The following is a 115,343-nucleotide window of genomic DNA, read 5'->3' as shown; positions in this document are numbered from 1 at the left end:
CTTCAACTATTCTTCCCCTTGGAACTCCACCAACACCCAATGCAATGTCAAGTCCCATGGCACCAGTAGGTATTGTCTCTACATTCATATGGGTGTTCTCACCTAATTTCATAACAGCACCCTTACCAAACTGCTTCTCAATCTGCCCTAATGCCATTTCCAATGCTTTTTTCTTTTCAATCATCTCTTCATCCTCCTAAAACAAACATCGAACATGTGTTCTTGTATTTTATTATACACTAATCATTTTTTGGAGTCAACATCTTTTGTATTTTTTAACTGAATAATTTATGGGAATCCCAAAAAATCATTGCCGTTTTGCGGTTTTCTTTAATTTACTTACAATCATGTTTTTAAAACTATCGGCTTCCTCAACTTTTAACAGCAGAACTACTGCAAAATAGACAACTACACCAACAGTTATTTCGAATGCGAGATCTATAAATTGGATTATTTTTGAGCTTGCTTCTCCAGGTATCACAAGATTTAATAAAAACAAAGCAGCTCCCATGACTAATGAAGCCGGGATAACCTTAGCAAGAAACGAAAACAGCTTATCCAGATAAATTCCCTTCATCTTTTTATTTAGCATAGTAAGCAGCAAAACAGCATTTATAGCACTTACCAATGAGTACGAAAGAGCCATGCCACTTACTCCGAGATTTGTTGTTTTCATAAATATACTGCTGAATATCATGTTGAGTACTATTGTGCCTATCCCGATATAAAGGGGCGTTTTTGTATCATTATCTGCATAGAAGGCTCTGTTCAAAATTGTCACAATTGACTGGCTCAGCAGTGCAATTGAAAAAAACATCAGAATACTACCGGCAGTAATTACAGCTTCTTCATCAAACTTATTGGTAAACTTGAATATTGTCCTTATGATTGGTTCTTTAAGTACTATAAATCCTACCCCTGCCGGAATTGTCATTAGAAGCACCGATTTTATACCTTTCATTAGAGTATCCTTAAACTCTTTAACTTTTCCCGTTGCAAGGTCTGAAGATAAACTTGGAAGCATTGCTATTCCCATTCCCTGCGCAAACACACCATAAGGCATTTGCCATGTTCTGTCCGCAACATTGAGTGCTGTAAGACTTCCAGCTGAAAACTGCAAAGCAAAAGAAGATGTTATCAATGCATTTATCTGCACAACCGCTGAAGACATTAACGAAGGTATTGCCAGCTTAAACAGTTTTCTGAATCCATCATGCTTTAAGTAGAACTTTGGCCTATAAAATTTGAAATTCCTGCGTGCAAATGAAAACTGGAAGACAAAATATATAAAAGCACTTGCCATAACTCCATAAGCAACACCTCTGACTCCCCACCTGCTTTTGCTAAACAAAAAAATGCTAAGTGCACTTCCTAAATTATATATAGTGGGACCGTAAGCTGCAGCTGCAAACCTCTGGTAGGCATTTAAAACTCCGTTTGAGAGTCCAGCCATCATCAAAAAAGCCACCGATGGAAACAAAATTCTAGTAAGCTCCACTGCCAAATTTATATCAACCCTGGTATTATTCTGTGCCATTATAGTTACTAATTGGGGTGCAAAAACAACTCCTGCAAAACAAACGAAAACCATAGACACCATTATTACATTAATAAAAGTTCCTACAGCCTTCCAACCATTTTCCTCATCTTTTTTAGCAATATATCCGGATAATATGGGAATTAGTGCTGCAGATATAGCGCCTCCAACAAGAAGGTCGTACATTAATCCTGTGACTTTAAATGCAATGTTATATGCATCCGCCACTTGGTTGACTCCAATTAAGCTTGGTACAAGAACTTCTCTTACAAAACCCGTCAACCTGCTAAAAATTATAGAAGACATAACAATAGCCGCAGCTCCTGTCAGCTTCTTATTCTGTGTATTTTCCAAATATAATTCCTCCACTACTGGTGCTTTTTATTCAAATTTCAGTTATTCATTAACAATCTTCTTATCATATCAAAGGCGTTTAATGTAGTCATATTTCTTACCCTTTTCCTATTGCCGGCAAGCTTTAATTCCTTACATTGGGTTCCTGATTTACCCGCCAATGCAATATAAACAAGACCTACAGGTTTATCTTCTGTACCGCCGTCTGGTCCTGCAATTCCGGTAACAGAAAGTCCCAAATCAGTTCCTGCCACTTTCCTTATGCCTTCCGCCATTTCTATGGCTGTTTCACTGCTTACAGCTCCATGGTTGTCAAGAGTCTCTTGCTTCACCCCAAGGCTTTCAACCTTTGATTTATTGCTGTAGGATACTACAGAACGGTCAAAAACAGCTGAAATACCGGGTATATCAGTGATAACAGAACTTATAAGACCTCCAGTGCACGATTCAGCAAATGCTATTGATACTTTTTTTTCTAACAGCAGTTTTGAAGCCACTTCATATAATTCCTTATCTTCATTGCTATAGACGGAATCGCCCAGTATTTTCACAATTTCATTCTCTATAGAATTCAGGTCTCTTAATGCCATTTCCTCGTCATTATTCTTGGTAGTAATTCTTACCGTTACTTCTCCTTCTTTCGCATAGGTAGCTATAGTAACATTGCTCTGATTATTAATAAGGTCTAATATCTTCTCTTCAAGCAAAGACTCTCCAACCCCGAAGACTCTTAAGTACTTTGAAACAATCTTTTCTCCTGATTTTTCCTGCAAGTACGGTATTACAGTATCATCAAGCATTGGTCTCATTTCAGATGGCGGTCCCGGAAGCATAACTACCACCTTATTCTCCTTTTCGATTATACATCCGGGAGCTGTACCGTTGTTATTCTTTATCACTATACAATCTTCTGGCAAATACGCCTGTTTTACGTTATTCTTCGCCATTGGGCGGTTTATCTTTTTAAAGAATTCCTCTATTTGTTTTAGGCTCTCATCATGTAATATGAGCTTTTTTCCCATTATTTCCGCAACAGTTTCCTTTGTCAGATCGTCCTGAGTTGGCCCTAACCCTCCCGTCATAATAACTACATCCGAACGATCAAAAGCCAATTCCAGAGCTGTTTTGAGCCTTGATGGGTTATCGCCTACAACACTGTGATAATATACGTTTACTCCAATGGTATTTAATTTCTGTGATATGTATTGGGCATTGGTATTTGCAATCTGCCCCATAAGTAGTTCGGTTCCTACAGCTAGAATTTCAGCATTCATAAACAACTCTCCTATTTTTACAATTCGATCTCTATAGTATATCAATTATAATGCCAAAATAAAAGTTTTGAATGTAATCTTTTATATAAAAAAGTATATACAATTTGTTTTACATTTCGTAAAGCAAGGTATAATATAATAATTGGAAGATTTAATATATGTAACCTAAGTTTATTTATGGTAACTAATGATAAAAGGAGAATATAATTATGGAAGATAAAATGATCAAGAAAATAACTGTAGTCGGTGCAGGCTTCGTTGGGTCAACCACCGCTTACACACTAATGATCAGCGGTCTTGTATCTGAGATTGTATTAATAGATTTAAATAAGGACAAGGCTGAAGGTGAAGTAATGGATATGAACCATGGAATGCCTTTTGTCAGGCCTGTCAAAGTATACAGCGGCGATTATAGTGACTGCAAAGACTCTGATATAGTTGTTATTACTGCCGGGGCCAATCAAAAAGAAGGAGAAACACGTATTGACCTTGTCAAAAAAAATACCGCTATATTTAAAGGCATTATAGGAGAAGTTGTAAAATACAACAGCAACTGTATACTTTTAGTGGTTACTAACCCTGTTGATATACTAACCTATGTTACCTATAAGCTTTCTGGCTTTCCTAAGAATAAGGTTATAGGTTCCGGTACGGTTCTTGACAGTGCAAGGTTCAGATACCTTCTTGGAGATCATACAGGTGTTGACCCTAGAAATGTTCATGCTTACATTTTAGGCGAACATGGTGATACAGAGGTGGCTACATGGAGTCTTGCCAATATAGCAGGTATTCCAATGGAAAAGTACTGCAGCGATTGTCACGGCTGCAAAGAAAGCCTTTCTAGAAACGAAATATATGAAAATGTAAAAAATGCAGCTTATGAGATCATAAAGAAAAAAGGTGCTACTTACTATGCGGTTGCACTAGCCGTTAGAAGAATTGTTGAAGCTATCGTAAGAAATGAAAACTCAATTCTTACTGTATCAAGTCTTTTAGATGGTCACTACGGAGTCGATAATGTATGCTTAAGTGTACCTACAGTCGTAAATAGGAATGGTATTGAAAGAATACTTAGTGTCGATTTGAGTGAAAAAGAGAGTGAATTGCTTAAAAAATCCGGAGAATCACTTAAAGCCGTCATTAAAACCCTTGATTTGTAAAAATATATTTTAATGAATAGTTGAAATATTACTTAGGATTTTTCACTTCCCAGGTGAAACTTTTTTGTATATTTTCAAGTCAAAATATTGGTATAATTCGTTATTGAATTATACACTAATTACTATATAATTCATAATAAAGGGTATAAGATTATAATTATCTTTTTTACTTGATATCAAATTATATAATAGTGTTAGAATTATAGAACCAATTATCTGAGGAGTAAAGAGCTTATATGTACTAACAGAATAAACGGAATTAATGGGGGGTAAACAATGAATGAATCAGTAAAGCTATTAAAAAAAATTGTTGAAAATATAGAAAATGTTATTGTAGGAAAGAAAAATGCTATTGAGTTAATTCTAATGTCGCTTATTTGTGATGGACATGTTCTGATAGAAGATGTTCCCGGCGTCGGGAAAACTACCCTTGTGTCTTCCTTGTCAAAGTCTGTTGATGCTTCTTTTAAGAGGATACAATTTACTCCTGACATTTTGCCGTCGGATATAACAGGATTTACCATGTATAACCAGAAAGAAGGTAAGTTTGAGTTTCATCCCGGCAGTATCATGAGCAATATTATACTTGCAGATGAGATTAACAGAACTTCCCCCAAGACACAGGCAAGTTTGCTTGAGGTTATGGAAGAAAAACAGATTACAGTTGACGGAGAAACCTATTATGTTCCAAAACCTTTTATGGTTCTGGCAACTCAAAACCCTATCGAATACCTTGGCACCTATCCTCTTCCGGAGGCTCAACTCGATAGGTTCTTTATGAAGGTTTCGATAGGTTATCCCTCAAAAGTAGAAGAAAGCCTAATACTTTCCAAGTTTCAAAAGTCTAATCCTGTGCAAGCTTTAAAGCCTGTTGCCACCGGTGAGGATATAATTTTAATTCAAAACGAAGTAAAACAAGTCTTTGTAGACAGGACAATAAACGACTATATAGTAGAAATTGTGGCTAAAACTCGATCACATTCAGATATCAATCTCGGAGCAAGTCCCAGAGGCTCTCTTTCACTATTCCGTGCTGCACAGGCCTGGGCTTTTTACAATGGAAGGACTTTCGTCCTGCCCGAGGATGTAAAATTTATGGCTGTACCTGTACTTTCACACAGAATTGTACTAAAACAGGAAGCACGGCTTAAAAAGATTTCCGGTGAAGAAATTATCCGATCAATTCTTCAATCGGTTAAACTGTCTGTGGTGGAAAACTATGAAAAAGAATAGAATTTTATATATATCTTTATTTTTTCTATCGCTGATATTTATATACTTTTTCGGGGGTAAGGTTCCTTACATGCTTTTTTATGTCATCATCCTTCTCCCTGTTATTTCTATTGCCTTTACACTTATAGCCTATACCAGATTTAAATTTGTCGAAGAAATTGACAAACGCAGCGTTGTAAAGGATGATACAGTTAACTATAACTTTAGCATTTACAACCAGGATTTATTTCTTTACCCGTATATCAGGATTAATTTTTATGGTTCTGACACTATATTTGCAAAACAATTTCAGTCGAAGAACTTTTCGTTGTTTCCTTTTAGGAAAAAGTCCTATACATTTAACCTGACCTGCAAGTATCGCGGTGACTACATGGTGGGTGTTAAATCAATTGAATTTGAGGATTACCTTGGCATTTTCAGGCTTACCTACAAACCTGATATAACTAAAACAATAACTGTTAATCCTCTTTTGATAAAACTTGACAGTCTTCACATTAGGACGAATTATCTTTCAGAAGCGCATACTATACTGAATAATCAGTATGAAGATATTACAACCATTTCAGATACCAGAAAGTACGCCTATGGTGACAGCCTAAAAAAGATACACTGGAAATTATCTGCAAAGATGAATGAATTAATGGTTAAAAACTATGAGGGCACTTCAAAGACAAACTGTGTTATTATACTGGACCTCAAGAAAAACAAGTACAGCTATGAACAGAACTTAATGCTGGAGGATAAATTAATTGAAAGTACCGTTGCTATTGCTTACTATTGCCTTTGCAACTGGATTCCCATTAACTTGATTTATCACTCCAAAGGGTTCATGGACATAGAAGCAAAAAATACTATGGAATTCACAAAAATCTATGACGTTCTTGCAAAAGTACGTTTTAAGGAGGATATTGATTTTAAGGACATTTTAAGCAGTTACACAAGAGGTAATATTAAAAAGACAGAACTTTTGATATTTACATCCAATCTGGACTATGACCTGTATGATGAGATTTATAAGACAAAGGCATTAGGTTATGATGTAAATCTTATTTATATCTCTCCACAAAGCATAACCGGGACTTGTGAAAGTGTTGTTAACGATATCCTGATGGATTTACCCGAAATTGGTGTAACTCCATATAAAATCAATGTTGGTGATAATATAAAAATGATCTTCGAACATGATCAAGATTAATAATAAAAAGTAAAAACTATAAATGTTGTGAGGTGAGCAGAAGACAATGTTTTCAAAAAAAATATTTGACTATATTGCAAAGCTTATACTTATGTTGCTTATGAGTTTTAGTTTTGTATATCCTTTTATAACAACTCTTCTATTTAAATATACACCGCTTCAGATTACAGGAGTTATCCTTTTTTTCCTCCTGCTTTTTTCAATACTCTTTTTCAATAGAATGACGACCAGAATATCAGTAATTGCTATTATTTTAGGCAGTAGTATATTTGTAGGATATACCTTATTTAGCGGGTCAATTTATCGTTTAACTGAGCCTTTCGTATGGTTATACAGATATATTAATGGTACGGAATCCATTAAAGAGTTTTTTCCGCTTGTATTCACATTGCTTTTCAGTTTTGTTTTTTCTTTAGCAGTTTATATTTTTACAGTTAAAAAGTTTAGTTTCCATATAATCTTACTTACTGGAATTTCTATTTTCTGCGCACAATGGATATTCAATTATTTTGCACAAAACGCTTATATTTCGTTTTACACATTTATAATTTCCATAGTAATCTACTATTTGCTGCACATATACAATAAGAAATCCGTTCAGGAATCAAATGATTTTGCCAGCCTGTCAAGTTTTATAATTCTTGCAGTACCTGTAGCTCTGCTTGTTCTTTTCCTTACAAGTGTTATACCTGCGAGCCAGAAGCCAATTGAGTGGAAATGGCTTGATGAAAAGATAAACACTGCCTTTAGCAATCGCTCTAATATATTTGGCTCGGATTACTTTTCCCTATCAACTACAGGCTTTGGTTCCAGCAGCAATAAATTAGGCGGAAATATAACCCCAGACGATACACTTGTATTTAAGGTAAAGGCACCAAATGTAATATATCTTAAAGGATGTTCAAGTGATCAATATACCGGAAATTCATGGGTAAACACAAATATCTCATACTCTGATTTAAATGACCAAAATAATAAGCTGAACTTTGATACCTATGAATTGGAGCATGGCCTTCCCCTGCTCTATGATTCACATAAAACACTAGAAAGTTATACGCCTGATATTCTCCATAACATCCCAATAGATAAAATTAATATTAGCTATGAAAACATCACTACAAATTCACTCTTTGTGCCATTAAAAGCCTATAGCTTCTTCCCGGCTTCCTATAGAAGTGATATGTTTGTCAATCCCGAAGGTATTTTGCTCTCACGTAGATCTTTAGGCAAAGGTTTCAATTATTCCTTTCAACTATATAACATCAAGTACAGTGATAAGGATTTTCAAAATTTAATGAAAGTAAGCGAAAGGTATCTTTATGATAGCTATTTGGAACATTGTTTAGATAAAATTAACAAATACATTAAAACCAATGTATTAAACATAGTTAATGATAACGGAGATAACATATGGATTGATACAAATGAACAGGAAATTGAACAATTGATATTAGGGGCTCCGGATACTGAACTTATGAAAAATCAACTTACAGACTATATTGCTGCTCATTTTAACCCTTCACTAAATCTGTCCCCTGAAGTCAAACAGACTTATATGAATACCTCCAACTTTATTAATATTATTGATTCGCAAAATACTTACGAACAAAGTTTTGATCCTTTCGAATGGGTTATAAGTTTAAAATCATTATCGAGCAATTCCAACTCAATATATTCAAAGTATCTTTCTATTCCAGATACTGTTCCCCAAAGAGTAAAAGAACTGGCAGTATCTATAACTCAAAATGAGAAGAACGACTATGATAAGGTAAAGGCAATCGAACAATACCTTTCGAAAAACTATAAATATAGCCTTACACCAGGTGATGCACCCAAAAACTATGATTTTGTTGATTATTTCCTTTTTGAACACAAGGAAGGGTATTGCACATATTTTGCAACGGCCATGGCCATCCTTACAAGGAGCATAGGAATTCCCTCAAGGTATGTAGAAGGTTATTTGCTGCCTTACCAGCCAATAAATAACGATCTTTATGAAGTCACAAACAAACAGGCACATGCATGGGTTGAGGTTTATTTTGAAGGTATTGGCTGGTTACAGTTTGAACCTACAGCATCCTTCGGTAATAACCTTTATAATACAAAAGAAAACAAATCAACCGGTCAGACACCCCAAATTAACGCAAACAACAGACCAATTAATAGCAGTGCTCCTAACCACCAAAAAAACATACCCCAACAGACAGTGACTGCAAAAGCTATCAACTACAAGCTTATAATTATTATCTCCACTGTTCTTGCGGTGATAATAATTATATTCTTGATAGTATTATTCAATATTCATAGAAGAAAAAGAATTCTTACTAATTTCGCCAAATTACCTCCAAGGGAAGGTATAATTGAACTGTATAATTACTTTATGAAATACCTGACGTATCAGAAAGCTGATTTCAAAGGAGGAGAAACACCTATCGAACATGCCAAAAGACTCGACAATATTGGTAGATTCTTCCCTAATAAGATGGAGGAAATAACAAAAATATTTGTTAACGCAAGATACAGCCCTGAAGAGGTTACTCAAAGTGATTTCAATAAGGTTTTAAGCTTTTACCAACCAGTGTTAAAAGCAACAAGAGAGAATCTTGGAATAGTCAGGTATACATTGTTTATGTATATTTTGTTTAAGTTATAATAGAAGAAGTGTTGAGGAACTACTTATAAGTAGTTCCCCAACACTTCTTTTAAACATTTAGATTTATTTGTACAATGGATATTTATCACATAAAACCTTAATTCTATCTTTAATAACCTGTTTTGAATTTTCAAAATCAGTTATTGTAAGGTTTATTAAGTCTGCAATCTCGATCATGTCACTTTCAACCATTCCTCTTGCAGTAACTGCAGGAGTTCCAATTCTAACACCACTTGTAATAAACGGACTTTGAGTATCAAAAGGAATACCATTTTTATTTACAGTAATATTAACCTCATCAAGCATAAACTGTGCTTCCTTACCTGTAACACCCTTGTTTCTCAAGTCAACCAACATCAAATGGTTGTCCGTACCATCGGAAACAATGTTTAAGCCCTTTTCTATCATGGTATTTGCCAATACACTCGCGTTTTTAACAATCTGTGTCTGATACTGCTTAAACTCATCTGTCATAATTTCCTTAAAGCTTACCGCCTTTGCAGCAATCACATGCATAAGAGGTCCACCCTGAATACCTGGAAATACTGCCTTATCAACAGCTTTTGCAAATTCATTACTGCACATTATCATACCTCCACGAGGACCTCTCAAGGTCTTATGAGTAGTGGTAGTAACAAAGTGAGCGTAAGGCACAGGGCTAGGATGCAAACCAGTTGCAACAAGACCGGCGATATGTGCAATGTCTACCATCAGATATGCACCAACTTCATCCGCAATCTCTCTGAACGCTTTAAAGTCCAGAGTTCTAGGATAAGCACTTGCTCCTGCTATTATCATTTTTGGCTTACACTCTTTTGCAATTTTCCTTACTTCATCATAGTCTATTCTAAATGTGTCCTTATTTACACCGTATGATACAATGTTAAAATACTTGCCTGACATATTTACAGGACTTCCATGGCTCAAATGGCCTCCATGTGCAAGGTCCATACCAAGAACAGTATCTCCGGGATTTAGAACTGCAAAGAAAACAGCCATATTAGCCTGTGCTCCTGAATGTGGCTGAACATTTACATGTTCTACTCCAAAAATCTTTTTAGCTCTTTCGATAGCAAGATTTTCAACCACATCAACGAATTCGCATCCTCCATAGTATCTCTTGCCGGGATATCCTTCAGCATACTTATTTGTCAAGGGAGTTCCCATTGCTTCCATAACAGCATCACTTACGAAATTTTCTGATGCTATCAATTCGATTTTATTCCTTTGACGGTTTACTTCATCCTCTATTGCACCTGCAACCTCGGGATCAAATTTTAGTACTTCCTTTAAACTATACATGAAAAAAACCTCCTATTTATATTAAGCAATTAATATTATCTAGAGTCCAATATTAGGATTATAATAATAAATAAAAATTATGTCAATGAGAATTTGTCGTCTGTGTTGTCTGTTGTAGCCTCTTCACAAGTCAAATCGACATTATTTACTTCATTTTCTGTGTCTTGTATAATTTCTTCTTCGTTTTTATTTACCAATCCGCTTTTTAGTAGGCCTGTCAACACAAAAAACAAAGGTAATACACTGATAGCACCAAAGTTGAATGCAGCTTGTATAAGATAACCTGTCCACGCTATAAAAATCCCCAGCATTTCAGGTTTTATCTCATCCTTTTTTCTAAGCCAAGGTATAAAAATTGATATTATAAACCAAAGGTAGAATATAAGGGCTGGTATCCCCATTGTTGTAGCATATTCCAGATACTCACTATGAACTTTATCAAAGTACCCTACACTATTTAACTCTGGATGCTTATCATATTCTTCCCTAGATATAATACTATAGTAAGCAAAGCAATCCGGTCCTACGCCCACAATAGGGTTGTCAGCTAAAACCTTAAAAGCCTTACCATAAATATAAAACCTTGACGAACCCAATCGTTCCATATTACCGTTTTTAGCTTCATTTACCTGATATTTCATAGAATAATATCTTCCCGTTATTTGACCACCACCTGTAATATCAAGAACTACAAGCACTAATGCAAAAGAAACAAATACTATAATTATCTTTTTAAAATATTTTCTAAAATCCTTTCTAAAATAAAATGCAGCAAAAGCAAGTGAACACAGAGTTCCTAACCAGGCTATGCGAGTAAGTGATACCAAAAGACCTGCGTATGAAAAGAGTAACACTAAATAAAACAATATATTTCTTTTAATACCTTTATTTTTAAAAAACATTACTAAAGATATAATTGTAATAAATAAAAAATATGCCCCAGCAGTATTTCTATTACCTAGTGTACCTCGCGACAGAGTAGGGGTAATTTTAGCATCAAAGAAATACTTTAATCCAATATTTAAGGGCTCGAACCCATAATAATTTAATAATGAATGAACAGAAATAACAAAAGCACTAATAAATAAAGCTACAAGAACCTTCCCTACATATCTGGGCTTTAACATATTAACAACAAATGTAAAAACAACTGCATAGCAAAAATATGCTAATAACCCCTGCCACCTCAACGGATAACCTGTAAATGCAATAGCTGCATCCTCTGCAAAAAAGGTTGATACTATTACCCATAGAAAGAATAACATGAGAGGAAGGCTAAGCTTGATATGCTGCTTCCTTGCTATCGCCTTAAAGCCCATTATTGTTAGCATAAACATTGATATAACAAGTAAAAACACAAGCTTATAATACCCACTAATATCTAAAAAGTACGAGGTATTAACAGGCGTATTAACAACTTTTGGAATTGCAATAAGTGGTAAAACAGCAACTATCAAAACTACCAAAATAAACGATATGGATTCTATTTGCTGCTCCTCACTTGTAGACAACTCCATTTGTTTGGTCATTCTTTTAAAAATGTTAATAGTAAAACCCCCTTTTTTATAAGTAAATCTTATCCAACCACTTTATACAACTCGTCTGATAATGGCTCAGAAATATCCTTATATCCGTCTTTTAACACAAGTCTTTTTTCAATGCTATTTGTTATTTGACCGATAACAGCAGCCTTTACTCCGTTACTTTCCAATTCCTTTATAAGTTCACTGCCATTCTTACAAGTAATTATCATACACCCGCTTGAAATTAGCTTTAGAGGGTCAATGCTATAAATTCGGCAAAGTTGTAAAGTCTCATCCCTGACAGGTATTCTGTCACTATAAACTATTGCACCTTTTCCTGACGCTTCTGTCACTTCCCAAATTGCGCCAAGAACTCCCCCCTCTGTAATATCATGCATTGAGTTTACTCCAAAACGCCCTGCCAGGATTCCTTCCTTTACAACACTTATATCATTAACATAAGATTTTGCTCTTTCCAAAACATCACTTTCTATTTTGCCTTCAAGTTCAGCCTCCTTATCATGAGCAATTATTGCTGTTCCTTCAATACCAGCGTACTTCGTAATAATGATATCGTCTCCAACTTGAGCCCCTGATGTAGAAACCAACTTATCCTTTAATACATTACCTACCGCAGTAGTAATAATTACAAATCGGTTAACTGCACTGGTAACTTCGGTATGCCCGCCAATTATATCAACATTTAAAGAATTTGCAGTATCACAAATTTGAGCCATAACCGTCTCAAGTTCCTTTTCCGTCGCTTGTGGCGGTACCAGAATAGTAACAAGCAAGCCTAAGGGCTCGGCGCCACATGACGCAACATCATTACACGAAATATGTACAGCTAAACGTCCAACTTCATTTACAGCACCAGTAATAGGATCTGATGACAACACACACACATTATCGCCAAAATCAACTGCGCAACAATCTTCTCCTACTTTTGGCCTTACAAGAATTTCTTTTCTACTTCCCTTGATTTTATCAAGAATAATCTCTTTCAAAACACTATTAGGAATCTTTCCTATTTCCATATTGCCTCCAAATTTAGCTAAGGAATAACTGTCTCATGAACAAATTTATATCTATAATAACACAAAAATTAGCTCATATTAAGAGCTAATTTTATACTTTTTAGGATTTTTCAAATCAAATGCCATGAAATCAAGTATGGCTAAATGCCTCCGAAGTTTTTTATTTAAATTGCTTCCTTATTTTTTTCTTTTTGCTCCTTCGCTAGATGATACTGATCCCTTGCAGTTTCAAGAAGAACCTTATTTGCTTTCGCGTCTGGCGAGCTTATAAGCTTATTAAACCACATAATGGATTCATCTATATCTCCAACTCTTCTGTTAAGTTCCGCAATTAAATACATACATGTACACTCATCAAGCTTATTTATAGGGAACGTTTCCTTTTGATATGCTTCTTTATAAAATTTTAGCGCATGCTTTAAAAATTCATTTTCTCTTTCATCCTTGCTTAGTCTGTAAAGCCATGCTATTCTGATACAAACCTTTGCAAAGTCACTTGCCTTTGCTTCTATCTTCTGCAGGTTATATAACGCCAGTTTAAATGCCTCCAATGCATTTTCAATATTTCTTTCACCGCAAAACTTTCTACTTTTCCAAAATGGAGAAATATTCTCTTTAATTTTCTTAGCATCCCTATCCGCTAGTCCTTCAAACCGTTCCCCCTGCGAAGCATAACCGCAATATTCACATACCCACACATCATATAGAATTGGGTTTATTCCCTCATAGTATACGCAAAAATCTGTGTCCTTTGATTTTATAACGCAAGCCTTAGACTTAACTTTTGTTACTTCAATTTTCTTTTTACATACTGGACAGACAATTTCTTTACTGTACAAGGAATCATCCATAAAAATCCCTCATTCCATTAATAAATTGTATACTATTTCCCATGATGCTTTACACTGCAGCTTCCATTGTAATTTGTCTATAATAATTGGGACTAACCCTTATTACTCCTCTGACTGACTGATATATATCTTCTGATATTTTTTCCCGCTCTATCAACTTATTATTCTCATCATAGGTTTCACGGTAAACAACAACATGTCGCCCGGTAACAGCACTTTTGTCAACTACCATTTCACCATCCGGGATCATTGCATCAACTACTACGATATCTTTTCCCGGTGAAAATTCTTTAACTACTACCGACTTAAGCCTGACACTCTGCAAAGCTTCTTCTTTTTTCCCCACAATTCTTATTATAATCGTATTTCCTGATACCTGGGCATTTATTAAAATAGGATAATCTTTATTGTTTTTAAATTTGAAATCTATGTATCCCTCTGATATCGTTGCGTCCTGTCCTGGTTGTACATAGCCCAAAGGCATTGAATGCGGCTTTCTCTCTAAAACTTCAAGTTTAGATTTCAATGTAGCTACGTAAAGAGTTGTTGTTACCTGGCATACACCACCACCGATTCCTTCTAATAATTTGCCTTTTATAATAACCGGTGCATTCTTGTATCCGTAACTTAAACTTCTTGGACCTAACGCTTTATCCATTGAAAATACTTCACCCGGTAATAAAATCAAGTTATTTATCTTCTCACAGGCTAGTCTTATATTATAACTCCTATCAATTTTTTGCAAATTAAAAGATGTAGAAAATGTAGAAATAACATTGTCTATAGCAGAAATTTCATTATATTGAATTCTTGGAAAGATATTATCGACCCTTAATTCAATGGGTGAAAATTTTCTCCCCATTAATATATTTTCTATTAAACCCAAATTTTTGTCAACATCTATATTCTTTCCTACTACTTCCTTATTGAATGTTACTGTCCCATTTTTAAATGTTGCAGAGGCATCTGCTTCTTTTTGATCAATTTCATTTTTTATGCCTTCAAGCATGCTCTTTAGCTTATTCCTGTCGAATTTAGGTGTAATAGCTATATTTACATTCTTCTCTCTTAAATTATGGATAGCCATCAGGCGACTGATAAAGTTCCCTTCATGCCCCATTCTATAAGCCATATCTATAGCATTGTCAGTCAGGAAACTATATGATATTTCATTTAAAGCTATCTGCCATTCTTTTTCCTCATACTTTAATATTATACTATTACTACTATAGTTCCTATTTAACTCTGTCTGGATAATTTCTTTTGCTTTTATCCTATCTATTCCCGCAACATTGATATTTTCAATCTTTACACCCATATAAAATGTCTTCTGGCTCAATATCCACGCTGAAAGCAGAAAAATTACTGCAAGAGCCACTAAAATAGTGCTTGCTATTATAATATATATTTTTTTGGATGCTATATCTCGTAACATATTAATACCTTCTATAAATAAAAATAATATATGGATATCAATAACTATTATTCTCAAAATTCTGTTAAAAAAAACAAACTTTTTCAAATACACAGTTTTGGTGCTATAGAATATCCACATATTATATAAATATTTATTCTTATTGGCATTATATTACACTTATCCAATATTTTTATTACTACTCACTATTTACTTGACAACACTATCACTTCAGTATTTTCTATTGCCTTATTAATTAATTCTTCCAAGTCAGCATTTTTCTCAAATAATAATATTTTTTCAAGCACCGGCTTTGTGCTCGGATGCTTTGCAACAAAAACCGTGCAGCAGTCCTCATACGGAAGTATGGAAGTTTCAAAAGTGCCTATCTTTCTTGCAATATCTATAACCTCGTTTTTATCCATTCCTATTAACGGCCTGAATACCGGCATTTTTACAACAGAATTTGTTACATATAGACTCTGTATAGTCTGGCTTGCCACCTGACCAACACTTTCGCCTGTAACAAGAGCCAAAGCTCCAACTTTCTCAGCTATTCTTTCCGCTATTGTCATCATTACTCTTCTCATAATTATAGTCAACTGATCCTGCGGACACTTCTCGTTTATCTCCAACTGAATATCCGTAAATGGCACTATATGAAGTTTTATGTTATTACAGTATAATGTAAGTATTTTAGTAAGCTCTATTACCTTCTCCTTAGCCCTCTCACTTGTGTAAGGGTAACTATAGAAGTGCACAGCTTCCAACTCTACTCCCCTTTTTGCAATCATCCAGCCGGCAACAGGGCTATCTATCCCTCCAGATAAAAGCAATACAGCCTTTCCATTAGTTCCTATGGGCATTCCACATACTGCAGGAATTATTTCAGAATATATATAGGTAAATTCCCTAACCTCAACATAAAAGATAAATTCCGGATTCTTTACATCTACAGTCAATTCCGGGAAATTATCAAGAATATGTCCACCAAGCTTTCTACTTATTTCCGGAGAATCCATAGGAAAACTTTTATCTCCCCTTTTCGTCTCAACTTTAAAGGTTTTATAGACTTTTCTAGCTAATAAATCCTTTATCATAATGACTGAATTCTCTTTTATAACATCATAGTCAGTTTCTATCTTCCATACCGGACTGACGGAAACAATTCCAAAAACCTTTGTCAACTGGTTTATTGCTTCATCAAAATCATAATCCTCTACCTGGGGTTCTATATATATTCTTGCCTGTGACTTAAATACACCCGCCTTTCCCAGATGTTGAACGGACCTTTTTATATTGTCAATCAGCTTCCTTTCAAATGATGGCCTATTCAAGCCTTTAAGCAAAATCTCTCCATATCTTATCAAAATTACTCTTTTCATCTTTTTCCTCCACGTCTTATATTGATTTTTGGTAAAATATCTTTTAATGCAGTAATTGTACAATCTATCTCCTCAATAGTATTAAAGGCAGAAAAGCTGAATCTTATTGCCCCATCTATCCTGTCAGGTTTTAGACCTAATGCCTTAAGTACATGGCTATGAGTGTTCTTTCTTGAAGAACAGGCCGAACCTGTAGAAACAAATATATTCTTCATTTCAAGGTGATGAAGAAGAACTTCTGCACGAATATTTGCAAAAGAAACATTTAGAATATATGGTGATGAATCCTGTGGTGATAATATAAGTACTTCTTCAGCCAATTCTTCTTTAAGTCTCTTAACAAAATGCTCCTTTAATATAAGGCACTCCTTATAGTTCTCATCTAGCTTTTTAAATGTTATATCTGCCGCCATCCCAAAGCCACATATACCGGAAACATTTTCAGTTCCTGACCTCATAGCTGACTCCTGACCCCCGCCTAAAAATATTGGGCGGATTTTCAAACCCTTACTTGCATATAAAGCACCTACTCCCTTTGGACCGTGAATCTTATGAGAACTCATGGACATCAAATCTATACCTAGCTTTTTAGGTGCAATTTTTATCTTGCCGTATGCCTGCACAGCGTCTACATGTATTGCTGTTTCCCTGTTCTTGCTGTTTTTAATATCAACTATATCGCTAATTGGCTGCACAGTTCCAACCTCATTATTTATATATATTATGCTTATTAATGCAGTTTCTTCATTTATAGCATCTCTTAAACCTTGTAGATCAATTATTCCTTTATCATCAACATCCAGAAAATCTACCTTATAGCCTCTTTCCATTAAAAACTTGTATACTTCCAATACGGAAGGATGCTCTATCTTTGTAGTTATAATATGCTTTCCCTTTCTCGGATTAGCTCCTAGAAAACCCAATATTGCAAGGTTATTAGCTTCAGTTCCTCCTGAGGTAAAATAGATTTCCTGATTCTCTACTCCTAAAGATTTTGCAACCAATTCTCTTGCACTCTTTATATGTTTTTCGGCCTCTAATCCTTTAGTGTGCATCGATGACGGGTTTCCATATACATTTCTATTTATCTCACAAACATATTCTATAACCTCTTCATACGGTCTTGTGGTTGCACTATTATCAAGGTATATATCCTTAATCATTCCTTCTCCCTCTTTGCTCGCATTATCCGTGGACAATGCTCAGATTTTACACTATAGTATATCACAACGATGGTTGTAATCAAAGCAGTAAGTTTGAACACAAAAAAAGCTTTACCTTAGGTTTTATCCCAGTAAAGCATTTTATACCGTTATATTTATCTAAGCCTATCTATAATCGGAGCTTAACCAATTTATGTAGTGATGCAGGCATTTAAGATTTGATTCGGATATTCCGCGTATCTCTATACCATATTCGAAATAGCCCTTACATTTTTCCCTTCTTACAATAGCTCCTGTAAAAGTCATTTTGTTGGTTCTATCGAGAACAACTTCAATCTCCATTGTTTCTTCTGTTGACAAATATTCTGAGCAGTTTACCTTTATTCCACCTGTACTCAAATTCTTTACCACTGCAAACACCCTGTTTACAAGCCCTGGAATATTTATATTCGCCATGAGGCTCACATAATATCTCTCATATTTCCTTAAATCCTTAAGTTTTTCAACATGGTTTGTAGTAACAGTTAACTCCAAAGGACTCATAGAATGGATGGTTTTTATTTCTCCGGTGATTACATATAGTTCCTTTGAATCGGAATAGTTTACAGCTACGTGGTCCCCCGGGAAGAAAAAAGTCTCCTGTATCAGCTCTTTAGTGGCCATTTTCAATGTATTTTCAGTTTTATCAACAACATAAGCATTTAAATATTCAAACATCTTAAAATGTTTGATTTCAAGAGTTGAGCCAACCTTTACCATCCTATTGAGGTTTTTTCCGGTAAACAAAGAAGCAATTCCTGTTTTTTCGTCCAAATTATATTTAGACATGACCTCACTCCTTTCAAAAGGTTTAATGATACCACATGATAAAAACATCCCAAAGGATTATATTATAGAATTAAAGTTTTATTACAAATCAAAAAGAACGATTTTGAAAACCAATAATAGACACATTAAGTTAAGCCTTGAATGAAATTCTTCAACTTTAATTATACCACATTTTTTCTTAAATTGACACTTTTTTTAATATTATTTCAAATTTTTAATCTATTCATGATAAAAAACATTAATTTTTTACTCAAAAATAATAAAAAAACACTTTATTTTTAATTCGCCCTGTGCTATAATAAATATTGTAGTACAATATTTCCTCCCGATCACGGTATAAGGAGATATAAATAGTGACTTATGAAACAGGGCAAAGTCGTTGAAAGACGGCGACGCAAAGCTGTGGGTCTAACGTTTGGGGAAGATGCCTTGAACTACGATTGCCAAGCTGCCATTAAAAGTTCTGTTTATACTCTTTTAAATATAAAAGGAAATAGGTCATGAATATTTCCTTATACCAATTTTTTTTACATTGTTAAAAAACGTTTAAAGAGTTTTATAACTCTTTTTTTATTTCGCCTCTTTCGAACGAAGTGAAAGAGGCAAAAACTTTGGGACTCGATGTCCCGGAGTTTTTATTGCCTGTAATAGAGTATTACTTTCAAGAATTTAGTGTCTTTAAGAACTCCAACTTGTTATATTCCCTGTCCAGTCTGTCTTTTAAATACCTCTTTGACACCTTTTCAAGTTCTCTAAGTACTTTATTAGAGACATCAAAGTTAAAGACACTTTTTATATTGCTGTGCACTATGTAATGAATTGCCCTTGCTGCACCTTCCGATAAAGATAGCGCATATCGGTCATCTTCGATACACTGCTTACATAGAAAACCGCATTTTCTAAAGCTAAAAGAAAAATCCGTAAAATCTTCGCTTCCACATTTTATACACCCTCTTACTGAAGGCGCATAACCTAGAATTGATAGCAGTCTTATTTCGAAAACCCGCGCAATCTGTTCTGGCGCTTTCTCAGTCTTGGAAAGCATATAGAGTGAGTTCAAAAAGAGCTGCAATACCCTTGCTGATGGCTGCTCTTCTTGAACAATATCTGTTATAATTTCGTTAATATGGGCTGCATAGGTAAGCTTTACGAGATCATTCCTTATCTCATAAAATGGCTCAATCACATCGCAGCTGTTAAGCGAATACATATCTTTTCCTTTAAAAAGTACAAATTCACTATAGCAAAAAAGCTGAGTACCTGCTACAAGACTACTTTTAGGTCTTCTAGCTCCTTTTGCAGAACCTGATATTTTACCTTTGTTTTTTGAAAAGATAGTTACAATTTTATCTGCCTCTCCGACATTTATTTCTTTAAGAATTACACCTTTAGTTTTTATATAACTCATTTACAACCTCATAAGGCTAAGACATTCAAAATAATATAATCCCCGGGGTAAATTACTGCGCCTAGTTTTTAGTTATAGCTACCTCATCCCTGGCCGCAGCAGTTTCTTCAACTATTTTATTCTTTTCTTCTATTTCCTTTAAGAAAATATAAGAGTCAATATTTCCAGTACTCTCAAAAGCTTTCCATGCAAATTCTTTTAACATAAATGCATTCCCCCTTAAGTCTTATTTACAATTGCACCTGTTACTGTGTTTCAATAATTCCTTGTACGATTCCTCTACCAAATTGCCGACAGATCTAGCCTTTTGAAACTACAATTGTAAAAATTTTATTAGCTGCTACCCAATGAATGGTGAAGATATAACTTTCCACTACTATTTCACTTCTGGTCTTATTTGATGCCAAACAACCCACATGAAAAGTGTAATATTTCACTCATTCCTTATTAGGTTACACTAAAAAAAAATTTGTATACTTGAAAATTTATGTTATCTTTTATGAAATAACTGAAATACTACTTCCGCTTTCCGTTATTCATATATACCACATAGAATGCATTTATTTAAGCTTTTTAAAAGTTATTTTCTATAGCCAAGAACTTTAAGCATCTGTTCACTATTTCTCCAATCAGGCTTTACCTTTACCCAAAGCTCTAAAAACACCTGTATACCCAGCAAGTTCTCTATTTCAGTCCTGGAAAGGCTGCCTATACGTTTTAGCATGCTTCCGCCTTTACCTATAAGGATGCCCTTGTGAGTATCCTTCTCACAGTAAATGTTGGCCTGAATATTTATTATATCCTTGTCATCCCTTTGTTTAAAAGATATAACTTCAACCCCAACACCATGAGGCACCTCATCACTCACAAGATGAAGAATTTTCTCTCTTATAAGTTCAGCCGCAATCAGTTTTTCAGGCTGGTCAGTCATCATATCTTCTGGAAAATATTTCGGGCCTTCAGGTAAAACTTTGAGGATTTCACTTATCAACGGATCCTGTTTTTCATCCTTAAGGGCAGAAATTGGTATTAAAGCCTCAAAATTCATAAGATCCTTATAAGCTGAAATCAGCGGCAACAGCTGCGACTTATCAATCAAATCTATCTTATTGATAACTAAAAAAACCTTGGACTTAACATTTTTCAATTGCTCAACAATAAAAAGATCACCCGGACCCGGTTTGAGATTCTGCGCCTCTACCAGAAACAGCACAACATCAACCTCATTCAAGGTCTCAACAGCGATATTCACCATAAAATCACCAAGTTTGTTTTTTGGCTTATGGATTCCCGGAGTATCAATAAATACTATTTGGTGCTCATCTCCTGTTATTACTGCTTTAATAGTATTTCTTGTAGTCTGTGGTTTGTCGGACATTATTGCAATTTTCTCACCCGTTATATTATTTAAAAGGGTGGATTTGCCAACATTAGGTCTCCCGACTATTGATATAAATCCTGATTTAAAAGACATCTAGTTCATTCCTCCTAAAAAATTTGATCTCATAAAAATGTCTGAAAAAGTAAAAGTGTTATTAAAAAGCCTATTACTGCTCCTATAAAAACCTCAATAAAATTGTGTATTTTAGCCTCCAACCTGCTCTGGATAACAAGCAAACTCAAAACAATACACAATAGAGTAATCTTTGAATTGATCGACCATAGTGCAACTGCTGTTGTAATAGCAGAAGCTATGGCAGCGTGCCCACTTGGTAAACCGCCCCTTAATGGAGTACCCTTTCCGGTGACAGCCTTTAGCACAAGAACTACAGACACTGTTACAATCAGCGCAATTATTGTAATGTGCATAGGGTACTGTCTTATTCTTTCCACACCACTCTCAAGTCCAGTACTTACATGTTCAAAAAAAACAAAGTATCCCACTATAACTGCAAAAAAGGCTGATACCAATACCGCTCCGGCAGATACATCCTTTATTATTTTTACTTTAGGATGATAACCTGTTGTTATCATATTTACAAGTTCCTCAATAGCAGTGTTGAAAAGTTCACTAACAATCACCATTGCTACCGAAATACAGACAATCAGGAATTCAGCTTTGGTAAGATCAAAAAATATACTCATTATAAACACTACAATAGCGGTACAAATATGAATCTTCATATTTCTTTCCGATTTTATAGCGCAAATTATACCATTAATTGCATTATTAAAGCTGTCAATCAAGTTTCTGTTTTTCATAAACTGCCCCTTGTCATGGACTTTTATTCTACCCTAATATTTTTACCGTTGTGATAAATTTAAAATTTCAAGTACACCATACTGCTTTGAAATCATCTTTTCTTCGCGTTCAGGCGAATCGTGATCGTAACCTAACAGATGGAAAACACCGTGAGTGAGCAGAAATGCAAGTTCCCGTTCAAAGGAATGCCCATACTCTTGTGCCTGTAATTTTGTCATTTCAAGTGAGATAACGATATCTCCCAAGAGTAGAAGATCTTCATCAAGGTCAAAGTCTCCATCGTCGGAGTTTATAACGCCCTCATACATATCTACAATTGGAAAGGACAGAACATCGGTTGGTTTGTCAATGCTCCTATGTTCTCTATTAATCTCCCTGATACCTTCATCGTCTACAAACATTACACTAATCTCTGAAGGTATACTGAATTTTTCAAACTCAAGGCTACTGTTTACTGCCCTTTTTACAAGCTCAACCATTTCGTCGGAAACTTTTATCTTGTTCTGCAAATCTTCAATCAATACAGTCATCTGTCTTTCTCCTTTTATAGCTTTTTAACATTACTAATTTCACTATTATCTACTTCATCCTGAGGCTTTAAATTCTTTTCTTCTCTTTTAATATCAGGATATTCTTCTCTGGCATGGAAATACCCGCCAAATACCTTCATAAAAGCCCTTGCAATATTATCAAGATCCTTTAAAGTCAGATTACACTGATCGAGTTGTCCATCATCTAATTTATCCTTGATTATTTTCCTTACCAGTCCTTCTATTTTGCCTTCAGTCTTATCAGGCATTGACCTGACTGCAGCTTCAACAGAATCCGCCAGCATAACAACTGCCGCCTCTTTGGTTGAAGGCTTTTCTCCATCATATCTGAAGTTGGCTTCATCAACGCCTTCATCCTTTTCTACATTTTTAGCCTTATGGTAAAAATATGCTACCAGTGTAGTACCATGGTGCTGAATTATAATATCCCTTATTACAAGAGGTATCCTGTACTTTTTTGCAATTTCCACACCATCATGTATATGAGAAGTTATGACAAGTGTGCTCAAATTTGCTGTCATCTTGTCATGTGGATTTCCGCTCATTTGGTTTTCCATAAAAAAGCTTGGTCTCTTAAGCTTGCCTATATCATGAAAGTATGCTGCAACCCTTGCTAAAAGTGAATTACCTCCAACAGCTTCAGCCCCAACCTCTGCCAAATTCCCAACCATCAGGCTGTGATGATAAGTGCCCGGTGCTTCCATAAGCAATCTTTTCAAGAGCGGCTGGTTTGGATTACCTAATTCTAACAGTCTAATTGGTGTAACAATATTAAAGAGAGTTTCCAAGTATGGCAACAACCCAATGGTAAGAACAATCGAAATAAAACCATTAACCATAACTATAATCGACTCGCTAAGTATTGTCTTAGCTGGATACTTTCCAATTAAATCGACAGAAACTATAGTAAGCACATTGATAAATCCAATAATAAGCCCACCCATAGAAAGTGAATTTCTATGATAACTGGTTCTTGACACTATGAATGCGGTAAATGTTCCAGTTATTGCTCCTAAAAGCATAAACTTCATTTCTCCGTTTGTCATAAGGGAAATTGAAAGTGTCAATAAAAAGTTAACAATAATAGCCAGCCTCAAATCAAGCAAAATGGATATGAGTGCCGCCGCTATAAAAATAGGTATTGTCAATGTTGATACTTCAAAAACCAACCGCGCTACCAAAAGTGTTACAAGAATTAGAAGTGACAACAGAATAAGGTCATTTCTATTATAGAATACTTTCTTGCAGAAGTTATTCATATAAAGAATCAGTAACAGCGATATTAGAAGTATGATTACAAGTATACCAATTGCAAAAGGATAGTCAAACCTTCCTGAAGTTTCGAGCAAATTCAACTCCTCTAAAATTTTAAGCTTATCCTTTGTTACTACGTCTCCTTTACTTAAAATTCTGTCTCCTTTTTCAATTTTTACAATATTTTCAGGAGCATTTAGAGCAATCTCATAAGCCAATTCTTTCTTTGCCTTGGTAGTAACTGCATTAACAGTCCTATTTGGCTTCAAGATATATTTTGATAAAATCAGGGCAATATTTTTAATCTCCTGCCTCAAATCGGTATATATAATACTATTCTGCAGCTGAACAACCTTTTGTGAAATATTATCTTCTGTAACATCCTGCTCCATTATATCTCCAACAAGCTCTCTCAATACAGTTTCAAACTTCTGAATATCTTCTTCACTTGCTTTTGAAATAAAAAACAAAACCTGATCATATGAGAGTATAATGTTAAGCTTTTCTATCTCTTTATTTAGAATTGCTGCCTCTTTTTCCTGAATATCGAGCACCTTATCGTTATATTTTTTATCATCTGAATCTAAGCTCTCAGCGATCTTTTTGCTGCTATTTTTTCTTGATTTTTCGATAAGGCCAATAAAGTCTACTGTTGTATTTATAACCTCTATGGAAGCATTTCTTATTTCAGTCATATCGGCCGGTTCCGCATCTGAAACTTTTCTGGCATTCTGCTCAGTTACAATTGTATTTACTATATCCCTAGGAGCTGTAATATCATAATCAGATTTTCCGTCCAGCGCCAGCTTATATTTCTTAGGAGCTGCTCCGTTTAATATAATCAAGTAGGAAAGAACTATAGTCAATACCGCAAGTATTATTCTTTGTATACGCTTGTCCTTGATATATGTTTTAAAGTTGCCATGAATATCCATAGTTTTATCCTTAGACATAAAGTAGTTCGCCTCCATTAAGAAGTCTAACCGTTATTGTGTGTTACACGTGACTTATCATAACGGTCGTAAGCCTGAATTATTTTTTGTACAAGCTCGTGCCTTACAACATCTCTATCAGATAAATTTATAAACGATATTCCCTTTATATCCTTTAAAATCTTAATAACTTCTTTCAACCCTGATTTTTTATCACCAGGAAGGTCAATCTGGGTTATATCGCCGGTAACAACAACCTTTGACCCAAATCCTATACGTGTCAGGAACATTTTCATTTGCTCAGGTGTAGTATTTTGGGCCTCATCTAAAATTATAAACGAATCATCCAATGTCCTTCCCCTCATGTACGCAAGGGGTGCAACTTCTATCATGCCTTTTTCAAGGTAGCTCTGATACGTTTCAAAACCCATCATTTCATAAAGTGCATCATATAACGGTCTTAAATACGGATCAACTTTGTTCTGCAAGTCTCCAGGCAAAAAGCCCAATTTTTCTCCTGCCTCAACAGCAGGCCTTGTCAAGACAATTCTATTGACTTCCTTATTTCTAAATGATGTCACAGCCATTGCTACGGCAAGAAAAGTCTTTCCTGTACCGGCAGGTCCTATACCAAATACAATGTCGTTGCTTTTTATAGCATCAACATATACTTTCTGTCCGTGAGTTTTGGACTTTATCTGTTTACCTCTGGCTGTAAGGCAAATATAATCAGCGTGAAAATCATCAACCTTGTCCAATTGATTTTCATTTGCCAACTGAACAAGGTAACTAACACTTTGCTTAGTTATTACATCACCTTGCGAAGCAAGGCTTATCAGTTTTTGGAGTACTGTTTTTGCTTTATGCACTCCTTCGCTGTATCCAACAACTCTTATATCATTATCTCTTGAAATAACTTTTACATTAAACAAGTCCTCAATCAAATGCAAATTCTCATCAAAATTACCAAAAAGATTCATAGCATGTTCTATTCTATCAAACTCCAATGACACTTCAGTAAGACTTTCCAATCAGTTTCCTCCAATCTCTCTTTCGCACCCTATATTCTCCAGGCATTCAATAACTACTTCTGCTATAATCTGCCCGTCTTCATCTTCTATAAAGTTTACAGTTGAATTAACTATTTGAGCATTTTCAGGTATGTCCTCTGCTGCCTCTTTATAAGCATTATCCGCTGCTATTTTTTTTGCTGCATCCAAGTCAAATTCCTTTTCCAGCATATTATTTTCATAATACCTCTCAATTACCATACCAAAAGGCAAGACAAGATCTTCACCTATCGAAAGAGACTTTTCAATATTTACCTTATCATATTCTCCAAATGGTACCTTTTTATGAAATAAATCTATCTTTTTAGAAAACAAAACCAAGGATATGTTGTCTTTTGTTTCCCCTGTTCTAATCTTTTCAACGACATTAGTTTCAACCTTCTGTCTGCCATCATACCAAGTTCTTGCCATTACATCCCCAAGAGCATGTAACACCCTGGGACTATCCTCCTGATTCTTAATTGGTACTGTGCCGTTAATAAGCACCTGGCCTTTCTCAACAGTATCACCAGCTTTTACACCTTCCAACCCTGCTTTCACAAAAATAGACTTAATAACGCCATCCTTAATAGCCACAATGTCACATGGACTATCTTTGGGAACCAGTTTCGGCTTGCTGATAGCCTCAGCTACTTCAATCTTTACCTTCGTTCCTTTAATTACCACACTAACCCAAGATAACTCCTTTATATCAAGCATAAGGTTGTTTGAAACATCATGTGGATTTACCCTGTACTTAAGTACCCCCGGTTTAACTCCAACAGCAGACACCTTATCTAGTATAATTTGGGTTGCCAGCTTATTATTTCCCGTAACTTCAACTGTCCAAACAAAAGATGTCATAAAATAAAACAGAAAAACAAATAGTACTGCACCCGCAATAAAAGTCTTCCTTCTTTTATAGCGGTGTAAAACAAAAGGAATTCCACGTTTCCTTAATATTCGTACCCTGCATCCTGTCTTTTTTGCAATAGGCCTTAGCATTTTAAAGCCTTTAATGCTAATCTTCATGGACATTGCACTATTTTTTTTCTTCTTTATGTCCCAAAGAAAAATTTGCCTTCTGGTGCATATGTTGACAAACTTCTCTAAAAAATAACCTTCAACAAATATAATAACATATCCTTTTATATAATTCCACAACCTCAAAAACATTTAAATTCCCCCGAAATTGCTATTCGATAATTATGCAGTGCCCCATAAGCTTTAAAAAGTTATGTTATGGGGCATCTGCCTTACTTTAAGAATTCAAGGCTTGATATTTCACCGTTAACCATCAGATCCTCAGATGTAATCTCTTTTATGCCCAGTCTTGTTCCGCTAATTTTTATTATTCCGCTGTTGGTATTGATTCTTATTCTGTCGTCATCATATTCGATAATTCCTTTGAAGTTTTCTATAAGTAAATCTCCGTTTCCAATCATTGTTAATTTGGGTACATTTAAAACAATATCCTTTGGAATTTCAAAAAGTTCAGACATCTTTTCCTTTAAGCTGGCTTTCGGCCCCTCTTGCTTACTTCTTTTTTTTACAGTTCTTTTTTTTCGAGGCATAACACATCTCCCTCACAAAGCATTCACATTACCCATATAATCTATGTAAACAGTATGTATTAGTTACCAGTGGCATCGAGCCCCTTTGTTTTGCCTCTTTCATTTCCCTCAGGGAGACGAAATCAATTGCATGGGATCACCGAATTCAAATCCCTTTTCCCTTGCACCTTTAATTATCATATCAAGGGCTTCTGCATTATCCTTTGATACCGCGTGAAGTAAAATAACCTCTCCGTTGTGCAGATTGTTCATTACCTTTTCATATGCATACTGAGGTCCGCGAATTTTATCCCTATACCAATCGTCATATGCAAAACTCCAAAATAGATTTGTATAGCCCAACTTTTGCGTTATTGCCAAAGTCCTCTCACTGTATTCACCCTTTGGAGGCCTTAAAAATTGCATATGCTTGCCGAACTTTTCAAAGAAGGCTCTGTCCAGGCCCAAAATCTCCTCCTCAAGTGCCTTGTCATCAACGGTAGGCAAACTAGGATGGTGTATGGAATGATTTCCCACAATATGACCTTCCTCAAGCATTCTTCTAACTAAGTCCTGATGCTCTGCCAGGTATGGCCCTGTTACAAAGAACACAGCTTTGACGTTATTTTCCCGTAAAGCATCCAGAATTTTTGGAGTGTATCCATTTTCATAACCTTCGTCAAAAGTAAGATAAACCAAATTCTTACTCGTATCACCCAAGTATACTGCTCCATACTTTTTCAATAAACCTGGAGCGCCCGGATCAGCATCCGGGATTTTCCCAAAACCTTTTCTCAGTATCCCCCATCTTAGTAGATTGTTGCTAAATTCACCGTTTGTGTTAACATCTACAAAAACCTCTTCCGGAATTACTTCTTCTATAACACCTTCGCTGAGCATCCCGGTAACCTCAGTACTAAAGTCAATATCATCGGAGCTTGCAGAGTACGCACCACCTAAATCCGGTAAATTTAAACTGTTATCCACATCTCTACTTATAACGTTTATTGTAACTAAAGCAAATATCAGCAGGAATAAAACCAATATTTTCTTCCTCATTCCCAACTCCTCCTAAAACGATAATAAAAAACCTTAAATGCTGTACTTAGGAATTTACTCATATCGCACTAGTTAAATCAAAGCAGAAAGTTCCTACGCGATAATCAAGTGTATCATTAGTACATTATTTAAGGCCTATATTATTTATATAAGTATTTAGTTTAAAAAATAACCACTAGAAATGTGAAATAATCTATTTCTCTATTGTGAGTAAATCATGATCCAGAGAAGACCTGTTAGTTTCTATCTTGGGTATTGTAATACTATCTACTTTTTCAACTGTCAAGTCAAGATAATAATATTCTTTCAAGTTAGTAAGAATATTTCCCAACATTTTTATGGCATTATCCTGTTTTTGTGTTTCAATAATTGCTTTTATCTCAAAAGGTTTATCCGCATTCATAGGAATTCCGTTAACAACTATGGCGTTCTCCCCATCCGAAATCTCTGTCATGGATATTATTCGTTCATTATTAACAGCAACTACTTTTGCGTCGATTGCTTTAAGCGCATTAACAAGCTGTAAAATATAACGGGATTGAACCATACCAAAATCAGTAGCCTTAACAGTAATAACAATTCCAGCACCTTTAACATCGGTAAAACCTGCAATTATCTCAGCCTTGTCTACCTCTTTTTTAAGGTTCTTCTCATAAAGATCAATGTCGCCTTTTGCAGCTTCAAACGCATTTAGCTCTTTTTTTAATTCTTCATTTCTACCCCTTAAGTCATCATTGTTTTTCTTTTCAATTATAAGTTTATCTTTTAAATCTTCCAGTGTCACACTCTGAACACTTGCAGTCTTATTATTGTTGTAAATGCTTTTATACTGCCAAGCAATGGCAACTCCCAATATTATGCATATTAATGTTATTGATATGGTCTTAGTATGCTTCACTTGTCAACTACCTCCAGACCTTTAACCAAATTATCCGCATTTCCATTATATTTGGGTATCTCAATGCCAGTAGCTTCCTTTATATCGACTCTTATATTATTGTACGCTAAAACACTATAAATTTCACTCTCAATAAAAGTATAATATAGGCGTTTACTATCTCCAATAGCCTTAATCTCAAATGGAACCGCATATCTGTTTTTGTTAACACGAATTGTAGGTCCTGCACACATAATTTCTGTTGTTGAAATTATTCTTTCATTATTTATTGAAATAGCCTGAGCTCCACCTTTTTTTAGTTCATTAACCACCTCATAAATATCCGAATCATGTAATAAACTATACTCTGACTTAATAGGATTTTTTTCCTTTGCATCGTTTAGAGTCAAAATCACGCCATCGCCTTTTACATTAGTAAACCCTGCGTAAAGCTTTGCCTCTTCCCATTTAGTAGTTAATAAGCCGTCATCATTGCTGCTGGAAAAAGTTTTAAGAATGCTTTCCTTCTTCTTCGAATTAAATTCAATTTCTTCTCTAAGTTCATTTCCAATGGCCTTTTCAGAATCAAGCTCCTTCATAATGTTTTCAATTTCATACGCCATTGAAGGCTTTTCCTTTGTATTATTTAATATACTTTTAAACTGCACTGTACCAATAACTCCAAGGAACATGAATATAAACATAAATATATATTTTTTATCTTTGCTGTTCATGGATACACCCCTTCCTATACCCCATTTCTAATTCTACTATAAAATTTAACTATTTCAAGTGCTGGAGCTCGTAAAATTATGTAATATTTTGAACATCTTATTTAGTATACTAATCATAGATATTGTTTATCTAGGTGAGTGCATCATGAAAAAAACTCATATAATTCTTTTGGAAAAGTCTAAAATTATTAATTCACTAAAGCTCTTTTCTGTAATTTCACTGCTTTTAACTTTAAGTATCGTATACTTCACAAATATATCCAAGGTAGGATCACTAAATGCCTACAGTGGAGTACCACTACAACAATCAGATAAACCTGCCGGAAAAATCGCGATAGTTATTGACGATTTCGGCCAGGACAGAAATGGTGTAAAAGAAATGATGTCAATAAACAGACATTTAACTTTTGCTGTAATGCCCTTTCTGACTTATTCTCAGTCTGACGCCAAGGATGCCTTTGAAAAGGGTTTTGAAGTAATAGTACATCTGCCAATGGAGCCAGTTAGTGGTAAAATCAGCTGGCTTGGTCCAAAGCCCATACTTTCAACTTTAAGTGATACCGAAGTATATGAGATAACTTCCGAAGCGCTCACAAATGTTCCCTATGCAGTCGGTGCCAATATACATATGGGTTCAAAAATCAGCACAAATGACCGCATTATGTCTGATGTACTGGATATAATAAAACAAAATGGCATATACTTTCTTGACAGCAAAACAAGCGCAAAATCTGTTGCAAAAAAAATAGCCGCCGAAAAAGCTGTTGCATTCTATGAACGCAATGTTTTCCTTGATGGTCAAACCTCAAAAGAACATGTAAAGGAACAATTAAGAAAAGCAGGTGCAATAGCATTAAAGGATGGAAAGTCTATAGCTATTGGGCATGTAGGAATTGAAGGCGGCAAAGTAACAGCACAGGCAATTATAGAAATGCTGCCTGAATTTGATGAAAAAAATATCCAGCTGGTATTTGTCTCTGAATTGGAGAATTAATTAAAAGTATGGATATAATAAATATGTGTACAAAACAGTAAAGTCTAGAGGTGATAAAATTGGAAAGCGATATACTTATGAAGAAGCTTACTAAAAGAGAAACAACTGTGTCACTTGAAAACATACTTGATAATTCAAAAGCTGACAGTGGCGGAGACAGAGATATACATTTTCTTGATTTTCTTCTTGATAACAAGCTAATACTTCAGGAAGAAGTAATTTTAAAAAGAACAATCAGAGATTTTAAGGAAGACATTTTTGGCGAAAAATATAAAAAAGCAAATTATGAGAGCACTAGGCATTTTTTATGCAGGGCGCTTATTCAGGATGAACTGGCACTTTTAGATATTACTACGTCAAGTTCAACTGAAGTCGGAAATATGTATATTCTACGCTCTAGCTCCAATTATGATATAGTTGCAAACGATTTGAGCTTTATAGCAGATATAGGGCTAACACCTGCAAGAAATTTCTTTAAGGGCCTAACAGATATTAGGGTAAAATATTATCTTATCACTACCTACTTTGATGACTATATGGATGATATAGTATTCACGCTATTCAAAAGAAGCAATGATACTTTATTCATTGACGCAGTCAAAGATTATGAGGAAGGCTATAAATTGTATACCCCAGTTTCCCAGGAGAGCTTTAACAATAATGCCGAAATATAGCTTCCATCTATGTTTAAGGCTTATTTTATTTATAATAGCTTCGTAAAAAGTGGAAGTATTATCTTACTTTTTTCTTAACTTATAATTTTTCTTGTTCGATGGGGACCCCCTAATGGTTCCCTTCGACAAAATCAACATTCCTATCTAAAAATTGGTAAATTCAGCTCCTGATAATTTTGCTTTAAACATATTAGATTGTGGTATATTATATCTATATCGCTTAAAGTAATCTATGCTGAAATATAAACAGCAGGTATTTTTAGCTGAAATGGAGGGTTGTCTTATGTTTTATCAAGTAAGATTTCAAACCGGTGAAATCAAAGAAATGGTTAGTGAAATGAAAACTGGCAAAATTCCATGCATGGATGTAATTGATATGGATGAATATAATTGGGTTCTGGAAAAGCTTTCTGCCTATGGCATTCAAAGAGCCACAAATATTCCATTAAATAAAGATGCAAGAGACAGGCTTAAAGAAACTGAATTTGAATTTAGAGCTGCATTTACTTCTGATGACAATAAAGGAGCTATTATGTATATTGATTTCTACTTTGAGCCATTTATCGAAGAAGAATATGATTCTGCATACGGAGATTAAGCTTTTAATACAAAACTAATGAGCGTAATATTAAAAATTGTGATGGTACCAAACCATCACAATTTTATGTTTTATATTATTTCTAACTTCTGCTTATTTCAGAAACTTTATTTGCATAAATATTGGTCAATTCTTGTGCAATTTCGGCTGAGTAACTTTCACTTTTAATCCTGCAAACAGGTTGTTCTGCATCAGGCAATATCAATACCCATCCCCCATCCTTAAAGATTTTCACACCCTCCAAAGTTTCTATACTGTTGTTATCGCTTTCCTGGATTATTTGCCTCATAACCTTGCCCTTTGCATTCCAGGAACATTCTACCTCTTTCTCATCTGTGTGAAAATCTGGAATCATTGCAATCAAATCAACCAGTTTATAGTTATTGGACTTCATAAAATCCATTATTTTTACCAAACCTGCAATAGCATCAAAATGGAAATTAAACTGTTCAAGTGACTCTGCTTTTACTTCATTTCCAAGTATTTTGTTCATAATATCCTGTGGAGATGTCTTTGTCCTTATTACCTTACCGTTATTTTCCTCTGCAAGCTTTTCTACAACGTGAGTTGTAGATAAAGGTACAACTACTGTACCTCCTTCAATAGTTTTAAAGAGTATTAATGACACTAGAGCAGTAAACATATCTTCATTTACTATTCGTCCCTTATTATCCACCAGCATCATTCTCTCAGATGTATCTTCTATCGATAATCCAAAATCGAAATCACCCAACTTAACCATGCTTGCAAAGTAGGTCAGTTCGTTTGAGTCGTTCTTGTCCTTCATTCTTTTTAAGTTATCGAGATTCAGGTTTGTCTCTTCCACCCTGCATCCCAGACTTTTTAACAAACCGGATACAGTGCCAAGTATAAACTTAGACGGAGAGTTCAATGCAATCTTGTAATCGAATTTTTTTGATTTTGCATTATTTACTATGTTTCTTAAGTAGAATGAAGTAAAATCCGGTACTACTTCCAGCTCTTTTATTAAATCGCCTTCGCACCTGCTAAAGTCTTCCCTTGCAAAAGCATTTTCAATTTTTCTTTCCATTGCCCGATCTATATTGCTGCCATTCCTATCCAGAAAATCGACATGTAATCTTCCCGAATTCACACTTAAAGTACTTATGTGAATACCTCCATCAACCCCGTAAAATCTAACGGCAGATCTTGAAACCGGCAGATGAAGTATACCTAAATCCATAACCTTTAGCCCCGCTGACATCAAACCTGATACAAAAGATATCTTAAGCATTTTTGCAGCATTCGACTCCTCACAGCTAACGCCAACGGTACCTTTACCTTTCAAAGTTGCACCATAAGCTGCCCCCAGTTTTGAAGCATATTCCGGGGTTATATCGACATTAATTTCTCCTGCAATTCCTCTTTGCCCAAAAATTGATTTGATAGATTTGGAGCCCCATACAAGGTTTGAATTTACTTCCGTTCCCTCTTCAACCATCTTATTGGGCCAAATTTTAATGTTCGGCTTAATTATAGCTTTTTCCATTATTATTGTATCGCAGCCTATAACTGAATTTTCAAAGGTTGAGGCCTGTTCTTTTATATTCACCTTATTGCAAATTACAGTACCCCTGATTTCAACGTTTTTATCAATAATACAGCCTTTCCATATTACACTTTTCTTTATACTGCTTCTTTCAGATATAAGGGTACTATCGCCTATAACGCAATAACTATCCAAAATAGCATTACTTTTGATCCTGGCGTTTGCTCCAATTACACAAGGAGCCTGAATTGCTGCACCATCTTCAATGCTCGATCCATCCCCAATCCAAACCTTGTCCCTTATCTGATTTCCCGGAATGTTTACATTCACTTTTCCATCCAGAACATCCATGTTTGCCTGCCAATATGCCCTTAAATCTCCAATATCACACCAATATTCATCTGTAATAAAACCATACATTGGCTTATTATCTTTTAGTATTATTGGGAAAAGGTCCTTACTAAAATCAAATACTTCATTTTTATTAAACAACTTTAACGCTTCTGGCGAGAGTATATAAATTCCTGTATTCACAGTATCACTGAACACTTCTCCCCAACTTGGCTTTTCCAAAAATCTTATAATTTTTCCCTCATCGTTTGTAACAACAACTCCATATTCCAGTGGAATATCAACCTTCTTTAAGACCAAAGTTGCCATAGATTGTTTTTTCATGTGAAAATCTATGGCTTTACTTAAATCAATATCTGTCAGCGCATCCCCGCTAATTACTATAAATGTATCGTCCAGGAATTCTTCCGCGTTCTTAACGCTTCCTGCAGTGCCCATTGGAGTTTCTTCTACATAGTACTTTAGATTTACTCCATACTCAGCCCCATCACCAAAGTGTTCTTTGATAATGTCCGGTAGATACTGCAATGTAACAGCTATATCCCTTATATTATATTTTTTCAAAAGCTCAATAATGTGTTCCATTACAGGCTTGTTTACTATGGGCACCATCGGCTTCGGCCTGTTACAGGTAAGAGGCCTTAATCGAGTACCTTCTCCTCCTGCCATGATAACCGCTTTCATTCAATTCATCCTTTCATTTATCATACAATTATTTATAAAAAGCAAAAATAATCTACCTTATATTTCCCAATCAAAAACCAGGTAACCTTTACCATTATTCAAATTCTCAACAAATCATAGAATTTCCTTAACTTTGGCTTTCCTACAGTAAAGCATTTGTAATATTTGCAACTTTAATTCACTTAAATTTATTCAACTTTGTAATTTTCTTCATTTTTTGGTCAATCTAATTTATTATATACTTGTCCTATCCAGTTTATCCATCATATAACATTATTGCCTCTATTAATTTTTAATTTTGTGCAAATAATAGATCTGTACAAAATTTTTAAAATCAAATCGTAAACGGAGGTTTTAAATATGCCTAGAGTTAGTAAAAGCAATAATAAAGAATACATGTCAAACGGTGTAATAATACAACCTGCAATACCTACAGCTGGCGAAAATATTACTCTTATGTATGACGGTCTTTTGTCAAAAAGCGGTGCTTCTCATGTATATGCTCGTATAGGCTTCGGAAATAGTTGGGACAATGAATCAGATTATCCTATGCTGAGGACGGATACAGGTTTTGAAACGACAGTTCCAGTTTTAAAGGCTGACACACTTAATGTTTGCTTTAAGGATTGCGCTAATAATTGGGATAATAATTCAGGAATGAATTACTCCTTTGATGTAACAAAGTAAAATTATAAACAAGCTTTTAATACTAGTAATTCCAAAAAAGGCGGCATGAATTATATCGTGCCGCCTTTTCAACATTTCCGGCATAATTTTTTGATATATTAATATAATGTGAATAAAGGAGGGTTTAAATATGTATTCATATAATAACAGAAGGCAGTACGTAAACAAAGAGCCCGAAAAAGAAATCGAAAAAAATATACCCGAATCAACTGAAAATACTAATCTTACCGATTTAAAATCATTTACTACAAACAGCATAAATCTATTATCAGAAAATATAAACGAAATAAAGAAATCTTTAAAGAAGCTTGAGGATAGCTTTATAGATTTAGCTTTAAGAGTGGTAAGTATGGAAAATCATATTGACACTTTAGACAAATTGAGGAATATCCAAAACCCAACTGAGTATAAAGTTATCGATACCAGGCCTGAAACTCCAAATAAGAATCTCCCTAATAATTCAGAAGTTTACAAACATGAGGACACTACTAATTTGCCAATGATGCCAGGTTCAGGTTTTGCCAATATAACGGCAGAATATTTGAAAAATCTCAATAAAAACAAATAAAATTCATTATCACTTATTATTTTGCTCTTTAGGAATGCTGAAAATATAACTTCGGCTATAATTTCACAATCTAGCTGCGTGAAAAGTCCGAAGTAATATTTCAGCTATTCCTTAGTATGCAGCAAATCATACTTTAAAACAGAACCATCATCCCTAACCTTTGGAATAGTAATACTATCCTTTTTCTCAATAGTAACCTTCACGCTATATAAATATTCGAGATTTTCTACCATTCCTCCAAGCATTGTTAATGAATTTTCAAGCTTTTCAGGATCAGCTATGGCTTTTATCGTAAATGGCGCCAACATCTGTTTACCATTTACTACAATATAATCACCTGCTTTTTTGATTTCGCTCATAGCAACAATTCGCTCACCCTCAATCGATATAGCTTGAGCTTCTGATGCCTTAAGCTCATTTATTAAACTTAAAACGGCAGTTTCTGAAATAGAGTTTTCACCAACATACTCTAAATTTATAATTACTCCTGCACCTTCAATCTCACTTAAACCAGCCAGTAGTCTAACTCTTCCCAGTTCAGACTCCAGATTCTTCTCTACTTGATTTAAGTTTCCCTGAGAGTTTTCATATTTGGAAATCTGTTTTTGAAGCTCATCATTTCTTTTCATCAGATCCTCATTATTCTCTTTTTGAACAATAAGTTCATCTCTCAAAGTCTCCACCCTAACATTCGGTAAGTTTTGCTTTTTACTGTTATGCAAAATGCTTCTATATTGCCATGCCAGCATAACACCAAGTATAATACAGATTAATGTGATAGATAGATTCCTGGCCAACTTCATCGTTTATACCTCCAAAATATTGTCTAATAACAGAATTAATGATAAGACTCTGATAATTCTTATTCTACTACAAAATTATACTATTTCAAGTATATTCGGCCCAAAAATATCTGTAAAATATCTTTGGGCACCACATTAAAAATCCAAATTAATATTTCAGCTATTCCCTATCACTTTTTAAATTTTACTGAATATAATAAAGTATACATAAGTATAAAATTATATAATCAACATAATATTTTAACATTTTCCATTAATTATGGAATAGTATTAGGGATGTGATTTATATGAAAGTGCTGTTGGTAACAGGCGGCGCAGGATTTATAGGTAGTAACTTCATTAATTACTTTTTAAGACGCAATAAAAGTTATGTAATCGTAAACTACGACAATCTAACCTATTCAGGAAATATGAATAACTTAAGAGAAATAGAACGTTCACCAAGATACCATTTCGTAAAAGGCAGCATATGTAATCAGGATCTTGTTAATTATATAATTAAAAGACACCGTCCTGACTACATAATTAACTTCGCTTCCGAAACCTGCCCTAAGAAAAGTCTCATTAACCCTGCTCCATTTTTTGAAACTAATGTTATGGGAACACTTACACTGCTTGACAGCGCTCGTTATTTCTGGGGCAAGAATAATTTCGAAGGTAATCGGTTTATACAGGTTTCTACCGATGAAGTCTACGGACCTGTTAATGCAAAAGATACTTACTTTACCGAAGATTCGGCTGTAATGCCTGAAAATCCATATTCAGCTTCTAAGGCCAGCGCAGATCTGCTTGTAAAATCCTTTTCTAATAATTATGGTTTTCCTGCCGTTATAAGCAGATGTTGCAACAATTATGGACCGAATCAGCACATAGATAAATTTGTACCTTCATGTATAAAAAACTCAATATTAAACAATCCAGTCCGCCTAAATGAAGATGCAAACAATATCCGACGTGAATGGATACATGTTCTTGACCATTGCACGGCTTTGATAAGAATATTATTTTACGGCAGAGACGGAGAGACATATAATATTAGTTCAGGAATAGCTGCTTCAGATGTTGAACTTGCAAAAAAAATATTAAAAACTTTAGGAAAATCTGAAGATCAATTTGAAACAACAGGCACATCTGAAAGGCAAGAGCTGCAATACGCTGTTAATAGTTATAAAATCAGGAATAACCTTAATTGGGGTCATAAATATAACCTTGACGACGGAATATTAGAAACAGTACGCTGGTATAAGGAAAACAGGGATTGGTGGGATAAGAACCCCGACTAGAATTAAGGGACTGTAACAAAACTTTTGGTATTTGTTATAGTCCCCTTAATTTTCAATTCATACAATTTGGTTAACTTTATATTTGCAATTCAAAGTAATTAAACCCATCCGGCTCTACAATCTCCTTATACAATCTGCACCCCGGTAAGCCGCATTGTCTGAGCAAATTTACTGCCTTTGGAAGTACGCTCTCTCCAAATCTCACTCCCATATTACATAAATCATTCATTATTTCTCTTGGCACAAAGGAGATTTCACATTCAATTCCCTCAATTTTCATCCTACGCTCCAGTAAGAAGGCATATGATCTTGATTCCAACCCTACATAATAGTTTACCATACTGTTCACTCCACAAAAATGTAGCTTTACATTGCAAAAAAGCGGAAGCAATATTTCACTTATTACTTAAGATGCAGAACCGCTAAAAAGCAGTTCTGCATTCTTTTACTTTTTATCTATTCGTTTCTGTCAAGAGGGTTCCACTTTTGATCAGGGAAGAACTTGGTTGGGAACGGTGTCCTTGTTCTATCGTTAAATATTCTGCAGTTCAGGTTAGCAGGATTAATTTGTTCCGGAGGAACAGGACAATATCCGTATGCAGGTATCAACAACTGAACTATACATTCACATTTAACTATAAAGAATGCACCAATGTCAAAAGTCAACACACCAGTTTCCTGGCAAACTGCGTCATTAAATGCTTCAGCCAGCGCTTCTACTTTAATAAGTGTACCGTCAACGTCAAGAGTTTTTTGATGCTCATGATCACAATGATGTTCTGGTGCCTTTATTACTCCAACCTGTGCTACACAGCTTGGGCAGTAGATTTCATTAACTGTAAGGTTAAAAGCTGCTTCATCATATTCAGTCTCATGGTGGCCGCCAACAGAGTAGTGAATCTTGAATGCAATTTTCACAAACAGTTTTAATTTTTTAAATCCCGGTCTTGATAAGGATTCTGTTTTTGATATTACTTTAACTTCAACTATATCAAAATCAGTTATCCCTTCGAATACGATAGGACCGTGTCCTTCCGGACCGCATCTTTTAATCTTTACACATTGAGTAACACATTCTCTCAATGCTACCTGATCAAATACCTTTGGTACTTGTATACAAACTAATTCATTTGGTGGTGGAAAACAGTCAGGATTTAAAATCTGGCCTGCTTCAATCTTAGGTCCGTGTTCATGCTCATTTTCATGACAAGACATAATAAAAACCTCCTTTTTTTACTCTAACCTCTATGAAATAATATAATCAGCATGTAAATCACCCATTTTTTATCTTTTGATCGCTTATACTACATTATATTAGTAATAATAAAAATGGTTACACAATTTAAACTTTATGGTCAAAAAATTAACATAAAGTTTTTTGCTATCAAAAAATAGTGCTTTATCAATTTCATGTAAATTTTAAAAATTTAACACATACATTATAATTATTGATATAATTTAACATATAAAAAAATGAAAGGTGGATAGAAAAATGAGTCTAAAAAGCAATGAGATTGATTATGAAATTGTTGGTAGTGAAATGCAGTTAGTTGAAATAGAACTTGATCCTCAGGAAAGTGTTATAGCTGAAGCCGGTTCAATGATGTATATGGAAAGCGGCATTCAGATGGAAACCATTTTTGGTGATGGCTCTGAAAAAAGTAATTCCGGAGGTCTTATGGGCAAGTTTCTTACTGCCGGCAAGAGACTCCTTACAGGTGAAAGTCTCTTTATGACCATTTTCACCAACTGTGGTTCAACCAAACAAAAAGCCGCGTTTTCGGCTCCTTATCCAGGAAAAATCATTCCCATGGATTTAAAACAGTTTAACGAGGAACTTATCTGCCAGAAAGATTCATTCCTTTGTGCAGCCAAGGGTGTATCAGTTGGAATTGCTTTTAATAAAAAAATCGGCGCAGGCTTGTTCGGCGGGGAAGGTTTTATAATGCAAAAGCTTGAGGGAGATGGTTTGGCGTTTGTTCATGCAGGGGGAACAATCGTAAGAAAAGAACTCCGTCCAGGCGAAACACTTCGTTTAGATACAGGATGTCTTGTTGCCCTTACAAGGACTGTAAATTATGATATCCAGCTTGCAAAAGGGATTAAATCAGCAATCTTTGGAGGAGAGGGTCTGTTTCTTGCTACACTGACCGGTCCTGGAACTGTATGGCTGCAATCTCTTCCATTTAGCAGACTTGCTGGCCGTATTATATCCGCCAGCCCTTCAAAATCCAGAGATGAGGGCTCGATTCTTGGTGGAATTTCCAACATATTCGAAAATAGCTAATCAGCTGCTTTTATCTAGTAATTAAGATTCTGAGAAATAAAGAATGCAGGGTTTGGAAGCAATAGTACCAGGTAATTAGTCTTCCCTCCCCTGCATTTCTGTATTTTTAGTCTATAACTTATTTAGTAGTTAATCCATAGCAGATCTATTTCAATACATTAATCTAACTCATAAATAACAGCTATAGCTCTGCCAAAATCCCATGCAGCTTTTCTTCCGATAAACCCTTTTTATTTCCAATGCTCACCAGCACAACATTATTTCTTGTGAATATCTGATTAGAGATCTCTACCAGTCGTTCCTTTGCTATTTGCCTATACTCCTCGGCCAATGAGGATATATCTGAATACTTATTATTTATTATATGGTTTTGATATGCAAACGTCCAATTCAAGCCTTCAGGATCATCCAACATCCCCATTTGATTATCTGTTTTAAATACTCTGGTTGCTTGCATATCCTTTTCGGAAATTTCTTTTTTAACACCCTTAAAAACCGATACAAAACTTTCTACCGCTTCATACAGCTTACTTTTATATACTTCAAAATTAAAGCTGTAAATACCTATATTTGAGTATTCCTCAATTGTAGATGAAAAACTGTACGTCAAACCTTTCTTTTCAATTAATTCCGCTCTTATAAGCGAACACAGTCCATCTGTCAAAATGCTGTCCAGATAGATCATTTCAAGCCGTGAAACTTTTGTAAAATCAACATCAAAAGAAATTTTAACATCATGCATGAAATATTTTCTTTGTGATAGCTTAACAAAAGCATCACGATTCATAAAATTCTCCGGTATTTTAGCAATATTGCCATTTTCCCTATCAGTTCTGCTATCTAAGCTGTAACGCTCAACTTCTTTGCTAAGAGTTAAAATATCCTCATCACAGAAGTTTCCAGTAACATAATAAAAGATATTGTTTCTTGTAAATATTTTTTCCTTCTCATTTCTAATATCCTCTAGCGTAATACCTTTAACCGAAGCAATAGACCCCAAAACTGGGTTCTGTAAATTTGTGTCCTTCCAGATAAATTTATTTGCTAAAAAATCGACATCATTCCCCTGATTATCTTCTCTTATTTCACTTAAAATAATTCTCTTCTCCGCATTAAATTCTTTTGAATTGGCTTCAACTTCACCAAGTAAGTCAGAAGCAATAGTGGCAAGTTCAGAAAAATACTTTGGACTCGCTGTAAAGTAAAACTGTATGAATTCTTTGGCAGTGCATGCTCCAAAATATCCACCAATACTTTCAATCTGGTAATATAATTCTTTTTGAGTTCTGTTACCCAGTCTTCGAAAATGTATATGTTCCAAAAAATGCGTTATTCCAAAGTTATCTTCTTCATAAAGCACTCCAGCCTTTACATACAGTGATATACATATACTGTGTGTATTAGGCTGCTTATAATAAAATATGTCAACTCCATTTGATGATGTTTTTTTATTTTCCATTTAGAATCTCCTGCTATTTAATATAGATTTTATTCTCCATAAGGTTCACTGTATGGCCACAATTTTATGATGTTATAGTCTTACTTAATAGCCAAAAAGCTACTCCCAATCCTTCCATATCTCCGGTTGATACCCCACAGTAGCCTGCTTGCCGTTCCTAACAATCGGTGTTTTATAAAGCTTCGGGTTCTTAAAGAGAACTTCTGCTGCTACACTGCCTACTCCAAGCTGCTGCATATTGAGCGACTTATACTCTTTTGCCTTATCATTAATCAAATCCTTTAAACCCACTGCAGCTTTAACACTCTCAAATTCTCCCTTACTTAATCCGTATTCATGTACACTGACATATTGATATTTTATTTTTCTCTCCTTAAAATACCGCTCTGTCTTTTGTGTGTCAAAACATTTTTTTGCACCGAAAATCTGTATATTCACAATCAATTCTTCCTTCCAATATTTCCATATAATTTTTATAACAATTATAACAATATACTATCATAAGCATTAAGATTATTACACTACTATTGCTGGTCCTCACATATAAAATTGGAGTAGAGCCATTGCTCTTAGCAACGTCCCTACTCCAACTCTCTTGTCGTTAAATATTTATTTCCTTTTTACTTTTATAACAATTCTCTTTTCTTTAAACTACATAACTAAAGTTCTCTTGTACAAATCAATCAAGATTTACATACCACTGATACATTTGAGGTAACTGCTCATCATATACTACAGTACCCTTCATTATAATACCATCTTGAAACACCTTTACATGTTCACCAGGCTTCAAATTTAACCCTAATGCTTCCTTCTGAGGTAACGCTGGCTTATTTGGGCCAAGGATATTAAATTTACAATCAATTCCAAACTCTTTCATTGCTGCATCCTCCTCAACATTTTTACTAATTTCTGTTCATTTTAGAGAAAACTATAAGTACATTTGGGTCACTCGCAACTTAATATATTATATACAAATTCATATTTAAAATTTGTATATAATAATATCTTTAACATTATATCAAATAATAATTAAACGCACCATATTTTTCAAGCAAAATTTTAAATTTTGTGTATTTTGTATACAACTTCTAAGAGAATTTTAGTTGCGTAGTTAAAACTCTTTTATTCTAATGGCATTCATCTGATTATATACATTTTACCAACTCTAATTAATTGTTTTCTACAGGAAAAACAGTAATCATGCCAAGTAAATAGCTTCTCATATATGCAAAATCTATTGAATTAAATTTGCCGTCACCGTTTAAATCCGACACAAGCAAATCATTTTCAACCGGGAAATCCTTGATTATACCAAGAAGATAACTTCTCATCAAAGCATAATCAATAGAATTCAAGCTTCCATCGTTATTTACATCACCAAATTTTACACTTTGAGGAGGAATATACTCCCCTTCCTTTATAACTGTCATGGAATTCGGATTTGCAGTAAAATTCATGCCGTCAGAAAAATTCACCTGTTTTGATGCATCCGAAGCGTTATAAACAACATAAGTTTTCTTGTTGTCTAACTTGTTTTTAAATACAGAATATAACGGAGTATCTGAAGTTACCGAAAAGTCAGGCAATCCTATGGTTTTCAAACTCTGCATCCAGTGATAGGTATGTGCAATTGATTCACCGCTCTCTGAGGTTGCACTTTCATCCCATTTAGAAATTGCTGCTTCAGGGTCATAAAGCGCATAATAAGAGCACAGTATGTCTTGCCAGAGCTTTGGATCACTGTTTTGATCTGCAGGCTTTATCGTAAGCCATGTATTCCATTCCTTCCAAATCGAATCATAGTTCCTCTTAACATAATTGGAGTCAGTTCCAAGATACAACGACGCACCGGTTATCGGAAGCCAATTAATTCCATGCACCTCTATAGGATCATTTGTCCACCATGTTGTATGAACGCATTTACTTCCCCATATCATTGATGTATCAACATTTACATATTGCTCATCTCTGGTATCTTCATAGATATCAAACCAATAATTATTTATTGCTTGAACTTCAGTTGTGTAAAGGTAAATACCAAGATCCCTAATAGTACTGTCACCAGTAGCTTCCCCCCATTGGATAATACCTGCCCATGCATTTACTGCTTCAGAGGATGACTCCTGATTATTGCCGTCAGTAAATTTTGCGTGACCTGATGCCCATGAATGTCCTGCATACGGGTCAAAGTTACGAAGGAACGGGAATCTGGTATCTTTTTTATTGTAATTGGCTATGTCTTTTATCAGAAGTTTAACCATTGCTCCCCACTTACTGTTCTTTGCCCATTCCTTATCCCTCAGAGCTATCTGAGATGCAGCATTTATAAAGTATCCATAATGAAAATGGTGGTCATTTAATTCATTCTGGCTACCATAGGAAGCATCATAACCTATGAGTGTACCCCAATTGCTGTTATAATAAAACAAATTGTTCTTTTCATTTGAATCATAGAACGCAGTCTCGGTTGAATCAGCTGAAAAGAAGTCTTCAAGCTTGCTTTTTATAGCAGCTTCAATTTTCTCTGCTGCAACAGTATCACCCACCTGTTCTGCAATAGGTAATACTTGAGTCATTTCATTTAATGTTTTACCTGTCCAGTAAGTATCAAAACCTGAGCCTGATGTTTCAAGCGTAAACTTTATTTTTTCCGCCTCAAATTTGTCTACCATCTGCTTTAATGTATTTATACTTGTGTTGTCATCTTTATCAACTCCAGGCATATTGGTAAGAATTCCATTATATGTATACCTGGTCTGAAACATCTTACCTGAAACCGTTTTCATATTACCCCTAATTGAATCATAAGTGTAGCTTAACGGGCTAATCAAGGAATTACTTCTCCATTGATGAGGATATAATGCAAATATGGTATCTGTATTTGTACCTTCCTTTACCTCGGTAGCCACTTTGAATGTTGTAACTACCGAACTGTCTTTACTGTAATATCCCCACTTAACCTCCGTATCAACTATAAATGCATATGCCCTCTGTTTATAGAATTCAAATGCTTCCTCAGATGGTAAAACTGCTAATGAAAAATAGTTTTTTCCTGAAGGCAGATTACATGTAATTGTATTAGTACCTATTCCACTCCATGTTGAACCCGTTGGAGCAAAAAAGCCGTAATACTTTCCATTAATCTTGGCCTTCAAACTTTGTCCTTCATCTATCACCTCGGGAACAGTATTAAAGACCACCTTAGGATTACACCCAATAAAAGTAAAATATGCAAAAGGACTTCCGTGTGCTATAGTTGATTTTATGCTTTTTGACCCATCAGCCATAACTACATCTGCTGACCAATCTCCAAGTTTATCAGCTCTTGCATCTGTAGGATTAAAACTTTCCGCACCAACAGTAAAATCTATTGTGCCAGGTACACTTTCATCAAGCCGTCTTATGACCTCAATATCTCCATCAGTATCTTTAGAATACTGCTTTGGAGGCATACTTATCTTTAGGCCTGATTTGGTGAATTTATATGCAAGGGGGTGCGCATAAATTGGCTCTGAAAAAGGCAGCCATAGAACAGAACTCATCCAGTCATTTGTACCCACTGCTCCTGTTACATTCTTTGTTTTGTATATTGTAGAGGGTGCATCATTTTCAGCCCAATTGGAGTTAATTACAGGTGAAGTTCTCACACTTCCAAGTCCAAGCTCATTAATCCAATTAGAACTTATGTACTCATCCGGAAAAGAACTTGGCTCAGGTACCGGAGTCGAAAGAGTTATTGCCGGTGTTGGTGTTTTTTGAGGTGTAGCTGTAGGTGTTAACGTTGGATCTATCGCTCCATAAACATTACATTTTACCCAACCTGTATCTCCTGAGTTAGTTGCTAGGAACAAATAGATAGTGCCGTCTGACGGAATTGAAGGATTTGAAATATTAACTACATAATTACCTGATGAGTTCTTTGAACCGGTAGAATATCCTGCTACTGCCTGGCTCAATGCTGTCGGATTAGATACATTTGTATACCATAGATTAGTAGTTGTAGCTGTAGATACTTTTGGCGTCAGAGTAACTGCTAATTGCGAATTTGAGTAATTCAAAGCAGCTGTAAAGTTACCAACTGTGTAACCGCTTGTTGACCCGCCTCCCGATGTTGAGAAATCAGCAGCTGCACTTACATTACCTTGCCGGGTAATTAATGCTGTTGATAATAATACTAAACAAATGACTAATTCTAATACTGAGTTTAGTCTTTTACTTCTTATCATTGTACTAGTCTCCTCTCAAATATCTCACAAAAATTACTTAAGCTTCTGCATATATATTCATTAACTAATTATTTATTTGTATATTAACCTTTAATTATTGATATGTGAGTGAATCTCTTAATTGCATTTATTACAAATAACATCCTTGCTGCCACTCCTTTCTAAACCTTTATAACTCAATTATACTATCTTCCAGCATATTAAAACAATATGAGAATGTAAACACACCATCTTGAAATTTAAAATCATAAGATTTCGAAATAAAAAATAAAATAGTGAATAGTAAAATATCAACTTTCGTGTTATACTAAAGTAGCAAATTGAAGTTATAACATAAAAAGTACAATATGTATCATTATATATTTGTTCAAATAGTGTCCGGTATTGTATCTATCTACAATTAATTTCTTTCCATTTATTTCACTTAAAGAATTAGTGCCGCTTTATAAAACACACTTTTAATTTTATTATTTGTTGTGCTCATTCTTTATAACATTTATTACAGGAGTTGATTTATATGAACGACGCCCAAAACACTACACGTCAGTTCGGCTTATTTACACTTGTTTGGCCGATATTTATCGAATCGCTATTAAGAATCCTTTTCGGAAATGTTGATACCTTCATGTTAAGTTCTTATTCAGATAATGCAGTAGCTGGGGTAGGTGCATCCAGTCAGTATGTTTCCGTTATAATACTGTTTTTTCAGGTCGTTTCCAGTGGATCTGCCATAATAATTTCGCAATATCTAGGTGCAAAAAATAATAAAAAAGCTTCTGAGGTTGCAATAGTATCAATTGCTTTCAACACGGTATTAGGATTGTTAATCAGTTTCTTGCTGTTTTTATTTGCCGGAAAAATACTTGGAATTATGAATTTCCAAAAAGAAATCTATGACCATGCCCGTGAATATCTTACTATTATTGGGACTTTTTCTTTCATAACATCTATTAGTATCACCGCTTCCGATATATTAAGAAGCCATGGATTTGTCAAATATCCTATGTATGTAAATATGGCAGCAAACGTTTTAAATATAATCGGAAACAGCATTTTCATATATGGCTTATTCGGCGCACCTGTCCTAGGAGTCAAAGGTGTAGCAATATCGACTGTTTCTAGTCAGTTAATCGGTCTGATTGTTATAATGGTTATATTGATTAGGAAAATTGATATAGATCTTTCTATAAAAAATATTGTATCTCTGCCGTTAAATACTGTTAAAGAAGTGTTGGCACAAGTTCTCAAAATTGGTGGACCTGCTGCCGGAGAATCATTATCTTATAATATATCACAAATTGTAATTACTGCAATTGTTGGTACAATGGGTGCATACGCTCTTACTACAAAAGTTTATGTATTTAATCTTATGCTGTTTATAATGTTGTCTTCCTTGTCAATTGGTCAGGGAACGCAGATAATCGTAAGCCGTTTGATTGGTGCAGGTAAAATGGATGATGCTTATAAGACAAGCCTTAGAAGCCTTAGAATTGCAATTATTATATCTTTATCTGTAGCAGTTTTATTTGCAATATTTGGTCGATTCATTTTGGATTTGTTTACCGATGATCTAAATATACTGGCAACAGGAAGCTTACTACTTATTATCGCCGTTTTAATAGAGCCCGGAAGAGCCTGTAACATAATTCTAGGCTCATCTCTGAAGGGTGCAGGTGATGCAAAGTATATACTGATCCTTGGTCTGGTATTTATGTGGTCAATAGCTGTTTCAATGTCCTATGTGCTTGGTGTTAAGCTCCATTTAGGATTGGTGGGTGTGTGGATATCTTTTGGAATTGACGAGTGGATAAGAGGAATTTTCATGTTTCATAGATGGAAGTCAAGAGCATGGGAGAAATTTTCGGTAACAAAAAAGGATGTAGAAGCATCAACTCTGGTGCAGTTGCTTGATTAATTGATATTATTTTATAAAAATTTTTATGAAAAGGAATGTGTTATATGTTTATACCATCGTATCTTGTAAATGAACATTTTGATGATCGTTATTTTGATGTAGTTAGTGCCTTGGACGAAGCACAGCAGATTTATTTCAGGAATAACAACCTAATTGATCGTATTGCTGCGGGAATAGAAGCAAAGACTCCTTTAATAATTGGTGAAACAGGCTTTGGTGCTGGGCGGGTAGTAATTTCTCTTATGGAGTTTTTGCAAGAAAGCGGCTTGAAAAATATTTCTATAGAATATAATACAGTTGAACTATATCCTATGGACCCGGATAGAATGTTTCATCTTCTGAGTGAATTTAAAGATCGTGCAGGTGATGAAATTGATACTCTTGTAAATGCCTACCGCCTCATTGATACTACAAGGTCCGGATGGCATTCAATGAAAATACAGCGCTCCTTTGGAACACTTGATATAAACCTTTGGATAGGAGAAGCTCTCGAAATGGTAAATGCGCTTGAAAACTCCTGTGATGTCTGGTTTCTTGACGGGCACAGTCCCAAAAAGAATCCATCAATATGGCGCCCTGAATTGCTTATGGAAATCGGGAAAAAGACTAAAGTTTATGGCACTTGTTCAACCTTTACTGTAGCAGGTGCTGTTAAAAGAGCCCTTATAGATGCAGGATTTACGCTTAAGAAGCTCCCTGGATGCGGGGGTAAAAATGAAGTGCTGCACGGAACGACGTGTTGAATTAAGGCATGCATGAAAAATTACTTACGCTTCTTTGCGGGACACCAATGCGTGTTGTAGCCAAATTATATCCAAATATTCAATCAAATAATTAAATATTTGGATATAATTCACACTTGGTCAGCTTGATTATTGTTGAATTGATAGTTGTAATAGTAGAAGTCATGACCTCAAAGGTTAGTTCCTACTGCTGTTTGATATTGCATGCATATAGTTTATACATAATATCATAATCACTTTTTTCTAACATCCTAATAATCAACTCAACCACCAACTTTCTTTAAATCATTTCCTCAAGAATAGCTGAAAGACTGTCAATAAGCTCAAATGCCTTTCTCTTAATTCCAGGAAAACTCTTTCTATTCAAGCTGAACCCTGACTTATAAATATTAGCCAAAAGCTTTTTCCATTCAAGATACAGCTTTTCCATGCTGCTAATCAACATGTCGCTTTTACCGCCGAAATAAGCACTATTTTCAAAAACAAAACTTTTCAAGTAATGTATGATATGCATTATATTTGCAATTCTAAGATCATAATATATCTTTTGAGTTATATCCTTAAACGAACTGTCATCATAGGTCATCAACTCATCAAATTCTTCAAAAAACTCTTTAAATGCGGCTCTTCCAGTATAGTAATCACCACGTTCATTTTTTTCTTCGGTTAAGAATTTTCTGATATAACCGATCGCAATTTGAAAGATTTTATCTCTGGAAATCTGGTTCTCAGGAATCTGATCAAACCAAGCACAACCCCATGTACCCTTTCTTATATTGCTCAAAGTCGCAAGACCATTGTACGTCAACACTTTCCCCGAATAATCCAGCAAATAGGAATCAGATACATATGCCTTGTCCTCTTCTTCATCATATCCATACAAGTTGATGATGTGTTCATGACCTGCGCTGCCTGAATATATATCACTATAGTCAAGATACTGGCTGTATGTATAAAGAAACACAATTTTGTCTTCCCTTATCGCTTGATAAGCCCTGCGGTAGAAATCATCATCCACGTTAAAGGAAAAACATATTGGCATTTCACAATTAGCTTGCAGACTTTCCAACACTTCGATATCTGGTATTACCCATTTGAAATTCGAGCCCTTATTATACCACAAACTCAACCCGTTACCCAAAAAGTATATATCTGTCTCAGACAATTTAAAATTACTTTTCTGCAGTGCAAAACTCATAGCTGAGTACAAACAGTGAGATCCTTCTGATGTCTCAACATTCGTTATAACATACCTCATCCTTTCATTCCCCTTCTTATGAAAATAGACCAATTACATCCTGTTTACAAAAGTCATTTACCAGCAGTCATCTCAACAAAATTCCTACTCTATACACTAAAAGCAACCTCTTTTCTTCTGCAGTGATCTGCCATGAATTCCTTTATCTCCAGTTTATCAAATAAGGGGTTTGTCAAATCATACGACTCCTTATTATAATGATCAAACATATTGCTGAATTTTTCGTCCAGGCCATTATGTTCAATTAACTGTTTCACCTGGCTTCTCTCCATGATTTGTATGATACCTGTACGCTCAAACACATCAAAAATGTTTCCAAGCAAGCATCCTGAAGAATAATATTCATCCTTGCTTTTGTCTACAGGAGGAGTCCAGCCTATTTCCTGTTCCAGAAAATCCTTTACTCCTTTTACATTATAGTCAAGATAAATAAACGGAAATAATGTATTCACCTGCTTTGGAATATTAAGTGTTTTATCAATAAAGTCACGGAATGACGGTATGTTTTTATAATTTTTAGTCTTCTCGAATGCACTCAACGCATTTTTTAGAATAATCCTTGCTGATTTTTCAGCAATTGCATTTGCATTCCCGTCTATCTTAAGTTCGGATACTCTTCCACTGTTTAGCTGGGACAGTTCCAATCCTGAAATTACAAAAGGGATATCATTCTCTGCTGCAAATCTGGCTGCACAAGCATTCATCACATAATGGCATATAAAGCAAATATGGTTTGTATTTTCTCTCTTAAAAAGCTCATATTCAGTAATCATAGAATTGAACATCCATTTAAAATTGTCCGTACCAGGCTTTATAACCTCATGAGGCACATCAAGCACTTCCAGAGCATTCCCCATCTTTTTCCATGTAAAATCATCTTCAAACCCATTATCCACAGTCACTGCTATAACCTTTTTTTGATACACCTTTTTCATCAGGTAAAGGAGATATGTACTGTCCTTTCCTCCTGAATACATTACCACACAATCATACCCTTGGGATTTTTTCGAGGATAATATATTATCTATCCAGGGATTTTTCTCAACCATTAATTTTCACGCCCTCTTCTGTGTATTTGGCAATCAATTCATCAATTTTCCCAAGTGTATTTACGTTGTCGGTAAATAAATCTTCCTCATCTATAAAAATGTCGAACTCATTTTCAAGATAAACAATGATTTCTATTGCAATAACCGATGTCAACCCAATAAGGCTCAAGTCATAGTTATCATCAATTCCGTTTAGTTGTTCCACATCACTTTCCAATGATTTTGCCAATATTTCTAATATTTTTTCCCTGTGCTTTAACATAGTTCTGCCTCCATTTATTATATTTAAAATTTTTATTGTTTCGCCGTTATTCCTTGTATGATCTTCTCAACCCGTTCACTGATATCATTGAGTTCATTCCATTGATCCGCTGCAATTATCAGGAACAACCTTCCTTTAAGGTATCCGCTCTCGTCGATCCTCTCTTTTGGGAGCGTTGCAGCTGTATATACGAATACACCGCTTCTATTCTCGCGAGTATATAACAACCCCTCTTTTTCGAATAACCTGCAAATCTCTCCATAATCTACTGGTGAATTGGTAATGGTTCTAAAATACCTTGACATGAGCTTTTTCTCTTCTCCCAGTATGTTCTGCATGAAAGATATATAGGTTGAAAGAGTAAATCTGCCGTTTATTTCTATTATTGGTATTATGACATTGTCCTCTGTGATGATAGAGTCAATCCCTGCAACCCCTGTATAACCTATGCTGTATAAATATTTACCTATTTCCTGCCCATAGGCATTGTATTGATCTATAATTTCCCTGTCCAAATCCGGAGTTATCTTTGAGCCAATATAAACGATATCGTTCAATATCTGCTGCTTAATTGAAAACACATCAACATTCCCGTCAGGTGAAATATATATCTGGTAATTGACATCCGCCTTTTTGGAGTACCATCCCTCAATCAGAAATTTAGCATTCTTATTACTTCTTGCAAAACGGGACAGCCTTAATAGAATTCCATTTAATTTATCTTCACTTTCTACTGTGTAAAGACCTTTTCCAGATGCACCATACGGCTCCTTAACTATAACTCTTTTAAAACACGGAGCTTCCTTTGTCAAAACATTAAATCCTTCTCTTATCTCGTCCACCGTCGTACATATCATCCCCTTGCACACAGGCAAACCAAGCTTTTCTGCTATTTCTCTATTTAACACCTTATCATTGACCTTTGCATTAACATCAGAAGGCGCACCGATAATTTTAAGACCGCAATTTTCAGCAATCTTCTCCTCCAAACTGGTCACTGCATACGGAACAAAATAAACCTGTTCATTGCTTTCTGCAGCTTGCCTTAATTGTTCCTGAAGCTCCTCATCATTTAAAACCAATTCAGAAATCGGAGTTAAGGGATCACCTTTTGAAGGAGTAAGAATGCGCGGAACAGAAAAACCCAGCTCTTTTAACATATTCAAATACCGAGCATCCGGCTGCTCTCTGAGTATCATTATATCCTGTTCACGGCATAGCAATAAATTCATTTCCTCCGTGTGGTTTACAATCATATCCTCACTACGGTCCACAACTCCTGCACTAATCTTATTCCAATATTTTTCGGCTCCAATGTTGAGGAGCCAGATGATGATGCCCTCATCCCTTCTTTTCGTTATATACTCAATTAAATTAAAACCTTTATCCATGTCCTCTCCCTAAAACAGACTCAGCTGGTTCTTAAGGAAATCCTCCTTTCTGCCTCTTTCTCTTGCAACATTTATTTCGCCTTTGTAGCTTACTAGCTCTATAGGCATTTCGTGGCTTAGGAACATTACCGGACTATGAGTTAAACCATATGCCCCGGATTTTTCTATAGCAATTATATCTTCGGTTTCTATGGTCGGCAGCAAAACCTTTTGTCCAATTACATCCGTAGGAGTACAAAGCGGACCAACCACAGTTACTTCTTCGCAGTTTTCACTCTTTTCTAATACTCTCATAGGAAAATTATTTCTGACATGTCTTCCTAGAAACGCTGAAGACGCATGATGATTTGATCCCCCATCGCATACAATAAATTTACTGCCTTTACATTTCTTTACGTAAAGCACTTTTGTCAGGTATAAACCGCATTCAGCCAACAAAAACCTACCGCTTTCCACTGCAACTCTCGTCTTTTCGAGCCTTGTTCCATAGTTTCTAATCAATTTGCTCATTCCATCCTTTAGCAGAACTATATCTAAAGGGTATTCGTTTTTAAAGTAAGGGATCCCAAAACCTCCTCCCAAATCCAAAAACTCCAGACTAAAGTCAAATTCATCCGAAAGTGCTAGCGCTAGCTTGATCTCTTCTTCAAAGCACTCTAAAAGGCTCTGTGAACTAAGTACCTGAGTCCCACAGTAGACGTGGATTCCTATAAGCTTGATATTCGCAAGTGTCTTTAACGTCTCAAATGCATTTTTTACTTCTCCCTGATCAATTCCAAACTGTGAGGAAACACCACTCATTTTTATTCTTGATCCTTGCAAATTAAAGTCTGGATTGACTCTGACTGCAATGTTAACTATTTTAGACCGTTCCTCAGCTATCTGATTTAATAATACCGCTTCCTCAGTGCATTCAATATTGATGCAGTATATGTTACTCTCAACTGCATATATGAGCTCTTGTGCAGTTTTTCCCGGACTTGTAAATATAATCTGTTCTGGCGTAAAACCTGCTTTTTGAGCCAGATACAACTCTCCTACAGAAGCGACTTCAATCCCGCTGCCCATATTCTTCATAATCTGGCAAATACCTAAAAGAGGATTAGCCTTTGCAGAATAAAATATTTGAAAATTCTCAGGTAAAAAGCTCCGCAAAGTATTATATTGCTTTTCAATACAATCCCCATCATACATATATGAAGGTGTCCCGAATTGCCGGGCCACATCTTTTAACAAACAATCATTCATCTTATTCACCCCTAAAAATATAAATAATCTTTATATATAACTTCCTCTGCTATTTCACTTATTTCTTAGCTACTTGCACTTGTATAACTCTTAATTGCAACGCTCCAAATCTTTCTTGTAACAAACATAAATATAATCGGAGCAGCTATGCCCCATAAAATAAGCGGTGTATTCATTTTATGCAATACAAAAAGCGGTGGAAAATTTGTTATCATAAACAGCGGTAAAACATATATTCCAATTCTCTGAATCCACTTATTATAAATCGTCATGGGCATGTTGTTAAAATCCCATAAGGAACTGGTTATTTCAATCAAACCTCCGGTTTTTACAACCCAAAAAGCCAAAAGCTGCGGAAGCAGAAATATTGCATAGGTTAAGAAAACACCCATAATCATATATCCAACAAACCCAGTGATATTGAGTAGATTGGCTTCAATGCCAACCCTTTTCCATCCAAGTACAATCATTACAATACCGCCAACCAGATTTGGCACCGGAAGCCCTATATCAACATATCTCATGGTAGTAATAAACTGCAGTGAAACCGGTTTGACCATATACATATCCAAAGTTCCTGTCCGTATATGCTCCGGAAGTGAGGTAAAGTTCTTCCAGAACAACATTACGTAAATCCCCGTCATCGCAGTATATGCACCTACAAAAAGCAGTACTTCATCAGGTGTCAGTCCGTTAATTCTTTCTCCGATATTGTATACTACAACCACATAGAGTATCTTGACAATCAAAAAGGCACATTCAATCATGCAGCTGAAAATAAAATTCAACCTGTATTCCATCTGAGAGATGAAACAGTTTTTAGCGAACAGCATATAAATAACTCCATACCTTTTTAATTCGCTTAAAACCCTGCTCATTGAATCAACCTCCAATCGCTACATATTTTTTAAGTCCTCTGCTCCACATGATAAAAGAAAAAAGCAGGAATATCGAAATCCACAACAGTTGAAACGCAAAACACTGAAAAATCAATCCGCTTCCGAACTTTCCAATTAATATATTTACCGGGTAGAAAATAATATATTGAAAAGGAAGCCAGCCAAGTATCATCTGTATCTTAATTCCAAAAATATCCAGAGGAAAAATTCCTCCGCCTGCAATATTAGCAATAAGACCAAAAGTAACAAAAATTCCCCAAACCTCTTCCATCCAAAAAGCAATGGTACTGAGGCTGAAATAAATAAGGAAATTGAGCATCAGTGCCAGAACTATTGAAAAAGTAAAAATCAAAACCCTTATAGGCTCTATTTTAGAACCGGATGATATTCCAAAAAAAACAACTACACCTAAAATAACCATAAATATAATCATCATCTGTACCAGCTTTTGTCCAAAAAACCGACACATTCTATAGAAAAAATATCCTATAGGCTGGACAATAAACTTGTTTAGCCCGCCATTCTTTATATCCTCAGACATTTCATACTCAAAACCTGCAGCAGTCAACTTTGAAACCAAACTGGCAAGAATTGAATAAGCAATGATCTGCAGATAACTGTATCCGAAAATTTCAGTCTTTTTTGAGCTATATGCTGCCGACCATAAAAAAAACTGTATCATTATAGGGAAGGCACAACTAAAAATACTCAGAAAGAAGCTTAGTCTGTACTCCATTGAGTTTTTCAAGCTCAATGAAAAAGTCTTTCTATACTTCATCAATCCTTTCATTCTCCTGTCCCCCTCCTTTATACAGTAGTGCAATTCCTTCTTCAATAGGTACATCTTCAATATTAAAGTCCAGTACAGGCAGTTTTTCCAAAATCATTTGGAACTTTTGCTTTAGCTCCTGCTTGTCCACTTCGAGGGTAACATCTCTACCTTCAAAAGCAATTATTTTGCCAAAAGCGTCTATCACAGCTTTATCAACCAACTTTTCAAGCCTGAGCTTTACTATCTTCTTATGGCTGAACACCTCGTTTACATTGGAAAGTTCTCCGTCAAACACTATTTTTCCGGAATTTATTATGATCGAACGCTGGCATAAGTCCTCAATATCCTTCATATAATGGCTTGTCAGAATAATGGTCGTCTTATTCTGTACATTGTAGTATTTTAAAAATTCCCGTATTTTCTTCTGTGATACTATATCAAGGCCAATGGTAGGTTCATCCAAAAACATGACTTTGGGATTATGAACCAGAGAAGCAATCAACTCCATTTTCATTCTTTCGCCAAGTGAAAGTCTTCTAACCTGTACCTTGAGCAGATCCCTTACATCTAGAAGCTCTGAAAGTTCTGTTACTATATTGTTAAAAGCCTTATCCTCCAAGCCATAAATGTGCTTGTTCAGATTAAATGACTCATTTGCAGGCAAGTCCCACCACAACTGACTTTTCTGCCCCATAACAATCGAAAAGCTTTTTTTGAATTCTGCTTTTCTTTCCCAGGGTACATAGCCCATAACAACTGCGCTTCCGCTGCTTGGGTACAATATCCCCGACAACATTTTTAAGGTAGTGGTCTTCCCGGCACCATTAGGCCCTAAAAATCCAACCACTTCACCCTGCTCTATTTGAAAAGATATATTTTTAACAGCATCCTTTACCAGGTTTTTTCTATAGAAAAGGTTTTTTAGAGAGTCTACCAAACCTACTTCTTTTTCATAATAGTTAAATGTTCTGCAAAGGCTGTCCACCTTAATGATCGACACTGAATTATTCCCCCTGTTTTGCACTTGCCATGATCTCTTCCATTAATCGTACCCGTTCAAATGACTGCCGGAGCAGGTCATCGTTTATTCCCTTTTTATTGCCAAGGAGCACGTCAACAAAATATTTTAATTGGCTTATATAATAACTTTGAGCATCAAACACTACTTTTTCTATGCTTTTTGAGTCAGTCTCTTCAATTTCAACTGTAAGTTTATAGCAGCCCAGTATACATCTAAAAAAATCCTTGATCCTTACAGTCGCGTTTTCAAACTCAAGCACATGACAAGCTTTGTAAGGCATTTCAAAAGAACATAGAAATTCTGCTTCAATTCCTCCTCGATACCTTAAGGCAGCATCAAAAGTCCAGTCACAGCCATTTGGACCGCTAAACCCGGATTTTCCTAAGAAATTTTCACAAGTTTCCAAACCTATGATATGTTGCAGAAACTGGAGCCAATAACATGAGAGATCGTAAAAAGCTCCTCCCCCCATTTCAGGTATGCTCCGGTAGCTCTCTTTATAATCATATTTTGGAACAATGCAAAGCTTGGTTGATACTCGTTTTAAGCCTCCATATTTCCTTCCGTGCACAAGCTGCTTTACAAAATCCTGCCACGGATGATGTTGAATCATAAGGCCTTCAAGCAATTCAACCCGGTTTTCAGTGAGAGCCTTCTTTATTGACGGAATCTCCCCGCTTTTTAAGCAAAGAGGCTTTTCCACAAACACGTGCTTTCCGGCTTTTACAGCTTCTTCAATCCACTTACCATGCACATGGTTTGGAAGCGCAATATAAACAAAATCAATTGCCGGATCACTCAAGAGTGCCTCATAGCTGTCAAACACCTTAGCTATTCCGAATTCATCCGCATATTCTTGAGCTTTTGCACGGCTGCGGCTTGCTACGCCATAGAGACTTAATCCTCCTAATTCCTTTGACGGCTCAATTATTACATTCGAAGTTATCCTTGCACACCCCATGATACCAACATTTAATTTACCGCACTCCATTGATTAATCCCCCGTTTCTCATACCTCATGCAGCCCATGCAGGTATAAAGCACTACATTTCGAACATACGGGCATCAAGCCGGCGTTGACTAAGCTTCTTACTTTTTTAAAGCTTTCGCAGTTCCATAGATCATAAACGCTGGAATCCTTTATATTGCCAATCTTAAACTCTGAAAAGAATTTACATGCAGAAACGGTTCCGTCAGGATCAACATCCATGCGGTTTGAAATAGCAAGGCATTTCCTGGTCTTACTTCTAGATATATCCCTGCCCATTACAAAATCCTCAATCTCATCAAACTCAAGGTCCGGTTGGTAACGAATGCGGTTTCTCCATACCTTTTCATTAATTTTCTCAAGTTCCTTCATCAATGGACCGATATTCCCAGGATCAAGCTTATACTTAAAGGCATTCCAACTCCTTTTCTCATTAAGATCAAGTTTATTTAACCATTCAAACTTTTCAGAAAAAAAGCAGTCCATATTTTCTGAACATTCTTCAGAAATATACCATGGGAAACAAATCATAACCATATCAATTCCCATCTCTTCAAAGTACTCCATAAGTGAATACAATTTCCCTGACATTTTGTCGTTGACAACGGTATGTACAGAGATCTTCCCTTTAAATAAACCCTGTTTCCTCAAACGCTTCAGGCTTTCTATTCCTTTCATTGCCTTTGAAAACGTTCCCTTTCCCCTGATTTCATCATTTTCCTCTTCAAAGCCTTCCACACCTATCAATAGTTCCAGTTGGGAAGAAATCTTACATACTGCGTCCATTTTTTCTTCGAGTAAGGTCGCATTTGTGCACATTGCCATTTCTCTCGGATTATTTTCAAGCAATCCCGCAATCCGGTCAAAGTCACTGTGGTATAAAGGTTCTCCTCCCCATAAATAGAGCCTTGATTTTATTTCTTGAGTCTCCACAAGAATCTTATTGAATAAGTCAATATCCATATCCAGAGACTGGCAGTCATGATCCATAAACCGATGGTAGCCTGACTCATTCCACTGAAAACAATGTTTGCACCTTAAATTGCATCTGTTTGTCAATTTAAGGCCTACCGATTCGGGTAGATACGTCGCAAATTCTGAATTCTTTTTTCTTTCTCTCCTTGAAACGGCCATATTTCTTATGGTCCTTTTAAGTACATCAAATTCTTTCTGATCAAGCTTCATACCTGTTTGTGGCTGCATCAACTTTCCCCCCTGGCAGTTAAATTCTTTATGTAGTCGCATACATAATCAGGTATGCTATCCTTTGCCCTGATAATATTCTCATGCAATCTTTCAAGCACATCCATTGAGTAGCCTGATTCTCTCCATTTATCATACTGAATTCCAAAACCTAATTGCTCCCACAATTCAGCATTCTTTTTTTCATGTTTTCCAAAGGGCTCAAGAAATACGATAGGGGTCCCGGATGACAATGAGTCAATCATCGTACCTCCACCCGGTTTGCTTACGATCGCTTTCGCTTCACAAGTAACATCAAACCACCTGTGGTATTCTTCCTTACTGGTAAACACTGGCTTTTCGCCTTCCTTGATCTCTCCTAACGGCGGAAAACCATATTCTCCATTTTCATTTCTATTCCATGCAGACCAGGAAGGATCATTCATAAAATACCTGTTTCCCGGCTTTTGATCTTTAGCTTCACTTTGTTCATATGCAACAATATCCAGTGAAAAGCTCTGTTCTTCCAGTTCAGGTATTTTACTCTGGTATGTACCCATTCCCCAGCCTCCACCATGAATTACAATACTGTTTCTTCTCTGCCTGAAAGGAATTGGAGACCTCTCGGTAACCGGAATTTTAAAGCAAGCTTCCATTTTTTCAGCGTTAACGATCCATTTTTCATGATACCGACTGCTATATTCCGGATTGTATTTTTTAAGGCTTTTCCATGAAGGAGATAATTCAGAATCAATATATAACAGGTCTACATTCACTTTTTTGGGCTTTATCATTTCACAGTACCGATCAAGGATATATACCCAATGTCCGGAAAGTACGATAAAATTACACCTGTCTTCTTTCTTCCAACCTAACAAAAGCTCTTCCACCGCATTTTCATCGATGCTTTGCTTCATATCCCTGGGAAGTTTTTGCGCAATCAGTGCAACTGAAAAGTTTTCATGATATGCCTTCTTACTGTCATTAATATGTTCCTTTTTATCTTTGACTATATAATTTTCGAAAACCAGTACTTCTGTATCAACTTGCTTCTTTTTAAGATTATAATTTATTATGAGCCCAGGCGTATAAAAACCAAGCCCAAATCCTGAGCACAAGATAGTTACTGTATTATTCCCCATATGAAATTCCCCCTAAATTAGACAAACTAATGAATCTTAAATGAAAGTTCAGATAGCATATCTTTTGTTTTGTTTAAAAGTATGTCTCTTCCCTCGTTACTATTGTCAATTAAAGATATGTATAGCCTGCCTTTGTTTGGTTTTAGACTGTTACCAGCATTGAGGTTTATCTCTCTATTAATAAAAAGTGTGTTGGCACTTAACGGAAATACGCCGGTTTTATCACCCGGTTTATACAATATTCCTTCATCGTGCATCCTTTGTAATATATCCGCAAAAGAAACTTCTGATGAAAAAGAAACCGATATGTGTGTCAAACTGCCTTGCACCGAATACTGAGCTAAAAATCTATCAATTGAGTTCTTTATAAGACTCATGGATTTTCTTGCATTTATTTCCACTACCGGTACGACTTCCCCACTTTTTAAAAGCATCGAATCAATACATACATGCCCATAATAGCCTGAGATATATAATTTATGAGCTAATAACTCCATTTTTTTAAAGTACCCCATCCTATCGAGCATATCCAAAAATTCCTGTTCTGCAGTAAATGAACCTAAGTATGCAAAATTGGAATTAACAAGTTTTTGAACAGATATAAAATTGTATCTCCCATTCGCATCAATGTAAAACTGGCACGAGAAATCCATTTCTTTATCGAGGAATGGTTCTAAAATGAATCTAACATTTTTTCCGCGTTTCTCCTGATCGTGAATAAAAGAAGCAATTCTCTCAAAGATACCTTCAGAGTCAATGAGCATATTTCCTTTGCCCGAAACACCATAGATGTCCTTTATCAGAAATGGCGATGAAGCTAAAAGCTTTTTTCCTACCTCAAGAAGTTCTTCATAACTTTCTGCCAATGTACCGCTGTTCTTTTCATTCCATTCTATGTTCAATTCGTTGGAGTATATTTTTGAATTAACTTTTTTTATAACTTCCATATCCGGTGAATTCAAAATAATATTATATTCTCTGCAAAAATCACTTGCAGATGTTATCATAGCAAAAGTAGAAAGCTCAGCACCTTTAGGAATAATACTTTTAAAATAATCCTTTTCCTGTCCTTCAGAAAGCAGTTGAAAAATACAGGATTGATTTGATATTTTTCCATTCAAATAAGACAAATCAACATCTTTTTTATTGCAGTTTAATTGAAAGCCTATTCCTCTAAGATATTCCACATGTACTTGATTCATTTTAAAACGTGTGATCAATATGTCATCAGGAGAGCAAAAAGGAAATAACAGTTCATCCATAGCCAAAACTATATTGTTATTTTCTCTGTCACTGATTGCAGGCAACTTTGCACTGTTTTCATCACGCCAGTAGTTTTCAGAATCAAACGCTCCCATTACGATGTTTGTTTTTTGTGTATTAACCATGTTAGCCTATCACTGTTTCCTTTCAGATATAAAGCTGCAAAAAGCATCAATTGAGCTCAAGTGCGACAAATCAAAGTCTTCAAAATCAATTTCTATATCAAACTCATCCTCGACCTTTAAAATAAAATTGATCAATTGAAGCGAATCAAGGCCTATATCCTGAACAATATCAGACTGGCTTCCGAATTTTTCTCTAATTGATGGGTCCCCTTTTAAAGTACATATAAAGTCCATTATTTTTTCTTCCATTTTCTATCCCCCATTTTAATTTAGAATGCTAAAAACATAACCACAGCCATTTATTGGTAAAAAGATCCTTACTATTCACCAGCATATACTGGCAAATTTCTCTTATTTTTCCCAACTCTTATGACATTTTAATCCACTAAATTATTAATGTCAACACATTCCGCTAATGTATTTTTATACTATAAGTTTTACAAATCTCCAAAAACTTGTTGAAATTTCTGTAAAAACTCTTTAATATTAATACTGGCAAATAAAATTGCTATATTCCTTTAGTCATGATTTTAAGAAAAGTTTTACTTAATTTTAACTACTTAGTAATGCTGAAAATATATCCCTTGGCTATAATTTCAGCTATTCCTTAATTTGAATATGGAGTGTTTTATAGATGCTAAATATTAAGCCAATTAATATAAACGGTAACAACTGTATTGACAGTTTCTTATTTTCTTACGCAATAAGTTTACAAAGGGAAGCCCCTATGGTTTTCAGCGAAGATATAGGTTTTTTATATTCACCTGCCGATCCTGAGCACCCCGAAGTATTGGGTAACAGGATCAGCACAGGACTCAAACTAAAATTCCCCTTGTTTGAGAAATACTGTGGAATAAAATCAGATATGCATCCGCCTAGCAGTTATGAAGATATACTGCGTGTTATCAAAGAAAATTTAGAACAGCAAAGGCCTGTTGCAGTATATATTGATGCCTTCTGGTGCCCATGGCATAAATTTTACAATAAAGTACATGATGATCATTTTTGTCTTGTTATTGGAATAGATTCAGAAAGCAATTTGACCTGTATTGATCCTGGGCTGTATATCGAAAACACATGTACCCTTCCATTTGATTTTTTTAAGAATGGCTTTGGGTACTATATGACCTTTCAAGTTAGCACAATAACTGAAAAACTTGATTATACTTCCGTTCTGAAAGCTTCACTTGAAAGAGCAATAACCTCAAAATCAACAGAGAACATAAGACAATTTGCCGAGGATATCAAATTTAAGCTAAATATGACAGAAGAATTTAAAGATTTTAAAGCAAAATCCTCGTGGAGTGTTGATTTGCTCAAAAATTTGGAGCAAATATCTGGTGCAAGGGAGAATTATGCTAAATTTTTAGGATATATTTCAGAAAAATGCAAGGAGCCACGTTTGTCAAATTTCTCTGCGGATCTTTTGGAATTACAAACCAAGTGGCAAATGGTCAAAGTTCAGTTAACGAAATGCTACTTTATGAAGTCTATAGAAGCCAGTATACAATCCATTTATAATCTACTTTACGACATATCACATATCGAGGAGGAGTTAATCAATGCCTTATATGCTGTAGCAGCCAGCCGATATAAAGAACCCGAAAAATCCATACGCAGTAAGATAAATATAATTCGAAGCATAAATCAGACGCGCAGAAAAGCATTTATTTTTTGCGATAAACTTTATTGCTTTTTTGTAAATATAATAAGAAAACGATTTAGTAATTCCGATTAGTTTATATCTATAAATGGCCTTGACGTTGCCCCACTTTTTTCTCGCACTGCAATCTTTTTTTCGGATACCATTATTGCTATTTCAATTTCACTTCTCTTCTCTGTTGTATCCTGCTCGTATTTATCACTAAGCTCTTTATATATGTCAAGCGCATACTTATAATCATTTATTGCTTCTTCATATTGACTTGATTTTAATTTTTGGTCACCGCTTTTTTTATAATCTTCAGCCTTTTTTAGCAGTTCTTTAGTTTTATCCGCTTTAGCAATAGCATCTTCAGAGGCCTTTGCATTATTTTCAAGAGCCTTTACATCGTTTTCAAGGGGCTTTGCATTATTTTCAAGGACCTTTGCATTGTTTTCGTCTTCCATGTATTTGTCCCCTTTTTCTTCCGCTTTGGCAATAAGCTTTTGATCTTTAGATGCCTGAATTCTACTAAAAACAAGAAGTCCTGATCCTGCGATAAGAACAGGAATCAATATAACAGCTACTTTTTTTGCAATTTTAATGTTCAGTCCACCCTTTAGATTTTCTTTCATTTCGCCCCTCCATATTAAATACCAAAAATCACTTCGAAAAATTTACCGATATTTCTTTATTACTATGAATTCATCATTAATATCAATCTAAATGTTTCTTAATATACTGAATTTTGCTGCACAATTTTCAATCTTATTTTATCATAATCTTCGTATTAGCGATATATAAATTATTGCCTGAATTTATTTCATATAGTCTTTCTATACCCTTGCGAATATCTTATGACACTTTGGAAATTTATAATTTATTTGATGACCTTTGACATCTAAAATTATTTTAAAAATTTAGGTATAATAAACATATAAGGAGGCGCTAATATTTATGAATATAAAAAATATCAAATGGTTGTATTCCGAATTGCCTAAACTAGCAGCTGGCGGAGCCATACCTGAAGAAAGTATTCAGAAAATCAAAACATACTATGGTGAGCCTGAAGAAGCTAATTGGCTTAAAATTCTTCTTGGAATATTTGGTACATTAGGAGCTATATTAATTGGAAGCGGTATCATACTATTATTCGCGCGCAACTGGGATGAACTCAATATTACTGCAAGAACAATCCTTTCACTTGCTCCGCTGATTATTGCTCAGATATTATGCGGATGGGTATTGCTAAAAAAGAAAAACTCCTTCGTGTGGGCAGAAAGCTCTACAGCATTCCTTACGCTGGCTGTTGGAGCAGGAATATCTTTGATTAGCCAAACCTATAATATATCTGGAGATATTGCAAACTTTATTATTACCTGGATGCTTTTGATTCTTCCGCTGATTTACATTTTCGATGCAGTTACACCGGCAGGCTTCTATCTTACAGGTATAACTTTCTGGGCTGGTTTTTCCCAAGCTGAGGGTGGAAATGCTGCCCTTTACTGGCTGTTGTTTGCAGCCCTTGTACCATTTCTAATTAAAAAGTTAAAGGCAAAAACCCTCTCGAACCGTTCCGTAATACTGCTATGGATGATGTCTATTGACCTCTGCATTGCATTAGGTATAGTCCTTGAAAAAGTTCTTCCAGGCTTATGGATTGTTATTTACAGCAGTTATTTTACTGTTCTTCTGCTGGTTGATATGCTTTCAGAAAGAGAACCTGAGTTTCTCTGGCAAAAACCATTGTCTGTTGTTGGAACTCTAGGTACTATTGTTATGTCATTCATATTTACATTCAAATTCTTTTGGGAGGATATCGGCTGGGATTACTACCGCCATGAAAATGAATTTAACGGTTTTGCAGGTATTATTGATTATATTCTTGTATTCTTACTGCTTGCGTCTGCGCTTTTCCTCTTCTATAAAAATGCAAGAAGAAAGGACTTTATATCCACATTGTACAGTACTTCACCACTGCTGGCAGCAATATGTTATATTATAGGATCTATAAGTGATTTAAATACTTTACCTGCGCTTTTATACAATATTTTCGTATTTGTTCTCGGCGTCGGAACCATTATCTATGGAATAAATAAGCAGAAACTCGGCCCAACAAATGGCGGTATGCTTGTTATAACACTATTGATAATTATGCGGTTCTTTGACAGTGATCTTGGATTCCTAGAACGAGGTATATCTTTTATACTTGTAGGAACAGGCTTTATTGTCTCAAATATCGTGTTGCTTAAAAAGAGGAAGGAAGTGAGTGTAGATGAAAAATAATATTAAGCTCTATCTTTTTATAACCCTTGCAGTTCTTCAATTGCTCATTCCAGCTCAGATGATACTTTCACATGAATTGACATTACTATATGGTCAGGAATACAAATTTCATGTTGAACCGGCAGACCCTTATGACCCATTTAGAGGAAAGTATCTATATATAAATGCCGAAAATACTGAATTTACTGTTAACGATGCTCAAAATTATCATCCAGATCAGGTTATCTATGTACTAATTGAAAACGATGCAAACGGTTTCACTAAGTTTTCAGGGATCTCACTAACTCGTCCTGAATCGGGTGCTTATATTAAATCAAAGATAACCTATATTACAGATGATAAAAACAGTAATTCAAAAAAGACGCTACATTTTTCAGTTCCGTTTGATAGATATTATATGCCGGAAAACGATGCTCCTGCAGCCGAAAAGCTATATAACGAGAAAACTTCTGGAAATAGTATTAAAGATGTTTACGTTGTAGTTAAAATTCACAAAGGCACAGCAGTACTTGATAAACTTTATATTGGTAACAAAACTATAGAAGAATACTTGAAACAATAATAAAAACCTGGATGGCATTTAGCAATGCTCACTGAAAACGCCAATTTTCCCAAAGGCATCAACTGAGTTATGGAGATTTTAAGCTTTATAGCTCTGGAAAGTTGGCTTTTTCTGTGGTCTTTATCAACCCTCACTAGATTTTTGGATATTAACTTCTCCAATTAATTCCAAGTTTTAAGCTCTCTTATATCTGATACTTTATAATGTTATATATGCATCCTTTTTTGCAGCTCCGCTTTAATATTTTCTCCCTGAAAAATAAGTATGGCAGAAAGAAATATAACACTTACAGCAACGGAGATTATTGAAGGCACGTCCACATTTACAAGATCAAACAAAATAAATAAAACGGGAACAATACCAAATAATCCTCCTACCAAAAAATATGCAATATAATTTCCGGTACTGAGTTTCATTACCTTTGCAGTTACATACATCACAAGTATGGCAGCTATACATAAAATCGGAATAACATAATCCAAAGACCAGCCCCTCCAACCTATTTTCCAGTCCCAAAAGATAGTAAGCATCGATACAATGATAACCTGCCAAATAATTGACTTTGTGATATTATGCCTTTTACGCAAGGCATCAGTAATGCTAAGCCACATGCTGATTAAGCCGAACACTACAAACATGGGCCAATTGACGCTTGTCGGAAATATTTTAAAAATAATATAGCTGATTACAATTGCTACTATCGAAATAAATACTAAAATACGGATAACCAAATGCCGTTCATATGCAGGTGGTATTACGGGATAAATCTCCTCCCCTTTAGTACCTTGACTATCTTCCGACAGGAAATTGCCGCATAATGGGCATATTGATTTACCATCTCTTATATAAACCTTACAGTTGTTGCATAATATCATACTTATCGCTCCTAAGGACTGCTGAATAACTTCATCTATTCCTAAATGTTTGACGAAATTTCAATTTTAATCCCCATATTGGTAAGAGATTCAAAAAAAGTCTTTTGTAACTCAGTCTCCCGAAATGGCGAAGCAAAGGTAACAACAAGCCTGTCCCCATAGGTACATATCGTCATCTGAGGTCTCTTGACATTAGGTATAACGCTGAACTGATTGATGTAACCTTCAAACTCAGATGGCATGGAGACCTTTCCAACATTAGATATAGCCGCAGTTACCCCCATGTCCATAACAATGTTTGCAGTTCGAAGAGAGTAATTTTTCAAAGGCAAAGGAATAATTCTGGCAAATGGATTTCTTTCAAGAGCTATAAGCCAGTTCAAGTGTTGGTTCAAGCTTTCTTCCGTCAATTTTCTCTGAAAGCTTTCACTTAAGCTCTTAATTACTTCACTCAACTCCAAATTATTTTTACCCAAATGATACTCTATACTCATCGTGCTAAAAAAATTTCTCGCCGTTTCCGACTTAAAAAATTGCCTTAGATTAATAGGTACTGATAAAACTACAGGATAACGTTTCTTTCGTGCCGGCATATCCTGATATATTGAACTGATTAGCAACGCAGACAAAAATATAGTTAATGTTGTGTTATATTTATGCGCTTCTTCTAAAACAGCCTTTGCAGACATTGCGCCTTCTATTACCTTTACTCTGTTTTCTTCAAGTCTGGTTCCTCGAATACGATAAGCTTTGACAACCTTCTCCCGTTTTATCCCATATACCATTTGTTTTCTAAAATCCCAGCCCGGGTAATGCCTGATAAAACTGTCATCATTTTTTTCACTAACAGATGCACTATAATTCAATTCCGGCACTTTGCATGCAAATTCATCCTTATGCTTGATTAATAAATAGTGATATACCAGTGTTTTCATGAAGCTAAGTGCGCCTGTCCCATCAGAAAGTGCATGAAACACTTCAATATTTATTCGTTTTTTATAATAAAACACACGAAACAAGAGATTTCTTTCGTATTTTCTGTAGATTGGGGCACAAACATGGTTAGTCTCCTTTTCAACTACCGGCTGTATATCACTGGTTTCAAAGTAATACCAAAAAACACCTCTCCTCAGAACAGATTTGTATAGAGGAAATCTTTTGATGGCGGCATTTAACGCCAGCTGTAAAATTTTCGGTTCCACATCTTCAACCAATTCACATGCAAGCCTGAATACCTTCGGATCCCTGTAACTACATGTTGCCGGAAAAATTTTAGAGGCATTATCCAACCTGCTCCACTCTACTTTTTTTGGATAATTCATAACAATTCCTCGCTTCTGGCATTGCTGCTGCTTAAAAACCAATTAATAATCTCATAACTTCTGATAACATATTCCGATTTCCATGGTAAGGAAAAAAAGCCGTGAACAGCATCCTTCATACGATGCATCTTCACTTTATTGCCAAACTCCTTTAATCGTAGTCCATATGCCTCTCCCTCATCTCTTAAAGGATCATATTCCGCCGTAATAATCAAGGTATCCGGCTGATTTGAAAGATCTTTCGCCAGCAATGGCGCAAGATAAGGACTGAAACGATCCTCTGCCTTAGGAGCATAAAGGTCCATATAATCTTGTATTTGCCTTGAAGTTAATAAAAAATCCTTTCCATTTTCCCGTATTGAAGGAAATGGAGAGTTCTCTGTGTGATCATTATATGTGGACGGATAGATAAGTATCTGTTTTCCCGGCATAAATTCGCCCTTATCCCTTGCCATCAGTGAAACTGCAGCAGCAAGATTGCCACCAGCACTATCTCCAATTAATGTAATATCACTTGCTTTATACTTCAGCAAATCAAGATTCTGAAAAATTTCCCTTGCTACGTTGTAACAATCCTCAAGCCCCTCAGGAAATGGATGTTCCGGCGCAAGAAGGTAATCTACAGAAATAACCGTGTTTCCTGTTTGATTTGACATGTTGGCACACACATGAGTATAGAAATCAATATTTCCAGTCACCCAGCCCCCTCCATGAAAAAAAACAAGAACACCGGAATTTGTTTTTCTTTTGGGACTAAAAATACGCACAGGAATTTCCCTGTCTCCTGTCATGATTTTATGGTCCATTAGTTTGTATCTTTTTCTGAAAAATATATTTGCTACATTCTGCAGCTTACGTTTAATTTTATAATACTTTTTCAGATTTTTACGCGAATAAGACAAAGCTTTTAATGCAATCCTTTTAATAGGGTTCATCCGTTGTCCTTTCTTAAACAACATTATCCGGTAAATATATTGTACTATAAACGTTTACCTGCCCGCAATGGTTTATCTGGCATATTTCAAATAAGACAAAATGCAGCACTGGTCAGTACAGTCTTTATAATATTATTCTTCTTTTTCTCCATATTAAACTCCAAGAAAATTATTTCTGTTTAGAATATAATTCATACACCAAATACATATATGGATTCAAGTTGTTGAGCCTAGCTGTTTCAATAACACTGTAAAGAGTTGCACTGGCTTCGTCTCCACGCTTTGCGCCTCTAAAGAGCCAATTTTTGCGGCCTATAACAAATGTTCTTATTGCATTTTCACAGGCACGGTTGTTGGATATTTCTAGGGTCAGTAAAATAAGCTTTAACTTTATTTATCAATAACAATATCAACTCTTCTATTCTTTTGTCTGTTTTCTTCTGAATCATTTGGTGCTATGGGTCTAAACTCACCATTTCCTGTTGCTGTTAGTTTGGTTGGATTCAGGTTACACTCATTTACAAGAAATACCACTACATTTGTTGCCCTTCTTGTGGATAATTCCCAATTAGAAGGAAAAAGGCTGGTGTTAATTGGTATATTATCAGTATGTCCCATCACTGCTATATTAGTGTTAAGCTTATCCATTAATTCGCCAACTTTTTTGAGAGTATCCTTTCCAGACTCCTTTATGTCAGCTTTACCCACATCAAATAATATTGCAGAATCAATCCTGAGTATAACTGATGTTTTTACATCTACTACATGGACATACTCATCTATTTTCAATCCTGAAATAAGAGCTTGAACTTCTTCCTTAAACTCTGTTATTGCTTTTTGTTTATTTTCAGTATCATAATCTGCATTACTGCCACTTTTACTTTCATTATTGGTTTCATTTGTGTCAATGTCATCGACCATATTTTCTTCAAAAATGCTAACTATATCTTTTCCATTGTTATTATAGAAAGTCTCCCCATTGCTCAAATTCATAAAAGCTGATCGAAGTGAATATGCTACTTCTTCAAATTTTTTACTATCAACAGAGGCCATAGAAAAAAGTAGTATAAAAAAAGTCAACAAAAGTGTAACCAAATCACTGTATGTTGTCATCCATTCAGGAGCACCCTCTGGCGGATCATCTTCGGGAAGGCTCTTTCTATTCGTTTTACTCATAATACACCTCACACTTAACCATTTCTACCATCCTGTTTTTCACTCCCATCTGTAAGCGTATTCTCGTATTCATGCTTTTGTTTTGGTGATAGGAATGTCTTTAGCTTATGCTCTAGGATCTTTGGATTTTCACCTGCCTGTATAGACAGAACACCCTCTATAACCATTCTTTTCTCCCGTATTTCTTCTTTGCTTTTCAATGAAAGCTTGTTTGCAATAGGATTACATATAAAGTTAGCAAGTACACTTCCATAGAAAGTAGTTATTAATGCTACTGCCATAGCTGGACCAATCTTTGATGGATCATCAAGACTTTTTAGTAATTGGATAAGACCTATTAGAGTACCTATCATCCCCCAGGCAGGAAACTGAGCTGCCATTGTTTTGAAAAGTCCGGTCCCTTTATCATGCCTTGCTTTCATATTCTCAATTTCCAAATCCATTGACTCTACTATAATTTCAGGTTCTACACCATCAACTACAAGCTGCAGGGATTCCTTTAAAAACTCATCCTTTATGTTTTCCTGTTCCGCTTCAAGCGATAACAAACCATCTCGCCTAGCCTTTTGAGATAGCTCTATCATCTGCTTTATTGTATCTATTGGAGACGATTCTTTCCCAATAAACACCTTGACTACTACTTTCATTATTAATTTTACTTCAGCTAACTTATATGAAATGAGACTGGCAGCAATACCTCCTCCAACAACAACAACAACTGATGGTAAATCCCAAAAAGTTAGGATGCTTCCACCAAGAAGTATTGACCATATTATGCAAAAAAGTCCGAAGATTACTCCTATAATTGTAGCTATATCCATATTGTTACCTTCTGTCTATACAGTTATTTTAAAAAAGTAATAAACAAAGCATAGGTCGTTAATACTATCGGTAACTTTAGATATTCTATTTATATTTAGATTTAATTTTTTAGGTGATTCCAAAAAAATAACTGGTCAACTGCCATTTTAACATAGTTTTTCCTTCTACTCCTCTGAAAATAGCTCTTCAAGCACTTTATGTCTGTTGTTAAGGAATCCTCTTGTAATCTGATAATGTTCAGTTTCTTCATATTGAACCGCCTTTATAGGAGATTGATCAAAACAAAGAATGTCTGCATCAGGGTATGCCATCAAAATCGGTGAATGGGTAGCAATCAAAAACTGTGCTTTCCCGATTCTTTCCAATTGCCTGATTATGCGTAGTAATACGAGCTGTCTTTGCGGCGAAAGGGCGGCTTCCGGTTCGTCTAGAAGATATATTCCTCTGCCTCTGAATCTATTCTGAAGAAGCGCTAGAAAAGACTCACCATGAGACTGTTTATGGAGCGACTTCCCACCATAGGCAGCATACCTTTCCATTGGATCAGCGATATCCGCCTCGACTTCATCAATATAACTTGCGTAATTATAGAAGGACTCAGCCCTCAAGAAAAATCCGTTAGAGACTTTTGGAAGCCAGGATAGGCTTAATACCGACGCAAGTGATAAGTCATCAACTTCATCAGACAGTAAACTATTTCGGCTTCCACCCTTTACGCTAAATCCGCAGTTTTGAGCGATAGCTTCAAGGAAAGTCGATTTTCCAGAGCCGTTTTCTCCTACCAGGAAAGTTACATTTTTAGTTATTTCAAGAGAATTCAATCCATTTATTGATGGTATATTGAAAGGGTAGCAATTTTTATTGTCTACCTTTTCCCATTTAATAGTTATTCTTTTTAAATACGGCACTGTATCAACCTCCGTAAGTCCAATTTGAACTATATATTAGCCAAACTATTCACATTGATCTTTCAAGTCCAGTTTATCATATGTACATTACTAAGTATTACCCATATTAACACGTCCTCCCATTCATTATATAGAACACTCGTTCTTTTTGCAACTATCTTACACCTATTGAAAAAAATTATAGTAGAAAAAAATTATACTCATCTTAAATATGAAGGGCTGTTAAAAGATACAGAATAACAAAAACACTAGCCATAAAAGCCAGTGTTTTTGTTAATTACATTACATCCTTATTACTATAGCCCTAATTCCTTAAAATCAAGCAATATATCTGCAATCTTTATAGCAAGGTCTATTCTTTGATATTTTGACATCAATATATCTTTCTCTTCACCTTCTGGCAGATTGCTAATTTTATCTTCTATTACAGAAACTTGATTTTTTAGTACTTCTATAGACTCCCTTGTTGTTAAATTCAAAAGTATATTCTGTATATCTTCAGGAAAATCCATTGGGCTTATAATAGATGGTATCTCAGTGGAAATTGATGTCGGCGTTGCAGTTGGTGTTATTGTTGGTGTTACCGTTGGTGTAACATTTTGTGTAGCACTCGGTGTTTCAAAATCTGTAATTACTGGTGTAGCTGATGGTGTAAATTCAGGAGTTCCGGTAGTTTCACTTGGTGTTAGAACTGGTAAAGTTGGAGATGGTGTTGGAGTTTGAGTCGGTATTTCTTCTGTTTTTGAAGTAAAGTTTATTGTTACACTCCAAGGACTTGCACCTGCTTCATTAACAGCTCTTACTGATATAGTATAAGTCATATTTTCTTCTATATCATTAATCAAATACGATGGGTTTGATAAATTATTTATCTCTGAGCCGTTTATCATAAGATCATAAGAATTTGAATCAACAGACTCATTCCATGTAACAAGAAGTGAATTTTCCGACTCTTCTACATTGAGTCCTTCCGGAGAGTTTGGAATATCCCTTGGAGGTGTGTATTCTTCAACAGAATTTGTATAAGTGGTTGTATACCCTCCGAAAGTATATATTTTGTTTCCAACTGTTTCAGTAGTAAAACCATATTTAGGATCGAACATTGAACCTCTTGTCGTCCATGTATTGTTTATTGGATCAAATTCATGTACATTTTTTACTGTAACAGTTGTATAACCTCCAAAAACATATATCTTTCCATTCAAAGCAGAAGCACTCAAAAACCTTTTAGCTTGAGGCATTGGAGCTTTTGTTGTCCAAGAATCATCTTCTGGATTATATTCTTAAACAACATTTGTGTTATCTGTACCTTTCCCTCCAATGGCATAAATCTTTCCATTCAACTCAACAGCGTCCAGACCTAATCTTGCTGTCGGCATACCTGTTCTTTTAGACCATATATTGTTCTCCGTATCATACACTTCAAGCGTATTAACAGTAACCGAGCCAGTAGTACCACCTAAAACATAGATCTTTTTGTTCAAAACAACAGCGCTTATATTATATCTTGCTGTCGGCATATCAGATTTTGTTTCCCATGCATTCTTTATAGGATCATATACTTCGACTTTTTTCAGTGCACTGCCATTAAGTCCCCCAATACTATAAATCTTGCCATCAACAGTAACCATTGCATGGCAATATTTTGCAGTGGGCATGCTTAATGATGTTGACCAGTTATTCGTCACCGGGTCGTAAACTTCAACGCTATTTACTATAGAACCGTTGTTTCCTCCAGAAACATAAATTTTCGACTCATATTGTGTTGATGCAGGAGCTTGTCTTGCAGCTTTCATAGGCATCTTTTTAGCCCAGTTATCTTCTCTATAATCATATGCCTCAAAAGTATTCAAAGCTTTAGTTCCATTATATCCACCAATTATATAAGCAATGTTATTAATTACCTCACAGGTGAATAAAAACTTGGCAGTGATAACACTTTCTTTCTGCGTGCTGTTATTTGATATAGGGTCAAAATACTCAACATTATTTAGAACATTACTGCTGCTTTTTCCGCCAAAAATATAAATTTTGTTGTTAATAATTCCAGCTCCAAACCCATAGCGAGGTACAATCATTCCAGCTTTCGTTGTCCATGTATTCGTATCTGGGTTATATTCTTCTATTGTATTTAAAGCAGCAGAATTTAAACCTCCTATAGCATAAATTTTATTGTCGAACACAATAGCTTTCAAATATCTTCTTTTTGTTGGCATACTTTGTTTTGTAGTCCACTTATCATTTATAGGGTCGTAAACTTCTACATTATCCAAATTACCATTAACACTAGTATATCCGCCTATAACATAGATTTTTCCGTTTAATTCCACCGAATCCGCACCATATCTTGGTGTAGGCATATTTGTCTTTTTTGTCCACGTGTCGGTAGCTGGATCATAAACCTGAAGATCGTTCATGGGACTTGTGTTGACGCCACCGAACACATATATTTTCCCGTCATAAACTGCACAGCTTGCATTGGAACAGGCTAAAGGCATATTTGCTTTTCTTTTCCATACTTTTTGATTAACATCATACTCATCAATTATATTAAATTTACTGCTTCCATTATATCCACCTATTGTATAAATCTTATCTCCTATAACCGCCGAACAATGACTATACCTGGCGCTGCTTAAATTCGTTAAAGTTGTCCATGTATCAGATGCAAATACTACGGTGCTTAATGAAGAAAACAGCAAAGCAATAATTACTGTAAAACATGATATTTTTTTACTTCTGTTCATTAAAAATACCCCCTCATTTAATCTTTATTTGAATTAATACTAGCACAAGAATTCAGTTAAAAGAATGTGCCACAATGACACCCATAATGATAAAAAAAGGTGTATTTTCTACACCCTTTTTTATCTCGTTTTTTTTTCAATACCCAATTTATTTACTTTTTCAACTGCTTCCTTGGAAGATTTAACTTTAAGCTTTTTCAATACTTGTCGTATTAGCTTTTTAACTGTATTTTCGCTCTTATCTAATATATCCTCAATCTGACGTCTTGTTCTATTTTCCTCCATTAGATTGTATACTTCCTTTTCGCAACGAGAGAGATCTTTTATTTGTTCTTCCTTTTTAAGCTTTTGATATTCCTTAATAAGTACTTCATAAGGCGTTGAATTTTTGCATACATTTCTTATCAGGTCAGGAATTTGTTTATAATCGTCTTTATAAATAAAATTTATCGCTCCGGCTGTGAATGAATCAATTATTATATCTTCCCTTCTTATTGATGTCAGCATAATAATCTTTGATTCACATATTTGGGATATTTCTACAGCTGTTTCTATTCCATCCATATTATTTTCAGTTAAGTTTATATCCATTAATATTACATTAACTTTAATAGATTTAATAAAATCAATTGCTTCTTTTTTAGAACCAACCATCCCTGATACAATCATATCTTCTTCCTTACAAAGGAACCTTGACATAGTTGATTGCCATGAATAATCGTCATCAACAAGTAATATTTTTATTTTCTCCATATAATAAAACCTCTTTACAATATACATTATTTAAAATGTGTACATTCTTAATATTGAAATTCAAACAAACTGAAGTTCCAATACCTTTTGTGCTGTTAACTTCCAGTTTGCCTCCATGTTGTTCCATAACATTATAACAATACGAAAGACCTAGACCATAATTTAAACATGTGCTTTTTGTTGAAAAAAAGGGTTCAAATATATATGCCATATTTTCACTGTCAATTCCTACTCCATTATCATTTATTTCAACAACAACCCAGTTTCCAATACTATATGTATTTATAGTAATACAGCCGCCTTTTGACATAGCTTCTATAGAATTTTTAAATATATTTATGAGGGTTTCTTTTATGTGCAAAGGATCACACTCTAAGGAAACCTCTAATTCAAAATTTCTTTGTATTGAAATTTGTTTGTTGTTAAGAAGAGGTTTTACTAATAAAAGACTTTCCTCTATCAGACTTACAAGGTTCTTCTGTACAATTTCCAATGATATTTCGCAAAGATTACTGTTTATGGTTTTCATCATGTTTGTCATATGAGAAAATGATAAATCCATTTGATTAAAATCATCTATTGAAACCTTTTTAATCTGCTCAACACTTTTTTCACTATTTATATAGTGCTTAAGATTCTCTGTACAAATAGATATTTTAGCTATTTCGTTTTTAATTGTATGTGTCAAAATTGCAGTTCCTAATGTTATCGACTTTCTTGTACTTTCGATTTTATTTTTTTCAAATTTTACACTTACACCCATAACACCATATTTTACACTTGCAACTATAAAAACAGTTACAAGAATAACAACCGCAACACTGTTATATTTCCACACAATATGATTCCCAATCGCTGTCATTAAATAATTAGATATAGTAGAAAATATTGTTGGTGGCGTAATAATAAGGCATGTAAAAAACTTTTGCCTTTTTAAATTTATGTTTTTTTCTTTAAAATAGGATACTATCAACAAAACATTTGAAAATATACAATAAGGTATTACCCAAATACATAATGCAAAGAATGGAGCTTTATGCATAAATTGTACCGGATAAATCAAGTACATTAAAAGTGGAGGAATTAATAGAAGTTCTTTAGAGTGCTTATAGAAAAACGCGGCTTTCCGAACAAGCCATTTTGATGATAAAACGCAATATACCGCCATAGAGTAAGGCGCAAATACATAAGAAAACGAATGTATAAAAAAAATGGTATACTTGATAGGCAATTTTATATTTGGAGGAAAATTCAGAATTGGATATACTTGCTTTCTAAGAATTGAACAAAGAGCTCCAAGACCTGCAAAAAAGCACAAGGATGCAATCCACCTCATATCCTTATTATCATCATTGATTTTATAAATAATAAAAGTCAGAACCCATAAAGATATCCATATAAATAACATATCTAATGTGACCTTTCGAGTTTTGAGAACATTTTACCATAAATTTATAACAAACGGAACTTTTACCTTAAAATATCCTTTCCCATATTTCCTTTAAACTCTTTCTCAACAATTAATAGTTCCTCTTTCCCAATATAATTTGTCCCATCAAAATCAAGACGAATTATGTATGGCATATAATCAATAATTCTTAAAAAATCATCATAGCAAAATGATGGCTCAAAGTAATTCAAAATCGTACTTAGGGCTGTACCATGTGTTCCAATGATTATATTTTCATCCTTATACTTATTTAAAATTTCCACAAGAGCCTCAATGTTACGTTTTTGAACCATGTTAAGTGATTCTCCGCCATCTTCATGATAATCGAAGTCGTTCCAGCGTTTCTGAATCATTCCAAATTCATTACCATTTTGTCCTCTTTCTCGTTCTCTAAATCTCTCATCCGTCAAAATATCTAAATTAAGCACTTCAGCACTTTCTTTTACGGTTTCAAAACTTCTTTTATAAGGACTTGAGTAACAACAATGAACTTTTATACCCTTTAGTACTTTTGTTACTATTTTACTGTCTTCCACTCCATATTTGGTCAGAGGCCGAGTTCTATCATCTTCCCAACTATGTTCTGGTTGGGCATGTCTCACAAAATATACTCTTGTCATTTTTTTCTCCAACATTAAATATTGTTTTAAATTGATTTGTTTGCCTTGGGGCTTTCATTCCGCTTCTAATATATTTTTAACTATTTGAATATATGCATCGTTTTTTTCACCCACTGGTACACAAATGGCTAAATTGTAAGCCGAATTCTCATTTTTAATTGGAACCCAGGCATAAATTACATCATAGGTTGTATTTTTTTCAGTTCGTAATTCCCTCCGAAGGTCACAGTCAAGTATAAATATTTCTCCCTGACCCAATACAGTCCTCCCAGAAAACACTTTGGCTTTTACACATGAATGGTTTGGAAAGCAAGCTTTATTAGGCTGTTCTTCGCAACTACCAGTCATTTCAAATCTCCCAGCAACACCTTTGATACCATACAAGTTGAATTTATTCGTATCTTTTCTATTATATAGGTTGAAACTATATGACTTTTTTATCTGCTTACTTTTCTCTTCATTTAATTGAAATTCAGGAACAACATCATAGATATATTCAGTTGCATAAAAATCTTCTGGAAGTTTCAAATTAACCTTTGATTTACTCTCGCTGTTCATATTTATAATTTCAATACTTTTCAAATTCTCTACCACCTCAGGCCCTATAGCTTTCCAAACATTTGAATCTTCACTTGCCGTATCCGATTGTGTAAATGCAATTGGTATTCCACTTTGAGTTCCACTTTCACCCATCTGGATACCGATATAATAATTTTTGTTCTTAAATTGTATATCTCTTCCATCATAGGTTTTAGTATTTTTGCTAATAATGCCATCCCAATGCCATTCTCCATAAACAGGCTTTACTTTTCCGATAACATACTCTTCCTTTTCCGCATCATTACCATTCGAAAGCGTAATAATTACTTCCTTTTCAGTGCAACCACCACCTGAAATAGAAATCTTATCACCATAATTAAAGTCTTTTGGGGTTATTACAAAGTTATCCACCCTTGGAAAATCTGGATTAGATGGCTCAAGTATATATGCAGTGGCATCATTAGAGTATATTGTATAATACTCTTCCAAATTGCTCTTTTCATATTTTAAAAGAAAATGGTCCTTACATGTAGTTCCTGTTGTTTCTGTTCCATTATCACTTGTCCTCGCAGTTAATTTCATAGCTGACATTAAAGAAAACTGGCTTCCATCTTTCATCCTGATTATTATATCAACTGGATAACCATGTTTTGTTCTTAGAAAATCCAATTCATCTTTAGTTGATTTATGTATATCAGAACATGACTTTACAAGATTAACTATTTTAACTATCTTTTCTTCATCCTTCTCAGGGTAAAGAGCTGCCCAGTTTTTTTCGGAAGGTATGCCTCCCTTTTTGGTTATCCATTCAATATCACAGTCTTTTAGCTGGTTAAGCGGGTAAATTTCCTTAGAACTTTTGATGATAGCATTTTCCTTAGCAACATTTTGACCACTAATTGCAGAAACATTTTGTACCCTTTCAGAATTATTCTTAGAACAGCCTGACAGTGAAATTATTATCATAAATACCAACAGAACAATTTGAATCTTCATTTATCCATTCACTCCATTTCTCCAAGACTTTTCAGTCATATCTACCAATTAAAGCTCTTTTGCAATAAATCTGCTGTTATTCCAATTCGATTCATCTTCCAATAAATTGTAACTATCTATGAAGAGATTCCCTTTCCCTCTTTACAACAATTCTTGTATTGAAAACACATTGTTCTTCTCAAAATCCACAAGAATATCCGGATGCAAAAGTTGATTGCATTGGTCTTTGGTAGCCCAAAGATATTCCAAGTGTTCTATTGATAGCGTAACATCAGTCACTTCGCTTTTACATAAATATGTAAGAATAACAACCTGCCTTGTTGGGTCTGATTTAAATGTAGCAGCATATAAAAGTTTCTCTACTGTAACATCCAATCCAACCTCTTCCTTGATTTCTCGTATAAGTGCAGTTTCCAATTCCTCTCCAAATTCAATTTTGCCACCTACACATTCCCAAGTGCCTGGAGCAACTTTATCATTATTTGCACGTTTTACTATTAATACTCTCCCGTGATTTACTATTATGCCTTTAACAGCGACTACTATTTTATTTTCCATTATATAGCACCTTCCTGAAAGTCATTTGTATTAAATTGCCCGGAACACTTTTTCCGTTGAATACCATCGTAACGCTGAATAATACTTCTATGCACATTGAAAGTTAATTTCATAACTATCGAATTTTTCCATTTGTACTAATAAATATTAATATGTCTTGAGGTATTTGTAAAGTCACTTGTAATTAGTATAAAAAACTTTCACTTCGTTCGAAAGAAGCTGAATACAAAAAGAAGCGGCGCATTCACACCGCTTCTTCTAAATCTTTGTTTTTGTTATATTTAATTTTTCGTTTGTGCTGGGAAAACATTAATAGTTCCAAGCAAATACTGCCTCATAAATCCGAAATCTATCGAATTGAAACTTCTGCTTCCATCCACATCTGCCGCTTCAAGGCCATTTTCTCCTGGGAATTGATTAATAATACCCAGCAAATACTTTCTCATATATCCAAAATCTATTGAATTCGGTGTACCACTGTTATCTACATCACCATATATAACTGTAGGCTTCTGTGGAGTAGGAGAAGGTGAAGGACCATACACAATGTCATAAGCATGTTTTACAGCCCATATACAATTCGCCCTCATGTAGTACGGTGCTCTAACTTCGCTTACGCCTTGACGCCATGCTTCAGGAGTTCTGAACCACATATCATTTGTTTTCCAGACAGTGTCAGCAAGATTACTTCCTACTTGAGAAGCTTCAGTCTCTAGTCCTTCCTGAATCATTCCTGCTATTACTCCATAAGACGTTCCAACCCAAGCTTCAGCTGTTTGTGCATGAGACATATCTACATTTCCATCGGCTTTCATAATATTTACAAAACCATGTAAACCGTTGTCAAATTTTTTATTATTGAATTCGTATACTTTACTATATGACTTTTTGGCATACTCATCAGGAACAATACCTTCCAGTCCACAAGCTTTTGCATACCAGTGTCCGCAAAGCTGATCACTCATAATTCTGCTGGTATCATAACTTCCTGTATCAATTTTGAAGTAAGACCCGTTCCACAATTTTGCAATATAGTTTTCCTTGCTCTTTTCATACCACGACTGGTATTGAGTTGCCTTTGTACTATCTCCCATTGCTGTCGCTATTTCTTTTGCTGCATTGCAGGCTGCAACAAATAGCCCTCCGCAATATGCAGTGTTGCCCTGAAGCTGCATATCGTCATATGTCTGATCTATACCACTGCTGTTTGGAAGGTAATCACCATCACTATCCTGACTTTTTACCTTATCCATCGCTTTTTGTACCGGAATCCAGCAATATTTCAAAAAGTCCATATCGGTTTTTCCGGTCAATGCCCAATCCCTATATACCATAAGCACAAGCTTTGAGTTTAAGTCCTTCCAATTTGTAGAATCCCTGTATACGTAAGCATTCCAGGTCTCAAATACATTATTTGCATTTCCTATATCATGCGCTGTTGTACCAATTGCTGCCGGTTTGTCTGTTCTTGTGTGATATACACTGTCTGCGAACTGTCTGACAGCCTGCTTGTCAATATCAGGCCACATAAGTATAAGCGGCCAGGATCCATAGAAACGTACATCGGATGTTCCATAAAAATCATATTTATAGCATTCAAGATGGCTGAACATATCCTCATCAGGATTGTCTTTCTGTCCTGAAGCGGCACCAGCTTCCCAATAAGTTCCACCTGTAAAATAGTAGTACAGTTCATTAAACATTGTAGTCTTAAGCCATTGCGGATACTTTGTATCGTTTAGCACACTGTTTTGCCAACTGTCTATAGACGATTCCCAACTAGAATAATTATCTATTGCATCTTTAGCTATCTTCCATGAATTCAATCCTGATCTTCCGTAAAATCTGGTATATTTTCTATACCACTTGCTTCCACTGCCTGCCTGCGATATTGGAATATCCCAGGACAATGCAACAGGTACTGTTATCGTTTGACCAGGTTCAAGCGTTGCCTTGAAAGCAACCGCACCTATATTGTTTGAACCTACAGTATCGCCTAAAAGTCCATCAGTTCCAAAATCCGATGAAAGAGTGCTGGTTCCGGAAGCTGATCCATATGTAACTTTAACACCATCCTTCTGCTCAGCAGCCAGGGAAAACTCACCCTGATTCTCCATTGTAGCATTAGAAGTTCCGTTTCTTCTCAATATTATACCTTTGCTGTTACCTGATGTTTGCCCTTCTGCAAAACTTCCACCAAATTCGTTTTTCCATGACAGCATTATAGCTACATCACAGCTGCTGGAACCCGGATTTGTAATTTCCCATTTGTACACCCCTACCGGATAACTTGTAGTTTCATAGTTTCCAGGTATTATAGGGCTAAACTGTGTAACTTTTGCCTTACAGTAAAAATTACTGCCGCTATAGTCAACCCATGACTTTGGAAAAAGAGAATAATATGTAGCCTGCCCTGCACCTATAGAACCAGCGTCAAGCTTCTTCATTGAAATATTCTGCCCGGAAGGCTTCTGATACATATAAAAAGCACAGTCAGCATCCGATGAAAGCTCATTGCTTCCAATATCCAGTCTTCCCTTTGTAAATGAACCGTCAAATTTCCATGTAATCGTACCTGCGCCAAAACCTCCTATCGGGGCACCATCAACATACGATGCAGAACCTACTTCCTTCTTCCATGCAGCCGAAGGTATTGTCGTCCCTGCTGAAGACGCAGTACTATAGAACATTCCATCCGGTACTAAAGTCAATAATAGAACTAAAACTGTCAGTATAATCAGATTTTTTTTCACTTCTTCTCCTCCTATCAATTTTTCAAAATTTTCAACCAAAAATAAATGCAATATCAAAAGGTATTCCTGGGACACCCCCTTAGCATGTTTTTATTTGTAATTAATAAAATTTATTAACTTTTAAAAGGGAATAAATTTATAATAACTTCAAAAGATCATGAGATAATTCTAAGGTAACTGCTTATGTGAATTGGTATGAATAGTATAAAAAAATTACTAAGTATTTATTTTGTTTTATCTAAATCTATTAAATTATTAACGGAATTGAAAATTATAGCAAAGCTACGTTTTCAGAATTCCTAATATGCAAATATCAGAAAGAAGTTCAATTAAGAACAACTTACCATTCCCTTATATAAATTTTATCACATATTTGAGCGTAAAAAAATAATTATTTCATATTAATTCTATAATAGTATCAAATAATCTCTAAAGTATAATTCATTCCAATCGCCATAACACCTCATTTACTCAACAATATAAATTGAAATTTGGCAACTTCTCCACAAAACAGGAATTACACTTAAAATGCTTATAGAATAGGCACTATCACCTAATCTATTCACCATACACTATTTACCTACTTATTATAAAACTCATCTATTGCTTTTACAAAAAAATCTGTTATGCCAACTCCATATTTCTCATCTAATGTATTGTTAAGTCTTTCATCATTCTTATAAGAAGCCGCCATATCTAACATAAATATCTTTTCATCCTTCAATTGATAAAGTTGTTTAAACATAAAACCATATTCAGCAATTACTTCTTTTACCTCATATGATGAAACGTTTTTTTCCGTCTTTTCTGAAAGTTTTTTCATTAGGATATCAAGTCGTTTTTCACATGATTGTATCGTCTGTGAATCAGGTGGGTTAATAGATGCGTTCAATGCACTTTCCTTATCTCCATACCACTCTATCATTTTCTGGTAAGTCTTCTGTCCATGTTCACCAAATGCATATTTCATATAATGCTCATGAAATTCATTCATCCCACCATATTCCCGCTCAACTGCCTGTTTCACTTTCTCAGGCATGTGGGAAATCAATGCTTGATACAATTCCTCAATCTCCGCCTTACTAAACACCTCAAAATCCATCTTGGTCTCTCCTTTCAGAATATCATTAATACTGGATATTAATCGTTCTAAGCGTTCTTTTCTCAATTCCAGCATTTTCTTCTGACTTTGTAATATCTGATTTCTGTCGAGAATGGGATCCTCCAAAATAGCCTTAATTTCCTTTAATGGCATATCAAATTCACGAAAAAATAAAATCTGCTGTAACACTACTAGTGCGTTATCATCATAAAGCCGATATCCTGACTTGCTACACTCAGTTGGTTTTAACAGATTGATTTCATCGTAGTAATGAAGGGTGCGTATGCTGATACCTGTTAATTCAGATACTTCCTTTACTGTTCTCATTTTATGACCTCCTGCTCTTAATACGAATAGCATATCCTATGACGTTCCGTGAGGGTCAAGAGAATCTTGAAATTATTTTTCTCTATAATCAAATTACTATTAATCATGTATAAAAAAGTTACTTTTATCCCGCATAATAAAACTATTATGTCTTATTTATGTTTTCAAAGAATTTTATCCGCTTCCCAATTTGTTCTTTAATCACAGCATCTCTTTTCAATAGTAAAATTCACATCCTTGTTTGGGTTATATATTTGTACTCTTTTCAAGAGCAAACAAATCTTCCAACCTCTCGTTCATATACTGGTGTGCATCCCGTATACCTTGATTATAAAAGAATGGAGCAATTTTTTTCGTAATGAAATCAAGAAATAATTCAGCAGACAAATCACCTATGTTTTCATCTCTTTCCGTCGAAAAGTGTTTTTTTATTTCATTTATGGCTTGTATCTTTAAGTCCTTTGTTAACTCGATTTTTTGCATATTTGTCCTCCCTGGTATAATTTATTTGTCAGTCTTATAAGTTGGTTGGATATATATTTAATTTATCTAAACTTAAATTCACAACAGCCCTATGCAAAACTCGTATGTTTAAGATGACAACTTTATTATATATCACTGCCATAAACTATGCCAAACAAAAATGATTCAAGTCCCTTGGCAGGAAAAACTCTGTAATTTCGTACTCCTTTGCGAGCTTGCCCGCCAATAACCTTCCTATATGATAAGTACTTCCCTTATGGTTTTGCCCATGTATCATCGTTATTTTCATGTTAATTTCTCCAATCCTTTCAGATACTGTAGTTTGTGTTGAGGTCGAATTGTGGACGACATCAACATTAGCTTGACGTTCTATAGAATGGCAACCTGTTAAAATACTTAGTAAAAAAAACAATAGCAAGTTTTTTCATAGTTGGTCTCCTTAAAAAATTTCACATTAACGATTGACTTTCTTCTCAAATATAACTAATTTGACAGAACCTCCTACGCATTCCTTTACAATGCTATAGCCCATTTTTTTATAAAAATAATGATTTCTTTCTTTATCTGCTGGTGTTTGTAAAGTCCATAGCGACGCATTCGGAAATTCACTTTCGATAAATCTAATGGCTTTCTGTCCTATTCCTTTGTTTTCATAATCTGGTATAACACAAAGACAACCAAGATAATATGTACCATCCTGATTATCCGTTATGCTTATATTTCCTATTACGTGATTATTGAAGGTTATTTTATATGCTATTCTACTTAAAATTGAGTTAGCCATATCTTCTTTAGAGATATTATATCCAGGACATTCACCATAATTAATAAAATCTGCATAGAAGCATTGATTTCGTATGTTAATTAATATCTCTGTGTCATCTATAGTTGCTCTTTCAAACTTTATCTCCATAATAATTCCCCTTCAATTACTTCTCAAAAAGCTTCCCAGGATTAACCAAATACACTTCAAGCCTCCACTTGTAAATACATTTTTTAATGTTTCATAATCTTATACAATTTTGTATGTTGCTGCAGTATACATGCTAATCAAATTAATTAATATAGTCCCACCTAAAGAAAACCCTATAACGTGTGCTTTTCCTCCAACCATCTTAATTTAAAATATAAGACAGCGTCCTTATTTAACATCATCCAATAAAATAAATTCTGGTTTGCTTAGATAGGAAAATGGATATAAATCCTCCCTTGATGTTATAATACCCTTTATAAAGCCTGTCTTATATTTCTTTTCAATTTTAACAATGGCAAAAGCATCTTTCTCATTACAGAACGGATATATGATATTATTTTCATGAAATACGTTCTTTGATATATCTAAAGTTAATATTATGAAGTCTTTGCTATGCCAACTACATTTAAAAATTTGAAAAGCGTTCTCATTAATAAGTGTTAAGAATTCTTTCTTTGATAAATTCAATTCAACTCCTTCCATGTACCCGTTTATATCTAAATCATTTTGATATTCCTCTATAAATTCCTTTGCATCACTGCTGGCTTGTTTGTAAGTTATATTACTGATTCTCATCTTATTGAGCAGATCTCCATATTGGAAATCACTTGATATTGGTATGTTAATGGATTCTATATTTAGATATTTACTTAAATGGTTATTATTTAAATGTTCTTCATATAGAGCGTGTAAGTTATTATTATTAACAGGCATGAGATGAATGTATCCCATTCTGTTTTTTGATGCACATGTAATAATCATTTTTTCTCCTTGTTCGATTTCAAACTAATGAATAACCTTCTATTCAATTTATTATCCATTTAACCTTATCTCAGCAACTTGTTTGTAAGCGACTCAATAAAGCCGACGTGCCAGTATATTAACGGCCTGTATAAGGTCCATTAATTTGTGCTAATGTTTGAAACTCTTTTCCGTTAATATTAACACGGTTAAATGAGCTGCAAATAAACTGGTCACGCCAGCTACCGTCACTTCTAGCCCCCCAGACTTCCGCATTAATATAAATCATGTCACCGATGATATCCAAATTGTAATTATAGTGGTCATCTTTTGTCAAATAATTTGGCAGTTGGTCTGCTTTTAATATCAAGGAGTCACTGTTTCCATCAAGTCTACTGCGGTGAATATCACCGTTTTTTTCGTTGTAAAACAGCCATCCGCCGTCGGTTAAAGTAATCGGGATGATAGAATCATTCATTTTCTGCTTACCTGACAAATCCGGATGAATAATGTAGGATGGACAACCCATTTCTTGATTTGAATCTATATAATAAATCCAATTATCACACGTAAGAAAATCACCTGTGCATGATATGTTCATTGAAGCTTTGTCTGTTCCATCAGGCTTTATTCTGTACATATTACCGTAAAAACAAGCTCCGCTTCCTTGATAAGCTCCAACACAATAGATCAGCCATTCTCCGCAGGCTGAAAGCTGTGGAACCGTATATGAATAATCTTCATGGGATATATCCGAATCAGGTTTATCTGTTGTAAGCACAGTTATCTTACTGTTTTTCATATCGTAGCAGTTGATGCTTACAGTATTATCTTTAGTTAAAGTATAATAATACATCTTTCCATCTATTACTGTAAGGTATTTGCAAAATGTTGAGTTGTTGGCATCAAAAATCTTCTCGGTTTTATATGTATTCAGATCGAATTTGTAAAGCCCATCAAATTTATAGATTTTTTTAACTGACTTAACAGGGCTTGTGAAATACAGTGTTTCGTTATCTGCATCAGAATATTCAATGGTGCCGTTAAGTAGTAAGGTATTCTCGCCATTTGAGGGATTTACTTTAAATGTTGAAGATGGTGCTGAATTATCTGAAGATACATAGAGATTATCCCCAACTGACCATATGTGTCGCCCTCCTATATTAGTTATTTTACGGCTAATACCCTTAGGGTTCACTGAATAAAGTGCACCATCACATCTATAATTTTCGTATGCTAGGTTATCAGTTATGTAATAAGTATTTTCCCCACATCTTACTACAGCTCCGCCATTATTTGAAATGGTATTCTGATTTTGCTTAGTTGCTTGTATACTATTTTCATTTGTATTAATAGGTATTGTTGTGGGTATGGTTGTTTGCACAGCACTCGAAGTATCGATACTTTTCTTTACTTGAGTGTTACATCCAGCACCCCCAAACAACAGAATACAACACAAACTTATTATACGAATACTTTCAATTTTTTTCATACCCAGTCCCTCCATAAAAATCCAAATGATTTTAATACAAATCTTATACTTGCGTATTTTATAAAGATTGCGAGGCTCATGTTTTTTCTTATTAAAAGCACTCCAAATAGTTGCCAATAGTCCTTTCACAGAAACAACCCCAATTATTTATATTCTAAGCCTTGACCTCTCTTCATTAATTATACAGCAAAGTTTGGTTATTTACTAAGTAATTTGGAAATAACACTTACTACTTTAATAATGCTGATTCCCCATAAAAAGCTTCTAAAAACTCATTTAATAGATTAATTTTTATCACTATTCCCAGCTTTTTTACACAAAAAGAAAGTGCCGCACTTCACTAAAAATTAGTTTTGCGACACTCACTTTTCTTTATTATAATTTATTATTAAGGAAGAGTTAGCGATCACTTTTTGAGATCGATCTGTATAGGTAAATAACACTATTAGCCAGCAATTTGTAAAAATTTGATGAGCAAATTATATGTTTATCTTTTTAGTTTCTTTTCTCTAGAAACTATAAGTAATGTTAAAAAGAACTAGAGTCCATACCTAATAATACCTTTCTCATCTTACCAAAATCTATAGAGTTAATAATTCCATTTTTATCAACATCTGCAGCCAGCTTCCCATTTTTTCCTGTAAAGTCTTTAATCATACCTAATAAGTACTGTCTTAAGTAACCAAAGTCTATAGAATTAAAACTGCCGTTTCCATCAACATCACCAAGAACATAATTATCAGGAGTTACAACAGGAGTTGGAGTAACTCCTGTTGTAGGAATTACACCACTAAATACTGAGCACTTAACTGAAGTCTCCTTTAAACCGTTAGGTCCATCCACTACAACCTTTCCCCAGTCGGTTGAAAGGGTGTTTCCTGCCCAATCACTTGCCAGATCAAGATATTCCAGACCGCTTCCGTTACCTTTCCAGGACCATGCAAGCCAGCCAATATTCATTTCCTGACAATATTTCATTATGTATGCTTCAGCTACATCTCCATCTTTATGTTTCCAACCAAATTCACCAATACAAAGTGCTAATCCCTGATTTACAACTTCATCAATATTATACTTGACCATTGCCTCAGTTCCACCAGCGTACTCATAAAAGTGGATTGAAAACATTGTGTTACCAAGTGGATCTGATTCGAAAACTTGTTTTCCATAAGTATGTACTGACTGAGGATATTGACCCCAACCTGCACAGTCTACCATAATTGTATGAGTAAGACCTGCATTTCTTATTACGGATATTGCTTTCTTATATCCTTCTGCCCAAGGTGCAGCTCCCCATTGTCCATACCATTCATTTGCTATATTTATAATAACTCTGTCTTCTTTTCCAATAAGAGCTTCCTTCATCTCCACAAAATACTCAGCTGCATAAAGTAACTGCTGAACATCTTCAACACCAAGCGGGTCATGAACTTCAAGTACCGCTACCATATCGTTGTCTTCACACAATTTAAGGATTTTCTTTACAGATGCCAGATCATCCTTTTGCCACTTCTTACCATTAGATAATACAACTCTTACAGTATTACATCCTGCTTTTGCCAAAGCCGGTATTGCTGTTTCCAACTGGTCTTTGAACCATGTATGAGCATGGTTTGCCCCTCTCATAACAAAAGGTACACCATTTGCATCGTATAGGTGGCTTCCTACAACTTTAAACTGCCCAGGTGCTTCTATATTTCCGGGATTTGGGTTATGTAAATTTCCTGTCGGAGCATCTCCCAATAAAAAGTTTGTAATTATTGCTTTACCGAAATTTCCTGATTCATTTGATATTATTTTAAAATCTATCTTCTTAACATCATTGAGATCTGATATAGTTGTATTATTAACCCATTTTGATGCTTCAGTTTTCCAGTATTCCTGATTGAAATACAAAACTATATCCTTAGAACCTGTAGCTGGTACAGCAACAGTGTTTGACTCATGCCAATACCATTTCTCTCCAGTGCAAATACCAACAGAAATTAAAAACTCCTTGGTCTGGGGATTGTCTACTGTAAAGCTTATAGCTTCATATGCTGACCAATCCTCATCCAGCGGAACAGCGCTCGTTCCTGAAACAGTAGTAGCAGCTCCAGCTGCATGATCGCTGTTGTTAATATTCTGAAACTCAATTTCCAGACTATCTCCTGTTGCTGTTACTGCAGTAGTTCCCAAGTGATAGTCCAAAGGCTTAACCCATGGATACCCCCCGAATGTTCCCTCTTCTGCTGCATTAATTGTAGTTATACCGAGCATAGTTACAATTATGGCTGCAACAGAAAATAATGAAACAATTTTCTTCACGTCGATCTCTCCTTTACAATAATTACTAATTTGTTATATTTTTATCCCATTGTACAATGAGATATTAACCGTCCCCATTCACCTTAAGTTCTATCATTATGTGAAGAACTCCTGATTCTTGATAAATGGTATAGCTTACATGAAAAAAGTAACGTTTTTGAGACAAAAACACAATAAGTAGTTAAAACAGCTTATTATAGTACTATAATGGAATTATTAGAACAAATAGATAAACCTTGGTACGAATTGTTGATTTGATGGTAATTACGACGTAAGAGAAGTAGAAAATATTTAATTATAACTATAATAAACATTAAAACATTCATTCTGTAATGTTACATTAAATCTTGTACTATTACATTAATAATACACCTCTGATTATGTGGCTGTCAACTAAACTTTTTTAGATTGATATACCTAAACAAGTATTAAAGTTCCATGAATTTCATATCAAAAAGAAATGCGCCCCATATTGGAACGCATTTCTTTATAACGTATATACTATATTATTTAGAAACCGGAAAAAATAGAACTTAAAGGCTTAAAACTCAATCCAACAATACAGGAAAATGAACTTATTTATTTTGAGAATCAATATAATCTTAAGTTTCCCGTAGAGTATAGATATTTTTTACTTCATTTATGCATTTATTAATCAGCTTCCATGCATGACTTTATTTCATTCATTACCGGCTCCACCCATCTTGAATCGAACATCCATGCTTCATGCTGCATATCCAGTTTTCTTAAATCTACATCAGCAAAATGACGATGATATCTTTTCTCGTATTTGGGACCCATCTTAAGCGCATAAATTACGTGAACCTTAGTACCCGGTATCTCTATATTATCATTAAGCGGCGTTATTAGGTCAGTATAAAATTCATTAAATACTGTCTTCTTTGTCCTGATTTTCATACTTTCTTTAAGTTCAACCATCAATCCTATATTCTTTAAATCGCGCTCCATTCCGAAAAACACCTTTAACATCTTACAAAACATCGAAAACATCCATTCATTTCTCCCGGAACCATGTAATAACCCTGCAATTATGTTGGTCTGTATTTTCCCTGCAATTTTACCGGTTTGGTCCAAATCCGAACTTCCAATAATTCCGTGGTTTATATGTATTCTGTTTCTTTGAATCAATAGCCCAACAAAGCTTCCGCCTAGCGAAGAACCATATGCTCCGTCAACTTTTCCGCCATGATGTTCAATAATATAATCCTCGATCTTCTCTGTTGCATCCAACATGTTGGAAAATTCTTTTGTTGCATCACCGTCAAACCCATCATAATTCACGCAAATCAAGTGATAATTTTTTTTTAGTTCTCCCAAAACATTACCAAAGTTTATTTCCCAAGAACATGCAGTTCCCGGCAGCAACAACATTGTTTTTTTATTTTCTTGAGCAAATTCAGTTACTTTCACTTTAATTCCTCCTCAAAAAAATCCTTTAAATACTTTTATTATCTCTCTTAATCTTAGAATTTCATGCCAATCTAAAAGAACTAATAGGATAACTCTGTAATATGTACGTAAATATTACTTATACTGTGTAGCCTTCGGCAATACTGTGATCAAAGAAAAGGAATTGCTTATTTATCACGTAATTTGTTATTTTCAATTAATATATCTATTGTAAGTTTAATATGTGAGTTATATAGTTCAAGTACACGTTTACTGTCGCGTGCAAGTACAGCCTGCATTAATGTTGTATGCTCTGCAGCTGCTGAACGATTATTCTCACGAGGAAGAGACCAGTTTCTGTAAAGTTCACTTATATTCCACAAACGATTACAGATATCTAGCAATATAGGGTTACCACAGGCTTCAATTAGTGCATAATGGAATTTACCATGTATTTTAGACCATTCATCATTTTCACGAAAATTATTGTCCCTGGAAAATTCAGGAGTTTGCTCTAGCTGATGATGTATCCCAACTATATTTGACTCCCATAAAACATCCCCTTTGGATATCGCTAATTGCAATGCAGTTCCCTCGTTAATTCTTCGAGCTTCAATAATATTTTTTAGGTCCGATTCAGAAAGAGTCATTACTGCAAATCCATGGTTGGGGGTTTGATTGGCAAGTCCCTGAGCTGCCAAACGTGTCAATGCTTCTCTTATCACAGCAATTGATACGTTAAATCGAGCCCTTAAATCCGCAGGCATCAAGGGTGTACCTGGAGAAAGTTGACCTGATAGTATATCAGCACGGAGCTGTGAAAAAACACTTTCAGTTAAGGTCAAAGATCCATTTCGTATTGACATATCTAAAACCATCCTTTTTGAATGAGTTAAAACTTATATATTTTGTTCATGTTTATAGTATACACAATATTTAATTATAAGTCGACTTTTTAATTAAAAATCGATTATTTGATAACAATCGACTTTTATTGACTAAATCAATTGTGTGAGATATACTAATTTACAAATATTAATTTTGCAGATTTTGTAACATTAAAAAACAGGAGGACGATATGAGTAAAGATTTTTTTGCAAAGTTACCTAATGTACCAAGTTTTGAAGTCATGAGCAAAGATATTACTTGTCCTAAATTTCGATTTTTAAAAGTATATTTAAATAGTTGAATGTGAAAATGGAGGGTCCCTATTTTATGAAATGCTTAAACTTTTATGTTGGTAATCAGGTACATCTTGGAATTGTAGAAAAAGATAAAGTTTTTGATATGACTGCAAATGCTCAATTACCTCAAAGTATGGAAGAGCTGATTCGAAGTGGTAGTGAGGCATTTAAGTGTATTTCGGAATATATTCGAGGAAAGTCAGCAGATTTCACAATAGATAATATTAAATACGCACCAGCAATTTGTAATCCATCTAAAATTCTTTGCGTGGGGCTTAATTACTTAGAACATGCTGAAGAGGCATGTATGGATTTGACTAAAATCCCGACGATTTTTAGTAAGTTTACAAATGCACTCGCAGCACATGAGCAGAAAATTGTCTTACCTAAAACGGCTAAACAATATGATTATGAGGCTGAACTCGTTATAGTTATTGGTAAAGCGGCGAGAAATATATCTAAGGAGAACGCATTGGACTATGTTTTTGGGTATACTATTGGCAATGATTTATCAGCACGTGATTTGCAACTACAAACGACTCAATGGCTTATTGGAAAGACTTTGGATGGCTTTGCTCCAGTTGGTCCATACATAGTAACGGCAGATGAGCTGAATCCAAATGATCTTAAAATACAATGTTATGTGAATGGAAAGCTTCGCCAGAATAGTCATACATCTCTTATGATTTTTGATTGTGCAGCAATTATTAGTTATATTTCTCAGTATGTGGAGTTGCAACCTGGGGATATTATTTTTACTGGAACTCCGTCTGGTGTTATTATAGGTTATCCAAAAGAAAACCAAGTTTGGCTGACGGCTGGCGATGAAGTAATGATTAGCATTCAAGGGATTGGCGAACTCACAAACATAATGACAGAATAGATTAGTCTTTCAATATATAGAAATCATTTAGATGAATTATGCGAAAAAAGTCCTATCCGTCATTTTCCACATCCTTTAATAAATTACTATAAATCCTTTTCTGAATAAAACTTCCTCCAAAAATCTGCCTTAGCATCGTCTTCTGAATAACCACCACAATTTGTGTAATATTGTCAATTTATAAGTTCAAAACTTTTCTGTGCCTTAAAGAGGTTAAAGAAAATTGGTAAATTCATTTGTACTTCCTTCTTTAAGTTTACTTTTAAGCACCTACATCAATAATTTTTCAATTTCATCTACTACTGATAGAAAATCATCATTCCCCATCTGTTCTGCAACTGTTGCATATTTTTTATACATAGAATCATCCGCTATGATGGCTTGAGCTACACGATACATTTGTTTGGAACTACTCGGAAATGAACGAATTCTTTTACCTATTCCCATCTCAACAATTCTTTTTGCATTTGCTAATTGATCATTTACAAACGGCATCACTATCATTGGTACCTTTGCAGCAATTGCTTCGTTTACACTATTCATCCCACAATGTGTCAAAAAAACATCTGCATGATTTAGTACATCTATCTGCGGCACAAATGAATAAGCATATATGTTATCTGGTATCTTTCCTAGTTTATCAGGTGCTACTTTCCCAGTATTTAATATAACCGAAAACTCCGTATTACCAAATGCACGTATACATCCCTTACAAAATCCTTTATTACTGATAATACTCCCCAATGAAATATATATAATCGGTGGTTTCATTTTTTCATAAGGAATATTCACAGAAACTTCCGTAGTTTCCACTGGCGGAACTGCAAAATGATAACTTTCATCAAAACTTTCACGATAGTTTTGAAAAACGGATGGTACATATACTATGTTTAAATTTGGACGATCCTCTAATATAGCTTTCATTAGTTTTGTGTCTTCTAATCCCATATGTTTTTTATGTTTCTTTTTCATAACTTTTGAATCGATAATTTCAGCACTAATTCTAAACATCAAAGGAGCATTTTGAATAAATTTTTTATTCCATGCCGGTTGTGAAAATTGCCTTATGCAGGGAATACCCAGTTTTTGTGCAAGAGCATACCCAGGATAGAAAAACATTTCATAAATCAACAAATCATACTTTTCTTTTAACGCCAGCACCGTATCATAAGCTGCCCGAAAACACATTGTTTTTTTCTGACTTTCTGATGGTTTATCTGGATAATTGATATATGGAATAAACAAGGCACCTGTTTTTTCAATCTTTGTCCTAAACTCTTCTGCATTTACATATGTAACAGAATATCCTCTTTTCACCAATTCACTTGCCAGTAATAGTGTTGGATTTGTATGTCCTGCATATGGAACATTAACCATCAAAATTCTCTTCATAACATCTTCATCTCCATTCTAAATTAATCCATCCCCTATTACCTGATACTACCAATCATATAATATTACCTCGACAAACGGCTGCAATAATAAAGAGCACTATATTGCCCTTGTTAATAATACCTACATAAACAGGCTGTAATGCATCATTTATTATCAATCCTTCTCTATAATTTCCTTCTGAAGCTTTTTACTAAGTGAAGCCAAAACAAGATTATATGACTTATCCAGCATATCCTTGACTATCTCATCAGGAACATCGCCCTCTAAATATAATGAATTCCAATGTTCCTTATTCATATAATATCCAGGAATAATATCCTTGAATTGTTGCCTTAAAAATTCTCCATGTAAAGGTTCCAATTTTACGGTAATAATAGGTTTGCCTTCTTTGTCTCCACCTTGAAGCACAAACATTTTGTCTTTAATCATATACCTTGTTGCATCCCATTCGATTTTGTATTCTTTTACAACGCCCTTCTTAGAAAGACAATATTCTTCAAGCCATGTGTATTTCATCCCTCTGCCTCCATATAAAAACTATACATACTCCAGATTTGCTATAATCCTTGCAAAATCAATACAAAACTGCATGTCTTTTGTACCAAGCTTGGCTTTATAGTATTGCTTGATATCATTGGCCTTTGAAACTCTTTTCAACATCTCTTCAGCAGTTGTGTTTGCAACATCAGAAACAGAATTATATCCCGCATCGAAGAAACTCTTAGCCGCAACAGCTCCAACACCATTTATTCTGACAAGGTCACATAGTGAAATTAATTCCTGTGCTTTATCAGTTGAAATTGATAACTTTTGAGCAATCTCATTCTTATCTTCCAGAGAATAATAAAACTCATAATAATCCTTTGAGGATTTAAGCCCTTCAACCGCCAATGAGTTTATCGTTTCCTCATCGACATCAGGGAAATCTTTTATTAAGGCTATCTTTGGCTCAATGCTCCCGATTTCTCGTCTTAGAATTGTTAGGTATTCTTTCAACAAACCAGACTTTTCAGAAAATGCACTAAGCTTCTGAGTAGTTGACAAGGCATTCTTTAATTCAGCTAAATTTTTAATTTGACAGTTATGTATGGCATCAAAACTTGAATCCATATCCTGATGCAGTATTTTTCTGCTCGGTAGCAAATATTGATTTTTCAAGATTTCCTTATACGCATTTATTGAAATCATTTTCAAATCCAATGAATAACCCATCTTATCAACTCCTCGTTTATATTAATGCCACTTTTTCTTTTCCTTCTTTTTTCCTGCCTTTTTTCAAACTTAAGCTGCTCCAACTCCTCACGTTTTTCCTTAGAAGTCTTTTTCTGTTCCTGTTTTCGAGCTTCATACTCCAATTTTATTGCTTGCTGTGCTTTGGTACCAATACCTGAATCAGAAGTTTCTTTTCTAACTTTTCGTTGAAGTCGCTTTGGGTTTATCCTTTTTTCCGGTTCAAAGTCAACTCTAATAGGTCTGCTGAACTTAAGCTTATAATAGTTTTCAAGAACAAAAGCATAGACCTCATAATCCTTTGGCTCTGCCCCAAAAACAACTCTTGAAGTTTCCAGCAAACCTTCGTCAAACCTTTCAAATACACCAACCAAAAAGGGTCCTCAAAAAAGACTGTCAATTTTGTATTCATTTGTACTTCCTCCTGTAAGTTTACTTTTAAGAGAATGGACAACCCCAGGAGGGCAGGTTACTGACAGGAAATCCTGCATCCGGACTACCAGCTAGGACGCATAGGCGAGCAGCAAGCTTTGCTTGCGACCAGCCCGGATCGTGTTTTTATCTCTCTACATTAATTATAGTTAATTTTACCTGAATAAGTCAAAAATTTCTTTAGTCAAAGGACTCATTTTTCACTTATCTTTTCTGCTCCTTTTGTATCAAATTAGAATTTCGCTACCCGTAGCCATATATTTAATATTTTCATTCATAACTTTTTTCAAAATCGAGTATGCCTCAAGTCCTGTACAATGGCATGTGTAATAGCCAGAACCTGTCAAATTGAGCATCTCAGCAATTTGTTCAACCAATTCAGGTGCTTCAGGAATTTTCGTGCTTGGGTTATACAAATGAAATCCGCTTATAATCCGCTCCATTGCTCTACCTTTAAGAGATATCGCATGCTTAACTATGTTGACTATGCCTTTATGTGCACACCCTGCAATTAAAACCTGCTTGCCCGCTTCAGTTATGATTAGGCTTTGTTCATGTTCAAAGGTATCCTCTTTAATACCTTCTTCAGTTTCCATCAACAAGGTTTTATTTGACAGAGATAAAAGCTCATTCCCTTTAACCCCTGCAAATAGTTCCAGCTCATCATCAATTTTCAGGTATCCGGTATTAAAAACCAATCTATCATTTGATTTTAACGCTTCATCCAATCCAATGTTGGCACTTGTGTCTTCTGTTCTCAAGGAATAATGTTTGTCAAAAGCTTTTTCCTGTAGATATATTTTTGCCTTATCATTTATTTTTAAGAATTCTGAAAGTCCACCACCATGATCATAATGCCCATGGGATATAATTACAGTATCTACTTGGGACAAGTCAATCTTCATTTTGGCTGCATTTTCGATAAATAAATCCTTCTGCCCCAAATCAAACAAAAGCTTATGCACTTCTGTCTCAATGTATAAACTAAGGCCATGTTCGCATTTGTAATTATCCGATATTGATGTGTTTTCAACCAAAGTTTTTATAATCATAAATAATACGTTTCCTTTCGAGTAGTTATAAGCTCAACAATCATTCTATTGGATTAAATCATTTATTTTTACAACACCTTTCGCATTTAAATGAAGATTCTTCATCGCTACAGAGTTTATAGTCTCCACCCTCAATCTGTATCCTTTTACCATACACCAGTGATTCTGCCAGCTTTTTGCGTGCATCATAATATATTCTCTGTATTGTTGTGCGTGCAGCATTCATTCGAGCAGCACACTCTTCTTGATTCATCCCTTCTAAATCAATAAGCCGAATTGTCTCATATTCGTCCACTGTCATAACAATAATTTCTTTATCAGCATCTATTCCATTGATTGGTCCAAACAAATTATTTTTCGGTAAAGAACATACCCTTTTACACTTTCTCGGTCTTGGCATATTTTACCTCCTAAATTAAGTTATTGACATATGACCTTTATAATATATAATATGTTTATAAAGGGCATATGTCAATAACTACAGTTGAGCATTCGCTCTTAAAGTATAATAAATTGGAGGAATTTGAACTATGAAAATCGCATTACCCTCTCGCCATAATAATATTGACGACCATTTTGGACATTGTGAATATTTCACAGTCTATACCGTCGATACGTCTAAAAAAGAAATACTTGATTCTGAAATTGTAAAATCTCCAGAAGGCTGTGGCTGTAAATCAAATATTGCAACAATACTTTCTGATATGGGTGTTAAAGTAATGCTCGCAGGAAACATGGGTGAAGGAGCTGTAAGAGTCTTAAACAATTCAGGTATAGAAGTATTGCGAGGATGTTCTGGCGACGTTAAGTCCGTAGCCCTCAAATGGCTTGAAGGAGCCGTTACTGACTCTGGTGACTCTTGCCATGAGCATGAACATGGCTGCCACAACTAAAAATCTGAATATATCATAAAAATCGCCAATCGGAGAGTCTCACTCCCCAATTGGCGGTCTTTATAATTTCACCTTTCTATTTGAATTTCCAATCCTGATTTAAATTCCACAGTTTATTAACGTTAGCCCCTATAATCTTTCCAGAATTTCATAACTCATTGTACGAAAAACCTGACAATATTTTTGAAATCCATCTGTTCCTATTACATAGACGTTAGGCATATAGGCTAGCCGTTCTCTTGAGTATGCAATGCGTTCCAGACCATTATCAATCGCTGTATGATTGCTTAAAACCACATCCACCTTTTTTTGAATTGCCACACTGACGAAGTAGTCCAACGATTTTAAGTATTGTTCTACTCCGGCCTTTGTCCAAGGAGGTGTAGCACCTCCCCATAAGGATGCCATAAGAACCTCCCCATTTTCTTTTACAGGGATTATATAACTCAAGCATCCTGGAGTATGGCCGGGCGTACTGTAGACGTAAATGGTCTTGTCGCCTAGTTTTATGGTGTCTCCATCCTGCAGATAATGGTCAATACTGTAGTCTTTCCATGTTTCTGGTCTGTCCGGCTTTGTCGGATGTTCCTGCCAGTAAATATCATCTGTTTTAGAGAGGTATGTCTCAACATGATATTGTTCAACAAACCACTTGCCGCATCCGGTATGATCGACGTGACCATGAGTCAAGACCAGTGTTTTTATGGTATCGGGATTCCAGCCTACATCTATAATTGCTTCTATTATGGCATCAAAAACCTTTTTATTCGGCCAAATGGCATCAATAACAATCAAACCGTCATTAGTCTTTAATACAAAGCAGTTTGTTTCTCTTTGGGCAACAATCACTAAGTCGTCAAAAATAAGAGAATGGGCAAAAAACGACATGTCCTCCATTGCCTTGATAGTCTCACTTGTAAATACTGGTCTATCTAATCTATTCATTTACTATACTCTCCTCTATACAATTATATATTTTTTGTTGTATAGAGGTTAAGACATTTCTGGGATGCATTTTTAAAAATGTCTTCATTATGTTCACCTTCTTTTATTTGTTTTTACAGTTTATATTAGGTTTATACAAATAATCGTTAGTTCGTAGTTTATTACAACAACGAACTAATCTTATAAAAATTATATAGTTATGATAATAACCAGTCAATTGAATATGGTTTTCTTAATAGCAACTCAACCCACTAAAAATCATAAAAATCATTTTTATACTGTCTTTCCTTCATTGAGACTATTTTCTAATACCATATCTTCTTTGTTTACTTTTCCCCTTACGAGAGGCTACTATGGCTATTAAAGCAACGATTACTGCAGCTAAAAAGGTAATATGCAATGCATATACAAACACACTACTTTTCAGCAAAGAATCTGATACATACTGCGAAGCAAACATATTCATGGCTTCACTCTGACTTGAAGAAAACAGTGCTCCAGAAACGGCTACTCCTATGACCATTCCGATGTTGTGCATCGTAGCAAGCGTTCCTGATTCCACTCCCCTGTGTTCATGCGGTGCACTGCCAATAACCGTACTATTGTTTGGTGCGTGGAACATTCCTGACCCTATACCTGTTAATATCATTGTTTTTAATGAAAACAAAACAGACCGGAACAGACTTGTTAATGCAGCTGTAGACTTAATCAACAATTACTTAAGTCATTAAACATATTATTCTTTTCTTTTTAATCCATACATCAAACAATAATTACTCAACGCTCTCTTGTATTTAACCATTTTTATTTAGACAATATATTGACTAATTTACTTTCATCTGATACAATTATAAAGTCAATATGTTGTCTATTTTGAAAGGAGTAACCCATTTTGGAAACCAACAAAGCACTCAAAGAATACTCGTTGATGCAGCAGACATATGCAACACTTTTTTCGCTGGCAAACAAAATTCAGATTGAAGGCGACAAATACTTTGATAAGCTGACTTCAAGACAGTTTATGGCAATACTGGCAGTATTACACCTTCCGGAAGACGAGACAACACTCAACAACATTGCAAGAAAGCTTGGAACGTCAAAACAAAATACAAATGTACTGATGAATACCATCGAAAAGAAGGGTTATGTTGCAACAGTGCCAAGCCCGCGCGATAAGCGTGCAATCAATGTTAGAGTGACCGAAGCCGGGAAGCAAGTCATGCTGGAATGCGGGGAAAAAGGAATTACATTTTTTACAGATCTTTTTAGGGATTTTTCGAGCAAAGAATTGGAGACACTTTGGTGCTTGCTGAAAAAACTATATCGTTTTGACGGAGAAGACCAGAGCGGCTTTGAAGAAGAGATTGATAACCTGGAGGTAACAAAGGAAGAACAAGAAAGAGCCTTGCAGGAATTCGCTCGGAGAAGGTACCCTTCCGATAATCAAAAATGATTTGTGTTCAAGTGAAGGAGCAGCTAGTTAAAATATTCAGAAAGAGGTCATAGATATGAAGTTTAATGTTGAACCAGCAATTGCACTTTGTGATGAAAAATTAAGTATTAAAATCTCAGGTGTATCACCATTCGGAAAAGTAAAAATAAGTGCAATCATGAGTTTACCTTGGGCAGTAAATACCGCATTCGAGTCCTTTGCCTGGTTTACTGCCGACTCGGAAGGCAATGTCGACTTATCAGTGCAGAAACCTGATTCTGGCACATATGATTTTGCTGATGCCATGGGCTTGATTGTATCGATGAAAATGGTCAAAGGAAAGCTTGAGGATATTGTAAAAAACATTTCCGCGAATAACAGCCTATTCATAGAATTTATTGCTGAATATGAAAATGACAGGATATGCACCAAAATTGAACGACTATTTAAGCGTGGCGATGTCAAAACTCAAAAAATTACAGATGGCTTTGTTGGTGAATTGTATTATAACTCAAGTTCCAACAATAAAACAATTGTGCTTATAGGCGGATCGGACGGGAATATGTCAGCACTTTCTCTAATTGCCGCTCCGCTCGCTACATATGCATACAATGTTTTATCTGTAGCATACTTCAATGCTGAAGGACTATCTAAAAAGCTTGCAGAAATTCCGCTTGATTATTTTGACAAAGTGTTTCAATGGCTTCAAAAAAGCCCTATAACAAGTGGTAATGACTTTTACCTACATGGAACCTCCAAGGGCGGAGAGTTGGCATTGTTGCTTGCGGTAAGATATCCTTTTATAAAAAAGGTTGCAGCATTTGCACCGCATGCTTATTGCTTTCAAGGCCTAAACTATAGAAATGTTTCATCCTGGACAATGGCAGGAAGTCCACTGCCTTTCATTCGCCTGAAGAACCGTCTTTTATTTTTGAACATGCTGGACTGTTTTATTAAAAATAAATCTTTTGGATATGCTTATACATATAAGACTGGTATAGATCAAGCTGAAAACAAGGAAGAAGCTCGGATAAAAATTGAGAACGCAAAAGCTGACATATTATTGATTGCAGGCGAAAACGATAATATCTGGAATTCCAGTGATGGCTGTGATGATCTGATGAATATACTGAAAAGAAACAACTACAGCTACAGCTTCAACTTCTTTAAGTATAAAGAAACTGGGCATCCTTTTCCTTTACCCTATATCATCCCGTTAAGTGTAACACTGAGTATGAAGATGTTACCAAGACTGGTTTTTGAAACAGGCGGTACAATAGCTGGAAATGCATATGCACAAGCAGATTCCTGGAGAAAGACTATCGAGTTTTTTGAGAGATAGTTTCTCATTTTCATATAAACGCATACGATGCATACACATCCCTCTAAAAGTAAAAGAATATGTTTTCCAATAAGTGCAAATTGTCCTCTTGTATACAAATTCATTCCTCCAAAATTTCAGATTTTCATTTCATTTAGAGTTTAATGCCTGCCCCAAGGACAATGTCAAGTGTTATCATTATTTTAATAGATCTATTATATAAAAATATTGCAAATATACAAAATTAACCACACTCACATCAAGCGAAGTGAGCATGGTTAATTTTTTCTTCATCCTAAAAACAAAAAGCAATTCAAACGAATTTAATAGTTTTCTTTTCTCACTTCAAAAAAGCTTTTCGGATGTGCACAGACAGGGCAAACCTCAGGTGCTTTCTTACCCATTACAAGATGGCCACAGTTACGGCATTCCCACATGGTTTCTTCTGCTTTTTCAAATACCTTTTGCATTTCAATATTCTTAAGAAGTGCACGGTATCTTTCCTCGTGAGCCTTCTCTATTTTTGCAACCATTCTGAACTGAGCGGCAAGTGCAGTAAAGCCTTCTGCTTCTGCATCCTTTGCAAATCCTTCATACATATCAGTCCATTCATAGTTTTCACCTTCTGCTGCATGAAGCAGATTAGCCGCTGTGTCTCCGAGTTCACCAAGTGCCTTGAACCATAGTTTTGCGTGTTCTTTTTCATTGTTTGCGGTTTCTTCAAATATTGCTGCAATTTGCTCGTAGCCTTCTTTTTTTGCAACAGATGCAAAGTATGTGTACTTGTTCCTTGCCTGTGATTCACCGGCAAATGCCGCTGCAAGATTTTTCTCCGTTTTTGTTCCTTTAATATTCATGGTACCCTCTCCTTTATTTTCATTATTTGATTTTGCTCTTTTGAGCTTCATTAATAACTTTTCTGCGGCCTCCAAAGGAAAGTCCTTTGGGGGATTTTGAGTCATAGATTCCAGTAAACTTCTCACCTCATCGCTCTGAGGGAGCATATATCCAGATTCTCTGATTAAATCTTCTGCCATAAGTCTGTTAGATTTAGAAACTGCCTCTGCAAATTGACGAGTAATTGCATTATCACTTGATCTAGATATATCAGCAGCAATACTTTCCTGTTCAACTTTACTTTGAGCTAAAGAGTGCAAGGCATTCACTACATTATCAGTCTTTGGCTGCTGTGGAGGATATTCATCTGGAAGGAGTGAAATTGCTCCGGATGGACAGGCATCTACACACTTCCTGCAGCCTTTTATACATTTGCTTACATCAATTATACTGTTTTCGGTATCTGTTGCCCCTGTCGGACATACATAAAGGCACATACAGTCTTTTGTACATAATCTGATGTTTCTCACAGCTGGCATAGTCTTACCTCCTTCCTATCTGCGAAATTTTGTAATTAGGCACTTTGCATACTGGACAAATTTCCGGCAGGTTATTCCCTATATATACGAAGCCGCAAATGTCACAAACATAAATCTTTGTATTTAAAAGCATTGCATCGCCTTCTTTAGAATATCTGTCAAGAAGGGATTTTATCATTCTGCTTACCTTTTCGCTCCAAACAAGTGACCGTAATGCTCCTCTGTCTGCTTTTGCTGATGCTGATGCATTAGCTTTGGCGTAACCCTCTGTCAAATCAGAATTCAAAAGCTTTGCTACAGCATCAAACCCTTTCCCGTTTTGGACAGGAACCTTGCTTTTATAGTAATCAGCAAGCTGGTTAAATAAATCCATTTCTTCTGTGAGGTGTTGTTTCTCACAGCCCTTGGCAAGGTTGGAGCATAATGCACTGAGTTCGCCCGCTGAAAGCTCTCTTAAGCTTTCAAAATCTTCATCCTCAGGAGCTGCAGTCGTAGCAACAATTACTTGTTCTTTCTCTTCCCCAAATGCCGACTTTGGTGCACCACACCATGGGCAGAGAAAATCATGAGGAATATCCTCCCACTTTGTTCCCGGAGCAATACCTTTTTCCGGCAGTCCTGCGGCTTCATCATATGTAAAACCACAGATTGAGCATTTAAATATACTCATTTGACCCCCTCCTTTTCCTGCATTCATCATTAATATATCTTAATTTTAAGTTATACCCAATAATTACAAAGAAAAAACTGATAAGTTTAATACGGATATAAGTATTCATCTTTGGGTTTTTCAACCGAAATCATATTTTCTATCTCGATAGCAGGCATTTGCTTGCCTTCATATGTGTACATTATTATTTTTCCCGAATATTTATACCAGGAGTTCTTTTTCAAGGAAGAAGCTTCATTATACTTGCACATAAAACCAACTACTTGTGTATCAGCAGCACAGCATGCCATTACAGACCTTGCTGCAACAAACTCATTCTCCTTGAAATTATTATCTTTGAAAACAAACCCAATAAGTTCAATTTCTTTTCCTTCATACTTTGATGTGTTATTGCAGATTTCTTCCATCCACTTTAAATAATTATTATCTCTAATTACAATTTTGTTGTCCTTAATCTGAAATTGCGGAACTTCAGTTTCACTATCGCTACCATCTTCATAAGCATCGCCTGATGTATCCTCTGGATTGCTTGTCTGATCAGCCTGTTGCTGAATTTGCTTCCCATTATCTGCTGAAATTCCCGATGGACCTTGCAAGTACTGATTGGCAGAATTATACGCCGAAAAGTTGTTTGCAACTGGTTTTGCAGGGATTATCAAAGCCATAAGCAGCGGTGGAATAAAAATAAGCATGGAAAAATTGATTTTTGCTTTCCTGCCGCCTGTGAACAAATCCTTTGACAATACAAAAGAAATAGCGATAAAAACAAATGCACACATAACCAACATAGGTACAAGTTTCGGATGTATGTATAGTTTTGCTTTCCCATTAAAACTTGCTACGAGAAAAAAACCGGCAAATACAAGCATTACAGAAATTTTATATAATACTGCTTTATTTATTCTATATAATAATCCCATCATTTTAATCACCTATAAATAATATTTGTTGCTACCACTAATACCGAATATCCTATAGCAATTGTAAAAAATGCTGTTATAGCAATAAACCTCTTTTTAAAACAACCTGACATCATCAACACGTTTTTTATATCCAGAAGCGGTCCTAAAACCATAAAGCTCATTACTCCCTGCATTGGAACTACTGTGGCAAAGCTTCTTGCAATAAAAGCATCCGCCGTAGAACAAACCGACATCAAAAATGCTGCAAGCATCATTACCGCAACTGACCATACCGGGTTTCCTGCAAATCCAGTCAACCATTCCTTTGAAAGTACTACCTGCACAAGGCTTGAAATGGCAGCACCAAGAATCAGGAAACGTCCAACACTAAAAAATTCATCTGCTGAATGCTTGAGCACTGCACCTAGCCTACTGTTTTTTTCTATTCCCTGCACTCCATCGGCTTCACAGAATCCGCAATCACAAAAAAGCTTCCATTTCCTGTTTAGTGTCACCTCTGCGTCTTCAGAAAAAAGCATCCAGACAATACCCACAGCCAATGCCAGCGTCACTCCAATACAAACTCTGTAAAAAGCGATGGAGGCTTGTCCAGGAAACGCATAAAATGTAGCTGCAATTGTAATTGGATTAACGATTGGAGACGCCAGCATAAAGGTTACCGCAGCCGGAACAGGCACGCCCTTTTTTATAAGCCTTGCTGCCACAGGCACCACAGCACAATCGCACAAAGGAAGAAAAAATCCCGAGAGAATTGCCGCTCCAAAGGATAGCAGCTTGTTTTTAGGAAAAAACTTTACAAACCTCTCCTCCGAAACGAATACTTGAATTACTGCCGAAATGATTGTACCCACCATCAAAAAGGGAAAGGCCTGCATAATAAGGCTGACAAAAATTGTTGAAAAATCCTGTACACCTGTAAAATCAATACTCCCAAAATTTATTGAAGTAATAACCAATGCACCGATATAAATCATTACAAGTACCAGTACTAAAGCTAACAGCTTGTTAGAAGTTTTGCTTAGAAAGCCGCTCCTTTTTACACGCATGATAAATCCCTTATCCGCAATTGAGGTAAAATCGTCTGGTTCTGACAACTTAATAATACTTGCATCAGTATCCACTGACTTTATAATTTCACTCACAGCTTTCTGCTTATCCTGATTCACTTTATCAATAAAGTTTATAAGGTTTATATCGCTGCAAGCAATCTGCTCGTTTGTTATATTGCTTGAGAGACCTGCAAAAAATTCATACATTTTTGCATCAACTACATTCACAATCCTTGCAATATGAATTTCACTGTTTTCCAGTTCATCCAGTTCATGCTTAGGATTCTTCATACCGTTAAGTTCTATGATAATAAGATCTGGTTTATGCTTTGAGATCATTTCTTTCAACACAGAGTCATTTAATTCAGCATCCTTTTTTATTTCTTCTATTGAAAGTTCAACCTTCAACTGCTCCGAATTTATGATTTCTTGTTCCCCTTGCTCACAAAGAACCACCAATATCTTCTTTTTATTACATAGTTCACTTTTAAGAAACCCATTTATAGCTGTTGTTTTTCCGGCACCAAGGAAGCCGGTGAAAATGATTGTATCAATACCCCTCATCATAGTTTTACCTCATTAAAAAGATCGCTTATAGCATTTTTATTTAAACCCGCTCCTATAATGCACAATCTGCCTGTAAATTCAGGTTCTATATCTATAAACGTCTGCTCTTCGGGGACATAGTCAAACTTTTTCCAACCTGAATCAGTCTTTATAAGGCCTTTTCCCCTGAGGACCTTGCCGAATCTGTCTTCATCTGCCAGTTGACCAATGCAGTTTTTTAGCTTTGTAAAAGAAAATATCTCCGTCGTTTCTTCTCCAAACACCTGGAATATATCATCCGCATTATGATTGTGTTGGTCGTCATGGGATTTGCACCCACAATTGCTGTGCCCATCATGGGAATTACATTCACATTTGCTTTGGTCATGATGTTGATTATGATTTCCACTGCACTTTGAAATACTTACCAATACCTTCCTTATCTCCTCATCCCCATGCTCTGCAAGCTCCAAAAGCTTTACTGCTGGAATCTCAGGCCATGGTGTAGTTACAATTTCCGCATTTGGATTTATTTCACGGATTTCTTTAATCACCTTTTGAAGCTTTTGAGCATCTATGACATCTGTTCTACTTAAAATTATTGTTTTCGCACTTTTTATCTGGTTTTCATAAAACTCGTTGAAATTTCTGATATATATCTGATACTTTGAAGCATCCACAACTGCCAGTTTTATTTTCACCTCGACAAGATGACTGATTTCCCTTGCTTCACAAGCCTTGACCACATCGGAAAGCTTGCCGACACCTGAAGGTTCAATGATAATTCTGTCTGGGTGATAGCTTTCAATAATATCCTTTATTGCCTTACTGAAGTCTCCCACCAAGGTACAGCAAATACAGCCCGAATTGATTTCCCTGACCGAAACACCTGTTTCCTTTAGTATGTTTCCATCTATACCAATTTCACCGAATTCATTCTCTATAATTGCAACTTTCTCATTTTTCAGTTCTTCAGATAACAGCTTTTTTATCAGGGTTGTCTTCCCTGCTCCAAGAAAGCCGGAAATTATATTAATACTTGTTTTTAACATTGTATTTCTCCCCCTTTTTCCTGACACAACTGGCAAAAGCCAAATATCTCCAGCTTATGGGCTGTAATCTGATACTTGGTCTTTTGTTCTAAAGTCTTTTCATATACCTCCAACGGACAGTTGTCAATCACTATGATTTTCTTACATCCTATACAAATCAAATGATGCTTGTGTTCCATTCTGTTAAGTTCAAACATAGCCTTATTATCATCCAAAATATTTGATTTGAGAACCAGTCCCTTGCTTACAAACATATCAAGAATCCTATATACAGTAGATAAACTTATCGTTGAATCAACCTGTTTAGCCTTCATAAATGCTTGTTCTGCAGTTATTGGTAAATCCGCCTGCCGTAATACATTAAAGGTTATATTCCTTTGATTTGTAAACTTTATTCCTTTATCATTAAACAATTCCCTGTTATTACTCTGACCCATTCTCATCATCCTTTGCAAACAAAAACGACAACTTGTTATCTCTATATAATATCATCTATATAAGACTCAATTTCTTAATTGTAAAGAAAATAGCAAAGCAAACAGCATTCAACCCAACTATAGTCGCACCGGTCGGCAAATTAAAAACAAATGAAACGATTACTCCTAATATTACGCATGTGACAGATACAACCGATGAAACAAGTATGGTGCTTTTAAACCCTTTTGACAGTTGCAGGGCTGTAACTGTAGGAAATATAATCATGCTTGAAATCAGCATTGTTCCTACAACCCGTATGCCAAGAACAATTGTAATTGAAGTAAGGACCGATATAAGATAGTTCATTGTGCGTGTCTTTAGGCCAATAACCCTTGAAAACTCTTCATCGTATGTAACAGCAAACAAATCATTATAGAAAATCACTATTACAATAATCACTACAACTGACAATATGACTGAAAGAATTACATCCAAATCACCTATTACAAGTATACTTCCAAACAGATAACTGAACAAATCAACATTAAACCCGTTTGCCACACTTGAAATGAGTACACCTGCTGCCACTGCAAAAGAAGATACAAGACCAATTGCTGCATCTCCATGAAGATCTGCTTTTTCATTGAGCTTTAATATTAGAAAAGAAGCAAGAATTACCAACGGTATGGAAACCAGTAATGGAGATGCCGAAAGCAGCAGTGCAATTGCTACCGTTGCAAAGCTTACATGTGCGAGTCCGTCTCCAATCATAGCGTGCTTTTTAAGTACAAGAAATATTCCTAAAAATGAGCAGCATATTGAAATAAGCGACCCTACCAACAATGCTTTGAGGATAAAATCATAAGTAAACGATTCAATTATCAATAAAATCACATTTTCCATCTGCATGCCTCCAACAAAAATGATGTTGAGCAAAGAAACCAAAATACTCTGTCATATCTTTTGATTTACAAAACTCAGCATAGCTTCCGAAGAATACCATACGCCTATCAAGATACAGCATCTTCTTTGTATATTTTCCAATGGAACCGACATCATGGGAAACAAGCAGTACCGTAACTTTATCTTCGGCATTTAATGTCCTTATAATTTCATATAACTCTTCCCGGATTTGAGGGTCAAGTGCACTTGTCGGTTCATCAAGAATCAGCATTTTGGGATTGTTCACTAATGCCCTTGCTAAAAGCACCCTTTGCTGCTGTCCACCAGACAAATTGCCTATTTTTCTGTCTTTCAGTTCCGATATTTTCAACTTTTCCAATACAGCCATTATTCTTTCATTATCTCCTGAAGATATGAATCTCGGATATCTTTTATTTGCCAGCAAGCCCAGCGAAACAATCTCCTTTACTTTTGCAGGAAATAATTTATCGTTACTGACTGTTTTCTGAGGAAGATAGCCTGGAAAGCTACTCCCCAAAATACTCTTATTATATTCTATTTTGCCGCTTCCAGGAGGCAAAAGGCCTAAAAGCCCTTTCATCAACGTTGTTTTTCCAGAACCATTTGGTCCTACTACTCCAATGTAATCTCCTTCCTCGACATCAAAATTGATATCGGTCAGGACCTCTGTTTTACCATACCTCATCGAAAGCTTTTCTACCTTCAATATACTACTCATTATATCCCAGCCCCTGCTTCAATTTTATAAGGTTATCCTGCATGATCTTTATATAAGTAATTCCTGAATTTATCTCATCTTTTGAAACATTGTGAGCACCGTGCAAAAGAAGCATTGTCGCACCAGTTTGATCAGATATGACCTTTGCGACCTTAGGTTCAATCAATTCTTCATAAAATATTACTTTTGAGCCTGACTCCTTCATGTTTTTTATAAGTTCTGCAATCCTCTGCGGATTGGGTTCTGCATCAGGTGAAAAACCACTGTATGGCGAAATATTAGTAAGCCCATATCTTTTTGCAAAATAACCGAAGGCAAAATGTCCTCCATACATGATAGTTTTATATTTTGTTTTTTTGAATGCTTCCGTAAAGCTTTTATCAAGGTCTTGCAGCTGTTTTTTGTAGCTTTCTCCATTCTCTTTATAAAAGTTTTCATTTTTCGAATCAGCTTTTGAAAGACCTTCAACTATGTTGTCAACCATCTTTTGGGCATACACCGGATCGAGCCATATATGAGGGTCTTTGCCTCCATGGTCGTGCTCCTCCTCTTCAGGTTCTGTTTCAACAGCTTCTTTGTTAGTTCCTTCTGTATGCTCGTGGTCATGCTCCTCTTCATCCATCAGATCAATCCCTTTACTTGAATCAACAACAATAAGGTTTTTGTTTTTTGTGTTTTCAATAACCTTATGTGCCCAAGGTTCCATAAACTCACCAGTATAAACAAAAACACCTGATTTTTGTATGCTGACAATATCTTGCGGAGACGGTTCGAAGGAGTGTGCTTCTACTCCTGGCGGCAGTAAAAGACTTACATCTACCTTATCTTTTCCTATTTCCCTCACAAAATCAAATTGTGGGAAAAGCGTTGTAATTACCCTCAGCTTACTATTTTCACGTGTTGATGATTTTACACTTGGAACTCCACAACCCGATACCGATAAAAGAAATGCACTTAAAACAATTATTGCTAAAAACCCTCTCGCTTTTTGCATATTGCTCCTCCTCGTACAACTCAAAATATCCCAAATGCATATCATTTGCATTTAGATTTTTTACAAGAAATACTCATTGTCTATATGGTAAGAGTTGTACAATTGCAAATGATTTGCATTTGCATTTACTATTATATGTTATTTCCATAGTTTTGAAAAGAGATTTAGAACAATTTTTCGAGAGAATTATATAATAAATCCTCCATTCGGGCTTATAACCTGCCCTGTAATAAAATCTGCTCCTTCGGATGAAAGAAATAAAATGCTATGAGCTATTTCTAATGCAGTTCCAAATCTCATTAATGGTGTGTTTTCTTTCAGGTTTTTACTCACTTCATTGCACATACATGAATTCATATCAGTTTCAATTATTCCCGGAGCTATGCAATTTACTTGTATGTTTGATGGACCAAGCTCCTTCGCAAGTGCTTTTGTAAGACCTATAACCCCAGCTTTCGAAGCTGAATAATGCACTTCACAAGACGCACCTGTTATACCCCATATTGATGATACATTAATTATCCTGCCTTTTTTATTTTTCAGCATATACCGAAGTACAGACTGGCAACAATTAAATACTCCTTTGAGATTTACTGATATAACCTCATCCCATTCAGTTTCATAGATATCCCCAAATACTGTTATTTTTGAAATGCCTGCATTGTTAACAAGCACGTCAATACTATCGAATTTTTGAATACAATAGTCTGCCATCTTATCTACCTCTGAACGGATAGCTACATTAGCTTTAAAAACATCAGCACTTAAGCCTTGCTTTATCAAGCTGTGACAAAACTCATAAGCCTGGCATTTTGAGTTGTTATAGTTTATCAGCACGTTATATCCGTTCCGTGCAAATAAATCAGCAGTTTCTTTACCAATCCCCTTGGCTGCACCTGTAACTATTACTGTTTTTGAGTTTTTCATAAAACAACACCTTTTTTTAGGTATGGGTCACAAAGCCCGTCACATCAAATTTTTTGAAATGGCAATTGACCAGTTATTTTTTGGAAATCACCTTGCTTAGAAAAATATTTTTGCCAAACGTAATATTCCTTGACTCCATGGAACTCTGTGTGTAACTCCGGACTTATCTTCAAATTTATCTTTATTTTCACGATACCATTTATAGTTTCTAAGCAACGCATCTTTATTTGAATACTTCGGATTAAACCCTAAAATTTTCTGTGCCTTTTCAATACTTACAAAAGAATCCTTTCCCGCAGTCTCATACACCCACTCATATAAAGGAGAAAGCTTCATTGCTTCTAAAATTTTTAGTGCCACAACAACCAGCTTTGCAGGAAAGCCTATTATTCTTTTACCAAAACCTGCTTCATCAAGTACTGCCTGATAATCCTCCCTCATTGTTGTAAAATCTTTGGCACCGATATTAAACGTATCATTACATAGCACTTTGTCTACAATTGCCGAAAGATATATTGCCTCACACAAATCTTCAACATCAAGAAGCTGATATCTATTTTTACCATTACCAATCATCGGAAAATTCTTACCACTGCTTGCCCAATCATAGAGAAGTGCAAAAACTCCGAGTCGTTCCGGACCAATGAATGATTTAGGTCTTATTATAGGAATTACCATTCTTTTTTTTCTATACTCATTGCATATCTCTTCAGCTTTTATTTTTGCTTCTCCATAAGGACCAACTCCCGTTAGTCTATCTGTTTCTATCAGTGGATGATGATCAGGAATGCCATACACAGCAGTGGAAGAGATATAAATTACACGTTCTATCCCTTTTTCCATTGAAAGTGACAGTACATTTTTTGTCCCCTCTATACTTGTTGAATAAATATCTTCTTTCGAATAAAGAGGCAGTGCAGCCGCTCCATGTATAACTATATCAACATCTTTAATTGCATTTTTTAGAGTTTCTCTGTCTCTAACATCACCTTTTACACTTTTAACAATACCCATCATATCAGGGTAATTAAATTCTGCGATGTCATATACTGTCACATCATATCCCTTATTTACAAGGAATCTTGTAAGGTTTATCCCCAAAAATCCCGAACCACCCGTTATTAGAAATCGCACTTTATTTGCCTCCATCACTTAATTTATTCCTATATTATTGCAAAGATAATTTCTCAAATACGCCATATGCTTTAGCCATCTCAGCATATAGCTCCTTGCCTAAGAGAGCTTTATATACGTATGTACCACTTGTTCCTTTTTGTTCTAAGTTAATTTGTCACAAATTCTTTGCCGCGTATTTCTAAAACTTCAAGTTTTGAAAGGTGTAATATGATGTCTTCGGATTCTTCAACCTCCAATGTTCCAGTTACCTTAATCCATTCATTGAGCTTAGGCATTTGCCCGTCATAGGAAAATTCAAATCCCACAACGCCATCATTTCCACAGCAGCCAGGACTTTTTCGAATCACCGCATGACGTGTTTTACCTGTTTCCTCGTCAGTATATGAATCATACATGCCCTCTAACTGAATGGTCTTACCTTTATAATCATTGAGATTGGTATATATATCATTGCACTGTTGAATAAAGAACCTTTCACTTATTTTAACCACATTTCCACTGCTATTTGTTTGATCTTCCGGTGTTGAAACCACTGCTGATTTATCTGTCTGCTCTTCGGCTATAGATGTTGTACTAGGTTCACTTAACAATGGTTTCTTGTTACATCCGGCAAGAAATATAATTAAAATAAATAACGTAAAAATAAATATTTTTTTCATTATTAACCTCCATTTATATTAAACTTTTTTTGAACCAGTCCAGCAATGAAAAACATACAGAATGCTCCGAGGTTTACTACTACAACGCTTGCACCTGCAGGAGTTGAAAACTGAAAAGAAGCGACTAAACCAATAAAGAAACAAGTAACCGATAGTATAGTTGAACTGATTACAACGCTCTTAAAACTTTTAAATACCCTCATAGATGTTAAAGAAGGGAAAATAATAAGGCTGGATATAAGTAATGCTCCCATCATTCTCATTCCTACTACAATTATCAATGCAGTAAGAAATGCAATAAGCATGTTATATAAACCTGTTTTTGTGCCAGTGGCTTTTGCAAAGCTTTCATCAAATGTAACTGCAAATATTTTATTATAGAAAAGTACATATAAAATCAGTACTACAACTGATACAGTTACGCTAAGGTAAAGATCTCCTTTACTCATTGTAAGTATACTTCCGAACATATAGTTACATACATCAGCGTTCATTCCTGTGGTTAATCCTATTGTAATAACACCTATTGCAAGAGAACTGCTTGAAATAAGTGCTATAGCGGCATCGCCTTTAATTTTACTGTTTTCGCTTAACCTAAGCAATAAAAATGCCGCCAAAAGGACCACAGGTATTGAAACCTGCAGAGGTGCAAGATTTAATGACATTGCAATTGCCAAAGTTCCAAAGCCAACATGGGAGAGTCCATCACCAATCATAGAATAACGCTTTAAAACAAGACTCACTCCAAGCAAGTATGCACATAAAGAAACGAGTATACCTACCACTAATGCTCTTATAATAAAGGAATAAGAAAAAAGCTCCTGCAATAAATTAATCATTTTTTAAGCCCCCATCATTCTAATACCTATATCTGTATTCATATATTCTGTTGTGGAGCCAAAAAACAAAGATGATGTTTGCATATGTAAAATCTTATTTCCATATTGAACAGCACTCTTTATATCATGGGATATCATAATTATTGTTATACCATGTTTATAATTTAGCTCATAAAGCAAGGAATACATTTCAGAAGTCACTACGGGATCAAGACCTGAAACCGGTTCATCCAGCATTAATAGCTTATCGGTAGCGCACAGAGCACGTGCTAAAAGCACGCGCTGTTGTTGCCCGCCAGATAAATCACGGTAAGACTTCTTTTTAAATGCTTCAATCCCAAGATGTTTTATATTATTTTTAGCATTTTCTCTATCTTTTTTTGAATAAAACGGCATAAATCCATGCCGATTTAAACAACCTGAAAGTACTACCTCATATACACTTGCCGGAAAATCTTTTTGAATAACTGTTTGTTGAGGAAGATAGCCTATTTCCTTTTGTTTTAATCCGTTAAATATAATCTGACCATTGGCAGGTTTCAATAGACCTAGAATGCCTTTCATTAAAGTACTTTTGCCCGAGCCGTTTTCTCCAACAATATAAAGATAGTCTCCCTGCATTAATTCAAAGCTTACATCCTTTACAGCAAA

The 115,343-nt window shown here is 35.2% G+C and carries 109 protein-coding genes, 2 pseudogenes and 1 riboswitch (1 of these 112 running past the window's edge); of the genes and pseudogenes, 20 read left to right on the top strand and 91 right to left on the bottom strand.

Features of this window, described 5'->3' with window-relative positions; all coding sequences use genetic code 11:
• The 3 genes from recA to ACECE_RS0203300 all read right to left on the bottom strand — a co-directional run.
• Positions 1 to 184 carry the 5' portion of a recombinase RecA gene (recA, locus tag ACECE_RS0203310; protein ID WP_010244097.1) on the bottom strand. Its footprint begins 869 nt before the window's first position, so the window shows 184 of its 1,053 coding nt (coding positions 1-184); its start codon is at positions 182 to 184; its stop codon lies beyond the left edge, outside the window.
• 123 nt (positions 185 to 307) lie between these two features.
• The gene (gene murJ / locus ACECE_RS0203305; RefSeq protein ID WP_010244096.1) at positions 308 to 1,891 is read right to left on the bottom strand and encodes a murein biosynthesis integral membrane protein MurJ; all 1,584 of its coding nucleotides are present in this window, start codon (positions 1,889 to 1,891) and stop codon (positions 308 to 310) included.
• A 38-nt stretch (positions 1,892 to 1,929) separates the two neighbouring features.
• On the bottom strand, positions 1,930 to 3,165 hold the full coding sequence (locus ACECE_RS0203300) for a competence/damage-inducible protein A (RefSeq protein ID WP_010244094.1): 1,236 nt from the start codon (positions 3,163 to 3,165) through the stop codon (positions 1,930 to 1,932).
• A 209-nt stretch (positions 3,166 to 3,374) separates the two neighbouring features.
• Between ACECE_RS0203300 and ACECE_RS0203295 the strand changes: the two genes are divergently transcribed.
• The 4 genes from ACECE_RS0203295 (at position 3,375) to ACECE_RS0203280 (ending at position 9,406) form a co-directional block, all read left to right on the top strand.
• Positions 3,375 to 4,325: an L-lactate dehydrogenase gene (locus ACECE_RS0203295; RefSeq protein WP_010244092.1), complete on the top strand. Its 951-nt coding sequence runs from the start codon at positions 3,375 to 3,377 to the stop codon at positions 4,323 to 4,325.
• Positions 4,326 to 4,601: 276 nt separating this feature from the next.
• Complete coding sequence (locus ACECE_RS0203290; RefSeq protein WP_010244090.1) at positions 4,602 to 5,558, top strand: AAA family ATPase; 957 nt, start codon at positions 4,602 to 4,604, stop codon at positions 5,556 to 5,558.
• Positions 5,545 to 6,753 carry a DUF58 domain-containing protein gene (locus ACECE_RS0203285; protein ID WP_010244088.1) on the top strand — a complete coding sequence of 403 codons (1,209 nt, stop codon included), beginning with the start codon at positions 5,545 to 5,547 and terminating at the stop codon, positions 6,751 to 6,753. The genes ACECE_RS0203290 and ACECE_RS0203285 overlap by 14 nt, the downstream gene beginning before the upstream one ends.
• Before the next feature lie 46 nt (positions 6,754 to 6,799).
• On the top strand, positions 6,800 to 9,406 hold the full coding sequence (locus ACECE_RS0203280; protein WP_010244086.1) for a DUF4129 domain-containing transglutaminase family protein: 2,607 nt from the start codon (positions 6,800 to 6,802) through the stop codon (positions 9,404 to 9,406).
• A gap of 63 nt (positions 9,407 to 9,469) precedes the next feature.
• Here ACECE_RS0203280 and glyA read toward each other — a convergent pair whose 3' ends face one another.
• The 20 genes from glyA to ACECE_RS0203175 all read right to left on the bottom strand — a co-directional run bounded on the left by glyA (position 9,470) and on the right by ACECE_RS0203175 (position 30,529).
• A complete protein-coding gene (glyA, locus tag ACECE_RS0203275) occupies positions 9,470 to 10,708 on the bottom strand; it encodes a serine hydroxymethyltransferase (RefSeq protein WP_010244084.1) in 1,239 nt (412 codons plus the stop codon).
• Positions 10,709 to 10,785: 77 nt separating this feature from the next.
• Positions 10,786 to 12,237, bottom strand: a complete 1,452-nt coding sequence (locus ACECE_RS0203270) for an O-antigen ligase family protein (protein WP_456048989.1) — start codon at positions 12,235 to 12,237, stop codon at positions 10,786 to 10,788.
• 47 nt (positions 12,238 to 12,284) lie between these two features.
• Positions 12,285 to 13,268 (bottom strand): AIR synthase family protein, encoded by a 984-nt coding sequence (locus ACECE_RS0203265; protein WP_010244080.1) that lies wholly within the window; start codon positions 13,266 to 13,268, stop codon positions 12,285 to 12,287.
• A 164-nt stretch (positions 13,269 to 13,432) separates the two neighbouring features.
• Entirely contained in the window at positions 13,433 to 14,119 is a 687-nt protein-coding gene (locus ACECE_RS0203260; RefSeq protein ID WP_010244078.1) for a DUF2225 domain-containing protein, read from the bottom strand.
• Between the two features lie 49 nt (positions 14,120 to 14,168).
• On the bottom strand, positions 14,169 to 15,554 hold the full coding sequence (locus tag ACECE_RS26425; protein WP_010244076.1) for a VanW family protein: 1,386 nt from the start codon (positions 15,552 to 15,554) through the stop codon (positions 14,169 to 14,171).
• 185 nt (positions 15,555 to 15,739) lie between these two features.
• The gene (thiI, locus tag ACECE_RS0203250) at positions 15,740 to 16,918 is read right to left on the bottom strand and encodes a tRNA uracil 4-sulfurtransferase ThiI (RefSeq protein WP_010244074.1); all 1,179 of its coding nucleotides are present in this window, start codon (positions 16,916 to 16,918) and stop codon (positions 15,740 to 15,742) included.
• Entirely contained in the window at positions 16,915 to 18,081 is a 1,167-nt protein-coding gene (locus tag ACECE_RS0203245) for a cysteine desulfurase family protein (protein ID WP_010244072.1), read from the bottom strand. Before ACECE_RS0203245 ends, thiI begins: the two co-directional genes overlap by 4 nt.
• 165 nt (positions 18,082 to 18,246) lie before the next feature.
• On the bottom strand, positions 18,247 to 18,909 hold the full coding sequence (locus ACECE_RS0203240; protein ID WP_010244070.1) for a PilZ domain-containing protein: 663 nt from the start codon (positions 18,907 to 18,909) through the stop codon (positions 18,247 to 18,249).
• Positions 18,910 to 19,268: 359 nt separating this feature from the next.
• Positions 19,269 to 19,365, top strand: a riboswitch (cyclic di-GMP riboswitch).
• 205 nt (positions 19,366 to 19,570) lie between these two features.
• Positions 19,571 to 20,317: a DNA repair protein RecO gene (gene recO, locus ACECE_RS0203230; protein ID WP_010244068.1), complete on the bottom strand. Its 747-nt coding sequence runs from the start codon at positions 20,315 to 20,317 to the stop codon at positions 19,571 to 19,573.
• A 61-nt stretch (positions 20,318 to 20,378) separates the two neighbouring features.
• Positions 20,379 to 20,522, bottom strand: coding sequence for a YqzL family protein (locus ACECE_RS29990; protein ID WP_010244066.1), 144 nt, complete (start codon positions 20,520 to 20,522; stop codon positions 20,379 to 20,381).
• Positions 20,523 to 20,897: 375 nt separating this feature from the next.
• On the bottom strand, positions 20,898 to 21,791 hold the full coding sequence (era, locus tag ACECE_RS0203220) for a GTPase Era (RefSeq protein ID WP_010244064.1): 894 nt from the start codon (positions 21,789 to 21,791) through the stop codon (positions 20,898 to 20,900).
• Positions 21,792 to 21,820: 29 nt separating this feature from the next.
• A complete protein-coding gene (locus ACECE_RS0203215; RefSeq protein ID WP_010244062.1) occupies positions 21,821 to 22,519 on the bottom strand; it encodes a diacylglycerol kinase in 699 nt (232 codons plus the stop codon).
• A gap of 42 nt (positions 22,520 to 22,561) precedes the next feature.
• Positions 22,562 to 23,050 (bottom strand): rRNA maturation RNase YbeY, encoded by a 489-nt coding sequence (gene ybeY / locus ACECE_RS0203210; protein ID WP_010244060.1) that lies wholly within the window; start codon positions 23,048 to 23,050, stop codon positions 22,562 to 22,564.
• Between the two features lie 14 nt (positions 23,051 to 23,064).
• Complete coding sequence (locus ACECE_RS26420) at positions 23,065 to 25,278, bottom strand: HD family phosphohydrolase (RefSeq protein ID WP_010244058.1); 2,214 nt, start codon at positions 25,276 to 25,278, stop codon at positions 23,065 to 23,067.
• A 26-nt stretch (positions 25,279 to 25,304) separates the two neighbouring features.
• The gene (locus ACECE_RS0203200; RefSeq protein ID WP_010244056.1) at positions 25,305 to 26,288 is read right to left on the bottom strand and encodes a PhoH family protein; all 984 of its coding nucleotides are present in this window, start codon (positions 26,286 to 26,288) and stop codon (positions 25,305 to 25,307) included.
• Entirely contained in the window at positions 26,289 to 27,482 is a 1,194-nt protein-coding gene (yqfD, locus tag ACECE_RS0203195; RefSeq protein WP_010244054.1) for a sporulation protein YqfD, read from the bottom strand.
• An 80-nt stretch (positions 27,483 to 27,562) separates the two neighbouring features.
• Entirely contained in the window at positions 27,563 to 27,880 is a 318-nt protein-coding gene (yqfC, locus tag ACECE_RS0203190; protein ID WP_010244052.1) for a sporulation protein YqfC, read from the bottom strand.
• Between the two features lie 108 nt (positions 27,881 to 27,988).
• The gene (gene pdaA / locus ACECE_RS0203185; RefSeq protein WP_010244050.1) at positions 27,989 to 28,918 is read right to left on the bottom strand and encodes a delta-lactam-biosynthetic de-N-acetylase; all 930 of its coding nucleotides are present in this window, start codon (positions 28,916 to 28,918) and stop codon (positions 27,989 to 27,991) included.
• Positions 28,919 to 29,111: 193 nt separating this feature from the next.
• Positions 29,112 to 29,816 carry a DUF881 domain-containing protein gene (locus ACECE_RS0203180; RefSeq protein ID WP_010244048.1) on the bottom strand — a complete coding sequence of 235 codons (705 nt, stop codon included), beginning with the start codon at positions 29,814 to 29,816 and terminating at the stop codon, positions 29,112 to 29,114.
• Positions 29,813 to 30,529 (bottom strand): DUF881 domain-containing protein, encoded by a 717-nt coding sequence (locus tag ACECE_RS0203175; protein ID WP_010244046.1) that lies wholly within the window; start codon positions 30,527 to 30,529, stop codon positions 29,813 to 29,815. The genes ACECE_RS0203180 and ACECE_RS0203175 overlap by 4 nt, the downstream gene beginning before the upstream one ends.
• Before the next feature lie 145 nt (positions 30,530 to 30,674).
• On the opposite strand from ACECE_RS0203175, the gene ACECE_RS26415 reads away from it, so the two are divergent.
• The 3 genes from ACECE_RS26415 to ACECE_RS0203160 all read left to right on the top strand — a co-directional run bounded on the left by ACECE_RS26415 (position 30,675) and on the right by ACECE_RS0203160 (position 32,795).
• Positions 30,675 to 31,523, top strand: a complete 849-nt coding sequence (locus ACECE_RS26415; protein ID WP_010244044.1) for a divergent polysaccharide deacetylase family protein — start codon at positions 30,675 to 30,677, stop codon at positions 31,521 to 31,523.
• Positions 31,524 to 31,582: 59 nt separating this feature from the next.
• Positions 31,583 to 32,197, top strand: a complete 615-nt coding sequence (locus ACECE_RS0203165; RefSeq protein ID WP_010244042.1) for a hypothetical protein — start codon at positions 31,583 to 31,585, stop codon at positions 32,195 to 32,197.
• Between the two features lie 283 nt (positions 32,198 to 32,480).
• Entirely contained in the window at positions 32,481 to 32,795 is a 315-nt protein-coding gene (locus ACECE_RS0203160) for a hypothetical protein (RefSeq protein WP_010244040.1), read from the top strand.
• Positions 32,796 to 32,877: 82 nt separating this feature from the next.
• Here ACECE_RS0203160 and ACECE_RS0203155 read toward each other — a convergent pair whose 3' ends face one another.
• Positions 32,878 to 35,340: a mannose-1-phosphate guanyltransferase gene (locus tag ACECE_RS0203155; RefSeq protein WP_010244038.1), complete on the bottom strand. Its 2,463-nt coding sequence runs from the start codon at positions 35,338 to 35,340 to the stop codon at positions 32,878 to 32,880.
• A gap of 360 nt (positions 35,341 to 35,700) precedes the next feature.
• Here ACECE_RS0203155 and ACECE_RS0203150 point away from each other — a divergent pair, with 360 nt between their 5' ends.
• Together ACECE_RS0203150 and ACECE_RS0203145 are read left to right on the top strand one after the other, a co-directional pair.
• The gene (locus ACECE_RS0203150) at positions 35,701 to 36,027 is read left to right on the top strand and encodes a carbohydrate-binding protein (RefSeq protein ID WP_010244036.1); all 327 of its coding nucleotides are present in this window, start codon (positions 35,701 to 35,703) and stop codon (positions 36,025 to 36,027) included.
• Positions 36,028 to 36,157: 130 nt separating this feature from the next.
• Positions 36,158 to 36,595: a hypothetical protein gene (locus ACECE_RS0203145; RefSeq protein ID WP_010244033.1), complete on the top strand. Its 438-nt coding sequence runs from the start codon at positions 36,158 to 36,160 to the stop codon at positions 36,593 to 36,595.
• 104 nt (positions 36,596 to 36,699) lie between these two features.
• Here ACECE_RS0203145 and ACECE_RS0203140 read toward each other — a convergent pair whose 3' ends face one another.
• Positions 36,700 to 37,398: a DUF881 domain-containing protein gene (locus tag ACECE_RS0203140; protein WP_010244031.1), complete on the bottom strand. Its 699-nt coding sequence runs from the start codon at positions 37,396 to 37,398 to the stop codon at positions 36,700 to 36,702.
• A gap of 287 nt (positions 37,399 to 37,685) precedes the next feature.
• Between ACECE_RS0203140 and ACECE_RS0203135 the strand changes: the two genes are divergently transcribed.
• A complete protein-coding gene (locus tag ACECE_RS0203135; RefSeq protein ID WP_010244029.1) occupies positions 37,686 to 38,681 on the top strand; it encodes a dTDP-glucose 4,6-dehydratase in 996 nt (331 codons plus the stop codon).
• Between the two features lie 76 nt (positions 38,682 to 38,757).
• Here ACECE_RS0203135 and ACECE_RS0203130 read toward each other — a convergent pair whose 3' ends face one another.
• Positions 38,758 to 39,021, bottom strand: a complete 264-nt coding sequence (locus ACECE_RS0203130; RefSeq protein WP_010244027.1) for a DUF3343 domain-containing protein — start codon at positions 39,019 to 39,021, stop codon at positions 38,758 to 38,760.
• Between the two features lie 116 nt (positions 39,022 to 39,137).
• The gene (locus tag ACECE_RS0203125; RefSeq protein WP_010244025.1) at positions 39,138 to 39,896 is read right to left on the bottom strand and encodes a hypothetical protein; all 759 of its coding nucleotides are present in this window, start codon (positions 39,894 to 39,896) and stop codon (positions 39,138 to 39,140) included.
• A 277-nt stretch (positions 39,897 to 40,173) separates the two neighbouring features.
• Between ACECE_RS0203125 and ACECE_RS0203120 the strand changes: the two genes are divergently transcribed.
• The gene (locus tag ACECE_RS0203120) at positions 40,174 to 40,968 is read left to right on the top strand and encodes a TIGR00266 family protein (RefSeq protein ID WP_010244023.1); all 795 of its coding nucleotides are present in this window, start codon (positions 40,174 to 40,176) and stop codon (positions 40,966 to 40,968) included.
• A 181-nt stretch (positions 40,969 to 41,149) separates the two neighbouring features.
• Here ACECE_RS0203120 and ACECE_RS0203115 read toward each other — a convergent pair whose 3' ends face one another.
• From ACECE_RS0203115 to ACECE_RS26410, 4 genes are all read right to left on the bottom strand, one after another.
• Positions 41,150 to 42,427, bottom strand: coding sequence for a M16 family metallopeptidase (locus ACECE_RS0203115; protein WP_010244022.1), 1,278 nt, complete (start codon positions 42,425 to 42,427; stop codon positions 41,150 to 41,152).
• A 99-nt stretch (positions 42,428 to 42,526) separates the two neighbouring features.
• The gene (locus ACECE_RS0203110; RefSeq protein ID WP_010244021.1) at positions 42,527 to 42,865 is read right to left on the bottom strand and encodes an arsenate reductase family protein; all 339 of its coding nucleotides are present in this window, start codon (positions 42,863 to 42,865) and stop codon (positions 42,527 to 42,529) included.
• A gap of 241 nt (positions 42,866 to 43,106) precedes the next feature.
• The gene (locus ACECE_RS0203105; protein WP_010244020.1) at positions 43,107 to 43,307 is read right to left on the bottom strand and encodes a hypothetical protein; all 201 of its coding nucleotides are present in this window, start codon (positions 43,305 to 43,307) and stop codon (positions 43,107 to 43,109) included.
• A gap of 292 nt (positions 43,308 to 43,599) precedes the next feature.
• A complete protein-coding gene (locus ACECE_RS26410) occupies positions 43,600 to 46,656 on the bottom strand; it encodes a glycosyl hydrolase (RefSeq protein ID WP_010244019.1) in 3,057 nt (1,018 codons plus the stop codon).
• 517 nt (positions 46,657 to 47,173) lie between these two features.
• Between ACECE_RS26410 and ACECE_RS0203095 the strand changes: the two genes are divergently transcribed.
• Both ACECE_RS0203095 and mnmD read left to right on the top strand, forming a co-directional pair.
• The gene (locus ACECE_RS0203095; RefSeq protein WP_010244018.1) at positions 47,174 to 48,571 is read left to right on the top strand and encodes an MATE family efflux transporter; all 1,398 of its coding nucleotides are present in this window, start codon (positions 47,174 to 47,176) and stop codon (positions 48,569 to 48,571) included.
• Positions 48,572 to 48,615: 44 nt separating this feature from the next.
• Positions 48,616 to 49,314, top strand: coding sequence for a tRNA (5-methylaminomethyl-2-thiouridine)(34)-methyltransferase MnmD (mnmD, locus tag ACECE_RS0203090; protein ID WP_010244017.1), 699 nt, complete (start codon positions 48,616 to 48,618; stop codon positions 49,312 to 49,314).
• Between the two features lie 280 nt (positions 49,315 to 49,594).
• Here mnmD and ACECE_RS0203085 read toward each other — a convergent pair whose 3' ends face one another.
• The 13 genes from ACECE_RS0203085 to ACECE_RS0203025 form a co-directional block, all read right to left on the bottom strand.
• On the bottom strand, positions 49,595 to 50,572 hold the full coding sequence (locus ACECE_RS0203085; protein ID WP_010244016.1) for a BtrH N-terminal domain-containing protein: 978 nt from the start codon (positions 50,570 to 50,572) through the stop codon (positions 49,595 to 49,597).
• 89 nt (positions 50,573 to 50,661) lie between these two features.
• Entirely contained in the window at positions 50,662 to 51,621 is a 960-nt protein-coding gene (locus tag ACECE_RS0203080) for a 7-cyano-7-deazaguanine synthase (protein WP_010244015.1), read from the bottom strand.
• Positions 51,614 to 51,883 (bottom strand): acyl carrier protein, encoded by a 270-nt coding sequence (locus ACECE_RS0203075; RefSeq protein ID WP_010244013.1) that lies wholly within the window; start codon positions 51,881 to 51,883, stop codon positions 51,614 to 51,616. The genes ACECE_RS0203080 and ACECE_RS0203075 overlap by 8 nt, the downstream gene beginning before the upstream one ends.
• Before the next feature lie 32 nt (positions 51,884 to 51,915).
• The gene (locus ACECE_RS0203070; RefSeq protein ID WP_010244012.1) at positions 51,916 to 53,274 is read right to left on the bottom strand and encodes a preATP grasp domain-containing protein; all 1,359 of its coding nucleotides are present in this window, start codon (positions 53,272 to 53,274) and stop codon (positions 51,916 to 51,918) included.
• A gap of 9 nt (positions 53,275 to 53,283) precedes the next feature.
• On the bottom strand, positions 53,284 to 54,522 hold the full coding sequence (locus ACECE_RS0203065) for a type III PLP-dependent enzyme (RefSeq protein ID WP_010244011.1): 1,239 nt from the start codon (positions 54,520 to 54,522) through the stop codon (positions 53,284 to 53,286).
• A gap of 65 nt (positions 54,523 to 54,587) precedes the next feature.
• Positions 54,588 to 55,400: an ABC transporter permease gene (locus tag ACECE_RS0203060; RefSeq protein ID WP_010244010.1), complete on the bottom strand. Its 813-nt coding sequence runs from the start codon at positions 55,398 to 55,400 to the stop codon at positions 54,588 to 54,590.
• A 4-nt stretch (positions 55,401 to 55,404) separates the two neighbouring features.
• The gene (locus ACECE_RS0203055) at positions 55,405 to 56,211 is read right to left on the bottom strand and encodes an ABC transporter permease (RefSeq protein ID WP_010244009.1); all 807 of its coding nucleotides are present in this window, start codon (positions 56,209 to 56,211) and stop codon (positions 55,405 to 55,407) included.
• Positions 56,189 to 57,193, bottom strand: coding sequence for an ABC transporter ATP-binding protein (locus ACECE_RS0203050; RefSeq protein WP_010244008.1), 1,005 nt, complete (start codon positions 57,191 to 57,193; stop codon positions 56,189 to 56,191). The genes ACECE_RS0203055 and ACECE_RS0203050 overlap by 23 nt, the downstream gene beginning before the upstream one ends.
• Before the next feature lie 4 nt (positions 57,194 to 57,197).
• Complete coding sequence (locus ACECE_RS0203045) at positions 57,198 to 58,205, bottom strand: Gfo/Idh/MocA family protein (protein ID WP_010244007.1); 1,008 nt, start codon at positions 58,203 to 58,205, stop codon at positions 57,198 to 57,200.
• Positions 58,206 to 58,223: 18 nt separating this feature from the next.
• Positions 58,224 to 59,405 (bottom strand): radical SAM/SPASM domain-containing protein, encoded by a 1,182-nt coding sequence (locus ACECE_RS0203040; RefSeq protein WP_010244006.1) that lies wholly within the window; start codon positions 59,403 to 59,405, stop codon positions 58,224 to 58,226.
• Positions 59,405 to 60,526, bottom strand: a complete 1,122-nt coding sequence (locus ACECE_RS0203035; RefSeq protein ID WP_010244005.1) for a glycosyltransferase family protein — start codon at positions 60,524 to 60,526, stop codon at positions 59,405 to 59,407. The genes ACECE_RS0203040 and ACECE_RS0203035 overlap by 1 nt, the downstream gene beginning before the upstream one ends.
• Before the next feature lie 26 nt (positions 60,527 to 60,552).
• Positions 60,553 to 61,914, bottom strand: coding sequence for a hypothetical protein (locus ACECE_RS0203030; protein ID WP_010244004.1), 1,362 nt, complete (start codon positions 61,912 to 61,914; stop codon positions 60,553 to 60,555).
• A 9-nt stretch (positions 61,915 to 61,923) separates the two neighbouring features.
• Positions 61,924 to 62,163, bottom strand: coding sequence for an acyl carrier protein (locus ACECE_RS0203025; RefSeq protein WP_010244002.1), 240 nt, complete (start codon positions 62,161 to 62,163; stop codon positions 61,924 to 61,926).
• 385 nt (positions 62,164 to 62,548) lie between these two features.
• On the opposite strand from ACECE_RS0203025, the gene ACECE_RS0203020 reads away from it, so the two are divergent.
• Positions 62,549 to 63,652, top strand: coding sequence for a BtrH N-terminal domain-containing protein (locus ACECE_RS0203020; RefSeq protein ID WP_010244000.1), 1,104 nt, complete (start codon positions 62,549 to 62,551; stop codon positions 63,650 to 63,652).
• Here ACECE_RS0203020 and ACECE_RS0203015 read toward each other — a convergent pair.
• On the bottom strand, positions 63,649 to 64,191 hold the full coding sequence (locus tag ACECE_RS0203015) for a hypothetical protein (protein WP_010243998.1): 543 nt from the start codon (positions 64,189 to 64,191) through the stop codon (positions 63,649 to 63,651). The two genes, ACECE_RS0203020 and ACECE_RS0203015, sit on opposite strands and share 4 nt — an antisense overlap.
• Before the next feature lie 322 nt (positions 64,192 to 64,513).
• On the opposite strand from ACECE_RS0203015, the gene ACECE_RS0203010 reads away from it, so the two are divergent.
• A complete protein-coding gene (locus ACECE_RS0203010) occupies positions 64,514 to 65,842 on the top strand; it encodes a DUF2157 domain-containing protein (RefSeq protein ID WP_010243997.1) in 1,329 nt (442 codons plus the stop codon).
• Positions 65,832 to 66,404, top strand: a complete 573-nt coding sequence (locus ACECE_RS0203005; RefSeq protein WP_010243995.1) for a GDYXXLXY domain-containing protein — start codon at positions 65,832 to 65,834, stop codon at positions 66,402 to 66,404. Before ACECE_RS0203010 ends, ACECE_RS0203005 begins: the two co-directional genes overlap by 11 nt.
• Before the next feature lie 206 nt (positions 66,405 to 66,610).
• On the opposite strand, the gene ACECE_RS0203000 is transcribed toward ACECE_RS0203005, so the two are convergent.
• From ACECE_RS0203000 to ACECE_RS0202890, 24 genes and pseudogenes are all read right to left on the bottom strand, one after another.
• Entirely contained in the window at positions 66,611 to 67,279 is a 669-nt protein-coding gene (locus tag ACECE_RS0203000; protein ID WP_010243993.1) for a DUF6320 domain-containing protein, read from the bottom strand.
• Between the two features lie 41 nt (positions 67,280 to 67,320).
• Positions 67,321 to 68,601, bottom strand: coding sequence for a hypothetical protein (locus ACECE_RS0202995; RefSeq protein ID WP_010243992.1), 1,281 nt, complete (start codon positions 68,599 to 68,601; stop codon positions 67,321 to 67,323).
• Positions 68,598 to 69,536 carry an alpha/beta hydrolase gene (locus ACECE_RS0202990; RefSeq protein WP_010243991.1) on the bottom strand — a complete coding sequence of 313 codons (939 nt, stop codon included), beginning with the start codon at positions 69,534 to 69,536 and terminating at the stop codon, positions 68,598 to 68,600. The genes ACECE_RS0202995 and ACECE_RS0202990 overlap by 4 nt, the downstream gene beginning before the upstream one ends.
• A 193-nt stretch (positions 69,537 to 69,729) precedes the next feature.
• Positions 69,730 to 69,903: pseudogene (locus ACECE_RS29985) on the bottom strand (IS66 family transposase); the annotation flags it as partial.
• Between the two features lie 23 nt (positions 69,904 to 69,926).
• Positions 69,927 to 70,712 carry a flagellar motor protein MotB gene (locus ACECE_RS0202985; RefSeq protein WP_010243990.1) on the bottom strand — a complete coding sequence of 262 codons (786 nt, stop codon included), beginning with the start codon at positions 70,710 to 70,712 and terminating at the stop codon, positions 69,927 to 69,929.
• A 14-nt stretch (positions 70,713 to 70,726) separates the two neighbouring features.
• Positions 70,727 to 71,533, bottom strand: coding sequence for a motility protein A (locus ACECE_RS0202980; RefSeq protein WP_010243989.1), 807 nt, complete (start codon positions 71,531 to 71,533; stop codon positions 70,727 to 70,729).
• Between the two features lie 165 nt (positions 71,534 to 71,698).
• Positions 71,699 to 72,442, bottom strand: coding sequence for an AAA family ATPase (locus ACECE_RS0202975; RefSeq protein ID WP_010243988.1), 744 nt, complete (start codon positions 72,440 to 72,442; stop codon positions 71,699 to 71,701).
• Positions 72,443 to 72,738: 296 nt separating this feature from the next.
• Entirely contained in the window at positions 72,739 to 73,683 is a 945-nt protein-coding gene (locus ACECE_RS28980) for a fibronectin type III domain-containing protein (RefSeq protein WP_026073675.1), read from the bottom strand.
• 42 nt (positions 73,684 to 73,725) lie between these two features.
• The gene (locus tag ACECE_RS28975) at positions 73,726 to 75,189 is read right to left on the bottom strand and encodes a Kelch repeat-containing protein (RefSeq protein ID WP_010243984.1); all 1,464 of its coding nucleotides are present in this window, start codon (positions 75,187 to 75,189) and stop codon (positions 73,726 to 73,728) included.
• Positions 75,190 to 75,309: 120 nt separating this feature from the next.
• Positions 75,310 to 75,942, bottom strand: a complete 633-nt coding sequence (locus tag ACECE_RS0202960) for a response regulator (protein ID WP_010243982.1) — start codon at positions 75,940 to 75,942, stop codon at positions 75,310 to 75,312.
• Complete coding sequence (locus tag ACECE_RS30925) at positions 75,914 to 76,780, bottom strand: sensor histidine kinase (RefSeq protein WP_162862472.1); 867 nt, start codon at positions 76,778 to 76,780, stop codon at positions 75,914 to 75,916. Before ACECE_RS30925 ends, ACECE_RS0202960 begins: the two co-directional genes overlap by 29 nt.
• A gap of 632 nt (positions 76,781 to 77,412) precedes the next feature.
• Positions 77,413 to 78,012, bottom strand: coding sequence for a histidine phosphatase family protein (locus ACECE_RS0202950; protein ID WP_010243978.1), 600 nt, complete (start codon positions 78,010 to 78,012; stop codon positions 77,413 to 77,415).
• A 54-nt stretch (positions 78,013 to 78,066) separates the two neighbouring features.
• On the bottom strand, positions 78,067 to 79,548 hold the full coding sequence (locus ACECE_RS0202945; protein ID WP_010243976.1) for a hypothetical protein: 1,482 nt from the start codon (positions 79,546 to 79,548) through the stop codon (positions 78,067 to 78,069).
• Between the two features lie 141 nt (positions 79,549 to 79,689).
• Positions 79,690 to 80,106 (bottom strand): NUDIX hydrolase, encoded by a 417-nt coding sequence (locus tag ACECE_RS0202940; RefSeq protein WP_010243974.1) that lies wholly within the window; start codon positions 80,104 to 80,106, stop codon positions 79,690 to 79,692.
• Positions 80,107 to 80,387: 281 nt separating this feature from the next.
• Entirely contained in the window at positions 80,388 to 82,859 is a 2,472-nt protein-coding gene (locus ACECE_RS0202935) for a GH116 family glycosyl hydrolase (protein ID WP_162862471.1), read from the bottom strand.
• 580 nt (positions 82,860 to 83,439) lie between these two features.
• Complete coding sequence (locus tag ACECE_RS0202930) at positions 83,440 to 84,288, bottom strand: MerR family transcriptional regulator (RefSeq protein WP_010243970.1); 849 nt, start codon at positions 84,286 to 84,288, stop codon at positions 83,440 to 83,442.
• A gap of 246 nt (positions 84,289 to 84,534) precedes the next feature.
• A complete protein-coding gene (locus tag ACECE_RS0202925; RefSeq protein ID WP_010243968.1) occupies positions 84,535 to 84,771 on the bottom strand; it encodes a DUF2164 domain-containing protein in 237 nt (78 codons plus the stop codon).
• 145 nt (positions 84,772 to 84,916) lie between these two features.
• Positions 84,917 to 85,060 (bottom strand): NADPH-dependent FMN reductase family protein, encoded by a 144-nt coding sequence (locus ACECE_RS29980; RefSeq protein ID WP_010243966.1) that lies wholly within the window; start codon positions 85,058 to 85,060, stop codon positions 84,917 to 84,919.
• Positions 85,061 to 85,225: 165 nt separating this feature from the next.
• Complete coding sequence (locus tag ACECE_RS0202915; protein ID WP_010243964.1) at positions 85,226 to 85,684, bottom strand: GNAT family N-acetyltransferase; 459 nt, start codon at positions 85,682 to 85,684, stop codon at positions 85,226 to 85,228.
• A 228-nt stretch (positions 85,685 to 85,912) separates the two neighbouring features.
• Positions 85,913 to 86,506 (bottom strand): hypothetical protein, encoded by a 594-nt coding sequence (locus ACECE_RS0202910; protein ID WP_010243962.1) that lies wholly within the window; start codon positions 86,504 to 86,506, stop codon positions 85,913 to 85,915.
• 118 nt (positions 86,507 to 86,624) lie between these two features.
• Positions 86,625 to 87,977: a DUF5050 domain-containing protein gene (locus ACECE_RS0202905; protein WP_010243959.1), complete on the bottom strand. Its 1,353-nt coding sequence runs from the start codon at positions 87,975 to 87,977 to the stop codon at positions 86,625 to 86,627.
• Positions 87,978 to 88,505: 528 nt separating this feature from the next.
• Complete coding sequence (locus ACECE_RS28970; protein WP_010243958.1) at positions 88,506 to 90,284, bottom strand: cellulase family glycosylhydrolase; 1,779 nt, start codon at positions 90,282 to 90,284, stop codon at positions 88,506 to 88,508.
• 651 nt (positions 90,285 to 90,935) lie between these two features.
• Positions 90,936 to 91,715 (bottom strand): hypothetical protein, encoded by a 780-nt coding sequence (locus ACECE_RS0202895; protein ID WP_010243956.1) that lies wholly within the window; start codon positions 91,713 to 91,715, stop codon positions 90,936 to 90,938.
• Between the two features lie 167 nt (positions 91,716 to 91,882).
• Positions 91,883 to 92,560, bottom strand: a complete 678-nt coding sequence (locus ACECE_RS0202890) for a GntR family transcriptional regulator (RefSeq protein WP_010243953.1) — start codon at positions 92,558 to 92,560, stop codon at positions 91,883 to 91,885.
• A gap of 349 nt (positions 92,561 to 92,909) precedes the next feature.
• Between ACECE_RS0202890 and ACECE_RS0202880 the strand changes: the two genes are divergently transcribed.
• On the top strand, positions 92,910 to 93,761 hold the full coding sequence (locus ACECE_RS0202880; protein WP_010243951.1) for a fumarylacetoacetate hydrolase family protein: 852 nt from the start codon (positions 92,910 to 92,912) through the stop codon (positions 93,759 to 93,761).
• A 270-nt stretch (positions 93,762 to 94,031) separates the two neighbouring features.
• Here ACECE_RS0202880 and ACECE_RS0202870 read toward each other — a convergent pair whose 3' ends face one another.
• The 6 genes and pseudogenes from ACECE_RS0202870 to ACECE_RS0202845 form a co-directional block, all read right to left on the bottom strand.
• Complete coding sequence (locus tag ACECE_RS0202870; RefSeq protein ID WP_010243950.1) at positions 94,032 to 95,153, bottom strand: nucleotide disphospho-sugar-binding domain-containing protein; 1,122 nt, start codon at positions 95,151 to 95,153, stop codon at positions 94,032 to 94,034.
• Positions 95,154 to 95,309: 156 nt separating this feature from the next.
• Entirely contained in the window at positions 95,310 to 95,672 is a 363-nt protein-coding gene (locus ACECE_RS0202865; RefSeq protein WP_010243949.1) for an MmcQ/YjbR family DNA-binding protein, read from the bottom strand.
• Between the two features lie 21 nt (positions 95,673 to 95,693).
• Entirely contained in the window at positions 95,694 to 96,368 is a 675-nt protein-coding gene (locus ACECE_RS0202860) for a DUF4332 domain-containing protein (RefSeq protein ID WP_010243948.1), read from the bottom strand.
• Positions 96,347 to 96,798 (bottom strand): annotated as a pseudogene (locus ACECE_RS26385) (YjdF family protein). The gene ACECE_RS0202860 and the pseudogene ACECE_RS26385 overlap by 22 nt, the downstream one beginning before the upstream one ends.
• A gap of 247 nt (positions 96,799 to 97,045) precedes the next feature.
• Entirely contained in the window at positions 97,046 to 97,870 is an 825-nt protein-coding gene (locus ACECE_RS0202850) for an MBL fold metallo-hydrolase (protein ID WP_010243946.1), read from the bottom strand.
• A gap of 58 nt (positions 97,871 to 97,928) precedes the next feature.
• Positions 97,929 to 98,270, bottom strand: coding sequence for a DUF134 domain-containing protein (locus tag ACECE_RS0202845; protein ID WP_010243945.1), 342 nt, complete (start codon positions 98,268 to 98,270; stop codon positions 97,929 to 97,931).
• Positions 98,271 to 98,400: 130 nt separating this feature from the next.
• Here ACECE_RS0202845 and ACECE_RS0202840 point away from each other — a divergent pair, with 130 nt between their 5' ends.
• On the top strand, positions 98,401 to 98,763 hold the full coding sequence (locus tag ACECE_RS0202840) for a NifB/NifX family molybdenum-iron cluster-binding protein (protein WP_010243943.1): 363 nt from the start codon (positions 98,401 to 98,403) through the stop codon (positions 98,761 to 98,763).
• Between the two features lie 129 nt (positions 98,764 to 98,892).
• On the opposite strand, the gene ACECE_RS0202835 is transcribed toward ACECE_RS0202840, so the two are convergent.
• On the bottom strand, positions 98,893 to 99,708 hold the full coding sequence (locus tag ACECE_RS0202835; protein WP_010243942.1) for an MBL fold metallo-hydrolase: 816 nt from the start codon (positions 99,706 to 99,708) through the stop codon (positions 98,893 to 98,895).
• Between the two features lie 298 nt (positions 99,709 to 100,006).
• The gene (locus tag ACECE_RS0202825) at positions 100,007 to 100,375 is read right to left on the bottom strand and encodes an MFS transporter (protein ID WP_162862470.1); all 369 of its coding nucleotides are present in this window, start codon (positions 100,373 to 100,375) and stop codon (positions 100,007 to 100,009) included.
• A gap of 225 nt (positions 100,376 to 100,600) precedes the next feature.
• Here ACECE_RS0202825 and ACECE_RS0202820 point away from each other — a divergent pair, with 225 nt between their 5' ends.
• Together ACECE_RS0202820 and ACECE_RS0202815 are read left to right on the top strand one after the other, a co-directional pair.
• Positions 100,601 to 101,161, top strand: a complete 561-nt coding sequence (locus tag ACECE_RS0202820) for a MarR family winged helix-turn-helix transcriptional regulator (protein WP_010243940.1) — start codon at positions 100,601 to 100,603, stop codon at positions 101,159 to 101,161.
• Positions 101,162 to 101,216: 55 nt separating this feature from the next.
• The gene (locus ACECE_RS0202815; protein WP_010243939.1) at positions 101,217 to 102,482 is read left to right on the top strand and encodes an acyl-CoA thioesterase/bile acid-CoA:amino acid N-acyltransferase family protein; all 1,266 of its coding nucleotides are present in this window, start codon (positions 101,217 to 101,219) and stop codon (positions 102,480 to 102,482) included.
• 302 nt (positions 102,483 to 102,784) lie between these two features.
• Here ACECE_RS0202815 and rbr read toward each other — a convergent pair whose 3' ends face one another.
• The 14 genes from rbr to ACECE_RS0202745 form a co-directional block, all read right to left on the bottom strand.
• Complete coding sequence (rbr, locus tag ACECE_RS31625; protein ID WP_010244376.1) at positions 102,785 to 103,318, bottom strand: rubrerythrin; 534 nt, start codon at positions 103,316 to 103,318, stop codon at positions 102,785 to 102,787.
• A gap of 523 nt (positions 103,319 to 103,841) precedes the next feature.
• Entirely contained in the window at positions 103,842 to 104,507 is a 666-nt protein-coding gene (locus ACECE_RS0202805) for a rubredoxin (protein ID WP_010243937.1), read from the bottom strand.
• Between the two features lie 86 nt (positions 104,508 to 104,593).
• Positions 104,594 to 105,430 (bottom strand): TIGR03943 family putative permease subunit, encoded by an 837-nt coding sequence (locus ACECE_RS28965; protein ID WP_083878395.1) that lies wholly within the window; start codon positions 105,428 to 105,430, stop codon positions 104,594 to 104,596.
• Between the two features lie 5 nt (positions 105,431 to 105,435).
• Positions 105,436 to 107,046 (bottom strand): permease, encoded by a 1,611-nt coding sequence (locus tag ACECE_RS0202795; protein ID WP_010243935.1) that lies wholly within the window; start codon positions 107,044 to 107,046, stop codon positions 105,436 to 105,438.
• Positions 107,043 to 108,077, bottom strand: coding sequence for a CobW family GTP-binding protein (locus ACECE_RS0202790; RefSeq protein ID WP_010243932.1), 1,035 nt, complete (start codon positions 108,075 to 108,077; stop codon positions 107,043 to 107,045). The genes ACECE_RS0202795 and ACECE_RS0202790 overlap by 4 nt, the downstream gene beginning before the upstream one ends.
• On the bottom strand, positions 108,071 to 108,514 hold the full coding sequence (locus ACECE_RS0202785) for a Fur family transcriptional regulator (protein WP_010243930.1): 444 nt from the start codon (positions 108,512 to 108,514) through the stop codon (positions 108,071 to 108,073). Before ACECE_RS0202785 ends, ACECE_RS0202790 begins: the two co-directional genes overlap by 7 nt.
• 55 nt (positions 108,515 to 108,569) lie before the next feature.
• On the bottom strand, positions 108,570 to 109,397 hold the full coding sequence (locus tag ACECE_RS0202780) for a metal ABC transporter permease (protein WP_010243929.1): 828 nt from the start codon (positions 109,395 to 109,397) through the stop codon (positions 108,570 to 108,572).
• Positions 109,369 to 110,136 carry a metal ABC transporter ATP-binding protein gene (locus tag ACECE_RS0202775; protein ID WP_010243927.1) on the bottom strand — a complete coding sequence of 256 codons (768 nt, stop codon included), beginning with the start codon at positions 110,134 to 110,136 and terminating at the stop codon, positions 109,369 to 109,371. The genes ACECE_RS0202780 and ACECE_RS0202775 overlap by 29 nt, the downstream gene beginning before the upstream one ends.
• Positions 110,129 to 111,130 (bottom strand): metal ABC transporter solute-binding protein, Zn/Mn family, encoded by a 1,002-nt coding sequence (locus ACECE_RS0202770; RefSeq protein WP_010243925.1) that lies wholly within the window; start codon positions 111,128 to 111,130, stop codon positions 110,129 to 110,131. Before ACECE_RS0202770 ends, ACECE_RS0202775 begins: the two co-directional genes overlap by 8 nt.
• Before the next feature lie 186 nt (positions 111,131 to 111,316).
• Complete coding sequence (gene ymfI, locus ACECE_RS0202765; protein WP_010243923.1) at positions 111,317 to 112,057, bottom strand: elongation factor P 5-aminopentanone reductase; 741 nt, start codon at positions 112,055 to 112,057, stop codon at positions 111,317 to 111,319.
• Between the two features lie 96 nt (positions 112,058 to 112,153).
• A complete protein-coding gene (locus tag ACECE_RS0202760) occupies positions 112,154 to 113,191 on the bottom strand; it encodes an NAD-dependent epimerase/dehydratase family protein (RefSeq protein WP_010243922.1) in 1,038 nt (345 codons plus the stop codon).
• A 149-nt stretch (positions 113,192 to 113,340) separates the two neighbouring features.
• Positions 113,341 to 113,853: a TIGR03943 family putative permease subunit gene (locus ACECE_RS0202755; protein WP_010243921.1), complete on the bottom strand. Its 513-nt coding sequence runs from the start codon at positions 113,851 to 113,853 to the stop codon at positions 113,341 to 113,343.
• A gap of 2 nt (positions 113,854 to 113,855) precedes the next feature.
• Positions 113,856 to 114,692: a metal ABC transporter permease gene (locus ACECE_RS0202750; protein ID WP_010243920.1), complete on the bottom strand. Its 837-nt coding sequence runs from the start codon at positions 114,690 to 114,692 to the stop codon at positions 113,856 to 113,858.
• 3 nt (positions 114,693 to 114,695) lie between these two features.
• Positions 114,696 to 115,343 (bottom strand): metal ABC transporter ATP-binding protein (locus tag ACECE_RS0202745; protein WP_010243919.1); only part of this gene is annotated, 648 nt, incomplete at its 5' end.

This window comes from Acetivibrio cellulolyticus CD2 (assembly GCF_000179595.2).
In the GTDB taxonomy this organism is placed as follows: domain Bacteria; phylum Bacillota; class Clostridia; order Acetivibrionales; family Acetivibrionaceae; genus Acetivibrio; species Acetivibrio cellulolyticus.
Note: the sequence above shows the minus strand (reverse complement) of the source record. Positions and strands in the feature narration are given on the sequence as shown.

Coding starts and splice junctions, on each gene's coding strand:
- ACECE_RS0203300 (WP_010244094.1), bottom strand. CDS start 3,165: ATGAATGCTGAAATTCTAGCTGTAGGAACCGAACTACTTATGGGGCAG.
- ACECE_RS0203295 (WP_010244092.1), top strand. CDS start 3,375: ATGGAAGATAAAATGATCAAGAAAATAACTGTAGTCGGTGCAGGCTTC.
- ACECE_RS0203290 (WP_010244090.1), top strand. CDS start 4,602: ATGAATGAATCAGTAAAGCTATTAAAAAAAATTGTTGAAAATATAGAA.
- ACECE_RS0203285 (WP_010244088.1), top strand. CDS start 5,545: ATGAAAAAGAATAGAATTTTATATATATCTTTATTTTTTCTATCGCTG.
- ACECE_RS0203280 (WP_010244086.1), top strand. CDS start 6,800: ATGTTTTCAAAAAAAATATTTGACTATATTGCAAAGCTTATACTTATG.
- glyA (WP_010244084.1), bottom strand. CDS start 10,708: ATGTATAGTTTAAAGGAAGTACTAAAATTTGATCCCGAGGTTGCAGGT.
- ACECE_RS0203270 (WP_456048989.1), bottom strand. CDS start 12,237: ATGACCAAACAAATGGAGTTGTCTACAAGTGAGGAGCAGCAAATAGAA.
- ACECE_RS0203265 (WP_010244080.1), bottom strand. CDS start 13,268: ATGGAAATAGGAAAGATTCCTAATAGTGTTTTGAAAGAGATTATTCTT.
- ACECE_RS0203260 (WP_010244078.1), bottom strand. CDS start 14,119: ATGGATGATTCCTTGTACAGTAAAGAAATTGTCTGTCCAGTATGTAAA.
- ACECE_RS26425 (WP_010244076.1), bottom strand. CDS start 15,554: ATGTTACGAGATATAGCATCCAAAAAAATATATATTATAATAGCAAGC.
- thiI (WP_010244074.1), bottom strand. CDS start 16,918: ATGAAAAGAGTAATTTTGATAAGATATGGAGAGATTTTGCTTAAAGGC.
- ACECE_RS0203245 (WP_010244072.1), bottom strand. CDS start 18,081: ATGATTAAGGATATATACCTTGATAATAGTGCAACCACAAGACCGTAT.
- ACECE_RS0203240 (WP_010244070.1), bottom strand. CDS start 18,909: ATGTCTAAATATAATTTGGACGAAAAAACAGGAATTGCTTCTTTGTTT.
- recO (WP_010244068.1), bottom strand. CDS start 20,317: ATGAGTTATATAAAAACTAAAGGTGTAATTCTTAAAGAAATAAATGTC.
- ACECE_RS29990 (WP_010244066.1), bottom strand. CDS start 20,522: ATGTTAAAAGAATTTGCATGGAAAGCTTTTGAGAGTACTGGAAATATT.
- era (WP_010244064.1), bottom strand. CDS start 21,791: ATGTCTTTTAAATCAGGATTTATATCAATAGTCGGGAGACCTAATGTT.
- ACECE_RS0203215 (WP_010244062.1), bottom strand. CDS start 22,519: ATGAAAAACAGAAACTTGATTGACAGCTTTAATAATGCAATTAATGGT.
- ybeY (WP_010244060.1), bottom strand. CDS start 23,050: ATGACTGTATTGATTGAAGATTTGCAGAACAAGATAAAAGTTTCCGAC.
- ACECE_RS26420 (WP_010244058.1), bottom strand. CDS start 25,278: ATGTCTAAGGATAAAACTATGGATATTCATGGCAACTTTAAAACATAT.
- yqfD (WP_010244054.1), bottom strand. CDS start 27,482: ATGTTTTTGAGGTTGTGGAATTATATAAAAGGATATGTTATTATATTT.
- yqfC (WP_010244052.1), bottom strand. CDS start 27,880: ATGCCTCGAAAAAAAAGAACTGTAAAAAAAAGAAGTAAGCAAGAGGGG.
- pdaA (WP_010244050.1), bottom strand. CDS start 28,918: ATGAGGAAGAAAATATTGGTTTTATTCCTGCTGATATTTGCTTTAGTT.
- ACECE_RS0203175 (WP_010244046.1), bottom strand. CDS start 30,529: ATGAACAGCAAAGATAAAAAATATATATTTATGTTTATATTCATGTTC.
- ACECE_RS26415 (WP_010244044.1), top strand. CDS start 30,675: ATGAAAAAAACTCATATAATTCTTTTGGAAAAGTCTAAAATTATTAAT.
- ACECE_RS0203160 (WP_010244040.1), top strand. CDS start 32,481: ATGTTTTATCAAGTAAGATTTCAAACCGGTGAAATCAAAGAAATGGTT.
- ACECE_RS0203155 (WP_010244038.1), bottom strand. CDS start 35,340: ATGAAAGCGGTTATCATGGCAGGAGGAGAAGGTACTCGATTAAGGCCT.
- ACECE_RS0203150 (WP_010244036.1), top strand. CDS start 35,701: ATGCCTAGAGTTAGTAAAAGCAATAATAAAGAATACATGTCAAACGGT.
- ACECE_RS0203145 (WP_010244033.1), top strand. CDS start 36,158: ATGTATTCATATAATAACAGAAGGCAGTACGTAAACAAAGAGCCCGAA.
- ACECE_RS0203140 (WP_010244031.1), bottom strand. CDS start 37,398: ATGAAGTTGGCCAGGAATCTATCTATCACATTAATCTGTATTATACTT.
- ACECE_RS0203135 (WP_010244029.1), top strand. CDS start 37,686: ATGAAAGTGCTGTTGGTAACAGGCGGCGCAGGATTTATAGGTAGTAAC.
- ACECE_RS0203130 (WP_010244027.1), bottom strand. CDS start 39,021: ATGGTAAACTATTATGTAGGGTTGGAATCAAGATCATATGCCTTCTTA.
- ACECE_RS0203125 (WP_010244025.1), bottom strand. CDS start 39,896: ATGTCTTGTCATGAAAATGAGCATGAACACGGACCTAAGATTGAAGCA.
- ACECE_RS0203120 (WP_010244023.1), top strand. CDS start 40,174: ATGAGTCTAAAAAGCAATGAGATTGATTATGAAATTGTTGGTAGTGAA.
- ACECE_RS0203115 (WP_010244022.1), bottom strand. CDS start 42,427: ATGGAAAATAAAAAAACATCATCAAATGGAGTTGACATATTTTATTAT.
- ACECE_RS0203105 (WP_010244020.1), bottom strand. CDS start 43,307: ATGAAAGAGTTTGGAATTGATTGTAAATTTAATATCCTTGGCCCAAAT.
- ACECE_RS26410 (WP_010244019.1), bottom strand. CDS start 46,656: ATGATAAGAAGTAAAAGACTAAACTCAGTATTAGAATTAGTCATTTGT.
- ACECE_RS0203095 (WP_010244018.1), top strand. CDS start 47,174: ATGAACGACGCCCAAAACACTACACGTCAGTTCGGCTTATTTACACTT.
- mnmD (WP_010244017.1), top strand. CDS start 48,616: ATGTTTATACCATCGTATCTTGTAAATGAACATTTTGATGATCGTTAT.
- ACECE_RS0203085 (WP_010244016.1), bottom strand. CDS start 50,572: ATGAGGTATGTTATAACGAATGTTGAGACATCAGAAGGATCTCACTGT.
- ACECE_RS0203080 (WP_010244015.1), bottom strand. CDS start 51,621: ATGGTTGAGAAAAATCCCTGGATAGATAATATATTATCCTCGAAAAAA.
- ACECE_RS0203075 (WP_010244013.1), bottom strand. CDS start 51,883: ATGTTAAAGCACAGGGAAAAAATATTAGAAATATTGGCAAAATCATTG.
- ACECE_RS0203070 (WP_010244012.1), bottom strand. CDS start 53,274: ATGGATAAAGGTTTTAATTTAATTGAGTATATAACGAAAAGAAGGGAT.
- ACECE_RS0203065 (WP_010244011.1), bottom strand. CDS start 54,522: ATGAATGATTGTTTGTTAAAAGATGTGGCCCGGCAATTCGGGACACCT.
- ACECE_RS0203060 (WP_010244010.1), bottom strand. CDS start 55,400: ATGAGCAGGGTTTTAAGCGAATTAAAAAGGTATGGAGTTATTTATATG.
- ACECE_RS0203055 (WP_010244009.1), bottom strand. CDS start 56,211: ATGAAAGGATTGATGAAGTATAGAAAGACTTTTTCATTGAGCTTGAAA.
- ACECE_RS0203045 (WP_010244007.1), bottom strand. CDS start 58,205: ATGGAGTGCGGTAAATTAAATGTTGGTATCATGGGGTGTGCAAGGATA.
- ACECE_RS0203040 (WP_010244006.1), bottom strand. CDS start 59,405: ATGCAGCCACAAACAGGTATGAAGCTTGATCAGAAAGAATTTGATGTA.
- ACECE_RS0203035 (WP_010244005.1), bottom strand. CDS start 60,526: ATGGGGAATAATACAGTAACTATCTTGTGCTCAGGATTTGGGCTTGGT.
- ACECE_RS0203030 (WP_010244004.1), bottom strand. CDS start 61,914: ATGGTTAATACACAAAAAACAAACATCGTAATGGGAGCGTTTGATTCT.
- ACECE_RS0203025 (WP_010244002.1), bottom strand. CDS start 62,163: ATGGAAGAAAAAATAATGGACTTTATATGTACTTTAAAAGGGGACCCA.
- ACECE_RS0203020 (WP_010244000.1), top strand. CDS start 62,549: ATGCTAAATATTAAGCCAATTAATATAAACGGTAACAACTGTATTGAC.
- ACECE_RS0203015 (WP_010243998.1), bottom strand. CDS start 64,191: ATGAAAGAAAATCTAAAGGGTGGACTGAACATTAAAATTGCAAAAAAA.
- ACECE_RS0203010 (WP_010243997.1), top strand. CDS start 64,514: ATGAATATAAAAAATATCAAATGGTTGTATTCCGAATTGCCTAAACTA.
- ACECE_RS0203005 (WP_010243995.1), top strand. CDS start 65,832: ATGAAAAATAATATTAAGCTCTATCTTTTTATAACCCTTGCAGTTCTT.
- ACECE_RS0203000 (WP_010243993.1), bottom strand. CDS start 67,279: ATGATATTATGCAACAACTGTAAGGTTTATATAAGAGATGGTAAATCA.
- ACECE_RS0202995 (WP_010243992.1), bottom strand. CDS start 68,601: ATGAATTATCCAAAAAAAGTAGAGTGGAGCAGGTTGGATAATGCCTCT.
- ACECE_RS0202990 (WP_010243991.1), bottom strand. CDS start 69,536: ATGAACCCTATTAAAAGGATTGCATTAAAAGCTTTGTCTTATTCGCGT.
- ACECE_RS0202985 (WP_010243990.1), bottom strand. CDS start 70,712: ATGAGTAAAACGAATAGAAAGAGCCTTCCCGAAGATGATCCGCCAGAG.
- ACECE_RS0202980 (WP_010243989.1), bottom strand. CDS start 71,533: ATGGATATAGCTACAATTATAGGAGTAATCTTCGGACTTTTTTGCATA.
- ACECE_RS28980 (WP_026073675.1), bottom strand. CDS start 73,683: ATGCCTCAAGCTAAAAGGTTTTTGAGTGCTTCTGCTTTGAATGGAAAG.
- ACECE_RS28975 (WP_010243984.1), bottom strand. CDS start 75,189: ATGAACAGAAGTAAAAAAATATCATGTTTTACAGTAATTATTGCTTTG.
- ACECE_RS0202960 (WP_010243982.1), bottom strand. CDS start 75,942: ATGGAGAAAATAAAAATATTACTTGTTGATGACGATTATTCATGGCAA.
- ACECE_RS0202950 (WP_010243978.1), bottom strand. CDS start 78,012: ATGACAAGAGTATATTTTGTGAGACATGCCCAACCAGAACATAGTTGG.
- ACECE_RS0202945 (WP_010243976.1), bottom strand. CDS start 79,548: ATGAAGATTCAAATTGTTCTGTTGGTATTTATGATAATAATTTCACTG.
- ACECE_RS0202940 (WP_010243974.1), bottom strand. CDS start 80,106: ATGGAAAATAAAATAGTAGTCGCTGTTAAAGGCATAATAGTAAATCAC.
- ACECE_RS0202930 (WP_010243970.1), bottom strand. CDS start 84,288: ATGAGAACAGTAAAGGAAGTATCTGAATTAACAGGTATCAGCATACGC.
- ACECE_RS0202925 (WP_010243968.1), bottom strand. CDS start 84,771: ATGCAAAAAATCGAGTTAACAAAGGACTTAAAGATACAAGCCATAAAT.
- ACECE_RS29980 (WP_010243966.1), bottom strand. CDS start 85,060: ATGAAAATAACGATGATACATGGGCAAAACCATAAGGGAAGTACTTAT.
- ACECE_RS0202915 (WP_010243964.1), bottom strand. CDS start 85,684: ATGGAGATAAAGTTTGAAAGAGCAACTATAGATGACACAGAGATATTA.
- ACECE_RS0202910 (WP_010243962.1), bottom strand. CDS start 86,506: ATGATTATTACATGTGCATCAAAAAACAGAATGGGATACATTCATCTC.
- ACECE_RS0202905 (WP_010243959.1), bottom strand. CDS start 87,977: ATGAAAAAAATTGAAAGTATTCGTATAATAAGTTTGTGTTGTATTCTG.
- ACECE_RS0202890 (WP_010243953.1), bottom strand. CDS start 92,560: ATGTCAATACGAAATGGATCTTTGACCTTAACTGAAAGTGTTTTTTCA.
- ACECE_RS0202880 (WP_010243951.1), top strand. CDS start 92,910: ATGAAATGCTTAAACTTTTATGTTGGTAATCAGGTACATCTTGGAATT.
- ACECE_RS0202870 (WP_010243950.1), bottom strand. CDS start 95,153: ATGAAGAGAATTTTGATGGTTAATGTTCCATATGCAGGACATACAAAT.
- ACECE_RS0202865 (WP_010243949.1), bottom strand. CDS start 95,672: ATGAAATACACATGGCTTGAAGAATATTGTCTTTCTAAGAAGGGCGTT.
- ACECE_RS0202860 (WP_010243948.1), bottom strand. CDS start 96,368: ATGGGTTATTCATTGGATTTGAAAATGATTTCAATAAATGCGTATAAG.
- ACECE_RS0202850 (WP_010243946.1), bottom strand. CDS start 97,870: ATGATTATAAAAACTTTGGTTGAAAACACATCAATATCGGATAATTAC.
- ACECE_RS0202845 (WP_010243945.1), bottom strand. CDS start 98,270: ATGCCAAGACCGAGAAAGTGTAAAAGGGTATGTTCTTTACCGAAAAAT.
- ACECE_RS0202840 (WP_010243943.1), top strand. CDS start 98,401: ATGAAAATCGCATTACCCTCTCGCCATAATAATATTGACGACCATTTT.
- ACECE_RS0202835 (WP_010243942.1), bottom strand. CDS start 99,708: ATGAATAGATTAGATAGACCAGTATTTACAAGTGAGACTATCAAGGCA.
- ACECE_RS0202815 (WP_010243939.1), top strand. CDS start 101,217: ATGAAGTTTAATGTTGAACCAGCAATTGCACTTTGTGATGAAAAATTA.
- rbr (WP_010244376.1), bottom strand. CDS start 103,318: ATGAATATTAAAGGAACAAAAACGGAGAAAAATCTTGCAGCGGCATTT.
- ACECE_RS0202805 (WP_010243937.1), bottom strand. CDS start 104,507: ATGAGTATATTTAAATGCTCAATCTGTGGTTTTACATATGATGAAGCC.
- ACECE_RS28965 (WP_083878395.1), bottom strand. CDS start 105,430: ATGATGGGATTATTATATAGAATAAATAAAGCAGTATTATATAAAATT.
- ACECE_RS0202795 (WP_010243935.1), bottom strand. CDS start 107,046: ATGATGAGGGGTATTGATACAATCATTTTCACCGGCTTCCTTGGTGCC.
- ACECE_RS0202790 (WP_010243932.1), bottom strand. CDS start 108,077: ATGTTAAAAACAAGTATTAATATAATTTCCGGCTTTCTTGGAGCAGGG.
- ACECE_RS0202785 (WP_010243930.1), bottom strand. CDS start 108,514: ATGGGTCAGAGTAATAACAGGGAATTGTTTAATGATAAAGGAATAAAG.
- ACECE_RS0202780 (WP_010243929.1), bottom strand. CDS start 109,397: ATGGAAAATGTGATTTTATTGATAATTGAATCGTTTACTTATGATTTT.
- ACECE_RS0202775 (WP_010243927.1), bottom strand. CDS start 110,136: ATGAGTAGTATATTGAAGGTAGAAAAGCTTTCGATGAGGTATGGTAAA.
- ACECE_RS0202770 (WP_010243925.1), bottom strand. CDS start 111,130: ATGCAAAAAGCGAGAGGGTTTTTAGCAATAATTGTTTTAAGTGCATTT.
- ymfI (WP_010243923.1), bottom strand. CDS start 112,057: ATGAAAAACTCAAAAACAGTAATAGTTACAGGTGCAGCCAAGGGGATT.
- ACECE_RS0202755 (WP_010243921.1), bottom strand. CDS start 113,853: ATGAAAAAAATATTTATTTTTACGTTATTTATTTTAATTATATTTCTT.
- ACECE_RS0202750 (WP_010243920.1), bottom strand. CDS start 114,692: ATGATTAATTTATTGCAGGAGCTTTTTTCTTATTCCTTTATTATAAGA.